Origin of the sequence: Alteripontixanthobacter muriae (genome assembly GCF_013336795.1) — a bacterium.
Lineage (GTDB): Bacteria > Pseudomonadota > Alphaproteobacteria > Sphingomonadales > Sphingomonadaceae > Pseudopontixanthobacter > Pseudopontixanthobacter muriae.
On the sequence record NZ_JAAFZT010000005.1, the window covers coordinates 1 to 114,599 of the forward strand.

Genomic DNA, 114,599 nt, shown 5'->3' on the forward strand with positions numbered 1-114,599 from the left:
ACGCAGAGAAGCCTCCCGTGCAATCGTTTCCGCCAAACACGCCGAGCAAAGTAGCTGCTTGTGCGGGCGCAGTGAATGCGCTCGCGAATGCGAGCGAACCTGCGACTAAAATGTACCGATGCTGAGACATTGACTCGCTCCTCAAAAGAAATGGATAGCAGAACCCATGCCGTGTCCGTATTCGGACATCGGCAAGGCTCTCGCCATCAACGGTGCGACTCGATAAAAGCTTGTTAGCAGAAAATTTACTCTTTTAGGACTCCAAATTGGTTCTAGCGTGCCGAAGCGAGACTAGGCCTAGATTCCCGAGCAACTTCTGAGATCGGACCGCTGTCATACGTCAGCGTACGTGGCGGTAAATGGCAGTTCGTCATATCCGAGGGCGTCAATTTAGGCAGACCTTACGAGATGCTTGATCCATCGTGCTGCTGCTCTGGCCGCTGCTGACCGCCCGCCATGCTTCCAAGCGTTGCTGTTACCTTTAGGAGCGCCCGGATTCGTCCCGCCGTGCATCCGGCATCGCCGCTTGCCTCTGACTGCCGGAGATTGGCACTCCGTTCTCTTGCGGGTCTTTGGCCAAGCAGCGCGGGGCTGCCGCCAGTCGATCAGAGTGCTCTCAAGCAGGAGAGCGGACAAAAACCTCATCAAAGGAAATTTTCTCTGATGTTCCTCTGTAGAGCGCCAGTTCGCCGGTAAAACCGCGAATATCGCCACCAGAAACGGCGATGTCGAGCACCTCTGCTTGACCTAGTACCTCAAACACATTCCGTATTCGCCGGAAGCCTTGAAAGGAACAATCTCGGAAGCGGATTTGCTGCGCCACACCGGAAATTCGGATTGCAACCGAGTCGATGCGCTGTGGCCCATTGCCCACGGCAAATCGACAATCGCGAAATGTGCATGCAACCGCTAGATGTATGGAAAGGCAAGCTTGGCCATCCACCTGGAGGGTGGGTTTCGTGGGCTCCAGTTGGACTTGATCGAAAACCATGAATTGGACGTTTCGGCTCGCGCCGTTTTCGGCACCCAAACGCATGCATTCATTGAAATAGAATACCTTTGTATTCTCAATTCGTCCTTCTATGCATCCCTCAATCCAGATGCCGCAGGCTGGATAATCTGGATTGGAAGAGTTTGAAACGCCAGCAAAGACACAGTCTCTAACAGTCACGTCGTTCACGTAAGAAGTCTGGTTTCCATTGATGCGAAGGAAGGCGTCCGAAAGTTGTCCAAGGTAACCTCGGCCCACGCCAGCTTCGGAAATGACATTCTGTATGCTCGGAAAGAACGTTCCTTCCTCAACAAATATGGCACTTGCGTAGCTTGCAGTGCTGGGTCCGGTAAGCCGAAAGCCTGTGATCGCCTGCGCTTGGCGAGTCTGATCTCCGGGAGCACCGTCTCGACGGCCTGATAACATCTCGATTGCGTTTTCTGACGGAGAGTTGCCGACAAAATCTAGCCGGACCAAGCCTGGACTGAAAAGATGCTGGTAGTGGTCGCGGATCTTGATCTGCCCATCAATCGTGTACCGGGAAGACCCGTTACCCGGAAAATAGAGATTCTCTCCGGACTCAATGGCGCTACCAATGAAGGCGCTGAGGTCTCGATTTGATGAGCCGTTCAGAATACTATTATGAAGCTCGGCTGGTACAAAGTCCAATATTGAGCGCCCGCCCCCATGTTGCCGAGCGTGAGCAAACTTTGGGAAACTTGCGACTGCAATCCCAGTTGGCAATACCGTAGCTGCGACGGGCATATTGCGAAGTAGGGTGCGCCTTTTTAATTTCATGATGAAGTTTAACCGTTCCTGAAGCAGAAAAGAGTTGCATTTGTCTGAAATTAAACGCCGAATACAATGAACATAGACTTATCGGCGCATGAGTAAGCCGTAGGGCTTCATACGATACCTCACCGAAGCCGCGCCAGTGACCTCAGGTATCGAGCCGCATCCATGGCCTCAGCAGAACGCCCGCCATGCTTCCAAGCGTTCCGATTGCCCCTAGGCGCTCCCGGATTGGTCCCGCCGTGCATCCTGCACCGCTTCCGCCCCGTCACCGCCGGAGATTGGCACTCCGTTCCCTTCCGCGTCTTGGCTGAGCAGCGCGGCGCTTTCGCCAGTCGCTCCGGTTGCATCGGATTGTTCGCCTGTTTTTCCATTTTCGCTGCCCCCGGTGTGTTGGTGAAACTGATCGGCAACCACGGCTTGGCCGCCTTCATTGACGTGAACGTGCTTCACGGTCTGCTCGCGCGGCTGGTGCAGCTTCGTCAGAGCCTCCAGCGTTGTTCGGCAGGCTGTCTGTGCCTTGAGCGCCAGTCTCATGTATCGGTCGGCAGCGTCGGTATATTCGCCCATGTTGCGCCCGGATCGCCGCGCCAGCTCAGTGAACATCGTGTCCAGCGATACGGCCTGAGCGGCTAGCATTCGACTGGCGAGCCGCTTGTCACCGTTCTCTGCTGCCTTCATCGTCTCTGCGAGCGCTTCGGTGCTGTCCATGATAGTCGGTTTGTGCGTATCTCCGAAGGCGTGATTGGCAAATGCAGAGGCAAGCTCCGCATGGCGAACACCCGGATCGAGCGCCAGCCGTGCCAAGGTCTTCAGGTGATGCTCGCCGGGCTGTGCATTAACCTCCAGCGTGTTCGCCGCGCTGGGTCGCACAACCTTGCCAGTCTGATCGCCTGCCGGTTTCGTCTTTCGCTTAGCTGTCATTGCTCATTCCTTCCGCCCCGCGCCTTCGCGCCGATGTTTTGTGATGTTCCGCAGCGCTTGCCGATTATCCGCCCGCCCGGCTCCAGCCGCTCCAGGCCGAAGCGTGCCGCCGCATCTGGGCTTGCGCCCTTCAAGACATAGGCGAGCGCCACTTCCAGATTGACCGCGTGCAGTTCGGGATTCCCTGCCTCCAGCCCCAGCCGCCCGCCGATGGGTTTGCTGTGGATGACGCGCGGCCGGTAAGGCTGCCCGGTAATTCTTCGCAGCCAGCCCTTCTGAAGCCCGCTGAGGCGCCTAACGTGCCCGGGTGGCACATGAGCCAGCAAATGGCAGTGCCCGCCCTTGTTATGGCCGTTCTCGTGCACCCAGAGCCATGCGATGGGGCTTCCATGGCGCGCGAGTGTTTTCGTCATGAGATCGGTGAAACGCCCGGTCGCCTTGGCCATGCCCTCGAGCGGCACGCCCGCTAATTCCCAATGAATGGTAATCATCCGCGTAAAAGGTTGGCCGATAGCGTCAGCATGCCTAGCCGCTGCTAGGAGGTAATTGACCTGCGTTGCGCTCAGAGCATGGCTCTCACGGCTGGCATGGTTACGTGCGCCGCCCCTACTCGACAGGCTGCAAGCACAATTGGCTGCCACACCTAGTCTTAGGTAACCTATTGCAGGGAGTGTGCCAGTTTCAGAATTGCACGTATTTCCCACGTTTTTACGCGGTGGCCCCATGTTTGTAACTTCGCCGAAAGTCCCCTCCCGGTGAAGTTTCAAAGCACGGCCATGCTGATTGTTACTTGTTGCCTTTTGCATGGCCGCAACCGTCATGCCGCTAGGGTTTCGGCAGCGTCTGACAGATCAACCGCGACCCAAACAATTGCCATCTTGCCGGTGCTATTCGGCCTGCGTCGCCCGCTGTCGCGGATAATGCCCTTCAGCCTCAATTCGCTTGTGCGCGGCGGGACGGAATAGCGGTTCATTTCCAGTGCCGTCGCAACTTCATCGGCAGTGCATCCGTAAGCGCCAGCCTTGCGAATTTCAGCCTCTATTGCTTTCTGAAGGCGCCAAGTTTGGGAGCCAAAGCATTGGCTGCAGCAATGGATGTATCGACGTTTCGGTAACCGGGTGCGTCGGGATAGGTGCTCATGCCTGCTCTCCCTCTGCCAGCGGTTGCAAGCCTGCCTTCTCCAGCAATTTAACCAGCCAACCTCGCTGCTTTTCACTCAGTTCGATTGCCACGCAGACGTGACCCAGGAATCCAGCGGTCTTGTGCGGGAGGTCCGGGCACTGGTTAAGCAGCGCAAGCGCCGCCTGCCGGTGGTGGTAATAGGGTGCATCAGTCATTGTGCGCCTCCTCAAAGCAGAGCCGCGCCATATCCCGCGCCATCGAGGGCGACAGGCAAAAACGGCAGGTAAGCGTTTGCGCCTGCTGCTCCGATGCGGTAGGAGAACAATGCAACCAGCCGACAAGTTCATTGCGTGAAGCCCGGGGTGCCAGCCCCGGGTTTTGCATTTCTGCTGCCATCCTTCATGCTCCCGCCTGATAGGTGGGGAGGCTGGCGAGATAGGCTTCAAGATCCGCAAACGAGATCAACGTGCGCCGCCCAGCCTTCCGGGCGGAAATGTCCTGCCTTTTCAATGCTTCGTAAATAGCGCTGCGCGAAAGCCCTGAAAACTGCACCGCTTCAGGCACTGTGCCGAATGCTTTCATCTGTCTTGTCCAGCAACGCCACACACAGGCTTGATTGCCCGGACGCTGCGAGGCACTCTAAAGCCGGTCAACGTTCCTGAAAAAACGGCAATTCTTGGGAAAGTTACTCGTCGAGTAGATCGCTGCTCGGAAACTGGATGATCCAGTCATGCGAAGCCAAGTCGCGAGCCCATGCTAACGGGTGCTCTCGGGCAATATCGCTGTCGAGCATCTCGCGGTAGAGAACTTTCGCGGGGTTATCGGCATCAGCTTCCTGCACCCTTTCCCGCAGCTTGCGCAATTCTAAAGCAGTGCCTTGTGATGACCACTTTGACTCTCGCAAGAGCTTGGCCGCGAGTTGGCAGCCCGGCAGCAAATAAGGACGCATTTTTTCTAGTCGGCAATGCTGAACACAGCACTCGACGATCACTGCGATATAGCCGTTAGCTTCAAGCCGGAGCACGCTAGATGAAGGCGCACCTACCTTCCCGGCACGATCCGGCTTAAAGATAGGACTTTCAATTCCGCAGCGAGCATCCTGGGTGGCTGCCATAACGGAGTTGATAGGATAGAGTACCGCCAGCGGGAAACCCAAACGAGAGAAGTACTCTTCAAGGGCTCGCATTGCTAGTGCGAGGCCGTAGCGCCCACCATCTCCCACGCTCTCCATTCTCTGCGTTGCTTGAGCGAGCTTCCTCTGTAGCTCAGCTAATTCAAGTTCCGGCTCCACGTCGGACTCGAGGCGTTCAAGCAGCCGGTCACGAAGCTCAATAGGCGGCAACTTCTCCGGATAGTGCGATCCCACCGTCATCCCACCCCTGCCCGGATTGGTGTAACCTCAACAGCGCCCGTGCCGCCGTTATCGCAAAAGGTTACCCAATCAGCCATGAGCCGCCGCCGCTTCTCGAACAAGTCGCCGCGCCGATAAGCCGCCTCGGCCTTGTTCCCGATGGTATGCGCCAGCGCCATCTCGCAGACCTCATGAGCATAGGCAGTGCATTCGGCTGCCCAATCTCGAAAGCTGGAGCGGAAACCGTGAACTGTGCAATCCTGCTCCATACGGCGAAGAAGCATAGCCATCGCCATGCTTGACAGCTTGCCTCCCTTCGCACCGGGGAAGAGCCATTCGCTCTCTATTGGCTTGAGGCTCTCTAATATTTCGACAGCGCGCGGTGACAGCGGTACCCGGTGCTCTTTGGCAGCCTTCATTCGCTCGGCTGGCACGGTCCAGACTGCCTTGTCCAAATCGACTTCGTTCCACTTAGCGCCGATCACTTCGCCAGACCGGCTGGCAGTCAGAATGACAAACTCCAGCGCGAGCGCGGCAGTTGCCTCACGTGCGTGCAGCGCTCGAACAAAAGCAGGAACATCAGAGTAGGGCATGGCCTTGTGGTGACCACGCGTGAGGCGTGAACGGGCAGGCAGGATCTGAGCGATATGTCCTCGCCAGCGAGCGGGGTTCTCTCCCTCACGATAGCCGCGCGCTTTCGCGTTATCGAGCACGGTTTCGATGCGCCCGCGTATCCGGCTGGCGGTCTCCGGCTTTACTCGCCAAATCGGCTCGAGGATTTGGAGAACGTGTGCTGTTTCGATTTCCGCGACGGGCAGATCGCCCATCACTGGATAGACATAGGTGATGAGCGTGTTTTTCCACTGCTGGCGATGCTTGTCATTGCGCCAGCTTGCCTCATTTGCGGCGATATAAGCCTCCGCCACGGCCCTGAAGGTCATTCCCACCACCTTCGCTGCCTGAGCCTCTGCAAGCGTCTGAGCGGCCGCCTCATCGCGTTCCTCTAGTGGATCGATGCCAGCTTTGACCTTCAAACGAAGCGCGACTGCTTCATCCCGCGCGTCTGCCAAGGACAGGCCGCCGCTGCCAGCCGCTCCAAGCCCTACGTCTCGCGAACGCCCCTTCAGCATGAAGCGGTAGACCCATGATCGCGCGCCTGACTGCTTCACAAGCAGGTGCAGCCCGCCGCCATCGGCATGACGTCCCGGCTTCGCGTTTTTAACTGACGTTGAAGTAAGCGCATTATTGAGCTTGCGAGGCATGATAGGTCCTGTTCCCATAACCGTTCCCCGATGAGGAGCCGGTTTTATGGGAACGCAATCGGACAGTGGCGGACGCTTGGCAAGCGTTTAGAGCGTATATCCCTCAGATTTGTGCGGGTTTGTGGACATAGAGGGACGGGTTGAAACAGAGGTAATTCGGACACCCTGTCCGCCAAGTGAATGATGAACTTTTTATCTGTCCACCTTGACGTGCAAGAAAAAGGGCCCCGGTGGGGGCCCTTTCATGTCTTGCATTACCTTTTGCGGTGCCCATCGCCGAGCAGCCATTCCCAGAAATTCCACATGACAAAACCTCCTGTTTGAGGCCTGCATCATCCGTTAACCATGTCTGTTTGTAAAGTGTTAACTATGTTTTTGTGACTTGGTCTGCGCAAAGGCATGGTATTCCACGATCTTTTGCAACGGCAAGGGATAGGAAAGGTAGTAACCTTGGCCGACTGGGCACCCGATCTCGTTAAGGAATTCCAAAGTCTTTCGGTCCTCGATTCCTTCGGCAACGACATCGATGCAGGCGTCCCGGCCCAAGGTCACCAGCGACTGCAGAATCGCCCTGTTCTTCTGATTAGTCAGGTCTCTGGTGAACAGCTTGTCGATCTTCATTTCGTCAAAAGGCAGCCGGTAAAGATTTTCGATGTTCGCCTCACCAACGCCGAAATCATCCAGCGACAGTCGGAAGCCAAGGCTGGAAAGCCGCTCGAGCAAGAGCGATGTCCGATCCAGGTTCGGAATTCTGGCAGTCTCGGTAAGTTCGAGGCAGATACGATTGGCTGCGACATTGTGTTTGGCCACTGCTTCCTGCGCCATGGCGATCACCCCGTCGCCGTTCAGAAGAGTGGCCGAGATGTTGACGGACATCCGAATGTCCACGCCAATACTCGCGAGATAGGCTGCATCCTCAACAGCCTTGTCCAGGACATGGCGCGTTAGATGATCCATCCGCCCGGCTTTTTCGCACTGCTCGACAAAATATGCCGGCGAGATGAGGCCTTTTACGGGATCGTTCCAACGCACCAATGCTTCCAGTCCGACCAATCTTCCATCAGCTATGGACATCTGCGGCTGATAGACGACGAATATCTCACCATTTTCGAGAGCGGAATCTATGCGGGCGCGAAGCGACAAATCCCACAGGTCGTCGGGGGTCGTTTCCGTTCCATCGAAGATGACGAACTCATGCGCCTCTGAGGTTTTCTCCACCGCATTCATGGCCGTTGCGATGCGGACCGAAGCAGAGGGGTTTTCAGAAATCTCAACGCCAAAAGTCACACCGACGTCCAGTTTCGTTCCGTCGAGCAAAAGCGGTTGCGAGAACAGGGATCGCAAGCCTTCGAGATGTTCGCGGATTGACTCGACTTCTGTGTCGCTAGACAGCCAGGCGAAATGCCGGCCGTCATTGGCATAGATGATCTTGCCTTCTTCTCCGAGCGACAGCCGCTCTACGAGGCGCAGGATGTAATCTTTGTGCCGGGCTGGCGGCAAAGCCTGCAACACCGCTTGGAAGCCATGTATTTCGGCAACGACCAACGGAAAGTGACTTTCCATTTCCGTCAGGTCGCATTCGAGAGCCCGGAAGGTAGGTAGCTTTGTAAGCTGGTCCTCGAGAGCATATTTGCGTTGCCATTTAACCCTGAGACGGGTTCCAGCGTAGATCAGGAGTACGAAGACACTTGTGCTGACGCTGACACGGCTGCCTGCATGAGTTGCGAAAGTGAAAAGACCGACGAGCAGGACCATGAGAACGCCGTATCCGATGTGGCGATCCTTGGGATCCAGCCTCACGCTGACGAGCAGCAGCAGGAGGAAAAACGTGAGGACGAAGCCGGTCCATGGCCCGAAATTGTTGGAGAGATCCGCCTTCAGTGTTTCTGCGGCGGCTATGAAGGTGAACGACGATGCGACATCCTGCTTGCCCGGCACTTTCGTGATCTGATCGTCTGCCCCCCAGGAACCCCCAATCAGAACAGTCTTGCCCGAGAAAGCACCGCGCATTTCGCCTTCACTTTTTTCCAGCAGACCGGTCGAGCGAAATGAGGGAATCTTGGTAAAGTCGAAAATATAGGACACCGGGAAGGTTCGACCAAGTTCACCCTCAGTTCCCGCCATTGCCGCGGCAAGGGCGGGCAGGACCTTTCCCTGGCTGGACGATGCAAAAGGCATCGACCAGGTGATCCCGAGATAGCTGTACCGATCTTCTGCAGCAACCTGCTGAAGTCCTTCGGTAATTGCGCCGGTACTGCGAAAAGTTATTGTATCCCCGGAGAAATCAGGACCCTTGCGGACGGTGATATAAGCATTGTCACCAAAGTCCTTCAGCGCCTTGTTCAATGTGCGATCCGCGCCCGGATCATCGGAAGCCTGTTCAAACAACAAATTGAGATAAACAGCTTCTGCCCCGGCCTGATCCAGCCTGGTGACAAGTCGAGCTAGATTGCGCCGATACTCAGGTTGATCGGGATCCTCGATATCCTGATCAACCCCGACATACACAATCTCGCCAGACGGTGCCTTTGTGGCCAGATTTGACTGTATCAACCACCCGAACTGGTCGAGTGGATCCAGTATCATCGCCGCGGAAAGCACAAGCGTGACCAGGCCCGCAATCAGAACCTGCCGCACTCTTTCCGGTAATGATCGCCTGTTGATCAATGTCGTCTCAGTTCGGTTGGCGGGCGCGACCTGTCGCCTCTTGCCTCCCGAACTAGGGAACTTTGGTAAATATAAGTTTACGCCCCTCTCAGCAGTCACACCTTACCAAGCAGACGACCAGACAGTCGAAAGGCCGCACGATCTCTCGTGCGGCCCTCACAGGGTCAATCGATCGTTGCGCGCTAGCGCTTCTTTTTGGCCGGGTTAACGAGCGACTGGTCGGCCCTTACGGCGGCCGGATATTCCTCCGGACGAATGGACGACTGGTTCTTGAGGGCGCGGTGGTTTTCCGTCACCTCGCTGTCATCATCGTAATCCGGCGTGTTTGGTTCACATCCCTGCGGATCGTCGGAAATTTCGTATTCCATGGCATTCTCCTCTTCAGCGATTAAACCGCCGAAGAAGAATACCTGTTCCGCAGTTTTGCGACCGGCTGCCCGCAGCTTCAGATATGAAGCGCGCGCCCGTGGGCGGACAAGACGCTCTCGTGCATCATCTCGCTCAAGGTCGGGTGCGGGAAGACGGTGTTCATCAGTTCCGCCTCGGTCGTTTCGAGCTCCTTGCCGATAGTGTAACCTTGGATGAGCTCGGTCACTTCCGCGCCGATCATATGCGCGCCAAGCAGCTCTCCGGTCTTCGCATCGAAGACAGTCTTGATGAATCCCTCAGCTTCGCCGAGCGCGATTGCCTTGCCATTGCCGATGAAGGGGAAGTTGCCAACCTTGACGTCATGGCCTGCTTCCCTGGCTGTCGCTTCCGTCAGGCCGACACTGGCGATCTGGGGGTGGCAGTAGGTGCAGGCAGGTATCGTATTGCGGTTCAGCGGATGCGGATGCACATCCTCGTTGCCCATCTCGCGCGCTATCGATTCCGCTGCGGCGGCACCTTCGTGGCTTGCCTTATGCGCCAGCCACGGTCCAGGAACGCAGTCGCCGATGGCCCACAGACCCTCTGTTCCCGTGCGGCCGAAACCGTCGATCTGAATGAAGCCGCGCTCCATCTCGATCCCCTGGTCTTCAAGTCCGATATTTTCCGTGTTCGGCTGAATACCGATGGCGATAATGGCGTGACTGAACTCGTGCTCTGCGACCTTCCCGTCGACATCCTTGATGCTGGCACGGAGTCCGTGATCCGAGGTTTCGATACCCTCCACCCCCGTTCCGGTCAGTATCCTAATGCCCTGCTTTTCCAGCGACTTCCTCAGAAAAGCGGATATGTCTTCATCTTCCACCGGCACGATCCGGTCGAGCATCTCGACTATTGTGACGTCAGCACCGAGGTCATTATAAAAACTGGCGAATTCGATGCCGATGGCGCCCGAACCGATCACCAGAAGTTTCGATGGCATTTCGCGCGGGGTCATCGCGTGCCGATAGGTCCAGATCCTTTTGCCATCCGCGGGAGCGAAGGGAAGATCCCGCGCGCGAGCGCCCGTTGCGATGATGATGTGGCTGGCTGTTATTTCTTGCGAGCCTTCATCATTGGAAACCTCAAGCTTGCCGGGATCCACAATCTTGCCTTCACCCATGAAGACGGCAATCCCGTTTTTCTTCATCAGATGCGCGATGCCCTGGTTCAGCTGTTTCGCGACCCCGCGGCTGCGTTTCACCACGGCGTCGAGATCAGCCTCGATCCCCGAAGCCTTCAAGCCATAGTCTCCGGCGTTTTGCATGTAGTGGAAGATCTCGGCCGAACGAAGCAGGGCCTTGGTCGGGATGCAGCCCCAGTTCAGGCAGATGCCACCCAAGAGCTCACGCTCTACAATCGCTGTTTTCAAGCCTAACTGTGCGCCGCGAATGGCGGCGACATAGCCCCCGGGACCTGACCCGAGAACGACGAGATCGAATTTATCAGCCATTTCTACTCCGAATCATTCGCGGACAGAGCCGCTTCACCGACAGGCCGCGGGCGGTCGTCATCGCCCAGCAGCACGAATTTAAACAATCCGTTTGCCACGCGCGTCGACGCCTCCCCGTTCCGGTCCCTGGCGATCGCTTCAGCCGCGATGGTCATGGAGGTTTTTCCCGTTACCGTGACGTTGCAGTAAACAGACAGTTCGTCACCGACCTTCATCGCGCCGGGAAATGCGAAGTCAGTGGCAGAGACCACGACGGCCTTCCCCTGCCCCGTCCGGGAGGCGAGCGCCCCCGCGCCGAGCGCCATCTGGCTCATCAACCAGCCCCCGAACACGCCTCCGTAAGGGTTCGTGTCGGCAGGCATTGCCGTGACCCGGATCATCGGCTCTCGATCGGCAGAACTGATCACGCGACCAGCCCAAACGGGTTTTCGACCAGCGACTTGAAGGCTTTCATCAATTCGGCACCGTCCGCACCATCGATCGCACGGTGATCGAAGCTGCCGGTCGCCGACATCACCGTGGCGATCTGGACGGCGTCATCGACGATGTAGGGCCGCTTCTCCCCGGCCCCGACCGCCAGGATCATGGCCTGAGGAGGATTGATGACGGCATCGAACTGCTTGATCCCGAACATGCCAAGGTTCGACAGGCTGGCGGTGCCGCCTTGATATTCCTCGGGCTTCAGCTTCTGCTCGCGAGCTCTTGTGGCCAAGTCCTTCATTTCCGTTGCGATGGCGGAAACCGGCTTGCTTCCCGCGTCGGTAATTATTGGCGTTATCAGCCCTGACGGCGCTGCAACCGCTACGGAGATGTCGGCGCGCGAATACCGCCGCAGCGAATCTCCCGCAAAACTGACGTTACATGCCGGAACCCGCAGCAACGCCTTGGCGAGAGCCTTGATGAGAAGATCGTTCACGGAAAGCTTGATGCCGTCCGCCTCCAGCGCCGCGTTAAGCTGGCTACGAAGTTTGAGCAAGGCATCCAGCTGGACATCTACCGTGAGATACATGTGCGGAATGGTCTGCTTGGCTTCGGTCAGACGCCGGGCGATGACCTTGCGCACATTGTTGAGCTTCTCATCCTTATGCGGGATGCCGAAATCCGGAATGGTTGTGCTCTTGTCAGGCGCGGGAACGTCCTCAGGTACGCGGGGGTCTTGCGCCGCCTTGCCTTCTGCCTCCCCTGCACCGGAACTGCGAGCCGCCTGATCCAGATCGGCCTTGACGATGCGTCCGCGCGGCCCGCTACCCTCAACGTCAGCGAGGTCGATCCCTCGTTGCTTGGCAATCCGGCGAGAGAGCGGCGATGCGATAATCCTTTCGCCGTGCGCGCGCGGAGCAGATAGATCGACGGCAGAATGACCGTCAATCTCACTGTCACCATCATCGCTTTCGGCATCGTTGCGCTTGCTTTCGCCAGAAACCTTCTCCTCGCGAAATTGGGTTTCCTCAGCCTTGGGATCACCCTTTCCCGATGCATCGCCTGCACCTTCGGCAGCGTCCTCCAGGCTCTCACCATCGACAGCGAGAGTCGCGATGATGGTGCCGACTGCCACGCCTTCGGTGCCGCCCTCGACGGCAATATATGCTATCCGGCCTTCGTCTACCGCTTCGAACTCCATCGTCGCCTTGTCAGTCTCGATCTCGGCCATGATGTCGCCGGAGCGTACCTCGTCACCCACTTTGACCAGCCACTTGGCGAGGGTGCCCTCCTCCATCGTCGGCGACAGGGCGGGCATTTTAATGGGCGTCGGCATGATTTATCGATTGTCCTTACGGATTGCGCGGCTTCTGACGAATGTGTCCTTGGCCAATTTGGCAACGCCGGGCAAGGTTCTTGCGAATTTAGCTAGATACGCGGATACGGGGTCTGACAGGGGACAACATATGCGCACCTTTCTGGTGGTGATGGACGAAACGGCGGAGGCACGGCAGGCGCTTCGCTTTGCTGCCAAAAGAGCGGCGAATACCGGCGCCTCGGTGCATATCATCGCAATTGTACAACCGCAGAATTTCAATGCCTTCGGTGCTGTTCAGGCAACTATCGAGCAGGAAGCACGTGACCGGGCAGAGGTGATTGCCAACGGTGCTGCCGGTGCGCTGATAAACGAAAGCGGAAAGCTACCGACGATTACCGTCAAGGTGGGCGAAGGCCAGGCGATCATTCGCGATTATCTGAACGAAAATTCCGATGTTGCCGCCCTCGTGCTTGGCGCTGCCACCGACGGCGGACCGGGTCCGCTGGTGTCTCACTTCGCAGCCAATGCGGGCAGCCTGCCCTGCCCCTTGTATATCGTACCGGGCAGCTTCACCGACGATGACATCGACAACTTGACCTGACGTTTCAGGTCAGGTCACCGCGCGCGGGATAGTTTTTCTCCTTGATGAGATCGATACCGTCCAGCAACTGCCCCAGCGGCGGGCGCGTAAACGGTGCGCTCTGCTTCTGGGCGAAGAACAAAGTCATATCCGGCCGGATCAGGAACAGCCCCGGTTCGGAAAAACGCTCCGGTTCGTCACTGCCTTCTCGGCCTGACGATATGTACAAGCCCCACGTTCGCGCAGTTTCCTCGTTCATCTCGTATGCCAGCGGCAAATTATGAGTATCCCATTCGCTGTCCACGACCATCGCACGGTCATGCTCGTCCATCGAGACTGCGAATACATTCACGCCGCGTTCGACGAAATCGTCCAGGCGGCCGCCCAACTCCTCCAGATAATTTTTGCACATCGGGCAATGCTTGCCGCGATAAAAAACCAGCATCGTGAAGGCTTCGGGCGATTGTTTTGCGAGTTCGAAACGAGTGCCGTTGGTTAGCGGCAGATCCAGATTGGGCACTTTGCGGGCTGGTGTCAGCAATGCGTGTCTCCTTGTTCAATCAAGGAAATGCACGACAGGTGCTGCTCGTTCCGCTGGCGCTATTTCTTGCGGCCCTGATGCTTTATGTTCTTCGGCCGTCCGCGTTTACCTTGCGCGAAGCCTGCACCGCCCGGCTTTCCCCTGCCGCCTTGCTTGCCTTTCCCCGCAGGGCGCCGGTCGCGCTTCTCGGGGCGGTTGCCCCGCGGTTCGATGGGCTTGCCGTCCTCGTCCAGCGTTTCGAACTTAAGCGCGCCCGTCAGCGCGTTTGCTTCGGCGAGTTTCAGCTTCAATCGGTCGCCAACCGCGTAGGTCGTGCCGCTATCTTCGCCCACCAGCGCTCTCGCTGCTTCGTCGAAGCGGAAATATTCACGGCCCAGCGTGCTGACTGGCACGAGCCCGTCGCCACCAAGCTTCTCGATAGTGGCGAAGAAGCCGAAGCCTTGCACGCCCGTGATCCTGGTGTCGAAGGTCTCGCCTACCCTGCGTGACAGCCAGGCGGCGACATAGCGGTCGATGGTATCCCGCTCGGCTTCCATCGCGCGCCGTTCAGTCTTGCTGATCGCGTCGCTGATGGTGCCGAGGTCGGCACGGTCCTTGTCGGACAGCCCGGATTGACGCGGCAGTTTGGCACCGGGTGCGGGCTGCTCCAGCTTGAACGCGTCCACGAGCGACCGGTGAACCAGCAGATCGGAATAGCGGCGAATGGGCGAGGTGAAATGGGCATAGGAGCCTAGCGCCAGCCCGAAATGGCCTGCGTTTGCCGGGCCATAATAGGCCTGGGTCTGGCTGCGAAGAACCGCTTCCATGACCTGCGCCTTCTCAGACTCGTCGGTAACATCCTTCATCATTCGGTTGAAAAGACTGGGTGTTATCACCTGCCCCAATGCCAGTTTCCGCCCGAACGTGTCGAGATAATCCTTGAGCGCGACCAGCTTCTCGCGGCTGGGCTGTTCGTGCACGCGGTAAACCACAGGCGCCGGCTTGCTTTCCAGCGCCTTTGCCGCGGCAACGTTGGCGGAGATCATGAAATCTTCGACGACGCGGTGTGCATCCAGTCTTTCGCGGACCGCAACTTCGGCGATCTTGCCCTGCTCGTCCAGAACGACACGCCGCTCGGGCAGATCCAGATCGAGCGGATCACGAGCGGCCCGCGCCTTCGCGAGGCTTTCCCAGGCGGACCACAGATTGCGGAGGTTTTCGTCGGCATCACCCTTGTCGACACGCTCCTGCGCATCTTCATAGGCGATCACTTCGGCGATGCGGACGACGGCGCGGGTGAAACGCCATGAATTGACCTTGCCGTCCGCGCCGATTGTAAGGTGACACGCCATTGCCGCCCGGTCCTGCCCCTCGCCCAGCGAACAGACGTCCGCAGACAGGATTTCCGGGAGCATCGGGACGACCCGGTCAGGAAAGTAGACAGAATTTCCGCGCTTGCGAGCCTCGCGGTCGAGTGCACCGCCGGGACGAACGTAATAGGAAACGTCGGCAATCGCCACGACCGCATCAAAGCCGCCACCCTCGTTCGGCTTGGCCCAGATCGCGTCGTCATGGTCGCGCGCATCTGCAGGGTCGATGGCCACGATCGGCAGATGGCACAGGTCTTCACGATTGTCTTCTGACACCGGCAATTTCGCTGCCAGCTGTGCTTCATCCAGCGCTTCTTGCGGGAAGACGTTGGGGATGCCATGCTTGGCTATTGCGATCAGGCTGAAGCTGCGCGGTGCCAGCGGATCGCCGAGCACCTCGACAACATTCACGCCGCTGCGCGCACCTTTGCCCGCCGCCTCGACCATCACGAGTTGGCCTTCCTCGGCCCCGCCAAGATCCTTGATGGGGCTGGAGCTGCGAATCTTCTTGTCGACCGGCGCGAGCCATGGCTTGCCGCTGCCGTCGATCTCCACCACGCCCATCATGCCGTCCACGCGTGGCGGCAGCTTCTTCATGACATGAGCACGGTATCCCCGGCCCGCTTCTTCGGTGCGGGCGAGAATACGGTCGCCCACTCGCAGGGCTCCGCCCTTGCGCTTGTTCTCGATCACGCGAATTCTGGGCGGCGGCGATCCGTCGTCGGGTGACCATGCCTCGGGAATGGCGAAAGCCTCTCCGTCCTCAACATCTTTCACGACCAGCGTGGTAACCTTTGGAACGCCTCCCATGCGGTTGAAGGCGGTCTTGCTGCCGTCGATGAGACCTTCCTCGCCCATGTCCTTCAGCAACTTCTTCAGGGCGATCTTTTCCTGACCTTTGATGCCGAAGGCCTTGGCAATTTCGCGCTTGCCGGCGGGCCGGTCCGAGGTCTGGATGAATTCGAGGATCTGCTCGCGCGTGGGCAAGCCGTTCGTGGTGCGTTTGGACATGATCAGCGTCTAGACCATTGGGCGCAGCGCGTCACTAGCCCTGGCAGAGCGCCCGCGACCGGGCGCCTACTCCGCCGGGTCAGCCTCGATCGGCGCAAAAGCACCGCCCGGAACGGCGCTGGCCGCCGGCGACACTACACCGTCTGCCGAACGGCTGCTGATGCCGAATATCCAGTCGTCACCGCGTACGCCTTCCAGCCGCGCGCTGGTGGCCGCAACATTGGCGATGACCGGCTCTTCATCCCAATAAGGCTGGTCGGGCCGCCGTTGCCAGATCGTGTAGCCGGTGGCGCCCTCGACAGGCTCCCATTTCAGATCGGTATAGGTCTGTACCGCCGCCTCTGCTGTCGATGCTGGCGGCATTGCGGCACGGGCCAGACGATCCAGAGCGCGCACGTTCAACTGCGTCACCTTGGCGAGGTAGGGGAAGTCCATCTCGTCAACTGTGTCGCCATAGGTGACGCCATCCTCGACCCGCAGATCCTGGTGCTGATGTTCGTAATCCTCGACCGCGACGGAAAAGCGGACTGCCGGATATCCTTTTTCCAGAAACGGTATCTGGTCGCCGCCCCGGCCCATGCGATCGGTTCGCCAGATCTGCCGGACATCGAGGCCGCCCTCGGTCTCTTCGGCAAGGTCGTCCAGCCAGCGGGAAAGGTTGCGACTGGGACTGTCGTTCTCGCCGCCATCTTGGCGCTGCGCAGCACCGATCGCGTCGGTCAGATCGGCACGCGGTCCTTCGGAAAAGACGCGGACATGCTCCGCATCGCAAATGCCGTCCGAACCACAGCTGTTGCCGACGACATCATTGTTCAGCACCGCCTTCACGGTCCAGCCCTGCTCCTCTGCGTAATCGGCAAGCAACTGCCCGCCATACAGGCCCTGCTCCTCGCCAGACAGCAGTGCGTAGACGATGGTGCCGGGGTAGCTGGTCTGGCTGAGGGCCCGAGCCGCCTCGATCACCAGAGCCGTCCCGCTAGCATCGTCATTTGCGCCCGGCGCATCGCTGGTAAAATCGGATACGTCGCTGACCCGGCTGTCGATGTGTCCCTGCACGATGACCACTTCATCGGGGCGTTCCGTGCCGCGCTGGATAGCGACGACATTGACGAGGCGGGTCGGCTGCGGGATACGGCGGCCTTCGACGATCCGTTCCGGCGTCACGATTTCCAGACAATCGCCGCACCGGGCGGCAATCTGCCGAAACTGGGCCTCGCCCCAACGCCGCGCCGCGCCGATGCCCCGCGTGTCGCTGTCCTGTTCCGACAAAGTGTGCCTTGTGCCGAAGGACACGAGCTTTTCGACATCGGAACGCAGGCGTTCTGCCGATACACCGGCGGCGGGGTCGGTATCCTGTGCTGCAGCGGGGAAGGAGATGAGGGCGGCAGTGGCGAGAAGAAGCTTTTTCATAGCCCGCTTTTCCCGCCAAACCCGCACAATTGCAAGGCCTCGTTGTCAGTAGGCCCGGGCCAGCAGGATCCGCTCGGTTGCAGGCGCGCCGGTGAAAATGCAGCTGCCGTCCGCGGCATCAGATCCCATCGGAACATTGCGGATAGTCAGTTTCAGCGACTTCAACCGCTCCACCACCTGATCCAGCGCAGCACCGGTCGGCTTGGCCCATTGCACCTCCACCCAGCCCGGATATTTCCCGTTGCTGGCGAAGAAATCCGACACGGCGTCGAAACTTTCCAGCCCTCTCGTGATATTCGCCTCGCGACGTTCTTCCGCTTGCCGGAACAGTTCGCCCTGCACCTCTTCCAGAAGGCGAGGGACATCGTCTGCCGCCGCTGCAACAGAAGGCGCAGCAAAGTCAGGCTTGCCGTTTTCCGCCCAAAGGCGGTCACGCCGCAGAAGGCTTACGGTTCCAGCTTCCATGTCGCGGCCGCCGACTTCGATGATGATCGGCGCTCCCTTGCGGACCCAATCCCAACGCTTCGCCGCCGCCTTGCCGGGTTTGCGGTCCAGCAAAACGCGAACGGGCTCGCCCAGAGCCGTCTTGCCGGCGAACTTGCTGCGCAGATCCTCGCAATAGTCGAGCAGTGCCTCATCTTCCGGCTTGTCGCGCAGCATCGGCAGGATGATCACCTGCCATGGCGCGATGCGTGGCGGCACGCGCAAGCCGTCGTCATCGCCATGAACCATGATCACGCCGCCGATCATTCGGGTTGAGACGCCCCAGCTGGTCGTGTGGCACAGCGCCTGCTGACCTTCGCGATCTTGGTACCGGATGTTGGCCGCTTCGGAAAAGTTGGTGCCGAGATAATGGCTGGTGCCGGCCTGCAACGCCTTGCCGTCCTGCATCATTGCCTCGATCGACCAGGTTTCGACCGCTCCGGGGAAACGTTCGTTCTCGGGCTTCTCGCCAGCTATGACGGGCAGCGCCAGGTCCTCTTCCGCGCAGGCGCGATAAACTTCCAGCATCCGCAGCGTGTGCTCGCGCGCCTCTGCCTCGTCGGCATGCGCGGTGTGCCCTTCCTGCCAGAGGAATTCGGTCGTCCGCAGAAACATGCGCGTCCGCATTTCCCACCGCACGACATTCGCCCACTGGTTCGTGAGCAGCGGCAGATCGCGCCAGCTCTGCACCCAACGCGCCATCGCATCGCCGAAGATGGTTTCGGATGTGGGGCGCACGACCAGCGGCTCCTCCAGCTTCGCTTCGGGATCGGGCATGAGTCCCCCTTTACCGTCCGCGATCAGCCGGTGGTGGGTGACGACCGCCATTTCCTTGGCAAAGCCCTCTACGTGTTCCGCCTCACGCTCGAAGTTCGACAGCGGGATGAAGATCGGAAAATAGCAATTCTCGTGTCCGGTCGCCTTGATCCGGTCGTCCAGCAGACGCTGGATCCGCTCCCAGATGCCGTAGCCCCAAGGCTTGATGACCATGCAGCCGCGTACGCCGGATTCCTCTGCCAGATCGGCGGCGGAGATTACTTCCTGGTACCATTGCGCGAAATCATCGGCTCGGCGTGCGGTAAGGGCGTGGCGTATGTTGGACACTCGAAAAGTACTCGTTCTGAAGAATTGCTGGAAAGGCAGCCCGGCTTTCAGCCAGAATGGAAAGCTTAGCTGTCCATCTCATCGAGGCGCTTCTGCATTGCCGCCATCTGTTCGCGCAGTGCGGTCAGGTCGTCTGAAGATGAAGGATTGTCGCCCGGCCTTTCTTCAGTCGCCTCGTCAGCGGAAACGCCCCGCGGCATGAAGGCTTCGCTCGCTGCCCTCATCATCGCCATGTTCGTTTCCGCCATGCGCGACAGCGGATTGCCCGTGCCGACGCCGGTCTGGAACGCCGACTGGAACTTTGCCTGGTGCTGGCGGAAATTGGCCATGCTGGCTTCAAGATAATGCGGCATCATCGCCTGCATCGAATTGCCATACATCGAGATCAGCTGGCGAAGGAAGCTGACGGGCAGCATATGTTCGCCGTTGGCTTCTTCCTCCATGATGATCTGGGTGAGGATCGAATGCGTGATGTCGTCGCCTGATTTGGCATCGAGTACCTGGAAATCGACGCCCTCCCGCGTCATGCGCGCCAGATCGTCCAAGGTGATATAGCTGGAGGAACTCGTGTTATAGAGCCGCCGGTTGGCGTATTTCTTGATGATTACCGGGCCGTCGCCGGATTTACCCTTGGCCATCTTGCGCGTCCCTTTTGCATTGCGTCACAAGGCATTTAGCACTTGCAGCATCAACTAGGCAACTGGGCGCGGTTCACCGCAGGCGATGGCCGATGCCGGTGAGCAATTCATATTGCGATAGCCCGCATCGCTGCGCGGCACCGGGAAGGTCAAAGGGAATGTCGAGCCAATCGCCCTCCTGCAAATCCGGTGCATTCGTCAGATCCACCACGACCATGTCCATCGATACCTTGCCGATCAGCGGCAGCACGCGTCCGTCATGCGCCAGAGCCTCTCCGCCCCTGCTGCGCAGAAAACCGTCGGCATAACCGATTGAGACGATTCCCGAAGGCATGACGTGGTCGGCGGTGTAGGTTCCATTGTAGCCAACCTTGTCGCCAGGCTTCAGATCGCGACGAAGCAACAGGGCGGCCTGAGGATAAGCGACCTGCCGAATTTGGGCCGTCAATTCGGGCCGGGGTACACCGCCGTACAGCGCGAGGCCTGGCCTGGTGAGATCGAAGACGTAATCCTGCCCAATCGCGATTCCCGCACTGTTGGCGAGGCTGTACCGGTCTGCCTTCACCATCGACCGTGCTCGCCGGAACTGTACCAATTGCCGATGATTATCCGGGCTTTGCTCATCGGCAGAAGCCAGATGCGACATGAGTGTGTTTATTTCGAGCTCGGCCACAAGGGGATCGGAAAGATCCTCCATCGAAAGCCCGAGTCTGTTGATGCCGGAATCCACCATGACGTCACAAGGGCCGCCCCCTGCCGCTGCCCAGACCCTGGCCTGATGAAGTGAATTGATGATCGGCCGCGCGCCAATCGCGCGAGCATATTCCGCCTCGGCTGCGCTGATCGGCCCATGCAGCACGGAAATGGACGCTGCGGGAACATGCCGGGCGACATCGGCGACTTCGCTCCAATGCGCGACGAAGAAATCGCGAGCGCCCGCTTTGCGCAAGACAGGGACGCACCTGTCCACCCCCAGGCCGTAACAATCTGCCTTGACTGCAGCACCAGCCCTGCCCGGTGCCGACATACTGTCCAGATGGCGCCAATTCGCAGCAAGGGCATTGCTATCGAGATTGACGCGTAACGTGGCTGGGGGCGGCACGATGTCATTCATCGGCGACAAAGTCCCGCGGCGGCCCTCCGGGAAGGCCCCACAAGCCCACAATCAGTCCGAAAGCTACGACGACCCAGGTGTACCAGAGCCCGGAATAGGCATCGCCGGTCGTGGCGATGATGTAACCTGCAATCAGCGGCAGAAAACCGCCGAGGTAACCTGCGCCGATGTGGTAGGGAATGGACATGGAACTGTAGCGGATCTTCGGCGGAAACATTTCGGCCAGCAGCGCGGCGACAGATCCGTAAGTAAGCGCCGACAGACCGCCGAGACACAGCAGCAGCGCGACAATCCCAAGGATGTTGGCAGGCGGCGGCACCTGGGTTGAAAAGTCGTATCCTGCTTCCCCCAGCCACATCCGCACGGCGCTCCTGCGCTCGGCATCCGCAAGACCTGCATAGGTGTACGCCGTGGAGCCAATGCTCAGAACCGGATCCGCGCCTGGTACCTGATCGTATGGCACTCCGAGCGCCGTAAGGTCCGACAGCAGCCGACCGCAGGGGGTTGCCTGCTCGTCGGCGAAGGCATCGAAGTCGCATCCTGCTCCAGCGACAGTGACCGGAGCATTGCGTGCATCGGCGCGCAGGCCGGGGTTTGCGAGCGCTCCGATGCCCCAGAAGATCGGAAATAGCAGCAGGAGGGTCAGAGCCGCACCGATGATGATGGGTTTTTTCCGGCCGACGCGATCTGACCAGCGCCCCACCAGAAGGTAGAGGCCCATCGATAGAAGCCCGGCGACCAGCATGATTATTTCGACAATTTGCTCATCCACGCGCATCGGCCCTCGCAGGAAGCTGAGGCCAGAGAAGAACGCGGTGTACCAGATGGTCGTGAGCACACCCGTGACCCCGAACAGGACCACGAAGATGCGCTTCTTGTTCCCGGGATAGGTGAAGCTTTCCACGAAAGGATTGCTTGCGGTCTCGCCGGCTGCCTTCATCGCCTGGAAAACCGGGCTTTCGCTCAGTTTCAGGCGCATCCACAAGGAGATGCCCAGCAGGATGATCGACAGGAGAAACGGAATACGCCAGCCCCAATCCGCAAAATCGTCGGCTGGGATGAGAAAGCGGCAGGCGATCACGACAAGGATGGACAGGACGAACCCGCCCACGACGCTCGCCTGGATAAAAGCGGTGTAGAAGCCGCGCTTTTCTTTGGGCGCATGTTCAGCGACATAGATCGCCGCGCCGCCGTATTCTCCGCCTAGAGCGAGGCCCTGAAGGATGCGCAGCAGGATCACTATAGCCGGCGCTGCAAGGCCAATAGTTGCGGCGCTCGGCACCAGTCCCACACCGGCGGTGGCCACGCCCATCAGCGTTACCGTGACCAGAAACGTGTATTTCCGGCCCAATCGGTCGCCCAGAAAGCCGAAGAGGATCGCTCCGAGCGGGCGAAAGCCAAACCCGACCGCAAATCCCGCCCATACGAGCAGCAGCTGCAGCGTTGCGTTATCAGATGGAAAGAATGCCGCGCCGATCAGCGATGCCAGCGTTCCATAGATGAAGAAGTCGTACCATTCGAATATGGTGCCGGCAGAGCTTGCCGCGATGACGAGGCGGATTTCCTTCGCGCTCGGTTCGCGCATTGCTGGTGCTTCGCCGCCCGTCATTTAGGTCATCCCCCGCCGCTGTTCCTTCCGGCTAAGGAGCCTTACCTTTAGGGCTTCGCCTTGCAAAGCGCATCCGACGCCGCTTTCCACGAGAGCGCGATGACCCCGTGCCGGGCAGGATATTCCCGCGCACCTTCCAGCACCGCTATCCCGGGCCAAACGGGCTGGTCCGCTTTGCCTGACAGCCAATCTTCAACGGCTTTGGTCGCATCTTGAATTGCGGCTGCGTCCGCCGTTAGGGCACCGGATGCAAAAATCGCCGCCGCCGCCTGGCCGACGGCGCAAGCGCTGACCATCATGCCGAGTTTTTCGATCCGGCCCGCATCGTCGCAAGTCAGCCCGATCGCAACCGCGCTGCCGCAAGTGCGGGAGTGCGCCGTGGAGCGCCAAAGCAGATCTTCTGTCAGCGGGTAATCTGCGAGTGACACGGCAAGCCCGAGTAGTTCGGGCGTATAGAGGCGGACCGCTGACATCTCGTTCACGTAACTTCTTCGCTGGCGTCCGTTTCTTCGCCACGCACCGCGTCCCGGCGTTCCTTGATCATCTGCACCAAAGCGTCGGCTCCGGCGTTCACTGCTGAATAGCTTCGCGCAGAAGTGATCCACGTCGGCCGTCCGGCCACGCCCCAAAGGGTGTCATATCCCAGAACCAGCAGCGAGAATGCGGCAACAACAATTATCGCGCCCTTTATCGCCCCGAATCCGAAGCCGAGCACCCGGTCGATCGGGCCGAGGATTGACGCCCGTGAAGTGCTGCCCGCCCAGCTGGCGATCAGCTTCATCGCGGCATAGGGGATCAGCAGCAGGATCGCGAAGGCGAGTACGGCGGCGCCAGATGGCGTCCCGATCTTGGGCGAGAGCCAGTCATACAGCGGAGTGTGAAGATAATGTATCGAAAACAGCGCAAGGATCCATGCCGCCAGCGACAGCACCTCCTGCACGAAACCGCGCAGGAACCCACCGACGGCCGCCACGCCGACGATAATCAGAACGATGATATCGAAGCCCGTCATTTCGCCTTCGCAGATTAGTCCTGCTTGATCACCCGGTCAACGAGGTTGGCGAGTTGCTTGACCCCGTGGTAGTTAAGATCCGGTGAACCCGCGCTTGCGTCTGCGGGGCCAAAGCCCCTGCCGAAGCCCAGTTTCGCCGCTTCTCGCAGACGTAGCGAAGAATGAGCTACCGGCCGCACCTCACCTGCAAGCGAGACTTCCCCGAACCAGACGCTGTTCTTGGGTAAAGCCCGATCGGACAGCGCCGAGACCAGAGCCGCTGCGACGGCCAGATCGGCGGCAGGATCCGTCAGGCGGTACCCACCCGCCACGTTCAGATATACCTCGGCCGAACTGAAATTCAGCCCGCACCGCGATTCGAGCACCGCCAGAAGCATGGCGAGCCGGCCGCCGTCCCAGCCCACGACAGCGCGCCTTGGCGTAGCCCCGGATTGCAGGCGAACGATGAGCGCCTGCACCTCGATCAGGACAGGCCGCGTTCCTTCGAGCGCAGGGAACACTGCGCTACCTGCCAGCGGTTCGTCACGCCCGGACAGGAACAGCATGGACGGATTGGCTACCTCTTCCAGGCCCGCACCCTCCATGGCGAACACGCCAATTTCATCCACAGCACCAAAGCGATTTTTCAGGGCACGCAGGATGCGGTATTGATGGCTCCGTTCACCCTCGAAGCTCATCACCACGTCAACCATATGTTCGAGCACCCGGGGACCGGCGATGCTGCCGTCCTTCGTCACATGGCCAACCAGGACCATCGCAACGCCGTTCTCCTTCGCATAACGGATCAATTCAAACGCGCAGCCGCGAACCTGGCTCACCGTTCCCGGCGCGCCCTCGATCGTATCGGAATGCATCGTCTGAATGGAATCGATGACCAGGAGAGCCGGCGGCTCCATGGTGCCCAGTGTCGTCAGAATGTCCCGTACTGACGTCGCAGCGGCAAGCTTCAAGGGTGCATCCGCCAGTCCCAGGCGTGCGGCTCGCATGCGGACCTGCCCCGCAGCCTCCTCTCCGCTTACATAGACAGTCTCGCCGCCCGCCTTGGCGATCTTCGCCGCCGCCTGCAGGAGAAGAGTGGATTTGCCGATGCCCGGATCGCCGCCCATCAATATGGCCGATCCCGGCACCAGCCCGCCACCGAGCGCCCGGTCGAATTCGGCGAGGCCAGTCGGACGCCGCTTCAGTTCCTCGCCCGGGGCGTCAAGCTTCACGAATTCGACCGGACGCCCTCCGCTGGACAGATCGTGCTTCTGCGAGAAAACGGTCGCGGGCGCATCCTCCATCAGCGTGTTCCATTCGGCACAGTCGCCGCACTGACCCTGCCAGCGATGTGCAACGCTGCCGCAAGCCTGGCAGATATATCGACGTTTCGTTTTAGCCATTCCGAGCGAATTAGCAGAACATAGGTGGAACGCAATTGCCCCCGGCAGAAATCCCCGGCAAAAGACCGGCATGCGGCAGAAGGAACTCAGGATTGCGCTGGTCTGCTATGGGGGCGTCAGCCTGGCAGTCTACATGCATGGCGTCACGAAAGAGGTCTGGAAATTGGCGCGCGCCAGCCGCTCGTTCCACGCGGGCGCCAGGCGGCAGGGCGGCTCGCAGGGCGTGTACCGCGACCTGCTGCAGCACATACAGGATCATCACGGCCTCCGCTTGCGAGTCATGCCCGACATACTGACCGGCGCCAGCGCCGGCGGGATCAATGCCGTATTTCTCGCCCAGGCGATACATTCCGGTCAGTCGCTAGAGCCGCTTACCGACATGTGGCTGAAAAACGCCGATGTCAGCCGGCTGACCGATCCCGATGCAAAGCCCATGTGGCGGTTCGCGAAAACCTGGGCGCAGCCCATCACATGGTGGCTTTTGAACCGCCCGGGCAACGCCGTTTCAGACTCCGTGGCGCCCGAAACGCGTGACGAGGTGCGGGAAAAGGTCTCCCGGCTGATAAGAGGGCGCTGGTTTGCTCCGCCATTTTCAGGGTCCGGCTTTGCCCGTCTTCTGTTCGATGCGCTTGCAGCCATGGCGGCGGGCGAAGCGGAGCACCCGCTGCTGCCGCCCGGTCATCCGGTTGACCTCTTCGTGACCGCCACGGATTTTCACGGCTACAAGGAAGTACTGCGGCTGAACAGCCCCGGTGCGGTCGAGGAAAGCGAGCACCGGCTGCCGATCGCCTTCCGCTCCAAGGTTCCGGCGAATGCGGGAGGAAACCTGGCCGATCCGCTCGAACTGGTGTTCGCCGCGCGTGCCACGGCGAGTTTCCCCGGCGCATTTCCGCCGATGCGATTGTCCGAAATCGATGATCTTGCCGATGATATCGAGCGCGTATGGCATGGACGCGACGAATTCCTGCGGCGGATCATGCCAGCCCACGTTCGGCAAGGTTCGCTTGAGAACGTTTCGCTGATCGATGGTTCCGTACTGGTCAACGCTCCCTTCGCAGGTGCGATTTCCGCGTTGCAGGGGCGACCGGCCCAGCGCGAAGTCGACCGGCGATTTGTCTATATCGACCCTCGACCGGACCGGTTCGGCTCGTCAGCGCAGCAAGCGCGCGATCCAGTCGGGTTCTTTGCCGCGATCTTCGGTTCACTTTCCACGATCCCCCGCGAACAGCCGATCAGGGACAACCTCGAAGTTCTGGCGGATCAGTCGCAGGAAGCCCGGCGCCTTCGCCAGATCGTGACCATGCTGCGCCCCGAGGTCGAACAGGTGGTGGAGAAACTGTTCGGGCGTACGCTGTTTCTCGATCGCCCTACGCCGAAGCGACTGAAGAGTTGGCGCGCCAAGGCGCAGCAAGCCGCTGCTGAGACTGCCGGTTACGCCTTTCAGGCCTATGCACAGACCAAATTCGCTGGCATTCTCGACAATCTTGCCCAAACGGTCCTGCAAGCGGCGCCGGGGCTAAGCATGGCTGACCCGGTGGCACTGGCGGCTATCTTCAGGCGATCTTTGCAGAGTGAAGGCATCGCGACACTCTCCGCCAGCGGCGGCGGTGCGAACGAAGCCGCCATCGCGTTCTTCCGGACTCACGACGCTGCTTTCCGCATTCGGCGGCTTCGCTTTCTGCTGCGGCGGCTCGCGCGGGATTGGGAAGCAGACCCGGCGATACCCGACATGGCGCTCGAAGAAGCGCGCGTCGACATCTTCGAAATTCTCGCACTATATTTCCCAAAGAAAGGTAGCGGCGATTTAGGCGATGAATTCACCGTCCTGGCCGAAAATGCACTGCTGGAACCAGCAGCCGTTCTCGACTTCCTCGCCCACCGGCGGTTGCTGCCCGAAACCGATCAGGCGGCCGAGGAAATGCTTGCTGCCGCGCTTGAGAAGATGCCAAGGGCGCTGCGCCGCCGCATGTTGCTCGCCTATCTGGGCTTCCCGTTTTACGACGTCGCCACGCTGCCCCTGTTGCGGAACGAGGGCCTCACCGAATTCGACCCGGTCAAGGTCGATCGCATTTCCCCAGACGATGCTCTCTCGATCCGTGAGGGCGGGACTACGGCGACCCTGCGCGGGACGGAGTTCTATCACTTCGGCGCATTCTTTAGCCGTGCCTATCGAGAAAATGATTATCTCTGGGGACGCCTCCACGGGGCCGAGCGGATGATCGACCTGGTCTATTCCACCGTCTCAAACCAGGCACCGGGCGAGCAATTGCCGAAGGACTGGCAAGATGAAGTGAAGCAATTCAAGCGATCCGCCTTCCTTGCCGTTCTGGACGAGGAGGCGGAGATGCACAGGCTCGACGCAAATCTGATTGCTGGTCTGCGCGCCGAAGTTCACGCGAGAATGGTCTGAAACCTCAGGTACCGAATGCCTTCTTCAACTTGTCGAAGAATCCGCGGCTGTTCGGACATTCGTCGCCGGTTTCGGTCTCCTGAAATTCACGCAGCAATTCTTTCTGTCGTGCGGAAAGCTTTGTCGGTGTTTCTACGGCGACCTCCACCACGAGATCGCCCCTGCCCCGCCCCTGCAGCACCGGCATGCCGCCACCGCGCACACGCAATTGCCTGCCGGACTGTATGCCAGCGGGAATCGTCACCTCGTTGGTTTCTCCGTCGAGATCGGGAATGGACACCTTTCCGCCAAGCGCGGCGGTCGTAAAGCTGACAGGCAGATGCGCTACCAGCAACGTGCCTTCGCGCTGAAAAACCGGATGCGGGCGGATGTGGATGAAGATGTAGAGGTCGCCGGCAGGAGCGCCATAGGGTCCAGCCTCGCCCTTCCCCGTCAGGCGGATGCGAGTGCCGGTGTCAACACCCGGCGGAATGTCGACCGAGATGGATTGCGGCAGATCGACCCGGCCTTCGCCGCGGCAGTCGCGGCATGGCGTTTCGATCACTTCGCCGCGCCCGTGACAATTGGGGCAAGCTCGCTCTACCACGAAGAAGCCCTGCTTCGCGCGAACCTTGCCGATGCCGTGACACAGGTCACACTGGCGTTTTCCGGTTCCCGGCTTCGCACCGTCGCCTTCGCAGGTGTCGCAAACCTGCGAAACTTCGATTTCGATTTCCTGCGTGTCGCCGTGGAAGGCCTGCTCCAGTCCGATCTCCATGTCATAGCGGAGATCCGCTCCGCGGCGCGCCTGCTGACGTCCGCCAGCATTGGCGAAACCACCGCCGAAGATCGTTTCGAAAATATCGCCAATGTCGGAAAAATCCTGGTGACCACCGCCCCCGCCGCCCTGCTGGAAGGCGGCATGGCCATAGCGGTCGTAAGCGGATCTTTTCTGCGGATCCTTCAGGCAGTCATAAGCCTGGCTGATGTTCTTGAACTTGGCTTCGCAATCGGCGTCACCAGGATTCCGGTCTGGATGATACTTCATCGCAAGCTTGCGGTACGACGATTTGATCGTCGCGGCGTCCGCGTCCCGGGAAACCTGGAGCAGTTCGTAATAGTCGATTTCGGTGGCTGGCATAATCTTGCTTGTCTCCCGTCACAAACGACCGCCACCGGTGCGTCGGGCACCGGTGGCGGTATCGGTCTGCATCGGAATGTCAGCCCTTGTTCTGATCGGCAGTGGCATCGGCATCGGCGCTATCGTCGACTTCGGAAAACTCCGCGTCGACTACATCGTCTTCCGCTTCGCCAGAGCCAGCTTCTGCGTCAGGGGAACCGGCACTGGCCTGTTCCTTTTCGTAGATCTGCTGGCCCATCTTCATGGCAAGATCGGTGAGCGCCTGCGACTTGGCGTTGATCGCATCGTTGTCGTCGCCTTCAAGAGCCGTCTTCGTTTCCGCCAGGGCGGTCTCGACTTCGGACTTTAGACCGGCGTCGATCTTGTCGCCGTGTTCGTCCAGCTGCTTCTGCGTCGCATGCACCAGGCTGTCGGCCTGGTTGCGGGCTTCGGCACCTTCGCGGCGCTTCTTGTCTTCTTCGGCGAATTTCTCCGCGTCCTGCACCATCTGATCGATGTCGCTGTCGGTCAGACCGCCGGAGGCCTGGATACGGATCTGCTGTTCCTTGCCCGTTCCCTTGTCCTTGGCGGACACGTTGACGATGCCGTTCGCATCGATGTCGAAAGTGACCTCGATCTGCGGAACACCGCGCGGTGCGGAAGGGATACCGACCAGATCGAACTGACCCAGCATCTTGTTGTCCGCCGCCATCTCGCGTTCGCCCTGGGCTACGCGGATGGTCACGGCCTGCTGGTTGTCTTCTGCCGTGGAATAGGTCTGCGTCTTCTTGGTCGGAATCGTCGTGTTGCGGTCGATCATGCGGGTGAACACACCACCCAGAGTCTCGATCCCCAGCGACAGCGGCGTCACGTCGAGCAGCAGCACATCCTTGACGTCGCCCTGCAGAACGCCTGCCTGAATCGCGGCACCCATGGCCACGACTTCGTCAGGGTTCACGCCCGTGTGCGGTTCCTTGCCGAAGAAATCCTTCACAGCCTCGCGCACCTTGGGCATGCGGGTCATGCCGCCGACGAGTACGACTTCGTCGATTTCCTTGGCGGTAACACCTGCGTCGGCCAAGGCCTTCTTCATCGGCTCCTTGGTGCGCTCGATCAGCTTGGCAACCAGCTTCTCGAGGTCGGAACGGGTGATCGTTTCAACGAGGTGAAGCGGCGTGGTCGATCCGCCTTCCATACGCGCGGTGATGAAGGGCAGGTTGACTTCAGTCGTCTGCGCGCTCGACAGTTCGATCTTCGCCTTTTCGGCGGCTTCCTTCAGCCGCTGCAGCGCCAGCTTGTCTGTACGGAGATCCATGTTCTCCTTCTTCTTGAACTGGTCCGCCAGATATTCGACAATCGCGCTGTCGAAATCCTCACCGCCGAGGAAGGTGTCGCCGTTGGTCGACTTTACCTCGAACACACCGTCGCCGATTTCCAGGATGGAAACGTCGAACGTACCGCCGCCAAGGTCGTAAACGGCGATGGTCTTGCCGTCGTCCTTGTCGAGACCATAGGCGAGCGCCGCAGCCGTCGGTTCGTTGATGATGCGCAGCACTTCGAGCCCGGCGATCTGGCCGGCATCCTTGGTCGCCTGGCGCTGGGCGTCGTTGAAATATGCGGGGACGGTAATGACCGCCTGAGTGACGGTTTCGCCAAGATAGCTCTCAGCCGTTTCCTTCATCTTCTGCAGGATGAAAGCTGAAATCTGGCTGGGGCTGTAATCTTCGCCGCCTGCCTGCACCCAGGCATCGCCGTTCTTGCCCTTGACGATGTCGTAAGGAACCAGTTCGGTGTCCTTCTTCGTGACCGGATCGTCGAAGCGGCGGCCGATGAGGCGCTTCACGGCGAAGATCGTGTTGTCGCCATTGGTGACCGCCTGGCGTTTCGCCGGCTGGCCGATAAGGCGCTCGTTATCCTTGGTGAATGCGACGATGGAAGGCGTAGTACGCGCGCCTTCGGAATTCTCGACGACCTTGGGCTTGCCCCCATCCATGACGGCAACGCAGCTATTCGTAGTGCCGAGGTCGATACCGATTACTTTTGCCATGGTTTCCCCATCTTTATTGATAATACGCGACCGCCGCCGTTTCCCGCGTGCCGTGCAAGCTTCCCGTAACGGCAAAGCGGGTCGGCGGCTGTGTTACGCAGGGCGATATAGGAGCGGTTTTTCTTGGCACAAGGGAACAGGCAGAGTAGTTGCCGTGCAGCAAAATTCGGGAAAACAACGGGGGAAACAACCATGAAGAACACATTTTTCGCAGCAGCCACGCTCGCCCTGTCCAGCCTTGCGCTGGCTTCCTGCGGCGAAGAGCCGGTACCTGAAACGACCGACGGGATCGACGGCGTCGAGATCACGAACGCCCGGATCGTGCTCGGACCGGTCGCTGGCAATCCCGCCGCGGTCTATTTCGACGTCGCCTATGGCGGTGATCGCGCGCTGACCATTCGTGCTGCGGATGTCGAGGGAGCAGGCTCCGCCGCCATGCATCAATATAGCGAATGGGACGGCCAGATGCAGATGATGGAAGCGCTGCCGGTCGCATTGGCGTCAGGCGATGACGTCAGCTTCGAGCCGGGCGGACTGCATATTATGGCAATGGACCCGCCTGCCGAATGGCAGCCAGGCGGCACCGCGGAAGTTACCCTTACGGTCGCTGGCGGTGACAAGGTCAGCTTCCCGGCCGAAATCCGCGCCGCCGGTGAAGAGCGCTGACACCAGAAGGAGCAGATGCACCAGCAGTCTCATGCCCAATCGGTGGCGAGAGGCCGCTGACGTCAGGCGAGATCAGGCTGGCGCAAACAATCTTCGGTGACGCGATCGAGTACGATCGCGTCACCATCCGACGCCGGAAATGGTTTCCTTTTCAGCCGCGCAATGTGACGATGGCCCCGCGTGGACACATTCACTTCCACCCGTCCGGCAGCACCTATTGCGAGGATTTCTCGAAAGTTTCACCGCTCCGCGCAGGGCTGTTCATACACGAGATGACACATGTCTGGCAGGCTCAGGCTCGCGGCGAATGGTGGCTGGTGCTGCATCGCCACCCCTGGTGCAGATATCATTACAGCCTCAAGCCGGGTTGGCCTCTGCATCGCTATGGCATCGAACAACAGGCGGAAATCGTGCGGCATGCTTTCCTCCTGCGCAAAGGCGTCAAGCTGGCGGGCATCGCCGATGCAGGCGCATACGATCTGCTGGTGCACTTCCCCGGGGCGGACCGATAGCTCTCCAAAAAGCAGAAGGGGCGCCACCGCAGTGACGCCCCTCTGGTAATCCGAAGATCATCGCTCAGTAGCGCGGGTCGACCGGATAGCCACGGGTACCGAAGCAGTCGTCATCAAGGTAACGATTGTCGTTGTAACCGTCACAATCATCATCCCTGTCGACGAAATAGCCGGCAAGGCCACCGGCAGCTGCGCCGGCAAGAGCATAGGTCGCAATGTCGCCGCCGGTGATGGCTGCAGTTGCGGCGCCGAGGGCACCGCCGCCAAGAGCACCTTCTGCTGCATAATTTTCCGCGCAGGCACCGAGCGAGAGAGTGGACAGTGCCAGTGCAGAGGCGGCAAACATACGGTTCTTCATGATCAATTCTCCCAGGAACATGTCTGCTCTATACGGATGGACCGCGCTGGGGTTCCTGCCTCCACGAAGCTTCGAGATCAGTCCGGCTTTTTCGACACACCGACCATCGCCGGGCGCAGCAGCCGGTCCTTGATCATGTAACCTGCCTGCATCTCCTGCACGACAGTTCCTGCATCGTGATCGGAAGAAGGGACTTCCAGCATCGCCTGGTGCTGGTTGGGATCGAGCGGAAGGCCAACGGCAGCGATGCGCGTGATGCCATGCGCCGCGAAAACCTTGTCCAGTTCACGCTGCGTCGCCTGAATGCCGGTGACCAGGCCCTTGAACTTGCTGTCCTCGCGAAGGTCCTCCGGCACCGCCTCGATCGCGCGGGCAAGGTTGTCGGCCACGCTCAGGATGTCGCGCGCGAAACCGGTCGCCGCATAGGCACGGGCGTCGGCAACGTCCTTCTCCATCCGCCGGCGCACGTTCTGCGTGTCTGCGCGGGCATAGAGCACGTCCTGTTTTGCAGCGTCGAGATCGGCACGAAGCGACGCCAGCGCCTCGTTCAGATCGCCGCCAGTGTCGCCCTCGTCATCATCATCTTCGCCATCATCGCGGAACTGCTGCGGAACGCCTTCCATTTCGCGCTCCATCTCGCTGTCATTCGCGGATTCATCCTGCACGTTGTTTTCGCCGTCGATCATTGTTTCCATTTCATCCGATGAGTCTGCCCAGGGATCGGGCTGTGAAATCAACCATGGGGACAACCCTGGCGTAATTCAACCGGGTCGGGCCGATGACGCCGAGCACACCTACGACCTTGCCGTCACGGTCGCGATAGGGCGAGGCAATGACGCTGGAACCAGACAGGGCAAACAGCCGGTTCTCCGATCCGATGAAAATACGCGTGGCGTTCGCTTCCCGCGCACTTTCAAGCAATTCCGAAACCGATTGCTTGTTCTCGAGATCGTCAAGCAGCGAGCGCACTCTTTCAAGGTCCGACAAGGCTGCCTCGTCCAGCAGATTGGCCTGACCGCGCACGATCAGGACCGGGCGGTCGGCGGCATCCTGTGTCCAGGTGGCGAGTCCACGCTCCACCAGATCGCGGCTGGCTTCATCGAGCGCGCTCTTGCCCGACGCGATCTCGGCACGCATCGCGCCGGCGGCTTCTCCAAGTGTGCGGCCAGCGAGATGCGCCGTGATGTAGTTGCTGGCCATTTCCAGCGCCGCCAGATTGATTTCGCCTTCCAGCTCGAGCAGCCGGTTTTCGATGGCGCCGTCCTGCCCGACCAGTACGGCCAGCGTGCGCCCCGGTCCAAGTTGCACCAGGCTGACCTGCGACAGGCGCGGTTCGCGGCGCGGCACGAGCACCACGCCCGCCGCGCCCGACAGGTCGGATAGAAGACTGCTGGTCGTCTCGAGCGCCTGTTCTATGGGCCCGGGCCGGAAGAGGCGGCGTTCGATGGCGGCCCGCTCATCGGCATTGGGTTCGGCAACCTGCATCATGCCGTCAACGAACAGACGCAGCCCGGTCGTGGTTGGCACGCGGCCTGCACTAACATGGGGAGCGGCAAGGAACCCGGCAGCCTCGAGATCGGCGAGAACGGATCGGATGGAGGCCGGCGATAGGTTCAGCCCGCCCTCGCCCGACAAGGACTTGGAGCCGACCGGATGCCCGCTTTCGAGATAGCCTTCGACGACAAGCCGAAAGATATCCTGCGCGCGGGCGGACATTTCGATTATCGCAAGTTTCACGTTGTCCCGCTCGGCCATGATCCACATTTAATCGCTGGTCTTGCAGGCTCAACCCCTGTGCGCCTATCGCGCGTGTTAGCTTAACCGACTCACGAGGCCCGCAAGGGCCACCACACTCAAGGAATTTTGATGCGACCCTCCGGCAGAGCCCCCGACCAGATGCGCGACATCACGATAGAAACCGGCTTTGCCAAACATGCCGAGGGATCGTGCCTGATCGCTTTCGGCGACACGCGCGTGCTGTGCACCGCCAGCGTTGAGGAACGGATCCCGCCGTGGCTGCGCGGCAAGAACGAAGGTTGGGTCACGGGTGAATATTCCATGCTGCCCCGCGCCACGCACACGCGCGGCCAGCGCGAGGCCGCTAAGGGCCGGCAGAGTGGACGCACACAGGAAATCCAGCGCCTGATCGGCCGGTCGCTGCGCGCTGTCGTCGACCTGAAGAAGCTGGGCGAGCGGCAAATTACCCTCGATTGCGACGTGCTGCAGGCAGACGGCGGTACCCGGACGGCGGCGATTTCCGGTGCGTGGGTGGCCTTGCGCCTCGCGGTCAACAGCCTGATGAAGCAGGGGCTGATCCTGCACGATCCGATAAGCGCCAAGGTGGCGGCGATCTCCTGCGGCATCTACAAGGGCACTCCGGTGCTCGACCTCGACTATCCCGAAGACAGCAAGGCCGACGCCGACGCCAATTTCGTCCTGATCGAAGGCGGTCGCATCGCCGAGGTTCAGGCGACGGCAGAAGGCGAAACATATGACGAGGAAGCCCTGCTGCGCCTCCTCAGGCTCGCCAATATCGGTTGCGGGGAGATTTTCGCGGCGCAGGAAAAGGCGGTCACGGGCGCTTCGGCCTGATGGTTCGCCGGATCGGGCCTGGATCGCTCGTCATCGCGACGCATAATGCGGGGAAGCTGAAAGAGATCGGCGATCTCCTTGCTCCGCATGGCGTGAACTGCATCTCGGCAGGATCGCTCGGCTTGCCCGAACCTGCCGAGACCGGCACGACCTTCGCGCAGAATGCGCTGATCAAGGCCCGGGCAGCAGCGGAAGCATCCGGGATCGTTGCCCTCGCCGATGACAGCGGCCTTTCTGTCGCCGCGCTCGATGGGCGCCCCGGGGTCTATACCGCCGATTGGGCCGAACGGCAGTGGTTCGAAGGCAACCCGGGCCGCGACTGGTACATGGCGATGGGCAAGGTGGAAGGCATGCTTGCCGCCAAGGGACCAGACGCCGAAAGGGGTGCCTGGTTCAATTGCGTTCTTGCAATTGCATGGCCCGATGGTGAGCACGTCGTCTACGAGGGGCGGGTCGACGGACACATCATCTGGCCCCCTCGCGGCGATCTCGGCTTTGGCTATGACCCGGTATTCGTTGCGGAAGGGCATGAACGAACCTTTGCCGAGCTGGACCCGGAGCACAAGCACGCCATCAGCCACCGCGCCGATGCTTTTGCGAAGCTGAAGGCAGAACAGTTCGCGGCCTGAAGCATCGGCTGCGCGCCGCACGTGCAGCTTCACAAGACAGCCGAAAAGTGGGATAGCGAAGCGTGGCGCGCGCTCTGTACATTCATTGGCCTTTCTGCCTGAAGAAATGCCCCTATTGCGACTTCAACAGCCACGTCCGCGCGGATGTGGAAGTCGCCCGCTGGCAATCCGGCCTGATTGCCGATATGCGCCGCGAGGCGGAAGTAGCCGGGGGTGAAACCCTGCAATCCATCTTCTTCGGCGGCGGAACGCCATCGCTCATGCCCCCTTCCCTCGTCTCGGCGCTGCTGCATGAAGCGGAAAGCCTGTGGGGCTTCGATGAGAATGTGGAAATCACGCTGGAGGCGAACCCGTCTTCCGTCGAGGCGTCGCGTTTTGCCGACCTCGCTTCCGCCGGGGTCAACCGCGCCTCCCTCGGCCTGCAGTCCTTCGACGACGGCGCTCTGCAGATGCTCGGGCGATTGCACTCCGCACAGGAAGGCCTTGCCGCGCTTGGCGTTGCACAGGATCATTTCGACAGGGTGAGTTTCGACCTCATCTATGCAATGCCAGGCCAGGGCGAAGCCGACTGGTCCGCGATGCTCGACCGAGCCCTGGGCATGGGAACCGATCACCTTTCCCTTTACCAGCTGACGATCGAACCCGGCACCCGGTTTGCGACCGACGTGCGGCGCGGCGCCCTTCGTCCGCTGGACGACGACAGCGCCGCCGATCTTTTTGCCATTACCCGAGAGTTGACCGACGCCGCCGGTCTGCCTGCCTATGAGATCAGCAATCATGCCCGGCCCGGCCAGGAAAGCCGCCACAATCTGACCTATTGGAGGTACCGCGATTATTGCGGGATCGGTCCCGGCGCACATGGCAGGCGCGGCGGAGCGGCAACCCTGCGGCACAAGAAGCCCGAAAACTGGCTCGCGTCTATCGACCGGCAGGGCGACGGCCTCTCCGAAGTCCGTCCGCAGAATGCGCGTGAACAAGCATCCGAAGCCTTGCTGATGGGGTTGCGCCTTGCGGAAGGCGTGGATCTCGCCGCCCTCTCGCGGCGAACAGGTATCGAGCGCGGCGGCCTTGTCGAAGATGGCCGGCTTGCCTTCTTCTGCGAAATGGGCCTCGCCTGGTCGGCAGGGGATCGCATAGGCATTACGCCCAGCGGCATGCCGGTACTCGATGGCCTGCTCGCTGAAATCGTTCCGTCAGAACTGGTTGCGGCGTGAGCAGGGAAAGCGTTCTGCAAGGTTGGCGCGATCATCTTGCACAGGAACGCAGGCGCTCTCCCCACACGGTGCGGGCCTATCTTGCCGCAGCGGCCCGTCTGCTGGATCGCACCGGAATCGATGACTGGCCCTTGGTAGCAAAGGCGGACACAATGCTTCTAAGGCAGCATCTCGCGTATCGGCGCGCAGAAGGACTGGGGAACGCTTCTGCCGCGCGAGAGCTATCGGCGCTCAAAGCCTTCATCAGCTATGCGCGCTCCTGCACCGGGATTGATGATGCCGCATTGCGAATGAAGGGGCCTCGCCTCAAAAAAGGATTGCCGCGGCCAGTTACACCCGACGACGCCTCGAACCTCGCGGATCTTGTAGCTATCGACGGAGCACAGGAATGGATCGGCATGCGCGATCGGGCGGTCCTGCTACTGCTGTATGGCGCCGGGTTGCGCATCGCCGAGGCGCTGTCGCTGACGGCATCGCAGAACCCTCTCGGCGCTACTACCGTGGTCCTCGGCAAGGGCGGCAAGGAACGGGTCGTTCCGATCCTGCCTGCCGTGCGGGATGCGGTGGCGGATTACGTCAGGCTATGCCCATGGCCACTGCCACCGCAAGAAGCGCTGTTTCGGGGTGAGAAAGGCGGTCCGCTCAACCAGGGTATGGTCCAGAAAGCCGTTGCCCGCGCACGTAAGGCGCTGGGCCTGCCTGCCACCGCGACGCCGCATGCGCTGCGCCACAGCTTCGCCACTCATTTGCTGGGCGCAGGCGCCGATTTGCGGAGCCTTCAGGAACTGCTGGGCCATGCAAGCCTGTCCAGCACGCAAATCTACACCCGTGTTGATGCGGCGACCATGCTGGACGCTTACCGCAGCGCGCACCCTCGTGCTGACCGGAGCAGCGGCAGCTAGTCGTCTCGCCCCCTCGGCGTCCAGGTCAGCACGCGGTAGGCATAGGCAACGATGGCGATTCCGATCAGGGCAAAGATGATCCACCCGATCAGAGATTTGTATTCTTCAAGATATTGCCCAAGCCATTGCCCGCCAAGCACGAGCAATATGTTCCACAGAGCCGATCCGAGAAAGGTAAAGATAAGGAAGCGCCAGACCGGCATGTGCGCCAAGCCCGCAGGCAGCGAAATCATTGTCCTGAGAAACGGCGAAAAGCGCAGGAAAAAGACCATCCATTCGCCGCGCCGCCGGAAGAACGCGCTAGCGGATTCGACATGCTGCCAATCCAGGGTGAGCCAACGACCCCAACGGTCGATGAACGGGCCGAGGCGTTCAAAGCCCCACTTGTCGCCTGCCCAGAACCACACGTAATTGCCCGCTGTCGAACCGAGCGTACCAGCCAGAAGCAGCGGCCAGAACTCCATCGTTCCGCGGGCAACGGCGAGTCCGCCGATGCCCATGATGATCTCTGACGGAATGGGCGGAAAGATGTTCTCGATTGCCATCAACAGCGCGATTCCGAGATAGCCGCCGCGTTCGATGGCCTGAATTATGAATTCATGCATATGGCAGCAACAGACTGGAGCGAAATTCGTTCATCGCCGCTCGCTCAACTCGAAGCCAGACGGCGGTCTATTGCGTCCCATATCAGTCCCGCACTGTCCGTGCCGTTAAACTTGTCGATTGCGACTATTCCGGTGGGTGAAGTCACATTGATCTCCGTCAGCCACTCGCCGCCGATAACGTCGATTCCCACGAAGATGAGGCCGCGCCGCTTGAGTTCCGGCCCCATTGCCGCACAGATCTCTTCCTCACGGGCCGTCAGTTCCGCCGCTTCCGCATAACCTCCTTGTGCAAGGTTCGACCGGAACTCGCCCTCGCCCGGCTTGCGATTGATCGCGCCGGCATATTCCCCGTCGATCAGGACGATCCGCTTATCGCCCTTGGCCACGTCGTGAAGGAACGGCTGCACCATATGCGGTTCGGGCCAGGTCTGGTTGAACATCTCGAACAGGGCCGAAAGGTTTGTCGCGTCCTCCTCAATGCGGAAGATCGCCTTGCCGCCGTTGCCGTGCAGCGGCTTGACGACGATTGCGCCATGTTCGCGCTGGAAAGCCTGTACGTCCTCGATCCGCCGTGCAATCAGCGTGGGGGGCATGAAGCGCGCGTAGTCCAGAACGAACATTTTTTCCGGCGCGTTCACCACCTCGCGCGGATCATTCACCACCAGCGTCTCGCCGCGCAGGCGGTCCAGCAGGAAAGCAGCGCTGATGTAGCCGAGATCGAACGGCGGATCCTGCCGCATAAGGATGACATCGACGTCCTGCGCCAGATCGATTTTGCTCAGCGGACCGGCAGTGAAGTGGTCGCCTTCGACGCGTTGCACGGTGACGGGACGTGCCCAGGCAGTGATGCGGGAGTTCTCCCAAGCCAGCGTACGGACATCGTAATGCCACAGGCCATGACCCCGCTGTTGCGCGGACAGCATCAGGGCGAAGCTGGAATCGCCGGCAATCTTGATCGTTTCCAGCGGATCCATCTGGATCACGACGCGCAGGGACATGGGTACTCCTAAGGTTGCCAGGCGTTGACGATGTGGCGCGGGATCTGTCCGGGCGCAACCAGCATGACGTCAATGCGGTAATCCTCGCCGGGCATCACGTAGTCATGAGCGCAGGCTTCGGCAGCAGCAGCCACCCGGCGCAGGCGATACATGTCGATAGCATGGTCCAGCTGTTCCGCGTCCCTTCGCCATTTGACTTCGATGAAGGCGACGACATTTCCGCGCCGCATGACGAGGTCGACTTTGCCGCGCGGATTGCGCACCCGTTTGGCCAGAGTCCGCCAACCCCGAAGGGCAAGCCAGATCTGCGCGAACCGCTCGCCCTTGCGGCCCCTTTGTTCGGCTTGGCGACGGGTCGCTGCGGTGCGCTTCACGATGACCGCAGTTCCAGCGCTCTCGCGTACAAGAGCTTGCGATCCTTTCCGCTGACCTTCGCCACCATTCCCGCTGCCTGCGATGGCTTCATGTCTGCCAGCGCGTCGCGCAGCATCTCATCTGTATTCATGTCGTCTGGGAGCGTGCCGTTCGGGGGTGCGATGAGGAGGACGATCTCCCCCTTGGGCGGGTGCGCCGTATAATGCGCAATCAGATCCTCGGCAGTTCCGGTCCGGCATTCCTCATGAAGCTTGGTCATTTCCCGTGCAACGGCAATCGAGCGGCCGGACAGGACGGCGCCGATCGCGTCGAGTGAGCGAACAAGGCGCGGCGCAGTTTCGTAGAACACGAGCGTCGCATCCACCCCGGCCAATTCGTCCAGCGCATCGCGCCGGGCCTTTTCCTTCACTGGCAGGAATCCTGCAAACAGAAAGCGGTCGTTCGGCATACCTGAGACGGTGAGTCCGGCAATCGCCGCGCAAGGGCCTGGCAGGCTGGTTATCATGACTCCGGCGGCGCGCGCGTCCGCCACCAGCCGATAGCCCGGATCGGACACCAACGGCGTCCCCGCGTCGCTGACCAGCACGACTGCGCGCGATGCCATGGATTCGACAAGGCGCTTGCGGTCCTTTGCTTCGCTATGATCGTTATATCGCCACAAGGGCTTGGATATGTTCAGGTGCTTCAACAGCTTGCCGGTAACCCGCGTATCTTCGCAGGCAACGCCGTCACACGCCTCCAGCGCCCTGATACTCCGCAAAGTGATATCGCCGAGATTGCCAATCGGCGTCGCCACGATATACAGTCCGGGTTCAAGGACCTTGTGAACAGGGTCCTGATCTGGCCCATTAGCGGGCAGGGTTTCGTGTTGCGGTTCCACGCAATGCGCATTGGACCATAATGACGGGAAGCGGCAAGCATGAAGCGGATGAATTTTGACAGGCGCAATGTTCTGATGGTTGGCGCCACGGTGTTTCTGGCCGGTTGCCAGATCATCCCCAGCGGTGGCAGCCGCACCCCCGCACCTCCGCCGCCACCCACGACTGCACCCGTGCCCAGTCCCACGCCTTCGGCCCTGCCGCAGGACGAGGAACGGCATCGGGTAGCCCTGCTGGTGCCGATGTCCGGAGCCAATGGCGAAGTCGGACAGTCGATTGCGAATGCGACCACCATGGCACTGCTCGACGCCAATGCCGACAATCTGCGCATCACCACCTACGACACGGCGACCGGCGCTGCCAGCGCTGCCGCCACGGCCATTGCGGATGGTAACGCCCTGATCCTTGGGCCTCTGCTGGCGGAGAATGTGTCTGCCGTTCAGGCGGTCGCACGCCCTGCAGACGTGCCGCTCATCTCGTTTTCCAACGACACCTCCGTCGCCGGCGCGGATGCCTTCGTCATGGGGCATATTCCCGAACAGTCGATCGATCGCACCGTCCGCTATGCGGGCGAGCAGGGATCCCGCAATTTCGCCGCCATCGTACCCGACGGTGAATATGGCCGCCGGGCCGAGGCCGCACTGACAAGCTCCATCAGCAACTTCGGCGGACGCCTTGTGGGCGTGGAACGATACACGCGAGGAAACAGTTCGATCACCAGCGCGGCAGAGCGGCTGCGGGCCCGTGGCGGATACGATACCGTTCTCATCGCCGACGGTACCCGGCTTTCGGCACAGGCCGCGCAAGTATTCAGGCAGGGCGGCACGCAGATCCTCGGCACCGAATTGTGGAGCGGCGAGGCCGATGTTTTCCGCAGCCCGGCTCTTCGCGGCGCCTGGTTCTCGGCAGTGTCAGACGCCCGGTTCAAGCGTTTTTCGGAAACGTATGAGGAGCGCTTCGGCAGCAAGCCTTATCGTATCGCCACTCTGGGGTATGATGCGGTTCTCCTCGCTCTCAACGTCGCGCAGGAATGGCGGGTCGGACGTGACTTCCCGGTCGGAGCTTTGCGGAGCGAAGACGGCTTCCTCGGACTGGACGGTCCGTTCCGCTTCCAGCGCAACGGCGTCGTCTACCGGGCGATGGAAGTTCGCGAGGTTCGGGCCGACGATGTGACCATCGTAGACGCGGCACCGGCACGTTTCTGATCCGGAGGGCGGCAGGCGGGTGACAATTCGGGTGTCCCGGCTTGTAATCGTACGAATCCGCGCCCTATAGCACCTTTATGGCCGAAGATCTGTTTGCGAATACGCCGACCTCGAGCGGCGATTACGATGCCTCTTCCATCGAAGTGCTGGAAGGGCTCGAACCCGTGCGCCGTCGCCCCGGCATGTACATCGGCGGCACGGACGACCGCGCGCTTCATCACCTGGCGGCCGAAGTCATCGACAATGCGATGGACGAGGCCGTGGCCGGCCATGCGACCCGGATCGAGGTTTCGCTGGAGGAAGGCAATCGCCTGAGCGTTGCTGACAATGGCCGCGGCATCCCCACCGCCGAACATCCCAAGTTTCCCGGAAAGTCCACGCTTGAGGTTATCCTCTCGACGCTGCATTCGGGCGGCAAATTTTCCGGAAAAGCCTATGCCACCAGCGGCGGCCTGCACGGTGTCGGCGTCAGCGTCGTAAATGCGTTGAGTTCGGATACACGTGTCGAGGTCGCCCGCGACAAGCAGCTTTATGCGCAGGAATTCGCCCGAGGAGAGACGCTCGGCCCCCTGCAACAGCTCGGCCCCACGCCAAACCGGCGCGGTACCACTGTCAGCTTCACGCCAGACACCGAGATCTTCGGTGACCGGCAGTTCAAACCGGCGCGACTGTTCCGCCTCGCCAGGTCCAAGGCCTATCTGTTCGCAGGCGTGGAAATTCGCTGGAAATGCGCTGATAGCCTGGCGAGCGACGACGTTCCGGCCGAGGCGACATTCAAATTCCCCGGCGGGCTTGCAGACCATCTTGCCGAACAGGTGGCGGGCCGCGAATGCGTAACCACGCAGCCCTTCGCCGGGAGCCAGGAATTCGCCGGGAACGAGGAAGGCCAGACGCAGGGCCGGGTCGAATGGGCCATTGCATGGCCGCTCTATTCCGATGGTTCGACAAGCTGGTATTGCAACACCGTACCCACCCCGGATGGCGGCACGCATGAACAGGGCTTGCGCGCGGCACTGGCGAAAGGGTTGCGTGCTTTCGGCGAATTGGTGGGTCAGAAGAAAGCCAAGGACATCAGCGCCGATGACGTGATGAACGGCGCTGAAGTCATGCTGTCGGTGTTCATCCGCGAACCGCAGTTCCAGAGCCAGACCAAGGACCGCCTGACCAGCCCGGAAGCGGCTCGCCTGGTGGAGAATGCTGTTCGCGACCATTTCGATCATTTCCTTTCCGACAATATGGATCGCGGAAAAGCGCTGCTGGGCGAGGTCATGGAGCGAATGGACGAACGGCTCCGCCGCAAGGCGGAACGGGAGGTAAAACGCAAGACGGCCACAAATGCCAAGAAGCTTCGTCTGCCCGGCAAGCTGACGGATTGCTCTGGCGAAGGCGACGGCGAAACGGAGCTTTTCATCGTCGAGGGCGACAGCGCCGGGGGCAGCGCGAAACAGGCGCGGGACCGGAAGACGCAGGCCATCCTGCCCATCCGCGGCAAAATACTGAACGTCGCCAGCGCCACGGCCGAAAAGATCCGCGCCAATAGCGAAATCGCCGACCTCATTCTCGCCATGGGCTGCGGAACCCGCAAGGATTGCGACGCCTCGAACCTTCGCTACGACCGGATCGTCATCATGACGGATGCCGATGTCGACGGCGCACACATTGCCACCCTGCTGATGACGTTCTTCTTTCAGGAGATGCCCGACATCGTCCGCGAAGGTCATTTGTTCCTTGCACAGCCGCCGCTGTACCGGCTGACCGCCGGTAAAGAGAGCCGTTACGCCCGTGACGACGAACATCGTGCAGAGCTGGAAGCGACGGTCTTCAAGGGCAAGAAAGTCGATGTCGGACGCTTTAAGGGCCTCGGTGAAATGAACCCGGGCCAGCTGCGCGAAACGACGATGGCACCGGAAAGCCGCAGCCTCATCCGCATCACCCTGCCGCCCGAATTCGAGCAGCGCGCTGCCGTGCGTGAACTCGTCGATCAGTTAATGGGCCGCAATCCTGAACACCGTTTCAACTTCATTCAGAACCGCGCAGGCGAGCTGGACAAGGACATGATCGACGCCTGAAGCAGGGGCTTACCGCCTTTCACCAGCATTCATTCACCCTTGGCAGTGTGGATGTGGATTTCCCCTTCCAGCGTGCGGTGCACCGGGCATTTGTCGGCAATAGTGACCAGGCTGTCGCGCTGTTCTTCCGAGAGCGCGGTTCCTTCAAAGCAGATCACCCGGTGGATCGCCTGGACTTTCAAGCTGCCGTCGATCGCATCTTCACAATCCTTTGCATGGTCGCTCTCATGCCGAAGATGAATGCGAACGCCTTCGAGCGGCCATTTCCGCCGCTGCGCCACCATCTGCATTGTCATCGCGGAACAGGTGCCAAGCGCCGCCAGCAGCAGGTCGTAAGGCGTCGGCCCGGTATCGTCCCCACCGAAGCTGCGAGGTTCGTCGGCCACGAAGCTGTGAGTGCCTGTGTGGACCTCCGTTCCGAAACGCCCGTGGCCTGATCGCACCACGACGCCCTCCTCGGGCATCGGCCAATCCGCGCTCAATGGCAGGTTACGCTGTGACCATGCCGCGACCATGTCCGCCACGAACTCTGCATCTTCAGGGTTGGTCAGCAGATGATCCGCATTGTCGAGACTAATAAAGCTTTTGGGATGCTTGGCAGCGGCGAACAGTTTTCCCGCATGATCCACACTGACGACGCCGTCCAGCGGGGAATGGAATATTGCCAAGGGGGTTCGCAGTTCCGACACCGCCGAAAGCAGATTGGTGCTGCGTGTATTCTCGATGAAACTGCGCCCGATGCGGAACGGGCGGCCACCAATGGTCACGTCCCCTTCCCCGTCCCGCTCGATCGCCGCAAGATCGCCTTCGATGTTCGTCAGCACATGCGGCACGTCCGACGGGGCGCCGATGGTTACGACAGCGGCGACATTCTTCATGCCAGCAGCGGCGCTGAGCACGGCTGCGCCGCCAAGGCTGTGCCCCACCAGCAGCACCGGCCCGCCAAAACGTTCGATCAGATAGCGCGCGCTGTCCGTCAGATCGGCTATATCGGTGCTGAACCCCGCACGGCCGAATTCCCCTTCGCTGCCGCCCAGGCCAGTGAAGTCGAAGCGCAAGGTGACAATACCGCGCCTTGCAAGGGCACGACTGACCGCCACGGCGGCGCGGCTCTGTTTCGTGCAGGTGAAGCAGTGAGCGAACAACGCTGCCCCGCGCACCAGGCCGGTCGGCATCTCCAGCGATCCTGCAAGGTCATGTCCCGAGGCAGCGGTGATAGTCACGGTTTCGGTCGGCATTTATCTTCCTTCTGACACCTGCAAGAGCGGATTGCGGGTCTGTCGTCCCGCCTAACGCATCTCGTCCGGCGCTTCCAGCACGTCCGCCAGCCGCTGCAAAGGCGGGTAAACCCCCGACCCTCGATAACGGGTGGCGTGATGATCGCCCGATCGGAGGCACTCGCCTTGCGTCGTCCGGCGGCGCCCTCTAACCACCCTGTCAAAGGCAACATGACAAGGCAGATGCACAGATGAAGCAGCGTTTCGAAGGTACGAAAGACTATATCGCCACGGACGATCTGAAGGTAGCAGTGAACGCAGCGGTCATGCTGCGCCGCCCGCTGCTGGTGAAAGGCGAACCTGGTACCGGCAAGACCGTGCTCGCTCATGAAATCGCCCGCGCCATCGATGCGCCGCTGATCGAATGGAACGTCAAATCCACCACTAAGGCACAGCAGGGCCTGTATGAATATGACGCGGTGGCCAGGCTGCGTGACGGACAGCTCGGTGATGAGCGGGTCCATGACATTTCCAACTACATCAAGAAAGGCAAGCTGTGGGAGGCGTTCACCGCACCCGAGCTGCCGGTCCTGCTGATCGACGAAGTCGACAAGGCGGACATCGAATTTCCGAACGATCTTCTTCAGGAACTCGACCGCATGAGCTTCGATGTCTATGAAACGCAGCAGCGCATCACCGCTGTCGAGCGGCCCATCGTGGTGATCACATCGAACAATGAAAAGGAGTTGCCCGACGCATTTCTGCGCCGTTGTTTCTTCCATTACATCAAGTTTCCTGACCGCGAGACGATGCGCGACATCATCGATGTTCACTTCCCCGACATCCAGAAGACGCTGGTCACCAAGGCGATGGACATTTTTTATGAGGTGCGCGACGTGCCGGGCCTGAAAAAGAAGCCGAGCACCTCCGAACTGCTCGACTGGCTCAAGCTGCTGCTGAACGAGGACATGCCGCTGGAGGTTCTGCAGGACCGCGATCCCACCAAGGCCATTCCGCCGATGCACGGCGCGCTGCTGAAGAACGAGCAGGACGTGATGCTGTTCGAACGGCTCGCCTTCATGTCGCGCCGGAACGCCTGAGCCTTTCCGCTCCAGCTTCCGCTCGCTTCATGTCGGGGCGAGCGGAAGCGAGACGACTTTCCAATTGCCACGCGCGCTGCCAAGGACGGCTTGTGAAAATACCGGCCCCCTTCCGCATCGCCAATTTCCGCGCCTACTGGATATCGCGCCTGTCCATGACGCTGGCGCAATATGCCATGCTGCTGATCATCGGCTGGCAGACCTATAATATCGCCCGCGACAGCGGCATGGATGTGGCCGCAGCGTCGGGACAGCTGGCGCTGATCGGCCTCCTGCAATTCGTGCCGCTGTTCTTCCTGACGCCGTTTTCGGGCCTTGTCGCCGACCGGCTCGACCGCCGCAACGTGGCGCGGCTTACCGTCTTGTTACAGATGACGAGTGCGGGCGTGCTCGCGTGGCTGTCCTATAACAATGCGATAAGCCTGACGGGGTTGTTCACCATCGCCGTGATGCTCGGGATTGCGCGGGCGTTTGCAGGGCCGGCTTTGTCGGCCTTGGCGCCAAACCTCGTGCCGAAAGAAATTCTGCCGAATGCCATCGCGCTTTCGTCCATAGCGTGGCAGGTCGGGATGATCGTCGGGCCGGCCATCGGCGGCTATTTTTATGTCATCGCGCCTGCCCTTCCCTATGCCATCGCCGCCGGACTGTTCGCGCTGTCCTTTCTCGCGCTCGGCTTCATCGGTCATGTTCCCCGGTCCGAAATTCTCGGCGCGCAGCGGCCGATCGGGCAGATCGTCGACGGGCTGCGCTATGTCGTTCGGAACAAGATGGTGCTCGGCGCCATCACTCTAGACTTGTTCGCCGTATTCCTGGCGGGCGCGACCGCGCTGTTCCCGGTCTATGCCCGCGACATTCTGGAGGTCGGCGAAACCGGGTTGGCGAACCTTGCCATGGCACCTGCCGTAGGCGCCGCGCTGACGGCTCTGTGGTTCTCCTTCTTCCCGCTCAAGAGCAATGTCGGACCGAAGATGCTTTGGGCTGTGGCGATATTCGGTGTTGCCACCGTCGTTTTCGGCCTTTCGAAGACGATGCCGCTTTCGCTGGCCATGCTGTTCATCGTCGGAGCGGCAGACATGTTCTCCGTCTACATCCGCCAGTCGCTCATTCAGTTGCACACGCCGGATGACAAGCGAGGGCGCGTTTCCTCGGTCTCCCTGCTGACCATTTCGGCGTCGAACGAGTTCGGCGACTTCTTCTCGGGCACTCTGGCGTGGATCATCGGCCCGGTCCTGGCCGTGGTAACCGGAGGCATCGGAGCCATTGCTACCGTCGCGCTGTGGGCGCGCATCTTCCCGGTCCTGCGCACCACCCGGACCTTCGATGCGCCCGAAGCGTTGGATCAATCGAACGAAGAACACACTGCAAGCAAGGAGGCCTCATGAAAGCCGACAACATCCTCGCCACCATTGGCAACACGCCCCATATTCGCCTTTCGCGCCTGTTTCCCGGCCATGAGGTATGGGTCAAATCGGAGAGATCCAATCCCGGCGGATCGATCAAGGATCGCATCGCCCTCGCCATGGTCGAGGCAGCCGAGAAATCCGGCGAGTTGAAGCCCGGCGGTACCATCATCGAACCGACCAGCGGCAACACGGGCGTGGGCCTGGCAATGGTTGCTGCGGTCAAGGGATACAGACTCGTGCTCGTCATGCCAGAAAGCATGTCGCTCGAGCGCCGACGATTGATGCTGGCCTATGGCGCGACATTCGATCTGACGCCGAAAGAAGGCGGCATGAAAGGAGCGATCGACCGCGCCAAGGAACTCGTCGATCAAACCGATAATGCCTGGATGCCCCAACAGTTCGAGAATGCGGCAAACTTCGACGTGCACACCAAGACTACCGCCATGGAAATCCTCAACGACTTTGCCGATGCACCTATTGACGTGATGATAACGGGCGTCGGCACCGGCGGGCACATCAGTGGCTGCGCTTCGGTGCTGAAAAAGAAATGGCCTAATTTCAAGGCCTATGCGGTGGAGCCGGAAGGTTCACCGGTCATATCCGGCGGGCAGCCCGGACCTCACCCGATCCAGGGCATCGGCGCAGGCTTCATTCCCGGCAATCTGCACACGTCCTCGATAGATGGCGCGATCACCGTCGATCCCGAAAAGGCCAAGGAGATGGCCCGCCGGGCCGCTTCGGAAGAAGGCATGCTGGTCGGCATCTCGAGCGGGGCGACGCTCGCCGCGATTGCCAAGAAACTGCCGGAACTGGATAGCGGTGCCCGCATCCTGGGCTTCAATTACGACACGGGCGAACGGTACCTGTCGGTGCCGGACTTTCTGCCGGAACAATAAGGTTTAATCCTGCTGAAGTTAAAAGGGCGGCTCTCCGAACAGAGAGCCGCCCTTTTTGTGTGTCGCGGACTGAAGCGATTAAGCGGCGGTAGCGAACGCTTCCTCGGGCAGAGCCATCATGCTGGCGCTTCCGGCTTCCAGCTTGCGGCGCAGCGCTCCTGCATCGGGAAGGAACCGTTCCGCATAATAGTTCGCAGTCGTCAGCTTTGCCTCGTAAAACGCCTTGTCCTCAGGGTTACCCGTCAACTTCGTCTGAGCGACTTTGGCCATGCGCAGCCACATCAGGCCCAGCGTGACGATGCCCATGATGTGCATGTAATGATGTGCGCCCGCCCCCAGATCGTTCGGGTTCTTCATCGCGTTCTGCATGAACCACATGGTCGCAGCCTTCTGCTCACCCAAGGCACTTTCGAGCCGCGTGGCGATGTTGCCGAGTGCATCGTCCGCCTTCGCTTCTGCGATTTCTTCATCGACCGTCTTGAAGAACGCCTGAATCGCCTTGCCACCGTCACGGGCGAGCTTGCGGCCGCAAAGGTCCATCGCCTGAACACCATTGGTGCCTTCGTAAATCATGGCGATGCGGGAGTCGCGGACATATTGCTCCATACCCCATTCCTGGATGTAGCCGTGGCCGCCGAAAACCTGCTGCATGTTGGTAGCGATGTCGTAGCCCTTGTCGGTGCCGTAACCCTTGATCACGGGCGTGAGCAGGCTGATGATCAGATCGGCTTCCTCGCGCTCTTCCTGCGTCTGCGCCTTGTGAGTCAGATCGACCTGCAACGCGCCCCAAAGCGCCAGCGCACGCATGCCTTCAGTGAAGGCCTTCGCATCCATCAGCATGCGTCGCACGTCCGGGTGCACGAAAATCGGATCAGCGGCCGCTTCAGGCTCCGCAGGTCCGGTCAGCGCCCTGCCCTGCCGCCTGTCCAGCGCATAGGCGACGGCGTTCTGGTAGGAAACTTCAGCTTGCGCCAGACCCTGAATTCCGACGCCGAGACGCGCGGCATTCATCATGACGAACATGCCTGCAAGGCCGCGGTTTTCCTCACCGACGAGATACCCCTTTGCCCCGTCGTAATTCAGGACACACGTCGAGTTGCCATGAATGCCCATCTTCTCTTCGATGGACCCGCAGGTCACGCCGTTGCGCTCGCCCAGCGATCCGTCTTCGTTCACCAGCACCTTGGGAACAATGAACAGGGAAATGCCCTTGGAACTGTCCGGGGCGCCCGGAGTCTTCGCCAGCACGAGGTGGATGATGTTCTCGGTCAGATCATGCTCACCGGCCGAGATGAAGATCTTCGTGCCGGTGATTGCATAGCTGCCATCGGCCTGCGGTTCAGCCTTGGTGCGGATCAGGCCGAGATCGGTTCCGCAATGCGGTTCCGTCAAATTCATCGTGCCAAGCCAACGATTGGCGATCATCTTTGGGAGGTATTTCTCCTTCTGCTCCTGCGAACCCGCAGCGATGATTGCGGACACCGCACCATTGGTCAGGCCGGGATACATGGCGAACGCCTGGTTCGCCGTGCCCATGAACTCCTCGACGGCGAAACCCAGCACATGCGGCATGCCCTGCCCGCCGAACTCCTCGGGCTGGGCAATCGTGCCCCATCCCGATTCAACATATTGGCCGAAAGCTTCCTTGAAGCCATCCGGAGTGGTTACCGAGCCATCTTCATGCCGGGTGCATCCCTGGCGATCGCCTATCGCGTTGATCGGCTGCAGGACCTCGGCGCAGAACTTCCCGGCTTCATCGATGACGGTGTCGATGATGTCGGGCGTCGCGCTTTCGAAGCCTGGCAAATTGCCATAGCTTGCCAGATCGAGCACTTCGTTGACGATGAAACGCGTGTCGCGCGTCGGGGCGGTATAGGTGGGCATCTAAATTTCCTTGAATGGAGGTGGTACCGGCGATCGAGTCACAGACGGCAATCAGCCGGTCTGCGCCTCGACCTGCCGGATGAAAGCGGAAAGTTCCTTGATCGATGAATCGATATCGGCGCGTTGCTGTTTCAGCTTGGCAACATGGGCGCGGCACCGCTCGACCGTGACGCGCCTTTGTTCGACCCGCCCGTCATCGAGATCGTAGAGGTCGATCATTTCCTTGATCTCGGTCAGGCTGAACCCGACGTTCTTGGCGCGCATGATCCAGGCGAGCCGGGCACGGTCACGCTTGGAATAGACGCGTGCAAGCCCCACTCGGGCAGGCGCGACAAGGCCCTCATCCTCGTAGAAACGCAGGGCGCGGGCCGTGCAGTCGAACTCTTCCGTCAGGTCGGATATGCTGTAATTTTCACGGCCGAACTTGTCCGGCCGATCGATATGCGCGCCTTTGTGCCTTTCAGCCGAAGTTGCAACAGAAGGAGCGGGTGCTTTTTGCGCGAGAGATGTTCGTGGCATGCCCGATCGTATACATACCCTTTACGTAAAGGTCAAGGAGAGATGAAGCGTAGCTCTCCTCCCTCCATGCGGCGGTAAAAGCAGCTTTCGGCTCCGGTGTGACAAGTCGGCCCTGCCGGATCGACCTTCAAAACGATGGCATCCTGATCGCAATCAGTAAGCATTTCAATTACGGGCAGAACATTCCCGGACTCTTCTCCTTTCTTCCAGAGGCGATCGCGAGAACGGGAATGAAAATGCGCAAAACCCGTTCGAACAGTTGCGTCCAACGCCTCCCGGTCCATGAAAGCGACCATCAATATCTCGCCCGTCGTGCAGTGCTGGACGACTGCGCTCAGCAGACCCTTGTCATCGAACTTGGGCAGCCATTCACGTGTTTTTTCTTTTTTTTCTTTGATCGGGCTCATTATGCGTCTCTGTAGCTCATGCTCATTGTGGCGGGCCTAACCCATGTTGCAATATGACAACATTCAGCAGTCAATTGCAGCTAAATTCCCATTCCTGCTTTGATAGCACGTGTTTCGGTGGGAGAAGCGGCACTGCGGACCGGGCGTTGCAAGGCGCCAAGGTTCAGGAAGGACGGATGTGAGGTCATTTGGGTGGTCACCATCCGAACTGTTGATGAGGAACAGAACAGCGGCGGCAATCTGGGGGGAAAGCCGCCGACGCTGAAAAGCGGTTCATGTTGATCGTCACGTGGCGCCCGGGGCTCAGGCCTCGGGCGTTTCGCGTTTTCAGGGCGCCTGTGCGTTGCATCAGCGCTGCGCCTGACCATTTTCCGGCAATACTCGCGCAAAGCAGCCCACGACCACGCGCCGGGCGCCTGCTTTCTTGAGCACATTCACGCAAGCGCTACTCGTCGCGCCGCTGGTGAGCACATCATCTACCAGAAGGATATCGCTGCCTTTCACCTTGGCGGCCTGCGAAGGCTTGACGGCGATAGCGCCCGCAAGCGTTTTCTTCCGCTGCTCTCGGCCCATTCCGCCAAGCGATGGCGTATGCCTTGTGCGATGCAGGAGCACCGGCTCATATCGTAAACTGCGCAATTTGCTGATTTCCATCGCCAGCAACGCCGCTTGGTTATAGCCCCGCCGCCAGAGCCGCCAGCGGTTCAAGGGGACCGGTGCGACCAGCCATTCGCCTCTCATTTCCGGGAGTCGGGCTGCAATCAGCCTTGCCATCATGGCAGCAAGGCCAATCCGGCCAGCATATTTCAGGTCGAGAACAAGCTGTCGCGATGGCGCATTGTAGAGAGTGCCTGCCGCTATGCCGTCATGCTGCGGTGGCTGAAGCATCCAGGGCGCGCAGATCGCACCCTCGATCACAGCGGTATGGTCCAGCGGCGCCTGGCAGAGCATGCACGATGGTTGCCCGGGCAGTTGCAAGCTGCCCCAGCATGGCGAACAGAGGCCGCTTTGGCTGGCGACGGCTTCGCCGCACAGCGGGCACCGCGGAGGATAGATGATATCGACAAACGGCATGAGAGATTGGCGCAGGAGTGCTGAATACCGCATCAGCGCCACCTGCCGCGCTTGCGCCACAGGCGCAAGACCTGCATTCCGGGGTCATGACACGAGCCACTATTCCGCAGATCTTTTCCCGGTCTCGCCGCAGGGCCACCCTGCGACGTTTGTCGAGCATGCAAGAGCCGCCGTTTCTGTTCACCGAAATGGCAGAGGACATCATGGATCGGCTTGGCTTCATGCATATATCCCCTGAAAAGGCATTGCTGTCAGGAGATTACTCTCGCGAGCTGGCAAACCACCTAAGGCGCACAGATGCCCAGGTGGATGTTCTCGATCCGCTGCTGATCGACGAAGAACAGCCCTTGCCCTTTGCAGATTACGATCTGGTCGTCAGCATGGGCCTGCTCGATACGTTGAACGATCTGCCTGGAGCATTGCTTCATCTGCGTAACACACTGGCCCCCGCCGGTCTGGCGTTAATGACCTTTGCGGGTGCGGGTAGCCTGCCTGTTCTGCGCAAGAGCCTGCTCGATGCAGAAACGGAACGACCGGCCGCACGCATGCATCCGATGGTCGACACCCGCGCCGCCGCCGAATTGATGCAGCGCGCCGGTTTCGCCCGCCAGGTGGTCGACAGCCGGTCGGTGAAGGTGCGGTATTCCACGCTCGACCGGCTCATAGGCGATTTACGGGCAAACGGAATGACGAACCGACTTGCATCGGTGCCGCCGCCGCTATCCCGAGCGACTGCGGCCAGACTGCGCACGATCTTCGACGAGCACGCCGACGAAACCGGCCGCGTGACCGAAACCTTCGAGATACTGACCCTGACCGGCTGGAGATCCTAGCGCAGCGATGCTTGCGCTGCGGCAAGCCTGGCGATGGGAACGCGGTAGGGCGAAGCGCTCACATAATCGAGACCGACCTCGTTGCAGAAAGAGATCGATGCTGGATCGCCTCCATGTTCGCCGCATATGCCGAGCTTGATGTCGGAACGCGTGGCTCGCCCCCGTTCGACGGCAGTGCGCAACAACTGCCCCACTCCATCAATGTCGAGACTGACAAAGGGATCGCGATCGTAGATGCCCTGTTCGACATAGGGCCCGAGAAAACGGGCCGCATCATCGCGCGAAACGCCGAGCGTCGTTTGAGTCAGGTCGTTGGTCCCGAACGAAAAGAACATCGCGTCCTTCGCGATTTCATCCGCCATCAGGCAGGCTCTCGGCAGTTCGATCATGGTGCCGACCAGATACTCGACTTCTCGCCGCTTCTCAGCGAACACCTCGGCCGCGACACGTTCCACCAGTTCGCGAAGGATCGTCAGTTCCCGGCGCGTTCCGACCAATGGGATCATGATCTCTGGCAGCGGGGCCTGCTCGCTCGATGCAGCAACATCACAGACCGCCTCGAACAGCGCGCGTGCCTGCATTTCGTAAATTTCGGGATATGTGATGCCGAGGCGGCAACCACGATGGCCAAGCATCGGATTAAATTCGTGAAGGTCGGCGGCGCGGCGGCGCAGATGATCTATTCCGAACCCCGTGGCATCGGCGAGCTCGGCGAAGTCATCCTCGGCACTTGGCAAGAATTCGTGCAACGGCGGGTCCAGCAGCCGGATCGTGCATGGCAGTCCAGCCATGACCTCGAATATCTCGTGAAAGTCTTTCCTTTGTTCAGGCAACAGTTTTGCCAAGGCTCCCCGGCGACCCGCTTCGTCTTCTGCCAGGATCATCTGGCGCACGGCGCTTATGCGGTCTGCATCGAAGAACATGTGCTCCGTACGGCAAAGGCCGATGCCTTCCGCACCGAACTGCCTTGCCATGCGGCAGTCGGCGGGTGTTTCGGCATTGGTGCGCACCTTCATGCGGCGGTGACGGTCGGCCCATTCCATCAAGGTAGCGAAATCGCCGGCAAGCTTAGGTTCGACGGTCGGCACTTCACCGGCCATCACCTGACCGTTGCCGCCATCCAGCGTGAGCATGTCGCCTTCGCTGAGTTGGCGCGAGCCGATCCGCAGGGTGCGCGCCTTCATGTCGATCGTGAGTTCCGAAGCACCCGATACGCAGGGGCGCCCCATGCCGCGTGCGACGACGGCGGCATGGCTGGTCATGCCGCCCCGCGCAGTCAGAATGCCCTTCGCAGCATGCATGCCGTGAATGTCTTCCGGGCTGGTTTCGAGCCGGACGAGAATGACCTTCTCACCGCGCTGGGCGTGCTGTTCGGCGGTATTGGCATCGAGTACGATGCGCCCTGCCGCTGCCCCCGGCGATGCCGGAAGGCCGCGGGTGAGCACGTCACGGTTCGCATCCGGGTCGAGGGTAGGATGCAGCAGCTGGTCGAGAGCCATCGGGTCGACGCGCAGAATAGCCGTTTTTTCGTCGATCAGCCCCTCGCCGACCATGTCCACCGCCATCTTGAGCGCCGCCTTGGCGGTACGCTTGCCGGTGCGGGTCTGGAGCATCCAGAGCTTGCCCTGCTGCACCGTGAATTCAATGTCCTGCATGTCGCGATAATGGCGTTCGAGCAGGTCGAAGGTCTGGGCCAGCTCAGCAAAGGCCTGCGGCATGGCTTCTTCCATGCTCGCTGGCTTCGCACCGGCATCCTCGCGCGCCTTCCTGGTCAGATATTGCGGGGTGCGGATGCCGGCGACCACGTCTTCCCCCTGCGCGTTTACCAGCCATTCGCCGTAGAACGCCTTCTCGCCCGTCGATGGGTCGCGAGTGAAGGCGACGCCTGTTGCACTGGTATCGCCCATGTTGCCGAAGACCATGGCCTGGACATTCACGGCAGTGCCCATGTCGGCGGGAATGTCGTTCAGCCTGCGATAGATCTTGGCGCGGTCTGCATCCCAGCTGTCGAACACGGCAGCGATAGCGCCCCAGAGCTGCGCCTGCACATCCTGCGGGAAAGGATCGCCCGTTTCCTGCTGGCAGATCGCCTTGTACTGCGCGACGATGCCTTCCCAATCTTCAGACTCCATCTCCGTATCGGAGAATATGCCCTTGTCTTCCTTCGCGATTTCGAGCGCTTCCTCGAACAATCCGTGATCCACGCCGAGCACCACATCGGAATACATCTGGATGAACCGGCGGTAGGAGTCCCAAGCGAAGCGCGGGTCGCCTGAAACCTTTGCCAGGCCTTGTACCGTTTCGTCGTTCAGGCCGAGGTTGAGCACGGTGTCCATCATGCCTGGCATGGAAACTGCCGCGCCCGAGCGCACCGATACCAGAAGCGGATCGTCCTTGCTTCCGAACGACTTGCCGACCGTTCTTTCGATGTGTTCGAGCGCACTTGCCACGTTCTGACGCAGCGCCGCGCTGAAATCCGCGCCTTCCTTCAGGTAGCGCACACATTCTTCGGTGGTGATGGTGAAACCCGGAGGCACCGGAAGGCCGATGCTGGCCATTTCCGCAAGATTGGCACCCTTGCCGCCGGTGATCGTCTTGTCCTTCTGGCGCACGTCCTTGTGAGGGGCGTCGCCGCCAAAGTGGTAAACGGTTTCGTTGCTCATCAGGGAACATCCTGTTGCATGGAACACATGGAACACGGTCCATGCCAAATAGACTTCATCCTTCGATGCGGCTGAAATCGGCGACCGCATCCACCGCGGCGCGGAAGCGGGCGAGAAGGTTCAGGCGCTGCGTGCGCTTGTCCTGATCGTCCGCGTTCACGGTCACTTCGTCGAAGAACCGGTCGATCGGCGCACGCAGGGATGCGAGCGCCGACATCGCACCGGAGAAATCCTCCGCCTGAGCCGCAGCCTTCGCCTTTGGCTCTGCCTGATCCAGCACATCCATCAGCGCCTTTTCGGCCGGTTCGGGCGTGTAGGAAAGAGCATTGCTGTGGCGCTGCGCCATCTTGGCATCGACCACCGCCTTCAGATCGGGATCGTCGACTATGGCGAGCGGGTCTTCCTCACCCGTGCGGGCAATCTCACCCTCGATCCCGTGCCAGTCTTCCTTTTTCAGGATGTTGGCCGCGCGCTTGTAGGCGGCGAGGAGGTTGGCTCCGTCTTCGGAGGCGATGAAGGTTTGCAGCGCGTTCACACGGGAAAGAAGCCGCACAAGGTCATCTTCGTTCCCGAGCGCGAACACTGCATCGATAAGATCGTGGCGAACGCCCGCTTCGCGTTGCTGAATTTTGAGGCGGTCGGCGAAGAAGTCTAGAAGGTCGTAGATTCGCGCAAGACCGACCTTCAGACCTTCCTCCTTCATCGGATCGTATACATCGTCGAGCGACGCTCGCAGCCCCTGTAAAGCCGTATTGATGTTCGCGCCCCGATCTTGGATTGTCCTCAGATCAGAAACCAGCCTGTCATAGAGATCGTTCGCACCTTTGGTCATACGACCCATTAAAACATCGGAGGAAGTGCTTAAGAAAGCTCGTGGCAGAGCAAACCTGAGTTCGTTAGCCATAATTAGCTGTATGCTGGACAGGGCGGCTCGCCTGAGAGCGAAAGGGTCTTTGGAGCCTGTCGGCCGTTCATCAACTGCGAAGAACCCGGCCAGAGTATCCAGCTTATCCGCCAAACTCACCGCTACCGTCACCGGCGCAGTGGGCACCTCTTCACCCTGCCCCACTGGCTTGTAGTGGTCGCGGATGGCATCAGCCACTGCATCGTCCAGACCCTCGGCACGAGCATAATACCCGCCGATAACGCCTTGTAATTCCGGGAACTCGCCAACCATTTCGGTAACGAGGTCTGCCTTGGCTAGATGCGCAGCCTGTTCTGCAAGGTCTGGATCGGCACCGGGCACGATGCCCTCTTCCGCCAGCCAACGCGCCAGCTTCGCAACCCGCTCGACCTTGTCGGCGACGGTACCGAGCTTTTCGTGGAAGGTAATCCGCTCTAGACCCTCGGCATGCTGGGCCAAGGTCTTCTTGCGGTCCTGCTCCCAGAAGAAGCGCGCGTCGGCCAGCCTTGCGGCGAGCACCTTGCGGTTGCCATCGACAATGGCCTCTCCGCCGTCGCGGCCCTCGATATTGGCCGTGCAGATGAATGCATCCGCAAGCTTGCCGTCACGTTCGCAGACGAAATATTTCTGATTGGTGCGGGCGGTCAGCTGGATGACCTCGGGCGGAACGGCGAGGAAATCCTCGTCGAAATGGCCAAGCAGCGGGATCGGCCATTCCGTCAGACCGGCATTCTCGACCACCAGCCCCTCGTCCTCGACCAGATCAAGCCCCGCCTGAGCCGCGACGTCATGCGCGCCCTTGCAGATTAGGGCCTCCCGTTCCGCATGATCGACGATGACGTGGGCGGCGCGCAGCTTCATCGCGTAATCATCCGCGCCGCCGATAGTTATGTCGCCCGAATGGTGGAACCGGTGCCCCAGGGTAACCGCGCCGCTGGTGACGCCATGCACTTCGCAGGGCACGATCTCACCATCCAGCAAGGCGACGATCCCGGAAAGCGGGCGTACCCAGCGCAGGCTTTCGGTGCTCAGCGAGGCCTCGCCCCAGCGCATGCTCTTGGGCCAGGGGAAAGCGCGGACGATCGCAGGGATGGCTTCGGCCAGAACGTCGCTAACTGCCCTGCCCGGCACCTCGGTCACGGCAAAAAGCGTGGGCGTGCCTTTGACGTCCATCACCTCCAGTTGGTCGCGCGCCAGACCGGTGGAACGCAGGAAGCCTTCGATGGCCTTGTCCGGCGCATCCGCTTTCGGCCCCTTGCGTTCTTCGCTCACCGCTTCCGTGTGCTCGGGCAGGTTGCGAGCGATCAGCGCAAGGCGGCGCGGCGTACTGAAGACCTCGGGTGAGGCAATCTCGATCCCTGCCGCGACCATCTGTTCGGTAAACAGCCTCGCCAGATCCTGCCGTGCGCCTTTCTGCATGCGCGCGGGGATTTCTTCGGACCGCAGTTCGAGGAGGAAATCGCTCATGCCGACCACTCCGGATATTCGCTGGCCCAGCGCTCCTTCTCCCGCTCCATGTATGCCTCGCATGAACCACGCGCCAGGTCGCGCACCTGTGCCATGTAGCTGGCGCGTTCCTGCACGCCGATCACGCCGCGGGCCTGCAGCAGGTTGAAGATGTGACTGGCCTCGATCGCCTGTTCATAGGCGGGAATGGGCAGCTTGGCTTCCAGCGCATTGCGGCATTCGGCAGCGGCCTTGCGGAACAGGTCGAACAGGGCATCCGTTTCGGCGATCTCGAAATTCCAGGCGCTCATCTGCTTTTCGTTTTCGAGGAACACCTCGCCATAGGAAACGCCTGGCCGCCCCGCTGCGGGCGCGGAGAACGCGAGGTCGTACACGTTGTCGACACCCTGAATATACATGGCGAGCCGCTCGAGCCCGTAGGTAAGTTCACCCGCGACGGGCTTGCAATCATAGCCGCCCATCTGCTGGAAATAGGTGAACTGCGTCACCTCCATCCCGTCGCACCAGACTTCCCAGCCAAGGCCCCAAGCGCCGAGGGTGGGGCTTTCCCAGTCGTCCTCCACGAAGCGGATATCGTGCTTCAGCGGATCGATGCCGATGGCCGAAAGGCTGTCTAGGTAGAGCTGCTGCAGATTGCTCGGGCTTGGCTTCAGGATCACCTGATACTGGTAATAATGCTGCAGCCGGTTCGGGTTTTCGCCGTAACGGCCATCGGTCGGGCGGCGGCAGGGCTGGACGAAGGCTGCGTTCCACGGCTCCGGCCCCAATGCGCGCAAGGTCGTCGCGGTGTGAAAAGTGCCCGCGCCCATCCGCATGTCGTAGGGCTGTAATATCAGGCAACCATGAGCACTCCAGTAATCGTGGAGCGTGAGGATCATGTCCTGAAAGCTGTTTGCAGGGTCGCGTGCCATGGTGCGGGGCTTTGGCGGATGGGCGTTTGAGCGTCAATGCCGGGCTGCACAGCCGCCCATTGGCCGGTATTTCGGAAAGGCTTGTCACTGCCGCGATGAACGGGCATTCATCATCCGTGAAGAATTTACATGCGACGAAGGCCGTGATGAAACCGATTATGCGCAGGATTGCCGGGCTTTTCTCCGGCGTGGCCATGCTGGCGACCCTACCCGCCTGCGCTCAGCAGAGCCTGCCGACGCCGGTGCCGAACACCCGCGTGTCCTTGGCCGAAGTCGAATTGGACGGCCCAGCCCTGTGGCGCGTGGCGGATGAGGATACGACGATCTATCTGTTCGGGACGGTTCATGCCCTGCCCGAAGGAATGGACTGGTATCGCGGCACCATCTCCGACGCGCTTGCCTCGTCCGACATGCTGGTGACCGAAATTCTCACCGATGAAAGCATGGCTGCGACGATGCAGCAGCTGGTTGCGGAAAAGGCGGTGCTGCCGGAAGGGCAGTCGCTGCGTGCCCTCCTCGATGTAAACCAGCGCGCGTCCTACGAAAAGGCAGTTGCCGGACTTGGCCTTCCCGCCGATTCTTTCGACCGGTTCGAGCCGTGGTACGCGGCAATGATGCTGTCGATGCTTCCGCTTCTGCAGCAGGGCTATACGCCCGATCAGGGGGTGGAGAAGATCCTGGAAAGCCGCGCCGGCGCGGGTCTGGGCCGCGGAGAGCTGGAAACTGTCGATTATCAGATTGCGCTTTTCGACCAGTTGCCGATGGAATCGCAGATCAGCTTTCTTGCCGAAGTTGCCGACAATTTCGACAAGATGAAGCCCATGATCGACGCCATGGTTGCCGAATGGCTCGAAGGCGATGCGGACGGCCTGGCCGCTCTGATGAACGATAGCATGACGGACCCGGTGCTCGCCGAATGGTTGCTTTACAAGCGTAACCGGAACTGGGCAGGATGGATCGACAGGAGGCTGGATCAGCCGGGCACGGTCTTCATCGCTGTTGGCGCTGGCCACCTGGCTGGCGAGAAGTCGGTACAGGATGCCCTTGCCGACCGCGGTATCCAGACGGAGCGGGTGCAATGACGAAACGGCTTTTGATTACGGTTTGCGCGGCAGCGGTTCTTGCCGGATGCAGCGGGGGCAATGCACGTGAGGAGCGCTCCGATTCCGCGCCGATCCTCTGGGAACTCGCCTAGCTTTCGTTCTGTTACCGTTCCGTCCAGCAATACGCCGATTGCCATTTTTCTTGCTTTGAGCACGGCACCTCCTTAGGGCGCAGGCTTTCTGGCCATGGTCATCCCTGGAGGCGTGGCGGAAAAACGTAACTCAACGCAATTCGAAAGGCACGTGACATGAGCGAAGCTCTCAACCTGCCGGCCGAGACGCGCGAAGGGGTTGGCAAGGGAGCCTCCCGTTCACTGCGTCGTGAAGGTCGGATACCTGCGGTCATCTATGGCGGCAAGGAAGAACCCACCCCGATCCACGTCGAGGAAAAGGAACTGGTCCGTCAGCTGATGACCGGCCACTTCATGAACTCCATCGTCATGATCGAGCTTGGCGGAAAGAGCATTCGTGCGCTGCCCAAGGACGTGGCGCTTCACCCGGTTACCGACCGCCCTGTGCATGCCGATTTCCTGCGCCTGTCCAAGGATTCCAAGATCGAAGTCGCCGTTCCGGTGGTGTTCGTGAACGAAGAAGCCAGCCCCGGCCTGAAGAAGGGGGGCGTGCTGAACATCGTTCGTCACGAGCTGGATCTGATCTGCGAATCCGACAAGATCCCCGACGAGATCTCAATCGACGTGACCGGCAAGGAAGTCGGCGATTCGATCCACATCAGTGCCATCGAACTGCCGGCCGGTTCGCAAAGCGCGATCACCGACCGTGACTTCACCATTGCGACGCTGGTCGCGCCGTCTGCCCTGAAGCGTGCCGAAGGCACGGCCGAAGAAGGCGAAGACGAGCAGACTGGCGCCGGCATGGAAGCCGGTGGCACCGCTGCGACCGAACAGGGTCCGGACGACGACGCTGCCAAGGAACAGGAAGAAAAGAGCGAATAAGCTCTTTTTCCTGCAAGCAAATCAGAGGCCGGTTCAGCAGCAATGCTGGGCCGGCCTTTTCGCTGGCGAACGCTTGCACGAAACCGCCGCTGCTTGCTCTCGGCGGTAAAGAAGCTATCGGGGCGGCATGCAAATCTGGACAGGCCTAGGAAATCCCGGACCGCAATATGCGCTGCACCGGCACAATATCGGGTTCATGGCGATCGACGTCATTGCCGACTTCCACGACTTTGCGCCCGTCCAGAAGAAGTTTTCAGGCTGGACGCAGGAAGGCCGCATCGGCGGCGAAAAGATCCTCTTGCTCAAACCCGCGACATTCATGAACAAGAGCGGTCAATCTGTCGCTGAAGCGATGCGCTTCTTCAAGCTGGACATCGAAGCGCTGACCGTCTTCCATGACGAGCTGGACCTCGCCCCTTTCAAGGTGAAGGTCAAACAGGGTGGCGGCCACGCCGGGCACAATGGCCTGCGTTCGATCGACCAGCATCTTGGCCCCGATTTCCGGCGGGTGCGGCTGGGCATCGGTCACCCCGGGCACAAGGATCGGGTGACTGGCCATGTTCTCGGAAATTATGCGAAGGCAGAACAGGACGATCTCGTGACGATGCTGGGCGCAGTCGGTGCGGAGTGTCACTGGCTTGCCAAGGGAGATGCACCGCGGTTCATGAGCGACCTTGCTTCCCGCACGCAGCAGGCCGAGGATTGATGTCGGCGGAGTTTACAAGTCGCAACCCGCGCGGACAGCGTTAACCATCGAATGCGGCTTGCTCGCGTGCATGGCACGCCACTTGCGTGTAGGTCGACAAAAGACGCTAAGCTTGATTTTCACGAAGGGGCAAACATGAAGAAGATTGTGTTCGGAACCGTTCTTGCAGTGGCCTGCTGATCGCAGCACCGGCCTTGGCGATGACATCTCCGCCGTCCAGCGATCACCCTGCCCGGCCCGGAAAAGGCAGTTCGTCCAGCGGCGGCGCCACTCAGGTTCCGGAGCCTGGTATTCTTGGCCTCATGGGTCTTGGCCTCGCCGGCCTCGCTTTTGCGAGCACGCGCAGGCGTCGTCGCTCCTGATCGCGCAGACTCCGATCATGATCTGACCAGCGGTGCCCGACGGGGCGCTGGCTTTCGCGCCGCACGGCCGCTAAGGCCCGCGCAAACACATCATATCGGAGTTACAACATGGGTTTCCGTTGCGGAATCGTCGGCCTGCCCAACGTCGGCAAATCGACCCTGTTCAACGCCCTGACCGAAACGCAGGCGGCGCAGGCGGCGAATTACCCCTTCTGCACCATCGAGCCGAATGTCGGGCAGGTCGCGGTGCCCGATGCCAGGCTGGACGACATCGCCCGCATCGCGAAATCGGCCAAGATCGTGCCCACGCAATTGGCATTCGTTGACATCGCAGGCCTGGTCAAGGGCGCGTCGAAGGGCGAGGGACTGGGCAACCAGTTCCTCGGCAACATCCGGGAGGTCGATGCGATCGTCCATGTGTTGCGCTGCTTCGAGGACGACGACATTCAGCACGTCGCCAACAAGGTGGACCCCATCGCGGATGCGGAGGTGGTTGAAACCGAACTGATGCTGGCCGATCTCGAAAGCCTAGAAAAGCGCGTCCCCGCAGCCCAGAAAAAGGCTGCATCGGGCGACAAGGAAGCCAAGGTCATGGCCTCGGTTCTTGGTCAGGCGCTCGATCTGCTGCGAGACGGGCAGCCGGCACGGCTCACGGAACCTGCCGATACCGAAGAAGAGCGTGTCTTCGCTCAGGCCCAGCTTCTGACAGCCAAGCCCGTTCTCTATGTCTGCAACGTGGCAGAGGAAGACGCGGCGGAAGGCAACCCCTTGTCCGCCCAAGTGTTCGAAAAGGCGAAGCGCGAAGGTGCGCAAGCGGTCGTGGTATCAGCGGCAATCGAAGCCGAGCTCGTCGGGATGGACGAGGCAGAGCGGACCGAGTTTCTGGCCGAAATGGGACTTTCGGAAACCGGTCTGGCGAGGGTAATCCGCGCAGGTTATCAACTGCTCGGGCTGCAGACGTTCTTCACGGCAGGTCCGAAGGAAGCCCGCGCCTGGACTTTCCCCACAGGCGCGCGGGCGCCGCAGGCCGCAGGCGAAATTCACAGCGATTTCGAACGTGGCTTCATTCGGGCGGAAACCATCGCGTTTGATGATTTCGTCAACCTGGGCGGTGAAAGCGCCGCACGGGAAGCGGGCAAGCTGAGGCAGGAAGGCAAGGAATATCTTGTGCAGGACGGGGACGTGCTGCTTTTCAAGTTCAATGTATAGGCTAAGGTGCTGGGCAACCGGTAAACGAGTTGCCTGACCGCTCAGTGGTCGTAACTTGCACGCCTAGGTATACAGGGGAGACGGGCAGATGGTCGACAAGTCGGAAAAATTCAATTGGCTCGTTCGGATTGGCTATTTCAGCCGAGCGATATTCTATACCGTTCTGGGGCTGATCGCGCTAACCAGCGCGGGCAAGATCGGCGAAGGCACGAATGGTGTGTTTCGGGCGATCGACGAATTTCCTGCAGGGACGGTCATCCTGTGGATTCTTGTGATCGGCCTCACAGCCTACGCCCTCTTCCGGTTTGCCTCGCTCTTCTTCGACATCGAAAACAACGGGTCGGACAAGAAGGGTTGGGCCAAGCGCGTCGGCCATGGTGGCAGCGGCATCGGCCACCTTGCGCTTGCCTACAGTGCGTATCAATTCGCAACCACTGCCGGAACACCGTCCGGATCGGGTGACGGTGCACAGGAGGCAGCTTCGGGCGTACTGTCGGTTTCGCTCGGCGGCATCGTCCTGGGTCTGCTCGGCATCGCGTTTCTCGTAACCGCGATCTTCCAGTTCAAGAAAGCATATACGGGCGAATTCATGCACCGGATCAGCAGCAGGGCTCCCGACGCAACACGCGTGCTCGGCGGCGCGGGCTTTGCCGCGCGCGGCGTCGTCTATCTCGTGATCGGCTGGTCCCTGTTCCAGGCCGGTTTCATGTCGCAGGGTTCCGACGAGGTGAAGACCATCGGCGATGCGGTCGCTTCGCTGGCGGGAACCGGGTTCATTTTCACATTGGTGGCAATCGGATTGTTGCTGTTCGGTATCTTCAGCCTGGTGCTGGCGCGATATCGCATCATCCCGGACATGAGCAGCGGCGGTAAGATCCCCAGCTTCCGCGCTTGACAAGGGGAGGAGGCACCGCGCCTCCTCCTTTTTGACCCGCCTGAAGATAATTCGCCTGAAAAAGGTTGCGAGCCATGATCTATTTCGAAGATTTGCAGGTCGGCCAAACCCAGAGCTTCGGCCGGTACGAGGTTACGCGGGACGAGGTGACCGATTTCGCCTCGCAATACGATCCGCAGCCCTTTCACCTTGATGACGAGGCAGCGGCACAGACCCATTTCGGCAGGCTTTCTGCCAGTGGATGGCACACTTGCGCCATAACCATGCGGATGCTGGTCGACAATATGTCAGACGTTCGGCAGGCTGGCCTCGGCTCACCGGGCATCGATAATCTGCGATGGATCAAGCCAGTGTATCCCTGTGATGTTCTGCGGGTCGAAACGGAATTGCTGGAGAAACGGCGCAGCAAGTCGAAGCCCGATCTCGGCCTGTTCAAGTCACGCAGTCGCACCATCAATCAGGACGGCGAGATCGTGATGGAGATGATCAGCAACGGCCTCATCCGCGTCCGCGATCCGGAGGCTGCGGGCTAGCACCGGCCTCATCGCGTCACGATCCACACTCGGCGGTGCCATTGGCCTCATAGATCGTGCGGTCGTTTTCATCTCTCACGTTAAGCAATGCGCCGTCGAATCGCACTGTCTCGATCTCACCCGGAATTCCGGCGGAATTGTCGAATACCAGTTGGAGGGACCGCGCCTTGCCGACGTATTTCGACCAGCTATCCAGCGGAAGCTGCGCGCTGCCCTTGTCGGCTGCGAACTGCACGGTCTGATCGTTCAGCCGCATATAGGCCAGATCGGGGCCCGTCACCAGAACCGGCCCTTCCGCACTGCCCGCCGGCGTGAAGGAGCACCCTGCTCCGGTGAATCCCTCCCGCGAGGCCATCTCATAACTGATCGGCTGCGGCGCAAGTTCTTCTGCAGGCACGATCTGCGCAGCTTCCACCGCCGCAATCTTTGCATCGCTGATCGCCTCGCGCTCCGCCGCTGTCGGTTCATCCGCGCAGGAGGCCAAGGCAGAGGCGAGCAGACAGAGAGAGGATCGATGCAAGAAGAGTATCCATTCAGATTTCGGGTCACCGAATGGCGCCATTGTTACAGAACGCATTCGCGACCTAATTCGTTTCAGGCTTCAAGAATTCAGAAGCGTCTATTTGCATTCAATCAATGACGTCCAAACAGCTTTTCCACGTCAGCCATCGATAGTTTGACCCAGGTGGGCCGGCCATGATTGCACTGACCGGAACGAGGCGTGCGTTCCATTTCGCGCAGCAGCGCATTCATTTCCTCGGTTCTCAATACGCGCCCTGCCCTGACCGACCCGTGGCAAGCCATGGTGGCAAGCACAAGGTCCAGCTTCTCTCCGAGCAGCAATGCCTCGCCATGTTTCGCCAGATCGTCGTCGATATCGCTCAACAATTTCGCAGGATCCGATCCGCCAAGTGCATGAGGCACGCTGCGCACCAGCATGGCGGACGGACCGAACCTTTCGATGGCTAGTCCCATCTCCGCCAATTTGCCGGCGGCGTCTTCCAGCCTGTCGCAGGCCGGTTCGTCCATTTCAACGACCTCGGGCATCAGCAGCGCCTGAGCACGCGAGACCGAAGCCCCCGAACCTGCTGCACGCAGCCGCTCGAGCACCAGGCGTTCATGCGCCGCATGCTGGTCGACAAGGACGAGGCCATCCGCAGCTTCGGCAACGATGTAAGTATTGGCGACCTGCCCGCGCGCGATACCGAGAGGAAAGTCACCCGCAACTTCCTGCGCGGGACCTGCTTCGGCCACGCGGCCCTGCAAGGGGGCTGCCATTTCGGTGCCCTCGCCCTGCCACGCAGGCGCGGCTTCGCCGACCCTGTTCCGCCCGGCACCCGCTTCGCCAGCAAACAGCGACCTTTCCCCAGCGTATGGCCCGGTCGGTTCTTCGCCGCCCGCTTTCCCGGCGCCCCATTCACCATTTACCGGTTCTGATTGCCAGCGGCCCATCGCCCCCGCATCGGGTGATTGCGCGCTTCGCCGGTCTCCCGTCGAAAGAGCGGATCTCAATCCGGAGACGATAAAACCGCGCACCGCCTGCGCATCGCGAAAACGCACTTCCGTCTTGGCCGGGTGCACGTTTACGTCCACCTCTTCCGGCGGCAAGTCCAGGAACAGCGCCAGGACTGCATGGCGGTCGCGGGCCAGCATATCGGAATAGGCCCCGCGAACTGCGCCGGTCAGCAGTCGGTCCTTTACCGGCCGGCCGTTCACGAACAGATATTGCTGGTCGGCGATCCCGCGGTTGAATGTCGGCAGCCCGGCAATACCGGTCAGGCGCATCACGCCTGCTTCACTGGCGCGCTCGAGCGAGATGGAGACGCCGTTGTCCTTCAACTCGCGCGCGATGATGGCGGACACGCGGTGTTCGAGGCTCTCACCCTCCCCTACTGCCAGGGTTCTGCGGCCGCCATGATCGAGAGTGAACGCGATGTCGGGCCGGGCCATGGCAAGACGCCGCACGACATCGAGCACAGCCGCATATTCGCTTCGGGCGGTGCGCAGGAACTTGCGCCGCGCGGGCACCTTGGCGAACAGGTTTTCCACCCTCACCCTGGTTCCCGGTGGCAATGCGGCAGGCTCGTCGGCAACGGTGCTGCCGTGATCGACGACCTTGCGCCAGCCAGAATCTGCACCACGCGGGCGGCTTTCCAGAGTAAGCCTGGAGACGCTGGCAATGGAGGGAAGCGCTTCGCCCCTGAAGCCGAGCGTGATTACCTGCTCCAGCGCACCATGCTCACCGATGAGGCTTTCCGGCAATTTCGAAGTCGCATGACGTTGCAGCGCCATTCCGATCTCGTCACGATCCATGCCGCAGCCATCGTCCGTAACTTCGAAGCGGGTCAATCCGCCGTCCACCAGGCTCACCGCGATGCGCGTCGCGCCGGCGTCGATCGCATTCTCGACAACTTCCTTCAGCGCCGAAGCCGGGCGCTCCACCACCTCGCCCGCAGCTATGCGGTTGACGAGATCCTCTGGAAGTCGGCGAATTTGCGGCATGATGCGGCTTGTAGCGACGAGCCGCCAGCAATTCGAGACGGACAGTGAAATTATCCTCCGCAGTCCGTAATAATTTTTAGCTTTTTGGGGGATGATTGGCTAAGGACAGGCCACTCCCAGTCACAAACGGGTTGTCACGGCTGCAGGAAGCTGCGCTGCCGGCCCGAAACATCACGGAAATTCGGCACCTATGGGCTTTTTCTCGAATCTTCTGAAATTCGGCTCGCAGAACATGGCGATCGACCTCGGTACCGCAAACACGCTGGTCTATGTACAGGACCAGGGCATCATCCTCAACGAACCGTCGGTTGTTGCCATCGAAACGCTGAACGGGATCAAGCGCGTCAAGGCCGTGGGTGACGACGCCAAGATGATGATGGGCAAGACGCCGGATTCGATCGAGGCGATCCGCCCTCTACGCGACGGCGTGATCGCCGACATCGAAATTGCCGAGGAAATGATCAAGCATTTCATCCGCAAGGTTCACGGCAAGAAGAGCCTGTTCCGATATCCGGAAATCGTGATCTGCGTGCCCTCGGGATCGACTTCAGTCGAACGCCGCGCGATTCGCGATGCGGCGAGCAATGCCGGTGCCAGCCAGGTCTACCTCATCCTCGAACCGATGGCGGCGGCGATCGGAGCGGACATGCCCGTGACCGAGCCCGTCGGTTCCATGGTCGTCGATATCGGTGGCGGCACGACGGAAGTCGCCGTGCTGTCTCTGCGCGGTCTCGCCTACACCACTTCGGTGCGGACCGGCGGTGACAAGATGGACGAAGCGATCGTCTCCTATGTTCGTCGTCATCACAACCTGCTGATCGGCGAAAGCACGGCTGAACGGATCAAGAAGAGCTACGGCGTTGCCACCATGCCCGAGGACGGCGTGGGCGAAACGATCACGATCAAGGGTCGCGACCTCGTCAACGGCGTGCCGAAGGAAATCACTATCAACCAGGGCCATGTCGCTGAAGCTTTGGCCGAACCGATCGGCGCCATCGTCGAAGGCGTGCGTATCGCCCTGGAAAATACCGCGCCCGAACTCGCCGCCGACATTGTTGATCAGGGCATTGTGCTCACCGGCGGCGGCGCATTGATTTCGGGGCTGGACGTGCATCTGCGCGAGGAAACCGGCCTCCCCGTCAGCATCGCGGAAGATCCGCTGTCCTGTGTCGCCCTGGGTACCGGGCGCGCGATGGAAGATCCGATCTATCGCGGCGTGTTGATGACAGCATAAAGGGGAAATCGGATGGCGCCGCCTTCCTCACGGCGCTCGGGGCATTCGCGCAGGGCGCAATTCAGTCAGTTTACCGGCTACGTCGTCGCCGGCATCGGTGCCGTGGTCGGTGCCGTGCTGCTGGGCCTGTCGCTGTGGCAGCCGACCCTGTTCGGCAGTCTTCGCGGGGCCGCGAGCGACGTGGCGGCGCCGGCGGCTGAAGTGAACGGCGCGGCCCGTGCGGAATCGCTCGGCTTCATCGAAAGCGTGCAAGGTTATCTGCGCGCCGGAAGGCAGAATGCCGCCCTGAAGGAAGAGATGGAACTGGCCCGCATCCGGCTTTCGGAAGCGGCGGCGGTGAAACAGGAAAACCGCCGATTGAAGGGCCTGCTTCGGTTGCAGGAGGACGAAGTCCGGCCTGTCGCCGTGGCACGCCTCGTCGCCTCCACCGCTGCGAGCACGAGACGCTTCGCCTATCTGGCGGCAGGTTCCAATGACGGCGTGACGGTCGGCATGCCCGTAAGATCGCCGCGCGGCGTCGTCGGGCGCGTGCTGGAAGTGGCGCGCAATTCCTCTCGCGTGCTGCTGCTGACGGATAGCGAGAGCGTCCTGCCCGTGCGCCGCGCGCAGGACGAGACCGTAGCCTTTGCTGAAGGGCGCGGAGATGGACGCCTGCGCATCCGCCTGATCAATCTCGGCATCAATCCCCTGAAAATCGGCGATGTCTTCGTCACCAGCGGAGCCGGTGGATATTACCGCCCCGGCATCGCGGTCGCGGTGTTGAGCGAGAAAACCGAAGATGGCGGGATCGCACGCATCATCAGCGACCCTGCGGCGACGGATTTCGTATCCGTGGAGCCGATCTGGCAACCGGCTGCCTTGATCGGGGCGCGAACAGCACCCGACGAAGCGCTTAGCGAGAACGAAGAACTCATGCAGGACGCGGAAACTCCGATTGAAGGAGCGACAGCGGAGAACGCTGCAGCAGAACCGGAATGATCGCGCGGCTCAACCCTCGTTCCCGGCGGGATGCGTATGGAAGCCGCATCAATCGCGACCATTCGCCGCTGCTTGCCTATTCGGTGCCGTGGTTGACCATCCTGATCGGATCGCTCCTCCCCCTCATCCCCATGGCCTCTGCCATTCCGCTCATCCCGCCCATGGGGTTTCTGTTTCTTATCGCCTGGCGTCTCGTCCGGCCCGGCCTGTTGCCGATGTGGGCGGGCTTCCCGCTTGGCCTCTTCGACGATCTGTTCAGCGGACAGCCTTTTGGCAGCGCGGTATTCCTCTGGTCTGTGACCATGCTGGTCGTGGAGGGCATCGAGACGCGCTTTCCCTGGCGCAGCTTCTATCAGGACTGGCTCGTCGCCACGCTGCTGGTCGGCGCCTATCTGGTGTTTGCAGCCGTTTTCAGCGGGGCGGACATTGAGCTATCCGTCGCGATCGTCCTCATCCCCCAATATGTGCTATCGATCCTCGTCTTCCCGCTGGTCGCCCGCCTGGTCGCCAGACTGGATAGGTTCAGACTGCTGCGCGTACGGTCGGTGCGATGATTTTCGGAAAGCGCGGCAGGGAAGTAATTTCCTCATCAATATTGCAGAATCGGTTCGACCGGCGGACTTTCGCCCTGGGCGCCGTCCAGAGCGGGTTTGCGTTGCTGCTCGCAGGGCGGATGGGCTATATCGCCATTGCGGAAAACGAGAAGTACGAACTCGAGGCGGAGAGCAACCGCGTCAATCTCAGCCTGATCCCGCCGCGCCGTGGCTGGATACTCGACCGGAACAATGCACCTCTGGCATCCAACAGGGCCGATTTTCGCGTTGATGTCATACCCGAGCGCATGGCTGACCCCGAAGGTACGATAGACCAGTTGGCCGAACTCCTCGCCCTCGATCCGGCGCGGGTGGCGGATGTAAAGTCGAAGGTTGCCACAGCGCGGAATTACCAGCCGGTGGAGGTTGCAAGCGGCCTGGATTACGACCAGTTCGCCGCCGTCAGCGTGCGCCTGCCGGACTTTCCGGGCGTGGTTCCGCAGCGCGGTTTCTCCCGTTATTATCCCACCGGCCCCGCGGTTGGTCATCTGATCGGCTATGTCGGTCCAGCTTCGGCCGAGGAGTATGAGGAAGAAAACAATCCAATCCTGATTACCCCGGGGTACAAGATCGGCAAGGACGGGCTCGAGAAGCAATTCGAACAGCGCTTGCGCGGGGTTCCGGGCGCTCGGCGAGTTGAGGTTACCGCGGCGGGACGCATCGTTCGCGATCTCGCCACGCGCGAGGATGTGCAGGGCAATCCGGTTCGCACGACCATCGATGGGCCGCTGCAGGACTACGCAGCGCGGCGTCTGGGGCTGGAATCTGGTTCCGTGGTGGTGATGGACTGCAAGACGGGCGATCTGCTCTGCATGTCCTCCATGCCCAGCTTCGATCCCAACAGCTTTTCCGATGGCATTGGCAGCGTGGAATATTCCATGCTGCGCGAGGATGAGCGCGTTCCCCTTCGCAACAAGGTGCTGAAAGGCCTTTACCCGCCGGGTTCGACGGTGAAGCCGATGGTTTCGATGGCGTTCCTGGAAGCAGGGCTCGATCCTGCCGCAAGCGTATATTGCGGCGGCGGCCTCAGGGTCGGGAACCGGGTCTTCCGCTGCTGGAAACGCGGCGGTCATGGCACTGTCGATATGGCCAAGGGCATCTACCAGAGCTGCGACGTCTACTTCTATCACTTTGCGCAGCAGCTCGGCATGGATGTGATCGCGCCGATGGCGAAGCGCTGCGGAATGGGTCAGGAATTCCCGCTGCCAGTTACCAGCCAGTTCTACGGGACCGTGCCCGACCCGGCGTGGAAGATGCGCAAGTATGAGAGGGAATGGCAGCCCTTCGATACGGTGAATGCGACGATCGGCCAAGGGTACATGCTGGCCAGCCCGCTGCAGCTTGCCGTCATGGCGTCGCGCCTTGCGACAGGCAGCAAGCTGATGCCGCGCCTCATCATCAATCCGAACGATCCGACGCCGGCTTCGATGAACTTCAGTCCCGAGAACGTACGGATTATTCAGAACGCGATGTCCGACGTGGTAAATGGGCCGGGCACCGCCGGGCGCGCGCGCATCCCGATCGAAGGGGTGAACATGGCCGGCAAGACCGGCACCGCGCAGGTCGTCAGCCTAAGCCGAAGCGACGGCAAGACGGGTGACTGGAAATATCGCGACCACGGGCTGTTCATCTTCTTCGCGCCCTTCGACAACCCGCGCTACGCAGGCGCGGTCGTTATCGAACATGGCGGGGGTTCTGGTGCCGCCTATCCGATCGCCCGTGACGTGGTCACATTCATGTTCGACCCTCAGAAGGGGCTGGATGCACTTACTGCGCTTGAAAAGGAGTGGGGCGGCACGGCGCAGCAGCGGCTCAATTCCAAATATTCGGCCTATGCTGCGGCTGCAGGCGAAAGCGTCGAACCCGTGCCGCGCCGCGAGGCCGACATATTCGCCCGTGTCGATGCAGAGGCACGCGCGGCTGCCGAGCGGCCTGCCGCACTGGCGAACAGGCCCGCGACTCCCCGGCCCGAACCGGTGGACGAGGAGGGCTCTGCCGGACCGCCGCCGGGCACGGTCGTCACACCTGCAGCACCCACGACATGGGTTCGGTAATTCCAGCACCGGTAGCGCGGCAGCCCTGGATGATGCTGTTCCCGCTGGTCACGCTGATCGCTTTCGGTGCGGCGGTGCTCTATTCCGCAGCCGGCGGCAGCATGCAGCCTTATGCGCAATCGCACCTGATCCGTTTCGCAGTGTTCCTGGTGATGGCTGCGATCATGACCCGGTTTACCCGCGAATGGGTCAAATTTCTTGCCTATCCTATCTATGCCGTCGTCCTAATCCTCCTCATTGCCGTGGAAGCGATCGGTGCGATCGGCGGAGGCAGCCAGCGCTGGCTCAACCTCGGATTTATCGTTCTGCAGCCGTCGGAACTCATGAAACCCGCCATCGTGCTGGCGCTTGCGCGCTTCTACGACACGCTCCCGCCCGGCATGACCGGCACATGGCGAGCCATCGTGCCCGCCGGATTGCTGCTGGCGGCGCCGGTCTGCCTGGTGTTGTTGCAGCCTGATCTCGGCACATCGCTGGCGCTGGTATTCGGAGGCGTAGTGGTTATGTTTCTGGCCGGCCTGCCCTTGCGCTGGTTCGTACTGGGTGCGGTTGGCGCAGCAATTGCAGCGCCGCTGGCCTTCTTCTTCGGGTTACAGGAATATCAGCAGCGCCGGGTCTTTACTTTCCTCGATCCTGAAAGCGACCCGCTTGGCTCGGGATATCACATCACGCAATCCAAGATCGCGATCGGATCGGGGGGCCTGAGCGGTAAAGGCTTCAACGAAGGTTCGCAGAGCCATTTGAACTACTTACCCGAACCGCATACCGACTTCGTGTTTTCGACAATGGCCGAGGAGTGGGGCCTGATCGGCGGCCTTGTCGTGATCGGCATATTCGTGCTGATCCTGGGATGGGGCCTGCGGGTGGCACGCCGATCGACCGACCGCTTCGCATCCCTGCTGGCGGCAGGAATGGTCGCCACGATCTTCTTCTATGTCGTCATTAATCTGATGATGGTGATGGGCCTTGCTCCGGTCGTGGGCATCCCCCTGCCCTTCATGAGCCACGGTGGTTCGTCGATGCTCACCAACATGCTCTGCATCGGCGCCTTGATGATGATCAACCGGTGGAACCATGGCCAGCGCGGGCGAACCTTTTCGAGCTGAAGCGAAAAAATACCGCACCACCCCTTCCATCATGCAATCGCCGCGTTATATGCAGCGCCTGCCCGGCGACGGGCCTGATTCGCCCATCCGCTGCAAGGCGCAGGCAATCTCGTGGACGCATAGCTCAGTTGGTAGAGCAGCTGACTCTTAATCAGCGGGTCCTTGGTTCGAACCCAAGTGCGTCCACCATTTTCGTCTTCGATGTACAAGATCCTGCGGCACCTGGGGATGGCCTCCTCCACTTTCGCGTTTTTGAGCATGCCTTTCCAGGTCTGGCCCTGCGGCCGCGCCTGTTTCTCACCTTTGAGCGAACGCGCGGACCTATAGGATGGCGTCTGGTGAGACTGCGCGCCCGCGATACGCTTCATAATTGATGCACTAACTGGAACGGAAGAAAACCCGGCTTCTCGGAACGATGCGCGTTTTCGATGTGTTGCATAACAGAAGCGGTCGATCCTTGTCGGCTCTTGATCTGCCCTTGAAAGCAACATGTTGAGCATCGATGACTCCAGGCAAACCGATCATCATACCACGTCACCCCGCGAAGCGTGCAGGTGGCGACCGTCTGCCATTGGGAGAGCGCGCAAGGCTTGTGAACGAGGAGATCAGCCCTGCGGTTGAGGGCGGTCATTTCCCTGCCAAGCGCACCGTTGGTGACATTGTAACTGTCGGAGCAACGATCTTCGCGGACGGACACGAGCAGCTTGCAGCTGAACTGCGCTGGCGGGCCGTCGATGAGAAAACGTGGCATCGGGTGGAAATGTACCAGCTGCCGAACGACCGCTGGACAGCTGAGTTCACGCCCGAAAGGATGGGGCGGCATGAATTCGTGGTCGAGGGTTGGCTCGATCTGTTCGGCGGGTTCCGTCGCGATTTCGTCAAGAAACGGGAAGCGGGTGTCGATCAGCCGGTCGATCAGGCCGAAGGTCGCGCCTTGATCCAGCAAGCTGTCGATTCAAGCAAGGGCAAGCTCGCCACGACGCTGAAGAAAAGATTGGCGACTATCGAAAAGGCGGATGGCGACGCAGGCGCAGCTTTGCTGATGGATGATGAACTCGCGAAACTGATGCGAGAAGCAGATGCGCGGCCGCACGCCCTGTGCTCTGCGCCGCAGATGCTGGACGCCGAGCGCGAAGCTGCACGCTTTTCAAGCTGGTACGAACTGTTCCCTCGGTCGATGACCGACGACCGGGAGCGCCATGGCACATTTGCCGATGTCATCGACCATTTGCCGCGCGTGCGAGCCATGGGCTTCGATACCCTGTATTTCCCGCCCATCCACCCGATCGGCAAGACAAACCGCAAGGGTCCGAACAACACCCTCACCCCTCAGGAAGGCGATCCGGGCAGCCCTTACGCCATCGGCAGCGCCGAAGGAGGGCATGATGCCATTCATCCCGAACTCGGCTCATTCGAGGATTTCGACAGGCTGGTTGCGGCCGCGGCGGATCACGGGCTTGAGATCGCGCTGGATTTCGCCATCCAGGCCTCACCCGACCATCCGTGGCTGACGGAGCATCCCGGCTGGTTCGCATGGCGTCCTGACGGTAGCATGAAATATGCCGAGAATCCGCCGAAGAAGTATCAGGACATCGTGAACGTCGATTTTTACGGACCGGATGCCGTTCCCGGACTTTGGGAAGCGCTGCGAGATGTCGTGCTATTGTGGGTCGACCACGGGGTGAAGACCTTCCGCGTGGACAACCCGCACACGAAGCCCCTGCCCTTCTGGGAATGGATGATCGCCGAGGTTCGCGCGCAGCATCCCGATGTCATCTTCCTCTCCGAAGCATTTACCCGGCCGACCATGATGTACCGGCTGGCCAAGATCGGCTTCAGCCAATCCTACACCTATTTCACCTGGCGCAACGAGAAGCAGGAGCTGATCAATTACATCGAGGAACTGACCACGGAAGCGCCGAAGGACTTCTACCGCCCGCATTTCTTCGTCAACACGCCCGACATCAACCCCGCTTTCCTGCAGACCGGTGGACGCCCTGCCCACCGTATACGCGCGGTGCTTGCCTCGACCCTGTCCGGGCTGTGGGGCGTCTATTCAGGCTTCGAGCTCTGCGATGCCACCCCGCTCGGCCCCGGAAAAGAGGAGTATCTCGATTCCGAAAAGTTCGAGATCCGCCCCCGCGCATGGCGCAGCGACAATGACATCGTGGATGACATCACGCGGCTGAACCAGCTTCGGCGGGACAACGCGGCGTTGCAGACCCATCTCAACACGAAGTTCTATTCTGCCGACAATCCCAACATCATCTGGTACGGCAAACCTTCGCCCGCTGCCGAGGATCAAGCCTGCGCAGAAATGATCGCGGTCATGGTCAGCATGGACCCGCATAACGCGCATGAATGCCACTTCGATGTTCCGCTGTGGGAATTCGGCCTGTCTGACGATGGCACCGTCGCTGTCGAAGACCTGTTCGGCGGCTACCGCTTCGAATGGCACTGCAAGGTGCAGCACATCCGCCTCGATCCGGACGAACCGTTCCGCGTCTGGCGCATCTCCGTACCGGGAGTACATACATGAACGACCAGCAGCCGCTGACCTCCAGCGCCACGATAACCGGCTCCGACGATCCTTACTGGTACAAGGATGCGGTCATCTATCAGCTTCACGTCAAAAGCTTCTACGACGCGAACAACGACGGCATCGGCGATTTCGCCGGACTGATCGAGAAGCTCGACTATGTCGCAGACCTCGGTGTGACCGCGATCTGGTTGCTGCCTTTCTACCCCTCCCCGCGCCGGGACGACGGGTACGACATCGCCGAATACCGCGATGTCTCGCCCGATTATGGAACGATGGACGACGCGCGCGCCTTCATCGAAGCGGCGCATCAGCGCGGTATCCGGGTCATCACCGAACTGGTGATCAATCACACCAGCGATCAGCATCCCTGGTTTCAGGCCGCGCGCAAGGCACCGCCGGGCAGCCCGGAGCGTGATTTCTACGTTTGGTCTGACGACGACAAGCTTTATTCCGGCACGCGCATCATCTTCCTCGACACAGAGAAGTCGAACTGGACCTGGGATGAAGAGGCTGGCGCCTATTTCTGGCACCGCTTCTATTCGCATCAGCCGGACCTTAATTTTGAAAATCCGCAGGTGCTTGCCGAAGTGCTTTCGGCCATGCACTTCTGGCTGGATGCAGGCGTGGACGGGCTGCGCCTCGACGCCATCCCCTACCTCATCGAACGCGACGGCACCTCGAACGAGAACCTGCCGGAAACCCACGATGTCCTGAAGAAGATCCGCCAGGATCTCGACGCCCATTACGAGGGCAAGATGCTGCTGGCGGAGGCCAACATGTGGCCCGAAGATACGCAAGCCTATTTCGGAGGCGAACCGGGCGGCACCAGCAGCGAATGCCACATGGCGTTTCATTTCCCCCTCATGCCGCGCATGTATATGGCCGTCGCGCAGGAAGACCGCTTCCCGATCACCGACATCATGCGGCAGACGCCGGACATTCCGGAAGACGCACAATGGGCCATCTTCCTGCGCAATCATGACGAACTGACGCTGGAAATGGTCACCGATGCGGAGCGTGACTATTTGTGGAACACCTATGCCGCAGACCGGCGCGCGCGCATCAATCTCGGTATCAGGCGCCGCCTCGCACCGCTGATGGAACGCGACCGGCGGCGCATCGAATTGATGAATGCGCTGCTGCTCACCATGCCCGGCACCCCGGTGCTGTATTACGGCGACGAGATCGGCATGGGCGACAATATCTTCCTTGGCGACCGCGACGGGGTGCGAACACCGATGCAATGGTCGCCGGATCGCAACGGCGGCTTCTCCAAGGCCGATCCTGCCAGCCTCACCCTGCCCGCAATTCAGGACCCGCTCTATGGATACGAAGCCGCGAATGTCGAGGCGCAGGAGCGCGACCGGCACTCCCTGCTGAACTGGGTCAAGCGGATGCTGGCCGTGCGCAAGGATCATCACACCTTCGGCCGCGGCAGTCAGACCTTCCTCCGTCCGGCTAATCGCCGCATCCTCGCATACCTGAGGCAGCACGAAGGCGAAACGATCCTTTGCGTCGCCAATCTGTCGCGCACCGCACAGGCGGTCGAGCTCGATCTGCACGAATTTGAAGGCCGCGTGCCGGTCGAACTGACCGGCGGGACCACATTCCCCAAGCTGGGCAAGCTGCCCTATCTCCTGACGCTGCCGCCTTACGGCTTTTTGTGGTTCGAACTGACCGACGAGGCCGAAGCGCCCGAATGGGCGAGCGCTGCACCCGATGCCGAGGTTGAACGCCACACCTTCGTTCTTCGCCCGCATCTGGACGACATTGCGAAGGGGCAGAACCGGCATGTGCTCGAGGGCGACATACTGCCCGACTACATTCCTCATCGCCGCTGGTTCGGTGCGAAGGACGAGGCAGTGGAAAGCGTCAAGCTGGAAAGGCTTACCTCCCTGCCCGCTGCCGAAGACCTGCTTCTGGGCGAAGTGAGAGTGGAGACCGAAAGCGGCTCGGCATTGTACTCGCTGCCATTCGGAATCGCGTGGGAGGGGCAGCAGCATGGCCCCTTTGCCTCCAATCTCGCCATGGCACGCGTGCGCCGCGAACGTCATGTCGGCCTTCTGACCGACGGCTTTGCGCTCGCCGGCTTTGCCGATTCGGTCGTCAGCGCCGTTCGCGACGGTGTTGAGACGAAGAGCGAAGGCGGGCTGCTCCGTTTCGAGAAGACTGCTGCCTTCGACCTGGACTCCGATGCCGAGCCTGAATGGCTGGCCGCCGAACAATCGAACAGCACGATGGTTCTGGGCCAGCAGGCAGTTCTGAAACTGCTTCGGAAGCTGGCACCCGGTGAACATCCCGATGCCGAGATGATCGACTATCTGGTGAAGAACGGTTTCGCCAATGTCCCGGCCATCTTCGGAACGGTGAAGCGGGTTTCCGAAGGCGAGGAAACGCTGATCATGCTGTTGCAGGCCTTCGTTCACAACCAGGGTGACGGATGGCAATGGACCTTGGGAGCGCTGGAGCGGCTCGTGACAGATACCGACTGGAGCTTCAGCAATTACGAGAACTTCGCTTCCAATCTCGGCAAGCGCCTGCGCGAGATGCACGATGTGCTCGGCGGCGACACGGACGAGACTGCTTTCGCACCCGAGGTCACGACGTTAGAAGATGCCGACAAGCTGGGCGGGCGGATCAAGGGGCAGTTCGACACCGCTCTGGAACGTCTGCGCGGGGTTTCGGGCAATGACGAAGTCGCCGACCTCGCCGAAAAGCTGACCGCGAGCCGCGATGACCTGATCGAGCGGATCGGCGAAGTCGCACGCCATGCCAAGGACCGCAAACGCACGCGAATTCACGGCGATCTGCACCTGGGGCAGGTGCTGGTGACGGGCAGCGATGTCATGATCATCGATTTCGAGGGCGAGCCGACCAAGCCTCTGGCTGAGCGGCGCGCCAAGGATCTGCCTGCGCGCGATGTAGCGGGCATGGTGCGCTCCTTCGACTATGCCGCGGCAAGGGCGGAGCGCGGCCGCGCCGCGGGTGCCGACACCTGGGAAGCTCGCGCCGAAGAAGGCGCGGCGATCTTCCGCGAACGTGCGGTAGAGGCCTTCCTGAATGGCTATGGCGGCGGTCGGGACCCGGACGCATTGCTCGACCTGCTTCTGCTTGAAAAGGCCGCTTACGAAGTGACCTATGAAGCCGCAAATCGCCCCGACTGGATCGGCGTCCCTGCTGCCGGTCTGGCCCGCGCTGCCGAGCAACTGCTTTCCGGAGAAGACGAATGACCGCATCCGACGCCCTGCTGGGCACCGCTGCCGCAGCGCTTCTGGAAGGCCGCCTTGATGACCCTTTCGCTCTGCTCGGCCCTCATGAAGCGGACGGCAAGATCACCGTGCGCACCTTTCAGCCCGGGGCTGAAAAGGTTGAACTGATCGGGCGGAAGAAGGGCGCAGCCCTCGGCAAAATGGAAGAAGCCGCGTCCGGCATGTTCGTTGGACAACTGAAGAAAAAGCAGGACTACGCGCTGCGCATCACCTGGCCCGGCGGGTCGGAGCAGGTGACGGAGGATCCCTATTCCTTCGGCACCGTCATCGGCGATTACGATCTCCACCTGTTCAGTGAAGGCCGACACCTGCAGCTGGCGAATGTCTTCGGCGCACAGCCAAGGCAGATGGACGGCGTTTCAGGCGTGGCGTTCTCTGTCTGGGCGCCCAATGCGCGGCGGGTTTCAGTGATTGGCGATTTCAACATGTGGGATGGGCGGCGCCACCCCATGCGACTGCGGCATTCCGCTGGCATTTGGGAATTGTTCGTCCCGAGGCTGGGTGCAGGCGAGCTTTACAAATTCGAGATTGCGGGCGCAGACGGCAACATCCACGAAAAAGCCGATCCTCTTGCGCGCGCAACCGAATTGCCGCCCGGTACGGCCTCGATCATCGCACCCTCCCCGCATTTTGCCTGGAGCGACGACACTTGGATGCAGGAGCGAACCGCACGGCATGCTCCCGATGCGCCGATCGCCGCCTATGAGGTTCATGCAGCGTCATGGATGACAGATGAGGATGGCGGGCCGCTCGACTGGCAGGCCATGGCGCAGAAGCTGGTGCCCTACGTCGTGCAGATGGGCTTCACCCATATCGAGTTGATGCCGATCATGGAGCATCCCTTCGGCGGATCGTGGGGTTACCAGCCGCTGTCCCAATTTGCGCCTTCGGCCCGTTTTGGCTCGCCCGCGGATTTCGCCGGATTCGTTGATGCGTGTCACCGCGCCGGCATTGGCGTCATCCTCGACTGGGTTCCCGCCCATTTTCCCACCGATGCACACGGTTTGGCGCAATTCGATGGTACGCCGCTTTACGAACATTCCGATCCAAAGGAGGGCTTCCACCAGGACTGGAACACGCTGATCTACAATCTGGGTCGGAACGAGGTGTCCGGCTTTCTCCTGGCAAGCGCGATCTGGTGGCTCGAAACCTTCCATATCGATGGCCTGCGCGTCGATGCCGTCGCTTCGATGCTCTATCGCGATTATTCAAGGGAACACGGCGAGTGGGTGCCCAATGTGCATGGCGGGCGTGAGAACCTGGAATCGGTCGCCTTTCTGAAGGCGATGAACGAGGCTGTTGCAGAGCGCTGCCCCGGCGCGATGACGATTGCCGAGGAATCGACAGCGTGGCCGGGCGTTACTGCGCCGGTTTCCGATGGCGGGCTGGGATTCAGCTACAAATGGAACATGGGCTGGATGCACGATACGCTGCAGTATATCGAACGCGACCCGGTCCATCGTGGCTGGCATCACGGGGAACTCACCTTTCCCATGGTTTATGCCTGGTCCGAAAAATACGTGCTGCCGATCAGCCATGACGAGGTCGTGCACGGCAAGGGAAGCCTGTGGAACAAGATCCCGGGCGACCGCTGGCGCAAATTCGCCAACCTCCGATCATACCTTGCCTTCATGTGGACCCAGCCCGGCAAGAAGCTGCTCTTCATGGGCTGCGAACTGGGCATGGAGAAGGAGTGGAACCACGACGAATCCCTGCCATGGCATCTGCTGGAACAGGCCGATCACGCATCCGTCCAGAACGTGCTGCGGGACCTGAACCGGCTGTATGCCGATGAGGCGGCGCTTCACGCCCGCGATTGCAATCCCGAAGGCTTCTCGTGGATCGTCGGTGACGATGCGCGCAACAGCGTCTTCTCCTTCGTGAGAAGGGCGGAAGGACATGATCCGATCGTCGCTGTCTTCAACATGACGCCCGAACCGCGCCACGCCTACCGAATGGGTCTGCCGAAGGCTGGCAAATGGCAGGAAATACTCAACACCGACGCGATGGATTACGGAGGCGGCAACATCGGCAATTCGGGCGCGATCGAGGCTGATGATCAGGCGTTGCACGGGCAGCCTGCCTCCGCCGAACTGACCCTGCCCCCCCTCGGCGCAGTGCTGCTGAAACCCGGAGTGAAGAACCAGTGATGCCGATCCCCGACCGGCTCGAAGCCGGATCCGCCTACCCGCTCGGCGCGCATTTCGACGGTTTGGGCGTCAATTTCGCGGTGTTCTCGGCCAATGCCGATTCCATAGATTTGTGCATTTTCGACCCGAGCGGAAAGCGGCAGATCGCCTGCCTCCCGCTGCCCGAATGGACGGACGAGGTCTGGCATGGCTATCTGCCCGGGGCGAAACCCGGCCTGCTCTACGGCTTCCGCGCACACGGGCCTTACGAGCCCGAAAAGGGGCACCGGTTCAACCCGCACAAGCTGCTGCTCGATCCTTATGCGAAAAAGCTTTCGGGCAATCTGCGCTGGACCGATGCGCTGCACTCCTATCGTGTACGCTCCAGCCGCAAGGACATGAGCTATGACAAGCGGGACAGCGCTGCCGCCATGCCCAAGGCCGTCGTTACCGCCGAAGCGTTCGACTGGACAGGCGATGTCCGGCCGAACACGCCCTGGACGGACACGGTCATCTACGAAGCCCATGTGAAGGGCCTCACGCAATTATTGCACGATGTGCCCTCTGCCGAACGCGGTACCTATTCCGCCCTCGCCCACCCGAAAGTCATCGAGCATCTGCAACGCATCGGTGTCACCGCGCTCGAGTTGCTGCCCATCCATGCCTTCGTGCAGGACCGGCGGCTGCAGGAAGCGGGGCTGGCGAATTACTGGGGCTATAACACCTTGTCGTTCTTCGCGCCGGAGCAACGTTACCTGGCCGGCGGCGATGCGGACGACTTGCGCATCGCCATCCGCCGCCTGCACGCTGCCGGGATCGAGGTCATCCTCGACGTTGTCTACAACCACACCGCCGAGGGAAGCGAACTCGGCCCGACATTCAATCTGCGCGGGCTGGATAACGCGACCTACTACCGCCTTGTCGAAGGGGAGCCGCGCTATTGCGTGAACGACACGGGCACCGGCAACACCTTGGACCTGTCGCACCCCCGGGTTTTGCAGATGGTGGCTGACAGTCTGCGCCACTGGGCGACGAGTTACCGCGTGGACGGCTTTCGTTTCGACCTTGGCGTTACACTTGGCCGCGACGGCAACAATGGTTTCGATCCGCGTTCGGGTTTCTTCGACATCCTGCGGCAGGATCCGGTGCTGAATGGCCTCAAGCTGATCTCGGAGCCGTGGGATATCGGACCCGGTGGTTATCAGCTGGGCAACCACCCTCCCGGATTTGCCGAATGGAATGACAAGTTCAGGGATTCCACTCGCAGGTTCTGGCGCGGCGATGCCGGTATGCGGCCCGAATTCGCCCGCCGCATCGCAGGATCCGCCGATCTGTTCGACCGCCGCGCCCGCCGACCCTGGGCCAGCATGAATTTCGTTACGGCTCACGATGGCCAGCCCTTACGCGACGTCGTGACCTATGAAATGAAGCGCAATGAAGCCAATCAGGAGGGCAATCGCGACGGTCATTCCGAAAACTACAATTGCAACTGGGGCGTAGAAGGCCCAACCGACGACCCTGCGGTGGAGGAAATCAGGAGCCGCGTTGCCCGTTCCATGCTGACGACCCTCTTTGCCTCCCTCGGCACGCCCATGCTGCTCGGCGGCGACGAATTCGGGCGCACGCAGGAAGGCAATGACAACGCCTACTGCCAGGATAATCCCATCAGCTGGTTTTCCTGGGATCAGCTGCAAAGCGAACAGGGGCGCGCCTGCAGCGATTACGTTGCCCGGCTCGCTGAGATGCGCCGCACGTATCCGCTCATTCGCGCCAACCGCTTCCTGCACGGCGATGTGGAAGTGGCAGAGGGCATTCTCGACATTGACTGGTTTGACGAGCGCGGAGAGCACCTCAGTCCCGACGACTGGCACAATGAACAGGGCCGCGCGCTGGTGATGCGCCGGGCGCGCCGCTTGCCGGATGGTGAGATCGAAGCGGTGACGATGCTGATGAATGCGGGCGGCAAAACACTGACCTTCCGTCTGCCACCGCCAGCGCAATTATTGCGCAAGCTGGTGATCGACAGCGCCAATCCCCGCGCGCCCGAGAGCGAAGTAACCGACACTATCGAGGTCGAGGACCGCGCCGTCAAAGTCGTCGTCGGGACGGGAAGAATCGATTGATGCAGATGCGCTGGGGCCCGGAACTGCTCGGCAGGGATCGAGCGCTCTTCCGCATCTGGGCACCCGATGCCGCGACGATGCAGCTGGAGCTTCAGGTTTCCGGCTCCATGGCCATGCAGCCGCAAGGGGACGGCTGGTTCCTGGCAGAAGCAGCGGCTGTCGAAGGCACGCGCTATCGATTCCGCACTGCTGAGGGCCTCGCCGTCCCGGACCCTGCCTCACGACTGCAGGACGGCGGCGCGCATGGATGGAGCGTGCTGGTCAATCCCGATGGCTACGCTTGGCAGGAACCCGGCTGGAACGGCCGCCCGTGGGAAGAGACGGTGATCGAGGAAGTCCATGCTGGTCTGCTCGGCGGTTTCGCTGGCGTCGCAGACCGCTTGCCCGAACTTGCCGAGAATGGTGTAACGGCCATCGAACTCATGCCCGTCGGGGCATTTTCCGGCTCGCGGAATTGGGGTTATGACGGGGTGCTGCCCTATGCCGTGGCCGCAAGCTATGGATCGCCTGATGCCCTGAAGGCTCTGGTGGACCGCGCCCATTCGCTTGGCCTGATGGTTTTCCTCGATGTCGTCTACAATCACTTCGGACCGGACGGGAATTACCTTGGCGCCTACGCCAGCGGGTTCTTCGACCGGGATGCCGATACGCCGTGGGGCGAAGCGGTTGCGGTGACGAAGCAGCCGGTGCGGCGCTTCTTCATCGACAATGCTCTGATGTGGCTGGACGAGTATCGGCTCGACGGACTGCGCTTCGATGCGGTGCATGCCATTGCGGATGACGAATTTCTCGATGTGATGGCCCGTGAGATCCGGCAGCGGCTGCCGGGCCGCCATATCCACCTGATGCTCGAGAACGAGGCGAATGATTCTGACCGGCTGCAGCCGGATCTGTATGACGCGCAGTGGAATGACGACTTCCACAACACGCTGCATGTCCTGCTGACGGGCGAGACGGAGGCGTATTATGAAGGTTTCGCCGACGATCCAACGCAAAAGCTCGCGCGGTGCCTTGCCGAAGGATTTGTCTATCAGGGCGAAACGCCGCCCGGCTCCGATCACCCGCGCGGCAAGCCGAGCGGTGATCTGCCGACAACGCGTTTTATCTCGTTCCTTCAAAACCATGATCAGACCGGCAACCGCGCCTGTGGAGAGCGGCTGACGCTACTGGCAGAGCATGAGCGTTTACGCGCCGCGACTGCCCTGCTGCTGCTGTCTCCGCAGATTCCGATGATCTTCATGGGCGACAGCGTGGGCAGTCACTCGCCTTTCCTGTTCTTCACCGATTTCGAGGACGAATTGGCTGACGCCGTTCGCGAAGGACGGCGCGGTGAATTTGCAAATTTTGCGGCGTTCTCGGACGAGGCTGCGAGACAGCGCATTCCCGATCCAAACGAAATCGCGACCTTCAAGAATTCGCATCCTTTGCCCGGGTCACGCGTGGACGAATGGCGCGCGTTCTATGGCCGGCTTCTCTCCATTCGGCATGATTCGATAGTACCCAGGCTGAAGAATGCCAGAGGCCTGGAAGCGCAGGTTCTTGGTTCTGGCGCAGTCGCGGCACTATGGGAGTTGGGCGACGGCGCGCAATTGGCGATCGCCCTGAACATAGGCAAAGATGCGGTCCACTTTCCGGCAGCAAGAGGAACTCTCCTGTTCTCGCTCGGAGATGCGGGTGCCCCGGCCAGCTTTCGCGCGGAGATCGTCGAATGACTGCACTGCATGAACTCGCTGCCGAAGCTGGCCTGCAGATCGAATGGGAGGATGCCGCCGGGTCTCCCCAGCGCGTCAGTGACGACAATCTCGTGCGCGTATTGTCGGCACTCGGATTCGAAGCGCAGAACGATGCGCAGATAAAGGATAGCCGGCGGGCCTGCCTTGAGGAAAAGCAGCGGCGCACCTTCGTCTCAGCTCGGCGCAACACGAGCTTCGCCTTGCCTGATGGCTGGGACAGCGGCGCGGTCGATCTGGCGCTGGAGGGCGGGACCGTGCTGTCCTTGAATCTTGAGGAGAAGGATGGCCGGGTCTGGGCCCCGCCCATCTCGGAAGTCGGCTATCATGTTTTCCGCAGGCAGGATCGGGAATTGAGAATTGCCATCGCGCCGGAGCGCTGCCTCGGCATTCACGATCTGTCCTCGCGGCGGCGTATCTGGGGTCCTGCGGTGCAGATTACGTCGCTACAAGGCGAACACGAGCGCGATTTCGGCGACTTCGGCACTCTGCGCAGCGCCGTGCAGCAGTTCGGCCAGAAAAGTTCAGCGGGGGCGGTGGCGATTAGCCCGACGCATGCGCTGTTTCCCGCCGATAATTCACGCTTCAGCCCCTATGCACCGTCGAGCAGGCTTTTTCACAACATACTGCTTGGTGATCCGGGCCTCATTGGAAGGCCGGTCCCGCCAGTCTCGCCCGAGGAGTTGATCGACTGGGAGAATGCCATTCCGGCGCGGATTGCGGCCCTTCGTGCAGCCTTCGACGGGATTGATGCAGATGTGCGTGCGAAGGTCAGCGCCTACGCCGAGAAGATGGGCGACCAACTGGAGCAACACGCGATCTTCGATGCGCTTCATGCACACTTTTTCGCCTCGGGCGCACGCGGATGGCAGGATTGGCCTGCCGAATATCATGACCCTGCGAGTGATGCAGTTGCTCAATTTGCCGAACAGCACCGGTCAGAGGTCGACTTCTTCGTGTTTGCACAATGGCTGGCCGCGGCGAGCCTCGATGCAGCACAGCAGGACGCATGCGAGGCTGGCATGCCGGTCGGCCTGATCGCCGACCTGGCCGTCGGCATGGATGGTGGCGGCAGTCACGCGTGGAGCCGCCCCGGCGATTTGCTGAAAGGCCTTTCCGTCGGTGCCCCGCCCGACCTGCTCGGTCCTGATGGGCAGGATTGGGGGCTCACGACTTTTTCGCCCGCTGCATTGCAGCGCAACTTTTTTGAACCGTTCATCGCGACGCTGCGGGCGGCGCTCGACCATGCTGGCGGGATTCGTATCGATCATGCGCTCGGGCTCAACCGCCTGTGGGTAGTGCCTCATGGCGGCAGCCCTGCGGATGGCGCTTATCTTCACTACCCGCTGGAGGACATGCTGCCCATTCTTGCCATCGAATCGCACCGGGCGAACGCCGTGGTCATCGGCGAGGATCTGGGCACCGTACCGCCGGGGCTGCGCCAGCAGCTTGAGGCGGCGCATGTCCTCGGCATGCGTGTCATGTGGTTCGAGCGTGAAAGCGGCGGCGGCTACATTCCGCCCTCCGATTGGCAGGAACAGGCAGCGGCGATGACGGGCACGCACGATCTGCCGACCATTGCCGGATGGTGGAAAGGGCGGGACATCGACTGGACATGGGCACTCGGGCGATCGTCTGGCCACGGAAGCGAGGCCGAGGCGCATGTCGCGCGTGCCGGTGAGCGAACGGCACTTTGGGACGCATTGAGGTCCAGCGGCGCAGCAGCGGGGCCGCAGCCAGATATCGACACGCCTGCTCCGGTAATAGAGGCTATCCTGCGCCATGTCGCTCTTACGCCTTGCGAACTCGCGATCATTCCGCTGGAAGATATCATCGGCCTCGTCGAACAGCCGAACTTGCCGGGGACGACCGATCAGCATCCGAACTGGCGGCGGCGCATGCCCGCTTCCACTAAGGACCTGCTTGCGCGTCCTGAAGTGGCGCGCCGACTAGCCAATCTGGATTTGAGCCGGCCATGACACCTCGGGCGACATATCGGCTGCAGTTCAACCGTGATTTCCCGTTCTCGGCGGCGCAGGATATCGTCCCCTATCTCGACGATCTGGGCATCAGCCACATCTACGCCTCGCCAATCACCACAGCCGTGCCCGGTTCCCAGCACGGCTATGACGTGATCGACCCCAAAATCGTCAATCCCGAACTCGGCGGAGAGGATGACTTGCGCGGCCTCGTCAAGGCGTTGCGAGCGCGCGGTATGGGCCTCATCATCGACATTGTCCCCAATCACATGGGCGTGGCGGACGGTCACAATACCTATTGGAACGATGTGCTCCGCAATGGCGAATCGAGTGAATACGCGCATTGGTTCGACATAGACTGGCGGCAACCCATCTTGCTGCCGGTTCTCGGCGCTCCGCTTGAAAAGGCGCTCGGCGCGGGCGACATCAGGATCGATCGGAGCGAAAGCGAACCGGCGCTGCTGCTCTACGGCAGCTACCGCATTCCTCTCCGCCCAGATCGTGAGGAGCAACTGCCCACTACGGACGATCCGCAGGCTTTGGCCGCGCTGCTGGACAAGCAACACTACCGCCTCGGCTGGTGGCGACAGGCCAATGACGAACTGAACTGGCGACGCTTTTTCACGATCAACGAATTAGCGGGATTGAGAGTGGAAGATGACGATGTCTTCGACCAGACTCACGCGCTCTACTTCCGCCTTTGGCGACAAGGCCTGATCGACGGCGTCAGGGTCGATCACGTGGATGGGCTCAGCGACCCTGCCGCTTACTGCCGCAAGCTGCGCGAGAGCTTTGCCGCACTGCCCCGCGACTTGGGCGCGCCGCAGGGGCCGGCCTATATCGCCATCGAGAAAATACTGGCGCCTGGTGAAGCCTTGCCGAACGATTGGGGTGTCGACGGGACGAGCGGCTATGACTTCATGGAGCAAGTATCCGCGGTGCTGCACGACCCAGAGGGCGGCGATGATCTGCAGCGCCTCTGGCACGACTTCAGCGGAAGATTGCCAAGCTTCGAGCAAGAGGAACTGCAGGCGCGGCAGGACATGCTTTCCTGGGCCTTCGACGGGCAGCTCGGCGCGTGTACCGTAGCCTTCGTCACGCTGGCGCGCAGCACTCCTGAAGCTTCCGGATGGACTCCCGCGATGATCCGCCGTGCAATTTCGCGGCTGCTCTGGGTATTTCCCGTATATCGTACCTATGGCACCGGCTTCGATGCGCCGGATGGAGATGCCGCTGTCAGGGAGCAGGTGCTCGAAGACGCGGCACGGTTCACGCCTCCCGGCGAGGCTGAAGTGTCAGATTACATCCTCCGCTGTCTGGCCGGAGAATGCGACGGTGACGCCGATGCGGCAACCGAGGCCGTTCGCCGGTTTCAGCAACTGTCTGCACCCATTGCGGCGAAGGCGGTCGAGGATACGGCGTTCTACCGCTACGCGCCCTTGCTCTCCCGTCTGGACGTTGGCTTCGATGCCGGGATGATGGCGAGTTCGATCGATCACTTCCACGAGGCATGCTCGAGCCGATTGCGGCATTTCCCACGCGCAATGCTCGCGACAGCGACTCATGATCACAAGCGCGGGGAAGATGTGCGAGCCCGGCTGGCGGTACTTTCCGCCATTCCGCAGGTCTGGCGGCAGGAGGTTGCCAGATGGGACGAGATAGCAGACGGAGCGTCCAGTGATGTCGCTTCTGCGGATCGTTACGCGCTTTACCAGATGGCTTTCGGATGTTGGCCAGAGAACTTGGCACCAGATGACCGAGCAGGCCTCGAAGCCTATGCCAGGCGCCTGATCGCGTGGCAGGGGAAGGCTCTGAGGGAAGGCAAGCTGCGCTCGTCCTGGGTCATGCCGAACAAGACTTACGAAGCTGCCGCAGCCGCCTTTGCCGAACGGTTACTCGATCCTGAAGGTGCTGGCAGTTGCACGGCCTCCATTCACGCGTTCATCAACCGGACTGATGTCGCGACAAGTACGAACATTCTTGCCCAGGCTGGATTGCATTTCACCGCGCCCGGGGTGCCGGATTGCTATCAGGGTTGCGAATTGCCTGATTTCAGCATGGTCGATCCCGACAACAGGCGTCCAGTAGATTTCGCACTGCGCGAGAAGGAGTTGAGCGAAGATCATTCACCGCCGGCCAAACTGGAGCTCATTTCCACGTTGCTGCGACTGCGCCGCGACACCCCGGACCTGTTCGCGCACGGAACTTACAAGCCGGCCTTGGTAAGGGGCGATCGCAGCGATCACGTACTCGCGTTCGAACGGCGAGGGGAAAGTGCAATCCTTCGCTTCGCTTGCACCCTGCGCTGCGCTGCGCCCTTGGTGGAAACCGGCATGAACACTCCGGGAGCGGAGTGGTGGGGCGATACCGAGGTGTCGTTTGCATCGGATAAGCAGCCGATTTCAGCGGCTGCCTTGTTCAGGAACTCACCCGTCCATGTAGAACTGATTAATTTGAATTCAGATTAGCATGCAGCCGCCTTTGGGCGAGCGGCGTGCCCTAGACAGGCAATCTATTGGAAGTGATCTTTCGACCAGCTGATTTTCCAATATGTCTCAGGATGGCTTTTGACGGTGCAGAGATTGCGCCCATCCCGCCACAGCTCGGCCGCATGCCGGCGGCCTTCGCGATGGGCTGCCATCAAGGCGGGGAATGCGTCGCTGGCTTCGAACCGCAGGCTCTTTGCCGGCCTTTCGCCTTCTTGCGCAAATTTAAGCAAATAAACATGCTTGCCGCGCGTTTTCTCGGCAATGCTTCCGATGCTCCTCGGAACACTTAGAAAATTGCTGCTCACCATCAGCTTTTCCTCTCTACCTGCAATATTGGCAGCAGAGAGCAAGGTTATGCAACAACATGCATCAAGTTGCGCTGGCAATCCGGCACATCAGCCGGAGGGAGGTTTATTTCTTATCCGCATAAGTTGCGATTTCGCCCGGCATACGCAGCATCTTGTCCACCTCGCTGGCGTGTACTTCTTCTGCATAGATCATCTTGCGGGCGTATTCTTCGAGCGTCACCGACTTTCCGCTCGTGGCCTCCAGAAGGTCGCGGTAAAGATCGAGTGCTGCGCTTTCAGCCTCCAGCGACTCTCGCAGAATGGCGGCGATGTCGTGATTGTGCGTTTCGAGCAGCGGGCCGATATTCAGCGATGGATGTTCGCCCAAGAGGGTGATCATCTCGCCGGCCTCCTGCGCATGGACCAGAGATTCGTCAGCCTGTCCCCTCAGCCAGGAAACGATCGGGATCCGGTTGAAGCCGAAAACAAGAAAGGAATAGTGCGTATATCGCACCACTCCCGCGAGTTCCTGTTCCAGTATCTTGTTCAGAAGGCCGACTACGCGTTCCTTGTCGATGCCGTTCATCATCACTGCCTCTCTGATGTTTATGCGGTGTTCCCGCCCGGATAGCGGGGAAACTAAAGAGCCCAGCAATCCTCGTCAAAACAATTAGGTTTCAGAAAGACCGAACACGACTGCATCGAGGGCGGAGTGACCTGATCATGTTTGCGCGTCCGCCGCGTAACGATCAGGTCCCATCTCACAAGCCTCACTGCCGTTCGGCACGCTGGTCGTAATTGATCACCGCCTGCACCGTGTTCTGCATTAGCTGCATACGTTGCGGTATGGGGCGGCTTGTTCGGCCGATCGTGACCGCAACGGAATAGTGACGCCCATCTGGCGATGTGACCAGGCCCACATCATTGTAGCCTGCTTGCGCACCTTCGAAGACCTGTCCCGTGCCTGTCTTGTGGGCAATCGACCAGCCCGGAGCGAGGCCGCCCTTGAGCCGCCTGGGGCCGCTGCGAGTTCTGCTCAGAATGGAAAGTAGAAGATCGGTCGAAGCGGGCGACAGAAGTTCGCCCTTCTGCAATCTGGCAAGAGCATCCGCTATCCCGACCGGGATAGCTCCGTCGATCGGGTTCTTGAGATAGCTCTCGAACGCCTGTTCGCGGGTTTCCACCGGCACCTCGCCCCTGGCATCGTGAAAACCGGATTTTATGGAATATTCCTGCTTCCAGTCGAGACCGGCGATGCGACTTTGCAGTTTCCGTTCGCCTGGCCCGAAGCGGATGCCGCCCATGTTCTTTTCCGCGAGTATCTTGCGCACGACGTCCGGCCCGCCGATCTCACGCAGGAGAAAATCGTTCGCCGTATTGTCGCTTCGCATGATCGCGCGCTCCAGCAGGTCACCGAGGGTCGTCGTATAACCATCCGATCGCAGGATCAGCGTCCGGACAGGCTGGTAGAAAAGCGTCAGATCTTCTTTGCCGAGAGTGACTTCTTTCGAAAGGTCGAGCTTACCCCGATCGACGAGGTCAAGCGCCGCAACGGCGACCCATAGCTTGCTGACGCTTTGCTGCGGGAAGAACTCGTCACCCCTGTGATGCGCTGTCCAGCCGCGAGCCAGATCGCGAACGGCAATCCCGACTTCGCCGTCGAAATCATCCGCCAGGCGATCGAGTTCATCGTCGAGCCGCTCTTCGGCTTCGCTTTCTGCCGGACGAGGAGATGGGTCCTCGATACGAGAAAGTGCTTCAGTCGACGAAACCTCCTGCTCAGGTGTTCGGTCAATAGCTTTTGTTCGCTCGCGGCCCTCGGCCATGCGCGTCTCCGAACTATCTTCTGCAGCACATGCAGGCAGCAGCAGCGCCGCCGTCAAGATTATCTGCATGAATGGGCGGGCGGGCCTTGCTTGCCGGACGCTTGAATTGGCATTCGCATGGAAAGATTTTTCTGGTGACAGTAGACTGATCATCGTGCGGGTGGTTTCTCCGGCGGAGTTTCCTGGCTGGAATTCTGCTCTTCATTTCTGCAGTTCGGGCGCGAAATTCGCGAATGCCGTATCTTGGCTCCAGACGCGTCGAAGCACTGCTCGCTTCAACGCAGAGGCTTGATGGTGGACTGCGTGTTTGCGCAGCTTCTGATCTACGCCTCGAAATCAGGACGGATGCTGCCTAAGCTTTCCGTTTCAGCAGACCTGCTGTTCCGGCAGCAATCGCCAGCAGGCCAATGGCTGTGGCGGCGGGGTTCATCCGCATCTTGGTATACAGGCTCGTGCTGCGCATACCGGTCGTCTGGTTGCCGTAGATTTCGCCTTCGGCACCGCTCTTGTGAAAGCCGCCGTCGCTCTTGCGCTTGGGCTGATCCCTCAGCGCTGTTGCGAAGAAGGCCTTCTCGAAAATGTGATCCGCCAGACCCGGCGCGAGATTGGCGAGCAGGGTCATGGCCCGGCCGGCTCCCCCGACGATCATGTCGCGCACGGGATTTTCCGCGGCGTTGCACACGGCTTCTGCCACGATCCTGGGGTCGTAAACGGGCGGCGGCACCTGGGCGCGCCCGTCAGCTTCGTTCAGGGCGTGCTTGCTGAAGGGCGTGTTGATGCCGCTTGGCTGAATCAGCGTGACCGACACCGGCGCATCTTCGTGCATCAGTTCCAGTCGCAATGAGTCGATGTAACCTTTCACCGCATATTTGCTGGCAGTGTAGGACGACAGCAAGGGCGCAGGCATCTGGGAAGAAATCGACCCCATGGTGATCAGAGCGCCCCCGCGCTTCTTCAGGTGCGGAAGGGCTTCGGTCGCGCAATGGACCACGCCCCAGTAATTGGTTTCGAAAACCTGGCGATGATCTTCATCGTCAAGCTCTTCCAGCTTGGAATAGACGGCCACACCGGCGTCGCTGACCCAGGTATCGAAGCCGCCATGGCGTTCAATGATGGTTTCGACCGCGCTGCGAACCTGCTCACGCGAGCCGACGTCGGCGACGACGTAATCACACCTGCCGCCCGCCGTGCGAACCTTCGAAGCAGCCGTCTTCAAGCCATCCTCACCCCGCGCGAGAATGACCACATTGGCCCCTTCCCGCGCAGCGCGTTCGGCAGTCGCCAGGCCGATGCCTGATGAACCACCGGTAATCACAATTGTCTGTTCGTTCAGCGGCTTGAGATGCATTTGCGGGCTCCGAGAGAATTACGTTTCTTGTAAACTGAAATTCCCGGCGTGCCTTTCGTTCCGAGAATGTTCTGGACCTGTCCAGGGCAAGGGCGTGCCGGCTCCGAAGGGGCTTCGCCTCTTCCTGTCTCAGGGCTCCCCCTATCTCAGATTGCAGCGAAGGCTTTCGCAGCACGAGGACTTCGTCTAGCGCTGCTCACCTCCACAGCACCAAACCGAAAGCTTTCGATGGCCAAGTTCCTTATCGTGGAAGCGCGCTTCTATAATCATCTCAACGATATGCTCATCGCAGGCGCAAGAAGCGCTCTGGAAGCAGCAGGTCACGAGGTCGAGGTGTTGACCGTACCGGGGGCGCTCGAATTACCGGGAGCGATTTCGCTGGCGGTGGATAGTGAGGAATATGCGGGCTTTGTCGCCATCGGCGTGGTGATCCGTGGCGAAACCTACCACTTCGAAATCGTCGCCGGTGAAAGCGCGCGCGGCATCATGGCGCTGTCCATGGACGGTATCGCGATCGGCAATGGCATCCTGACAGTGGAGAACGAGGAGCAGGCGCTCGAACGGGCCGATCCTGCAAGAAAGAACAAGGGCGGCGAAGCTGCCGAGGCAGCGCTCGCCTTGCATGATCTGCAAAGCCGCTTCACCAGATGATCGTCGGCTGCGCTCGCACTAAGCTTTCGACTGGAACCAGGTCATGAACGGGCCGCTCGAATGGCTCGCCGCGATCGGAACCATGGTGGCTGCCGGCCTGATTGCCGCCGACCTGGGCCGCCGGGCCACCGGCTGGGGCTTCGTCCTTTTCAGTGTCGTGGCCGTAATGTGGGTGGTGTCCGGCCTGACGAGCGATGCGATGCCGATTGCTGCAATGAACGGCATACTCCTGCTCATCAACCTGTGGGGAGTTTGGCAGTATCTCTTGAGCCCCAAGAACCGCAGGGTGTTGGAGCGGATGGAGAAGATCGAGCACGACGTCGAAGAGGAAGTCGAGGAAGAGATGGAGGAGGAGAAACGTTGAGGCTCCTCTCCCCCGAAGTTGGCTTCTAGGAAAGCTGACCGAAGCACTCGCGCCCGGCAAAGCGGGCACTGCTGCCGAGTTCTTCCTCGATACGGATCAGCTGGTTGTACTTCGCCAGCCGATCCGAACGTGCCAGCGAGCCGGTCTTGATCTGCCCGCAATTCGTCGCGACTGCCAGATCCGCGATAGTGGCATCCTCCGTCTCGCCGGAACGATGGCTCATGACGGCCGTGTAGCCGGCACGGTGGGCGATATCGACCGCCTGCATGGTTTCCGAAAGCGAACCGATCTGGTTGACCTTCACCAGCAGCGAATTCGCCAGCCCATCGGCGATGCCTTGCCTGAGGCGCTGCGGATTGGTGACGAACAGATCGTCACCGACGAGTTGCACGCGGTTGCCGATCTTGTCCGTCAAGGCCTTCCATCCGGCAAAATCATCCTCCGCCATGCCGTCTTCAATCGAACGGATCGGGTAGTCGTCGCATAGCTTCGCCAAATAGTCGGTCATCTCCTGTCCATTCAGTGACAGCTTTTCGCCCGTAATCTCGTATCTGTCATCGCGATAGAACTCCGTAGCGGCACAATCGAGCGCCAGCACAACATCGTCGCCAGGCTTGAACCCGGCCTGCTCGATCGACTTCATGATGAAATCCAGCGCGTCGCGGGTGGAAGCGATGTCGGGCGCGAAGCCGCCTTCATCGCCCACAGACGTCGCCAGACCCTTCTGGGCCAGACCTTTCTTCAGCGTGTGAAAGATTTCCGCGCCCCAGCGCACGGCTTCGGCAATACTGTCCGCCCCGACCGGCATGACCATGAATTCCTGTATGTCGATCGGATTGTCCGCGTGCTCGCCGCCGTTGATGATGTTCATCATCGGCACGGGCAGCAGATGCGCTCCCACGCCGCCGATATAGGAATAGAGCGGCAGACCGCGTGCATTGGCGGCGGCCTTGGAAATAGCGAGGCTCGTGCCGAGAATGGCATTCGCACCCAGACGGCTCTTGTTGTCTGTCCCGTCCAGGGCAATCATGACGCCGTCGATGTCGCGCTGGTCTTCCGCGTCGAGGCCGAGCAGATGATCGGCGATCTCGCCATTAACCGCATCCACGGCCCTCAGCACGCCTTTGCCAAGGTAACGAGCGGGATCCCCGTCACGAAGCTCCACCGCCTCATGTGCGCCGGTGGAGGCACCGGAGGGTACGGCAGCACGCCCGAAGCTTCCGTCGTCGAGCAGAATATCGACCTCTACCGTCGGGTTGCCGCGGCTGTCGAGGATCTCTCGCCCATGAATATCGATGATGGCTGTCATAAAATGCTCCGTTCCACGAAATGCGTTTGACGCAGACCAACGCCGCATCGCCTGCGCTGCGTCCTATAAGTCGGAACATTGGCGCGCAAGTTGCGTTGCCAATATGAAACCCCGGTCTTTTGTTCGTCGTTGTTTCGGCGGCAGTGGATCTGGGCGAATTGTTTTAACGCATCAGGGCAAAGGAAAAAGACCATGGCAGAAGCCGGCACACCCCCGCTTACCACCGAAAAGAGCAGCACCCGCAAGACGACCGCGCTGAACAACGCAACGGCGACCAATCCGGGCGGCTCGACCCGCAACGCCGACGATACCGCGACGAACACTTCCACCATCGTTGGGGATAATGCGTCTGAAACCGGTTCCGATGGCCGCAACGAGGCCAAGACACGCTTCAATTCTGCTTTGAACGAGGCGAAGGCCGGGGCCGCAGCGCTGAAGGCCGAAGCCGGGCATCGCGCAGACGATTACAAGACACGCGCCCGCGGTAAGGGTGATGACTTCCGTGCAGAAGCCAAGGCTTACGGCGATCAGGCGAAGGGCCGCGCCAATGAGTATGCCCTGGAAGGCAAGTCGAAGGTCAGCGGCGGCATAGCTTCGCTCGCTCGCCTGGTGGACGAAAACGCCTCCACGCTGGACGAGAAAATGGGCGCCCAATATGGCGACTATGCACGCACCGCTTCGCGTAGCCTGCAGGACACTGCCGACAGCCTCGACAACAAGAGCATCGAGGAACTGGGCGAAGACGTGCGTGAATTCGTGCGCAAGAGCCCCGGCACAGCCATCGGCATTGCAGCCGTGACCGGCTTCATGCTGTCGCGGATGTTCAGCACCGGACGTCGCTGATCCCTTCACTTTCCAGAAGGGAAGACTGAATGCTCGAAGAAAGTGTGCGGACCGATCCCACGATCGAAGCTGAAGTTTCGGAGACCCGCGAGGATCCTTATGCCGGCGGGTCTCTGACGGATGACATCACCGCTCTGTATCAAGACGGCAAGACTTACGCCGAGGCCGAACTGGCCTTTCAGAAGACTCGCGCCCGGTTCACTCTGGAAAAGGGCAAGAAAGGCGCCGTCTTTCTGGGAGGAGCGCTCGCGCTCCTCCACCTGGCGGGTATTGCTCTGGTAGTTGGCCTCGTGATCGCGTTGACGCCGCTCATAACGGCCTGGGGCGCAACTGCTGTCGTGGTCGCTGTTCTCGTCATCGGGGCGCTGGTCCTCGGCAGCATGGCCAAGAAGAAATTCACCACCATGTCCTCCGCCTATAAGGAGGATGGCCGATGAGCGGTTCGACAGTGGATATCGACAACCAGCTCCGGCAAGACCGGGCGATACGGGATAGTGCGAAAGCCGTGTTCATGCAGGACTACCACCATCTGCGTGAAGATCTGGCAGAAAAAGGTGTCGGATCGCGATTGTTCGATCGGGCGGCCATCGGCGCTACCGACGTGTTCGACGAAGCTGTCGAGGTTGCCGACAACAACCGGGGAGCTTTGTACGCCCTCTTGGCAGCCGTCGGCCTGTGGTTCGCTCGCAACCCGATCCTATCCATCTTTTCCAGCGATGACGATGATGATTACGACGACGATTGGGATGATGACGATTGGGACGACGAGGATGATTATCACGATTGAGCGATACGAATCTCAGGCACCGAAACTATAAGAATGAAGGCGGAGAATTTCCGATATGGATCAGACACAAGAACAGAAACGCGAAGAACTGCGCCAGAAGATCGAAGCCAGTGAAGCACGCAATGCCGAGCGGGGCTTGGGCGATTATGCCGCCGACATTCGCGACGGCACTGTCAATTTTGCCAAGGACCACCCGATTGCAGCAGTTGCAGGCGGCCTTGCTCTAGGCGTAGTGATCGCTTCGCTTATACCCGGGCCCGGTCGCCGGATGCGCCGCAGGGCGACCTCGAAGGCGTCCTCGCTCGCGAGCACGCTTAGCGAGCTCGGGATTGCATACGCCTCTGGCCTTTTCGAGACGGCGGGTGATCTCGCAGAGGACCTCGGCGATGGCATCAGCGACAAGGCACGTCATCTGAACAGGGAGGCGCATTACCGGGCCGGGGAAACAGGCGATGCCGCTCGTGCACTGTCCCGTCGTGCCGGCAAGAAAGCAAGCCGTACCCTGCGTGATTTGCGCCGCTAATTTTGTAAATCAGCAGAGCCTCAATTCGGCGCGGCAGGCTTGGCCTGTTGCGCCGAAGACGTTAGTGGGGAACATTATCTTCATCTAATCCGGACCGCAGCGGCTATAACCCCGCAAGCGCTTCAAAGAGGTTCAGACATGGCCGAAAAAGAGAGCAAGCAACTTCTGCACCTGGTGATGGGCGGCAGGGTCAAGGACCCCCGCACCCTTGAATTTCAGGATCCCGAGAGCATTCACGTGGTCGGCGTGTTCAGCAATTTCGAATCTGCCGAAGAAGCATGGCGCGGCAATGCGCAACGCACGGTGGACGATGCCGAAATGAAGTATGTCATCGTTCACCTGCACAAGCTTCTCGATCCGGAAGCTTGATCAGCGCACATTTGCCTGGACGGACGAAAAAGGCCCCCGAACCGGGGGCCTTTTCTTTTGCCACAAACTTGCGGAGTTCAGATGAACTCGATTTTCTGCACCAGGTAGAACTTGTCGCCAGAAGGAACAGTCACTTCCACTTCCTCATCCACCTTCTTGCCGATGAGAGCGCGTGCCATGGGTGAACTGTAGGAGATACGACCGCTGTTCGCATCGGCCTCGGTCTGGCCGACGATTTGATACTTCACCGGCTTGTCGTCTTCGTCGAGCAACGTCACCGTTGCGCCAAAAATCACCCGATCACCGGAAAGGCTTTTCGGATCGATAATCTGGGCGCGAGAAACCTTGTCCTCAATGTCGGAAATCTGGGCCTCGACCTGCCCCTGCCTTTCTTTCGCCGCGTGATATTCGGCGTTTTCGGAAAGATCGCCATGCGCGCGGGCTTCCTCGATCGCATCGACGATCTTGGGCCGTTCGGCGCGCAAGGCCTTCAGATCGCTGGTCAGGCGCTCATACCCTTCGGCGAGCATCGGGACCTTTTCCATGTCAGATTCCAGTCTGTTTCAGCCGCTCTCGAACAAGACGTCCTCTTGCCGTTCCAGAAATTGAAACGGCGCTTGCAGGACCGAAATGTTCGAGGGCAGCGCGGTTGTTTCAGCTATGATAGTCCTGCAGCGGCTTCACTTCAAGCTGGCTGACCTTAACCGATGCGATAGCCCGGCTTGCTGCCACAGACGCGGCCGCTGTGGTATAGGACGGTATCTTCATCTGCAGGGCCGTTGCGCGGATTGATTTTGAATCGATCAGGCTCTGCCAACCCTCGGTCGTGTTGAACACAAGGTCCACTCTGCCATCGATCATCCGGTCCACGATATGCGGCTGCCCCTGAGCGACCTTGTTGATCCTTTCGACCGTCAAACCCTTCTCAGCCAGGAAAACGGCGTTTCCATCGGTCGCCAGGACGGAGAAACCCTGTTCGATCAGCGTGCGAACCGCAGGAACGATCGCCTCCCGGTCGCTTTCCTTGACTGAGACGAAGACGGTGCCTTTCTCTGGCAACGTGACCCCCGCCCCCAATTGCGACTTGAAGAACGCCGCTGGGAAGTCGCTGTCGATCCCCATGACTTCGCCCGTCGACTTCATTTCGGGCGACAGGACCGGGTCTGCGCCGGGGAAGCGGGCGAAAGGAAACACCGCCTCCTTCACCGCCATGTAGCCGAGCTCGCGCCGAATAGGCGGGAATGCGGAAAGCATTTCGCCCGCCATGATCCGGGCCGCAACTTTCGCGACGGGGAAGCCGACAGCTTTCGCAACGAAGGGAACGGTGCGGCTTGCCCGGGGATTGACCTCGATCAGATAGACCAGTTCATTACCGCTCTCGTCCGCCTTGATAGCGAATTGGCTGTTCATCAGACCGCGAACTCCGAGTGCCAGCGCCAGCTTTCTGGCCTGATCCTCCATCTCGGCGATTACCGCATCTGACAGACTGTAGGGCGGCAGGGTGCAGGCGCTGTCGCCAGAATGCACCCCGGCTTCCTCGATATGCTGCATCACGCCTGCGATTACCACGTCCGTCCCGTCGCAAAGCGCGTCAACGTCGCATTCGATCGCATCACGAAGATATTGGTCGATCAGGACAGGAGAATCACCCGACACATTGACTGCAGTCGCGATATAATCATCAAGCTGGGCCTCGCTGTCCACGATCTCCATCGCACGGCCGCCCAGCACGTAAGAGGGGCGCAACAGGACCGGATAGCCAATGCTGCGCGCGACGGCGGCTGCCTCGTCACGGCTGCGGGCGATTCCATTTTCGGGCTGACGCAGCCCCAGTTTTCCGACCAGCTTGGCGAAGCGTTCACGGTCTTCGGCAAGATCGATGGCATCGGGGCTGGTGCCGAGGATCGGAATGCCTTCGTCTTCCAGCGCCTGCGCCAGTTTCAGCGGCGTCTGCCCGCCGAATTGCACGATAACCCCGACCAACTCGCCATTCTGCTGCTCGACGCGCAGGATCTCCAGCACGTCCTCCGCCGTGAGCGGCTCGAAATAGAGGCGGTCGGACGTGTCGTAATCGGTGGAGACAGTCTCCGGGTTGCAATTGACCATGATGGTCTCGAACCCGGCTTCGTCGAGCGCAAAACAGGCGTGGCAGCAGCAATAGTCGAATTCGATGCCCTGCCCGATCCGGTTCGGCCCGCCGCCGAGGATCACGACCTTGCGGCGGTCGCTCGGCCATGCCTCGTTCTCCGGCTCGCCGAAGCTTGGCGCTTCGTAGGTCGAATACATATAGGGCGTGATCGCCTCGAACTCGGCGGCGCAGCTGTCGATGCGCTTGAACACGGGATGCACGCCCAGCTTTTCGCGAAGCTGGCGAACTTCCTTTTCCGAAGTGGCACCAGCCATGGCGCGCAGCGTGTCGTGCAGCAGCCCGCTGCGACGCGCCTGCGTTTCCGCCAGGCCGCCTGCTACGCCGACGCTGCGCACGGCCAATGTGGCGAGACGCTTGTCGGAAAAGCCCATCGCCTTCAACCGGCGCATTTCCGCTGCATCACGAGGCAGGCCGGTATGGCCGAGCATACGTTCTTCGTAGATGATGGCTTCGATCTGGCGCAGGAACCATGCGTCATAGCCAGTGATGGGCTGGATTTCCTCCACCGTCATGCCTTCGCGGAATGCCTGGGCGACGTTCAGCAGCCGGTCGGGGGTGCGGCGCGACAGGGCGGCGGTGATGACATCCCTGCTCGTTCCCTCGAATTCGACGACGCGGTTGAAGCCGTCCAGCCCCGTTTCCAAACCGCGCAAGGCTTTCTGCATGCTCTCGGCGAAGCTGCGGCCGATCGCCATCACTTCACCCACGGACTTCATCGCGGTGGAGAGATCGTCCTTCGACCCCTTGAACTTTTCGAAGGCGAAGCGCGGTATCTTCGTGACGACGTAATCGATGGTCGGCTCGAAACTGGCCGGGGTCGCGCCGGTGATCTCGTTCGTGATCTCGTCCAGCGTGTAGCCGACGGCGAGCTTCGCCGCGACGCGCGCGATGGGGAACCCGGTCGCCTTGGATGCGAGCGCACTGGAACGCGAAACCCGCGGGTTCATCTCGATCACGATCAGCCGGCCATCAGCTGGATTAACTGCGAACTGTACGTTGGAACCGCCTGTTTCGACGCCGATTTCACGCAGCACGGCGATGCTGGCCGAGCGCATGATCTGGTATTCCTTGTCGGTCAGCGTCAGCGCCGGAGCGACAGTGATGGAATCGCCGGTATGAACGCCCATAGGGTCTACATTCTCGATTGCACAGACGATGATGCAATTGTCGGCGCGGTCGCGCACGACTTCCATCTCGAACTCTTTCCAGCCGAGAAGCGATTCCTCGATCAGCACCTCGTTCGTGGGGCTGGCGTCGATGCCCTCGCGGGTGATGCGTTCGAATTCGGCCTTGTTGTAGGCAATCCCGCCGCCCGTTCCGCCAAGGGTGAAGCTCGGGCGGATGATCGCAGGCAGGCCGGTACGTTCGAGAACGGCGAAAGCTTCATCAACCGAGTAAGCGACACCGCTGCGCGCGCTTTCCAGGCCGATGCTGTCCATTGCCTCACGGAAGCGCTGGCGATTTTCCGCCTTGTCGATGGCGTCGGCATTGGCGCCGATCATCTGCACGCCGTACTTCTCCAGCGTCCCGTCATTCGCCAGTGCGAGGGCACAATTCAGCGCCGTCTGCCCGCCCATTGTCGGCAGCACCGCATCGGGGCGTTCCTTGGCGATGATCTTCGCGACGATCTCGGGCGTGATCGGCTCGACATAGGTCGCGTCCGCCATCTCGGGATCGGTCATGATCGTGGCAGGGTTGGAATTGACGAGGATGACGCGGTAGCCCTCCTCCTTCAGCGCCTTGATCGCCTGCGTGCCGGAATAGTCGAACTCGCAAGCCTGTCCGATAATGATCGGACCAGCGCCAATGACGAGGATCGAGGAAATGTCTGTACGTTTGGGCATTATTTGCTCTGCTGTATTGGGATGGCATTATAGCTACCACTGACGATCTTAGTCCCATTTAGCGCCTGCCAACCGTGAAAAGAAGCGCCGTAAGCAGATGCTGATTCGCAAACTCGACGACTCAGAAGAAAGTAGTCATTGCTATTAAAAGACACGAGATCCACCGACGAGACGAGCATTGAGTGCTCTTCCGAGAGAGGCAAAAGAACGCTATCGATCATTGCGGAGAAATTAGGGTTCTCCACGATAACTTTATATTCGGAGAGAGATTCCTGAACTAGGGTCAAGGATTCATGATCACCGTACAGCGAGAAAACGATCTTAGGTCCGACGACCAACCAATTCTCAGAATCCATTTGCCATTCAATTTGGAAATCATCCAAGCATTGACTTACGGGTTCAGCGTGAACGGTGCTCGGCAGATGAGCCAAGCTCAAGCTGACTAGGATCAGTAAAGCAGGCAACCTCATCTCAACACCTCCACGAACTTCTCGAACAGGTAAAAGCTGTCCTGAGGACCCGGACTTGCCTCCGGGTGATACTGCACACCGAAAGCCTTCTTGCCGCTGATCGCGATGCCGCAGTTCGAGCCATCGAACAGGCTCACATGCGTCTGTTCGACGTCAGCTGGCAGCGTGTCACCATCGACAGCGAAACCGTGGTTCATGCTGGTGATCTCCACCAGACCCTGCGTGTCGCCCCATCCCTCGCCCACGCGCTGCACCGGGTGGTTTGCGCCGCGGTGGCCCTGATGCATCTTCTTCGTCTTCGCGCCCGCTGCCAGAGCGAGCAGTTGGTGACCGAGGCAGATGCCAAAGATCGGCATGTCGCGGTCGAGCAAATTGCGGATCACCGGCACTGCCCGCTCTCCGGTAGCGGCAGGGTCGCCCGGCCCGTTGGAGAGGAACACGCCCGCGGGCTCATGCGCCATGATCTCGTCGACGCTCGCGCTGGCGGGGACGACTGTTACCCGCGCTCCGGCGCGCGCCAGATTGCGGAAAATGTTGTCCTTCGAACCGTAGTCGATCGCGACGACATGCGGCTTCGCCTCGCCGCCCGCCTGCTCCGAACTGCTGGCATAGCCCTTGCCCAAAACCCACTCGCCGCCATCCCAGCTTTCGGCCTTCTCGCGGCTGACCCGGCTGGCCAGGTCCATGCCTTCCAATCCGGCCCATTCGGCAGCCTGCCTCTGCAATTCGCGAATGTCGAAGCGACCGTGCGGATCATGCGCGATCACGGCGTTCTGCGCGCCCGACAAACGGATGCGGCGCGTCAGTGCGCGGGTATCAACGCCGGACAGGCCGATGCGTCCTTCTGTCGCCATCCAGCTTGCGAACTGATCTTTTGCGCGAAAGCTGGAATGCGGCGTCACTTCCTCGCGCACGATGCAGCCGACTGTGCTTTCGACCCGGCTTTCGCGGTCTTCGTCATTCGCGCCTACATTGCCGATATGGGGAAAGGTAAAATTGACGATCTGCGCTGCGTAGCTCGGATCGGTCATCACTTCCTGATAGCCGGTCATCGCCGTGTTGAAGCACAACTCGCCAACAGCGGAGCCGGAAGCGCCGAAGCCCTTGCCCCAGACGGTAGTGCCGTCAGCCAGAACGAGGACTCCCGTCGCACCCAAAGGTTGCGCAGGGCTTGTGGCGGGGTCGGCCATGGGGCGCTCCGATTGCAAAGGTTTTCCGGCGATGTCGCTAAGCCGCAGCGGCTAGGCTGCGCGGCCCCCTTCGTCAAGCGGCCATCTGTTCACAGCCGTTCAAGATGGCGATTTCCCGGCGCGGCTATGGCGGGCGCGGGCGCATCTTGTATAGCATTCGCAAGATTCTCCCTTGCACAAGGAATTGCAGATGCTGCGCGAACACGTTCAGAAAGAAACCATTGCCGCCATGAAGGCCGGCAACAAGCCGCGCACGGCGGCCCTGCGGCTCATCGGTGCCAAGATCAAGGACCGGGATATCGAAAATCGCACGGCGAAAAGCGTGCCCGATGACGACGATCTCGTGACCGAGGTGCTGCAGAAAATGGCGAAGCAGCGCCGCGAATCTATCCAGATGTATGAGGATGGCGGGCGCACGGAACTGGCCGATCAGGAGAAGGCCGAACTGGCGGTGATCACGGAATTCCTGCCGCAGATGATGGACGAAGGCGAAACGCGCGCCGCCATTGCGCAGGTCAAGACGGATCTCGGTGCCGATTCGGTGAAGGACATGGGCAAGGTAATGGCCGAGTTGAAGAGCCGACACGGCGCCACGCTGGACATGTCCAAGGCCAGCGGCCTTGTGAAGGACAGCTTCGCCTGAAAGCCGTCCCTTTAGCAAACGACGCGAGGCCGTCCGCGCCGCTGGCGGATCCGATGCAAGACCTGTAAGGCAGATCGCATGGCGCTTTCCCCTCAATGGCTAGACGAATTGCGGGCTCGCATTTCGCTGTCGAGCCTGATCGGGCGCACGACCAAGCTGCAGAAGGCGGGGCACGAGTACAAGGCCTGCTGCCCCTTCCACGACGAAAAATCGCCAAGCTTTACGGTCAGCGATCAAAAAGGGTTTTACCATTGCTTCGGCTGCGGCGCGCACGGCGATGCGATCCGCTGGATGACGGACCAGCGCGGCCTGCCCTTCATCGATGCAGTTAAGGAACTGGCGAGCGAGGCGGGTCTGGAGATGCCGGAGCCCGATCCGCGCGCCGCACAGGCGGCGCAGCAACGCGCGGGGCTGCATGACGTCACTCAGGCGGCGCAGGAGTGGTTCGTGGCCCAATTGCAGTCCGAGGCGGGAACCAAGGCGCGTGAATACCTCGCCGGACGCGGCTTCGATGCCCATACCGCCGCTCGGTTCGGTTTTGGCTATGCTCCTGCCGACCGGCAGGCGATGAAGCAGGCGTTGAGCCAGTTCGATGAAAAGGAACTGATCGAAACAGGGCTGCGCATCGATGTGGAAGGCAAGCCGCCTTACGACCGCTTCCGCGACCGCCTGATGCTGCCTATTCAGGACTTGCGAGGCCGCGTGATCGGCTTCGGCGGACGTATCCTGCAAAGCGAGACCGACGCGCCCAAATATCTGAACTCGCCGGAAACGCCGCTGTTCGACAAGGGGCGCACTCTCTACAATCTCCATCGTGCCGGGCCGGCATCGCGGCAGACGGAACGGATCGTCGTGGTCGAAGGCTACATGGATGTGGTCGCCCTCGCCGCCGCAGGGTTTGAAGATGCGGTCGCGCCGCTCGGCACCGCTTTGACAGAGCAGCAGATCGAGCTGTTGTGGCGCCAGGTTCCCCGACCCATCTTGTGTTTCGACGGCGATGCCGCAGGCAAGCGAGCGGCGATGCGGGCGGCCACGCGTGCCCTTCCCATGTTGCGCCCTTCCCATTCGCTCGCGATCGTGTCGCTGCCGGCAGGCAAGGACCCGGACGATCTGCTGAGGGAAAAAGGCGTTGCGGCGCTGGAGGATCTGCTGGCTGCGCCTGCCAGCCTGCTCGACATGCTGTGGCAGCATGAGCGCGACGCGCAGCCTCTCCATTCTCCCGAGGACAAGGCCGGGCTGAAGGCGCGGCTGCTGGCGCATGTGGAAAGCATCGGCGATCCCGACATCGCCGCTCTCTACAAGCGTGAATTCCTCGAACGCTTTTCTGCCTTCGCCTTTCCCCCGCGCGAGCGTGAACCGTGGGTGAAGAACAACACTACCGCGCCGTTCAAGCGCGGCGCGTTCCGAAAAGCGGCCGACCCTGTCCTTTCGCCCGAAGCGTCCAGGCGTTTGCGGCACATGAGCGAAGGAGGCAGCCGCGACGGGCTCGCAGCCGCCGTCGTCGCGGGACTGATGCGGCATCCGGCAGAGGTCATGCGCCATGCCGAGGCGCTCTCACGCTACGCCGGCAGCGATCCGCGCGTTGCACCTTTCGTGGATTCTCTCCTCGACGCAGCGGAATTGCTTGAACCGGGGCACAAATCGCCCATATCGGGCAGTGAAGGCCAGGCCGCGCCGCCCGAAGACACCCGTTTTTCCTTTCTCGTCGAAGGAACCGACCCTCAGGTCGCGCGCGAAGATCTGGCCGAAGCCGTGTCGCTGCTGGTGGAGCGGCCCGCGCTCGAAGCGGCCCTTGCGGCAGCGACGGCGCGGTTCGAGTCCGATCCGGAAGGCGCTTTCGCCGAGCAGCAGCGCCTGCTCAAACGAAAGCTGGCTTTCGAAAAGCGACTCGGGCAGATGGCAAGCAACCGGGCCAATCGTTTGGCCCAGGACAATTCAGAACCCGTTGCGGCGCATGGCGATGCGTTGACGGGCCAGGTAACGGACTGACAACAGATCGATGGCTTCCGAAGCGAACACGAAAAAGAATGACGATGCGCCTCTTATCGACCTCAACGAGGCATCGATCAAGAAGCTGATCTCAAAGGCGAAGAAGCGCGGCTATGTCACTTATGACGAGCTGAACGAAGCGCTCCCGCAGGACCAGATGAACAGCGAGCAGATCGAGGATGTCATGTCCGCGATCAGCGAAATGGGCGTCAACATTGTCGAGAATGACGAGGAAGCGGAAGCCGATACCGATTCGGATGGCGACGGCGACAGCGATGTCGAGGAAATCACCGCCGACGATTCCAAGGAAGCGAAAAAGCCTGCTGCTGCGCCGAAGAAGCTCGCCGCAGGCGAGCGCACCGATGACCCTGTGCGGATGTATCTGCGCGAGATGGGCGCGGTGGAACTCCTCAGCCGCGAGGGCGAGATCGCCATCGCCAAGCGAATCGAGGCTGGCCGCGACATGATGATCATTGGCCTTTGCGAAAGCCCGATTACCTTTCACGCGATCATTCATTGGTCGGAAGCGCTGAACAACGAGGAAATGCAGCTTCGCGAGATCCTCGATCTAGACGCCATGCTTTCGAAGGAACCCCCCGTCGACAAGATGGAAGAGGGCGAGGACGACGACAGCGGCGAAATTAGCGAGGAAACCGCCGGCCCCACCATCCGCGACGATGACGAGGATGAGTCCGACGACGATTCCAGCGACGACGAAGATGACGAGGAAGGTGGCTCCAAGCGGCGCGACGATGACGAGGAGGAGGACAACACCCTCTCCCTCGCCCAGATGGAAGCTGCACTGAAGCCGGACGCCATTATCCGCTTCGCACGCATCACCGACCTTTTCCGCAAGTTCGAGAAGCTGCAGGCTGAGCGTGTCGACACGATCGGCCGCGGCGACGAATTTCCTGCCGCCAAGGAAAAGAAGTACGAGTCCTTGCGCGAAGAGCTGACCGCCGAAGTTGAAAGCGTTCAGTTCCACGCGACCAAGATCGAATTCCTGGTCGATAATCTCTACGCCTTTAATCGCAGGCTGACCGCCCTCGGTGGCCAGATGCTGCGCCTTGCCGAACGGCACAAGGTCAAACGCATCGAGTTCCTCAATGCCTATATCGGCAATGAGATGGACGATAGCTGGCTGAAGGCTAACGCGAAGAAGGACAAGAAATGGGCCGCCTTCGCTTCAAAGGAAGCGGAAGCGGTAGAGCGCATCCGGGCCGAAATCGCCGACATCGCCGCGAATACCGGCATGAGCCTCGAAGAATTCCGCCGCATCGTGAACATGGTCCAGAAAGGCGAGCGCGAAGCGCGTATCGCGAAGAAGGAAATGGTTGAGGCCAATCTGCGCCTCGTTATCTCCATCGCGAAGAAATACACCAATCGCGGCCTGCAGTTCCTCGACCTTATTCAAGAAGGCAACATCGGCCTGATGAAGGCCGTCGACAAATTCGAGTATCGCCGCGGTTACAAGTTCAGCACCTATGCGACGTGGTGGATCAGGCAGGCGATTACCCGCTCGATTGCGGACCAGGCCCGCACCATTCGCATTCCGGTTCACATGATCGAGACGATCAACAAGCTGGTGCGTACCAGCCGCCAGTTCCTGCACGATCAGGGCCGCGAACCGACGCCGGAGGAAATGGCTGAAAAGCTGTCGATGCCGCTCGAAAAAGTTCGCAAGGTGATGAAGATCGCCAAGGAGCCGATCAGCCTCGAGACGCCCATCGGCGATGAGGAAGATTCGCACCTCGGTGATTTCATCGAGGACAAGAATGCGATCATCCCGGTCGATGCAGCCATTCAGGCCAACCTCAAGGAAACCGTCACCCGCGTCCTCGCAAGCCTCACTCCGCGTGAGGAACGCGTGCTGCGGATGCGCTTTGGTATCGGCATGAACACCGATCACACACTGGAGGAGGTCGGCCAGCAGTTCAGCGTGACACGCGAACGTATCCGCCAGATCGAGGCCAAGGCACTGCGCAAGCTGAAGCACCCCAGCCGCAGCCGCAAGATGCGCAGTTTCCTCGACCAGTAGGTCACTCGTTCCGGCCTTGGCAGCTGTCGACAGACAGACGCCGGGGTTGGCAGTTTCAGGCGGCGTGTTCAAAGCGGCGCGCTTTCTGCGAAAGGTTAATTCATGAAAATCGCGATCGCTTCCGATCACGCCGCGTTGGAGATGAAATCCGATCTCGTGGAATGGTTGATCGAAGCGGGTCATGAGGTCGCCGATCTCGGCCCCGACAGCAGCGACAGCGTGGATTATCCCGATTATGGTTACAAGCTCGCCGATGTCATTGCCGAAGGCACGGCAGAGCGCGGGATCGCACTTTGCGGATCGGGCATCGGGATATCCATGTCCGTCAACCGCAACCCGGCAGTGCGCTGCGCTCTGGTTTCGGAACCTTTTTCCGCTTCGCTGGCCCGCGAACACAATGACGCGAACTGCCTCGCCCTCGGCGCCCGGCTGACAGGCAGCGATTTGGCGAAAGCCTGCGTTTCGGCTTTTCTCGAAACGGAATTTGCAGGCGGCCGCCACCAGCGCCGCGTCGACAAGCTCACCACCCCTCCCCGCTGACACGCTTCGCTAGAAAAGGTGCGATGATGACCGACGCCCTCCCCCCCGGCACACAGCGTTTCTGGTGCGACAGCCTGTCCGAAGCGGACCCGGAGATTTACGAAGCCGTTCGCAACGAGCTCGGCCGCCAACGCGACAAGATCGAGCTGATCGCCAGCGAGAACATCGCCAGTCGCGCCGTGCTGGAAGCGACGGGTTCCGTTTTCACCAACAAATATGCCGAAGGCTATCCCGGCAAGCGGTATTACGGCGGCTGCGACTATGCCGATGTCGTGGAGAACCTGGCCATTGAGCGGGCGAAGAAGCTGTTCGGCTGCGATTTCGCCAATGTTCAGCCTAATTCCGGCAGCCAGATGAACCAGGCCGTGTTCCTAGCCCTGCTGCAGCCGGGCGACACTTTCATGGGACTCGATCTCAATTCCGGCGGTCACCTCACGCACGGTTCTCCCGTGAACATGAGCGGCAAGTGGTTCAGCCCGGTCGCCTATGGTGTCCGGCAGGACGACGAATTGATCGACATGGACGAGGTCGCGTCGATCGCCCGCGAGCACAAGCCCAAGCTCATCATCTGCGGCGGCACCGCCTATTCACGCGGCTGGGACTTCGCCCGCTTTCGTGAAATTGCGGATGAAATAGGCGCATGGCTGCTATGCGACATGAGCCATATATCCGGCCTTGTCGCCGGCGGCGTTCACGATTCACCTTTCCCCCATGCGCATGTGGTGACCAGCACTACCCACAAGAGCCTGCGCGGGCCGCGTTCGGGCATCATCCTCACCAATGACGAGGCGCTGGCCAAGAAGTTCAACAGTGCCGTTTTCCCGGGCATGCAGGGCGGTCCGCTCGTCCATGTCATCGCCGCCAAGGCGGTCGCCTTCGCCGAAGCGCTGCGGCCCGAATTCAAGACCTATGCCAAGGCTGTGCAGGACAACGCCCGCGCGCTTGCCGCCAGCCTGCAGGACAGCGGGTTGCGCATCGTTTCGGGCGGCACGGACAATCATTCCATGCTGGTCGACCTCACCGTTGCACGTGGCGGCGGCGACGTGACCGGCAAAGCGGCGGAAAAGGGCCTCGATCGGGCCTATCTCACCTGCAACAAGAATGGCATTCCTTTCGACAAGCGCAGCCCCTTCGTCACCAGCGGCATCCGGCTCGGCACGCCCGCCGGGACGACGCGCGGCTTCGGAACCGATGAATTCCGCATAATAGGCGGCCTGATCGCCGAAGTGGTGGAGGGAATGGCGCGAAACGGCGATGACGGCGACGGACAGGTGGAACAAACGGTGCGCCAGCGCGTCGGGGAACTGTGTGAATCATTCCCCGTCTATCCAGGAAGATAAAAGATGAACAACGACGATCGAGATACCCTGCACCCCGTCACCGCGACCGAAGATCACGTCATGGCGACCCATGATGCATACGAGCGCCCCAGCCTTGCCGGTGACGCCACTCGCGAAGCCAAGGGAATGTTCTCCGACGGGATGAAGCACCCGAGCACTAAGCCGGTGCTGACCGGCGCAGCAGTCGGCGCAGTGGCAGGCATTCTGCTGCCGTTCGTGACGCTGCCCCTTGGTGCCGTAGCCGGTGCAGGTTACGCCTTCTACAAGCGCGTCCGTCCCTGATCCATGCGCTGTCCTTTCTGTGTCCATGACGACAGCCAGGTCAAGGACAGCCGACCGACCGAAGACAACACGGCCATACGCCGCCGGCGCCAGTGCGCGCATTGCGGGGCGCGGTTCACCACCTTTGAACGGGTGCAATTGCGTGAAGTGACCGTGGTCAAGAACGATGCCGGTGGCGGGGAACGCCGCCGGCAGACTTTCGACAGGCGTAAGCTGGAGCAATCTGTCTCGCTCGCCTGCCGCAAGCGCAACATCACGCAAGAGACGATCGACCAGCTGGTTTCCGGCATTCAGCGGCAGATCGAAACGGCCGGAGAGGCCGAAGTCTCCTCCGCCCGTATCGGCGAGCTGGTGATGGAAGGCCTGCGGCAGATCGACAGCGTGGCCTATATCCGCTTCGCGTCCGTCTACCGCGACTTCAGCGAGGCGCGGGATTTCGAACAATTCGCCAGCAGTGTGCGCGATGTCGCAACCGACTGACCGCTCGTCATCAGCCGACACCGCGCCAGTCATCGTTCTCGTCAGGCCGCAGCTTGGCGAGAACATTGGCAAGGCCGCCCGCGCCATGCTGAACTTCGGTATGGTGGAACTGCGCCTTGTCGAACCGCGCGATGGTTGGCCCAATCCCTCTGCCGGTCCCGCAGCGGCTGGTGCAGATGTGGTGCTTGAGAAAGCGCAGGTGTACCAGTGTACTGCAGAGGCTGTCGCCGACTGCTCCCATGTCTATGCGACCACCGTGCGCAAGCGCGGCGTGACCAAGCCCGTCCTGACCCCCGAAGCTGCGATCCGCACGATTGCAAGTGAGCAGGGGCGCAGCGCCATCCTGTTCGGCCCTGAACGATCCGGGCTCGACATGAACGATGTGGCGCTCGCCCGGGCGATCATCACCGTGCCGATCAATCCCGAGTTCGGCTCTCTCAACCTGGCGCAGGCCGTGATACTCTGCGCCTACGAATGGTCGAAGACGCGCGATCTGTCGCAGCCACCGCTGGAAGACCATCTCCCGCCTGCCCCTCAGGCTGAACTCGACGGCCTTATTCAGCACATCGAGGCCATGCTGGAGCCAAAGGGCTATTTCGAGCCTGAAATTCGCGCTGACGTCACCCGCCGCACATTGCGGACGGTGCTGACCAAACCGCGCTGGAACCACCTCGAGATCAGAACCTTGCGCGGCGTCCTGACGACGCTGGGCCGCAAGGGCCGTAGAGGTGATCCGCGCCAGAATTGACCTGCTCCGGCACGCTTGACTTGGCGGCCATGAAACGGCAAGGGGCGCGGGTACGAATTGGCTCCGCACCCCGGTGAAGCGGCAGCCACGTCCGGCATCAGGCCGGGCGGTGCGATACCGGGTTCAAGCGCCGGAGATTGCCCGAAGCATCGGGCAGTGGCGATAGCAGATTGGAGACGACATCATGTCGAAGCGCAAAAGCGCCAAGTATAAACTCGACCGCCGGATGGGTGAAAACATCTGGGGTCGCCCTAATTCTCCCGTCAACAAGCGGTCCTATGGCCCCGGCCAGCACGGCCAGCGCCGCAAGAGCAAGGTTTCGGACTACGGTCTGCAGCTGCGCGCGAAGCAGAAGCTGAAGGGCTATTACGGCGACGTTACCGAAAAGCAGTTCAAGCGCAGCTACACCGAAGCCAGCAAGATGAAGGGCGATACCAGCCAGAATCTCATTGGCCTTCTGGAACAGCGCCTGGACATGGTGGTCTATCGCGCCAAGTTCGCCCCCACCATCTGGGCCGCGCGCCAGATCGTCAATCATGGCCACATCCGCGTGAATGGCGAAAAGTGCAACATCGCCAGCCGCCGCGTGCTGGTCGGCGACGTCATTAGCCTCGGCGACAAGGCCAAGGAAATGGCGCTGATCATCGAAGCGCAGAGCCTGCCCGAGCGTGACATTCCCGACTACGTCTCGCCCGACGGCACCGACAAGGTGACCTTCACCCGCGTTCCCAAGCTTGACGAAGTGCCCTATCCGGTCACGATGGAACCGAATCTGGTCGTCGAGTTCTACTCGCGCTGATCATCCGGTCTTCCGAAACCTGCAAAAGGGCGGTCCTGTGGGCCGCCCTTCTTGTTAATGCGGTGGGCTGTCGCAGGATCTGGACTGGATCAGGTTCTCCGATCCCACTCCACCAGTTCATAAGCTATCGAGCTTTCAACCAGCGCATCCCAGATCGCCGCCAGTTCGTGTGACGGTAAACCACGGTCCTCCGCGTCCCGAGTTGCCGCATATACTACGGCCCTCTTCCGGGCCTCGTCCCGCACTGCTTCACGATCCTTCTTTATCCGCGCTGCGGCGCGCATGTATCCATAACGCCGATCTAGCAGCGCCATCAGTTCCCGATCGGTCGCATCGACGCCCTCCCGCACCTCACCCATGGTCATGCAATCTTCGGGCAGTTTGCAGTTCATTTGTCGCTCCCAAGGTAATCACGGCGGAAGTTCGCTGCAAATCCAGCGAAGCGTCCGCCTTCTATCGCGTCGCGCATGGCTGCCATCAATTGCTGATAAAATGACAGATTATGCTCGGTCATCAGCATGGCGCCGAGGATTTCTCCGGCCTTCTGCAAATGATGCAAATAGGCGCGCGAATAGGTTGCGCAGGTCGGGCAAATGCAGCGTTCGTCCAGCGGTCCTGTATCTTCCGCGAAGCGCGCGTTGCGAATGTTCAGAGGTCCGTTCCAGGTAAATGCCTGGCCATTCCGGCCTGAACGGCTGGGCAGGACGCAGTCGAACATGTCGACCCCGCGCTCCACCGCTCCGACCAAATCGTCGGGTTTTCCGACGCCCATCAAGTAGCGCGGTGCGTCCGCCGGCAATTGGGCAGGAGCGAAGTCGAGCGTCGCGAACATCGCGTCCTGCCCTTCACCCACCGCCAGCCCACCTATTGCATAGCCGTCGAAACCGATGGCGCGGAGGGCATCGGCGCTCGACTTCCGTAATCCTTCATCCAAAGCGCCCTGCTGTATGCCGAACAGAGCCGCCCCGTCGGCGTGATCTGCGCCAGCGTCGAATGCATCGCGGCTGCGCCTGGCCCAGCGCATCGACATCTCCATCGAGGATGCGATCGCATTGCGCCCCTGGTCGGCACGCGGGCATTCGTCGAAGGCCATGACGATGTCCGAACCGAGCAGCCGCTGGATCTCCATCGACCTTTCAGGCGTCAGAAGATGGCGCGACCCGTCGATATGACTGCGAAACTCGACACCGTTCTCCGTCAGCTTCCGCAATTCGGATAGGCTCATCACCTGATAGCCGCCGCTATCGGTCAGGATCGGGCGATCCCAGTTCATGAAGCGGTGCAGACCGCCCAATCGCGCCACCCGTTCCGCACCGGGCCGCAGCATGAGGTGATATGTATTGCCCAGGATGATATCGGCGCCGGTCGCCCGCACGGCTTCGGGCTTCATCGCCTTCACCGTCGCTGCCGTTCCGACCGGCATGAAGGCCGGTGTGCGGATCGTGCCCCTGCGCATCGCGATATTGCCGGTGCGCGCCTGTCCGTCCTGCGCGGCAAGGGTGAATGAAAATCGGGGCGGCATGTAACTAGAATCCATAAACGACGGTGAAGCGGGACAGCGTATCTGTCGATACAGCGCCCGGCGCAGGATTGCTGTTATAATCGACCGTATAGGAAAGGCGTGTGCTGACGCGATCACTGATCTTCGCGCGAAGTGCAGTGACGAGGTTCAGCGTGGTGTTCGAGGAATCGATAATGACGGTCGCACTACCGGCCGCTTCCGCGACCATGTTGGTATCCTGACTGACGGTAATCCCGTCGGCGATCTGCCAGTCGAAGTCGAGGCCGATCAGTCCGGCGAGGCTGTTCTCCGTTTCGCCGCTGACGAAGACCGTCCTGCGGTAGGCCGGTCCGGCCTTCACCGACAGCTTGAAATCACCCTTGTCCAGAAGCTGATAGCCAAGCCCTCCGGAAACGGCCTGCCGCGACTCGAACCCTTGAAAGCGGTCGCTTTCATATTGCAGAAGGCCATAGGCAAACAGGCCATCGTCAATGTCGTAGCGTGGCTCATATGCCGCCAGATACTGCTCCCGCGTAGTCCTGCCGTTCGACCGTTGGTAATCCCCGTGCGCGCGCAAGCGGTGGCTCCAGTCCACACCTTTGCGATTGAGTTCCAGAGTGCCGGTGACGCCAACATTGGTGTTATTGCCATCAGCGTAGAAGGCACCGATCTGCCCTTCCCCGTCCCATCGCTCGAACATTCCGGCTGAACGAATGGCTTCAGCTTTGGCGCTCGCTAATTCCGCTTTTCGCGCTGCATCCCTTGCGAGAAAAGCGTCGTGCAGCGCCTTGATCTCAGCGGCATCATCGGGATTCGTCTGCTTTGCGATTTCGACCACCGTGGCGATCTTCTCGGCATTGCCGGTGGCGATGGCGGCGTCGATCATGGCGCGAACGGGTTGCGGCATGGCCGCCTGCAGCGGAGCCGCAAAAAGTAAGGCGGTCAGCGGGACGGCGATACGATACATGCCGTCCTGCTAACGTCCTGTCATCGCTTTCGCCACACTTTTCGGCAT

Annotated in this window: 104 protein-coding genes and 1 tRNA gene; 50 read left to right on the top strand and 55 right to left on the bottom strand. The window is 60.7% G+C overall.

Annotation, left to right across the window (positions count from 1 at the left end):
• Positions 1-390: 390 nt before the first annotated feature.
• The 14 genes from G7A66_RS14565 to G7A66_RS01535 form a co-directional block, all read right to left on the bottom strand.
• Positions 391-645: an HGGxSTG domain-containing protein gene (locus G7A66_RS14565; protein WP_408609225.1), complete on the bottom strand. Its 255-nt coding sequence runs from the start codon at positions 643-645 to the stop codon at positions 391-393.
• Positions 617-1,660 (bottom strand): hypothetical protein, encoded by a 1,044-nt coding sequence (locus G7A66_RS01480; protein WP_174293939.1) that lies wholly within the window; start codon positions 1,658-1,660, stop codon positions 617-619. Before G7A66_RS01480 ends, G7A66_RS14565 begins: the two co-directional genes overlap by 29 nt.
• 248 nt (positions 1,661-1,908) lie before the next feature.
• Positions 1,909-2,055, bottom strand: coding sequence for a hypothetical protein (locus G7A66_RS14570; RefSeq protein WP_408609226.1), 147 nt, complete (start codon positions 2,053-2,055; stop codon positions 1,909-1,911).
• On the bottom strand, positions 2,000-2,707 hold the full coding sequence (locus G7A66_RS01485) for a hypothetical protein (RefSeq protein WP_174293940.1): 708 nt from the start codon (positions 2,705-2,707) through the stop codon (positions 2,000-2,002). The genes G7A66_RS14570 and G7A66_RS01485 overlap by 56 nt, the downstream gene beginning before the upstream one ends.
• Positions 2,704-3,198, bottom strand: a complete 495-nt coding sequence (locus G7A66_RS01490; RefSeq protein WP_174293941.1) for a hypothetical protein — start codon at positions 3,196-3,198, stop codon at positions 2,704-2,706. The genes G7A66_RS01485 and G7A66_RS01490 overlap by 4 nt, the downstream gene beginning before the upstream one ends.
• Before the next feature lie 645 nt (positions 3,199-3,843).
• Positions 3,844-4,044 carry a hypothetical protein gene (locus G7A66_RS01495; protein WP_174293942.1) on the bottom strand — a complete coding sequence of 67 codons (201 nt, stop codon included), beginning with the start codon at positions 4,042-4,044 and terminating at the stop codon, positions 3,844-3,846.
• Positions 4,045-4,228: 184 nt separating this feature from the next.
• A complete protein-coding gene (locus G7A66_RS01500; RefSeq protein ID WP_174293943.1) occupies positions 4,229-4,411 on the bottom strand; it encodes a helix-turn-helix domain-containing protein in 183 nt (60 codons plus the stop codon).
• A 103-nt stretch (positions 4,412-4,514) separates the two neighbouring features.
• Positions 4,515-5,201, bottom strand: coding sequence for a hypothetical protein (locus tag G7A66_RS01505; protein ID WP_174293944.1), 687 nt, complete (start codon positions 5,199-5,201; stop codon positions 4,515-4,517).
• Positions 5,198-6,442: a tyrosine-type recombinase/integrase gene (locus tag G7A66_RS01510; protein ID WP_174293945.1), complete on the bottom strand. Its 1,245-nt coding sequence runs from the start codon at positions 6,440-6,442 to the stop codon at positions 5,198-5,200. The genes G7A66_RS01505 and G7A66_RS01510 overlap by 4 nt, the downstream gene beginning before the upstream one ends.
• 363 nt (positions 6,443-6,805) lie before the next feature.
• Positions 6,806-9,109 carry an EAL domain-containing protein gene (locus tag G7A66_RS01515; protein ID WP_206675019.1) on the bottom strand — a complete coding sequence of 768 codons (2,304 nt, stop codon included), beginning with the start codon at positions 9,107-9,109 and terminating at the stop codon, positions 6,806-6,808.
• Positions 9,110-9,291: 182 nt separating this feature from the next.
• Positions 9,292-9,477, bottom strand: coding sequence for a hypothetical protein (locus tag G7A66_RS01520; RefSeq protein WP_174293947.1), 186 nt, complete (start codon positions 9,475-9,477; stop codon positions 9,292-9,294).
• 77 nt (positions 9,478-9,554) lie between these two features.
• A complete protein-coding gene (gene lpdA / locus G7A66_RS01525) occupies positions 9,555-10,967 on the bottom strand; it encodes a dihydrolipoyl dehydrogenase (protein ID WP_174293948.1) in 1,413 nt (470 codons plus the stop codon).
• A 2-nt stretch (positions 10,968-10,969) separates the two neighbouring features.
• Positions 10,970-11,329, bottom strand: a complete 360-nt coding sequence (locus G7A66_RS01530) for an acyl-CoA thioesterase (RefSeq protein WP_174294101.1) — start codon at positions 11,327-11,329, stop codon at positions 10,970-10,972.
• 41 nt (positions 11,330-11,370) lie between these two features.
• Entirely contained in the window at positions 11,371-12,723 is a 1,353-nt protein-coding gene (locus tag G7A66_RS01535; RefSeq protein WP_174293949.1) for a pyruvate dehydrogenase complex dihydrolipoamide acetyltransferase, read from the bottom strand.
• Here G7A66_RS01535 and G7A66_RS01540 point away from each other — a divergent pair.
• Positions 12,710-13,306, top strand: coding sequence for a universal stress protein (locus G7A66_RS01540; protein WP_332310464.1), 597 nt, complete (start codon positions 12,710-12,712; stop codon positions 13,304-13,306). The two genes, G7A66_RS01535 and G7A66_RS01540, sit on opposite strands and share 14 nt — an antisense overlap.
• A gap of 4 nt (positions 13,307-13,310) precedes the next feature.
• Here the strand turns inward: G7A66_RS01540 and G7A66_RS01545 are convergent, their stop codons facing one another.
• The 10 genes from G7A66_RS01545 to radA all read right to left on the bottom strand — a co-directional run bounded on the left by G7A66_RS01545 (position 13,311) and on the right by radA (position 24,938).
• Positions 13,311-13,826, bottom strand: a complete 516-nt coding sequence (locus G7A66_RS01545; RefSeq protein WP_174293950.1) for a peroxiredoxin-like family protein — start codon at positions 13,824-13,826, stop codon at positions 13,311-13,313.
• Positions 13,827-13,885: 59 nt separating this feature from the next.
• Complete coding sequence (gene rnr, locus G7A66_RS01550) at positions 13,886-16,186, bottom strand: ribonuclease R (RefSeq protein ID WP_174293951.1); 2,301 nt, start codon at positions 16,184-16,186, stop codon at positions 13,886-13,888.
• Between the two features lie 66 nt (positions 16,187-16,252).
• Complete coding sequence (locus G7A66_RS01555) at positions 16,253-17,596, bottom strand: M20/M25/M40 family metallo-hydrolase (RefSeq protein ID WP_174293952.1); 1,344 nt, start codon at positions 17,594-17,596, stop codon at positions 16,253-16,255.
• A 45-nt stretch (positions 17,597-17,641) separates the two neighbouring features.
• Positions 17,642-19,183, bottom strand: a complete 1,542-nt coding sequence (gene proS, locus G7A66_RS01560; RefSeq protein ID WP_174293953.1) for a proline--tRNA ligase — start codon at positions 19,181-19,183, stop codon at positions 17,642-17,644.
• Positions 19,184-19,248: 65 nt separating this feature from the next.
• Positions 19,249-19,821, bottom strand: a complete 573-nt coding sequence (phaR, locus tag G7A66_RS01565; protein WP_174293954.1) for a polyhydroxyalkanoate synthesis repressor PhaR — start codon at positions 19,819-19,821, stop codon at positions 19,249-19,251.
• A gap of 73 nt (positions 19,822-19,894) precedes the next feature.
• On the bottom strand, positions 19,895-20,935 hold the full coding sequence (locus G7A66_RS01570) for an alanine racemase (protein ID WP_174293955.1): 1,041 nt from the start codon (positions 20,933-20,935) through the stop codon (positions 19,895-19,897).
• Positions 20,928-22,544, bottom strand: coding sequence for an MFS transporter (locus G7A66_RS01575; RefSeq protein ID WP_174293956.1), 1,617 nt, complete (start codon positions 22,542-22,544; stop codon positions 20,928-20,930). Before G7A66_RS01575 ends, G7A66_RS01570 begins: the two co-directional genes overlap by 8 nt.
• 47 nt (positions 22,545-22,591) lie before the next feature.
• Positions 22,592-23,017 carry an iron-sulfur cluster assembly scaffold protein gene (locus G7A66_RS01580; RefSeq protein ID WP_174294103.1) on the bottom strand — a complete coding sequence of 142 codons (426 nt, stop codon included), beginning with the start codon at positions 23,015-23,017 and terminating at the stop codon, positions 22,592-22,594.
• 5 nt (positions 23,018-23,022) lie between these two features.
• Complete coding sequence (locus G7A66_RS01585; protein ID WP_174293957.1) at positions 23,023-23,556, bottom strand: CvpA family protein; 534 nt, start codon at positions 23,554-23,556, stop codon at positions 23,023-23,025.
• Positions 23,557-23,570: 14 nt separating this feature from the next.
• Positions 23,571-24,938 carry a DNA repair protein RadA gene (gene radA / locus G7A66_RS01590; protein WP_174293958.1) on the bottom strand — a complete coding sequence of 456 codons (1,368 nt, stop codon included), beginning with the start codon at positions 24,936-24,938 and terminating at the stop codon, positions 23,571-23,573.
• A 70-nt stretch (positions 24,939-25,008) separates the two neighbouring features.
• On the opposite strand from radA, the gene G7A66_RS01595 reads away from it, so the two are divergent.
• Entirely contained in the window at positions 25,009-27,348 is a 2,340-nt protein-coding gene (locus G7A66_RS01595; RefSeq protein WP_174293959.1) for a patatin-like protein, read from the top strand.
• A gap of 4 nt (positions 27,349-27,352) precedes the next feature.
• Here G7A66_RS01595 and dnaJ read toward each other — a convergent pair whose 3' ends face one another.
• Together dnaJ and dnaK are read right to left on the bottom strand one after the other, a co-directional pair.
• Positions 27,353-28,468: a molecular chaperone DnaJ gene (gene dnaJ, locus G7A66_RS01600; RefSeq protein ID WP_174293960.1), complete on the bottom strand. Its 1,116-nt coding sequence runs from the start codon at positions 28,466-28,468 to the stop codon at positions 27,353-27,355.
• Positions 28,469-28,547: 79 nt separating this feature from the next.
• Positions 28,548-30,494: a molecular chaperone DnaK gene (gene dnaK / locus G7A66_RS01605; protein WP_174293961.1), complete on the bottom strand. Its 1,947-nt coding sequence runs from the start codon at positions 30,492-30,494 to the stop codon at positions 28,548-28,550.
• Positions 30,495-30,686: 192 nt separating this feature from the next.
• On the opposite strand from dnaK, the gene G7A66_RS01610 reads away from it, so the two are divergent.
• Together G7A66_RS01610 and G7A66_RS01615 are read left to right on the top strand one after the other, a co-directional pair.
• Positions 30,687-31,160, top strand: a complete 474-nt coding sequence (locus tag G7A66_RS01610) for a copper chaperone PCu(A)C (protein WP_174293962.1) — start codon at positions 30,687-30,689, stop codon at positions 31,158-31,160.
• Between the two features lie 38 nt (positions 31,161-31,198).
• Positions 31,199-31,672, top strand: coding sequence for a vgr related protein (locus G7A66_RS01615; protein WP_174294104.1), 474 nt, complete (start codon positions 31,199-31,201; stop codon positions 31,670-31,672).
• A gap of 64 nt (positions 31,673-31,736) precedes the next feature.
• On the opposite strand, the gene G7A66_RS01620 is transcribed toward G7A66_RS01615, so the two are convergent.
• The 3 genes from G7A66_RS01620 to hrcA form a co-directional block, all read right to left on the bottom strand.
• Positions 31,737-32,030, bottom strand: a complete 294-nt coding sequence (locus tag G7A66_RS01620) for a glycine zipper domain-containing protein (RefSeq protein ID WP_174293963.1) — start codon at positions 32,028-32,030, stop codon at positions 31,737-31,739.
• Between the two features lie 77 nt (positions 32,031-32,107).
• The gene (gene grpE, locus G7A66_RS01625; protein ID WP_232366580.1) at positions 32,108-32,716 is read right to left on the bottom strand and encodes a nucleotide exchange factor GrpE; all 609 of its coding nucleotides are present in this window, start codon (positions 32,714-32,716) and stop codon (positions 32,108-32,110) included.
• A gap of 10 nt (positions 32,717-32,726) precedes the next feature.
• Positions 32,727-33,785 (bottom strand): heat-inducible transcriptional repressor HrcA, encoded by a 1,059-nt coding sequence (gene hrcA, locus G7A66_RS01630; protein WP_174293965.1) that lies wholly within the window; start codon positions 33,783-33,785, stop codon positions 32,727-32,729.
• Positions 33,786-33,896: 111 nt separating this feature from the next.
• Here hrcA and rph point away from each other — a divergent pair, with 111 nt between their 5' ends.
• The 4 genes from rph (at position 33,897) to G7A66_RS01650 (ending at position 37,367) form a co-directional block, all read left to right on the top strand.
• Positions 33,897-34,622 (top strand): ribonuclease PH, encoded by a 726-nt coding sequence (gene rph / locus G7A66_RS01635; protein ID WP_174293966.1) that lies wholly within the window; start codon positions 33,897-33,899, stop codon positions 34,620-34,622.
• A complete protein-coding gene (gene rdgB, locus G7A66_RS01640) occupies positions 34,622-35,251 on the top strand; it encodes an RdgB/HAM1 family non-canonical purine NTP pyrophosphatase (protein ID WP_174293967.1) in 630 nt (209 codons plus the stop codon). The genes rph and rdgB overlap by 1 nt, the downstream gene beginning before the upstream one ends.
• Positions 35,252-35,313: 62 nt before the next feature.
• Positions 35,314-36,465, top strand: a complete 1,152-nt coding sequence (hemW, locus tag G7A66_RS01645; protein ID WP_174293968.1) for a radical SAM family heme chaperone HemW — start codon at positions 35,314-35,316, stop codon at positions 36,463-36,465.
• On the top strand, positions 36,462-37,367 hold the full coding sequence (locus G7A66_RS01650; protein ID WP_174293969.1) for a tyrosine recombinase XerC: 906 nt from the start codon (positions 36,462-36,464) through the stop codon (positions 37,365-37,367). The genes hemW and G7A66_RS01650 overlap by 4 nt, the downstream gene beginning before the upstream one ends.
• On the opposite strand, the gene G7A66_RS01655 is transcribed toward G7A66_RS01650, so the two are convergent.
• The 4 genes from G7A66_RS01655 to rsmI are packed head-to-tail and all read right to left on the bottom strand — an operon-like array spanning position 37,364 to position 40,204.
• Entirely contained in the window at positions 37,364-37,972 is a 609-nt protein-coding gene (locus G7A66_RS01655) for a DedA family protein (RefSeq protein WP_174293970.1), read from the bottom strand. The genes G7A66_RS01650 and G7A66_RS01655 overlap by 4 nt on opposite strands.
• A 44-nt stretch (positions 37,973-38,016) precedes the next feature.
• On the bottom strand, positions 38,017-38,970 hold the full coding sequence (gshB, locus tag G7A66_RS01660; RefSeq protein WP_174293971.1) for a glutathione synthase: 954 nt from the start codon (positions 38,968-38,970) through the stop codon (positions 38,017-38,019).
• 8 nt (positions 38,971-38,978) lie between these two features.
• A complete protein-coding gene (locus G7A66_RS01665; RefSeq protein WP_174293972.1) occupies positions 38,979-39,344 on the bottom strand; it encodes a YraN family protein in 366 nt (121 codons plus the stop codon).
• Complete coding sequence (gene rsmI / locus G7A66_RS01670) at positions 39,341-40,204, bottom strand: 16S rRNA (cytidine(1402)-2'-O)-methyltransferase (protein ID WP_174294105.1); 864 nt, start codon at positions 40,202-40,204, stop codon at positions 39,341-39,343. The genes G7A66_RS01665 and rsmI overlap by 4 nt, the downstream gene beginning before the upstream one ends.
• A gap of 69 nt (positions 40,205-40,273) precedes the next feature.
• Between rsmI and G7A66_RS01675 the strand changes: the two genes are divergently transcribed.
• The gene (locus G7A66_RS01675; protein WP_232366581.1) at positions 40,274-41,428 is read left to right on the top strand and encodes a penicillin-binding protein activator; all 1,155 of its coding nucleotides are present in this window, start codon (positions 40,274-40,276) and stop codon (positions 41,426-41,428) included.
• A 77-nt stretch (positions 41,429-41,505) separates the two neighbouring features.
• Entirely contained in the window at positions 41,506-43,497 is a 1,992-nt protein-coding gene (parE, locus tag G7A66_RS01680) for a DNA topoisomerase IV subunit B (RefSeq protein ID WP_174293974.1), read from the top strand.
• 29 nt (positions 43,498-43,526) lie between these two features.
• Here the strand turns inward: parE and G7A66_RS01685 are convergent, their stop codons facing one another.
• Positions 43,527-44,735 carry a bifunctional alpha/beta hydrolase/OsmC family protein gene (locus G7A66_RS01685; RefSeq protein WP_174293975.1) on the bottom strand — a complete coding sequence of 403 codons (1,209 nt, stop codon included), beginning with the start codon at positions 44,733-44,735 and terminating at the stop codon, positions 43,527-43,529.
• A 230-nt stretch (positions 44,736-44,965) separates the two neighbouring features.
• On the opposite strand from G7A66_RS01685, the gene G7A66_RS01690 reads away from it, so the two are divergent.
• From G7A66_RS01690 to cysK, 3 genes are all read left to right on the top strand, one after another.
• Positions 44,966-45,814 (top strand): AAA family ATPase, encoded by an 849-nt coding sequence (locus G7A66_RS01690; protein WP_174293976.1) that lies wholly within the window; start codon positions 44,966-44,968, stop codon positions 45,812-45,814.
• Positions 45,815-45,969: 155 nt separating this feature from the next.
• A complete protein-coding gene (locus G7A66_RS01695) occupies positions 45,970-47,196 on the top strand; it encodes an MFS transporter (RefSeq protein ID WP_232366591.1) in 1,227 nt (408 codons plus the stop codon).
• Positions 47,193-48,113, top strand: coding sequence for a cysteine synthase A (gene cysK / locus G7A66_RS01700; RefSeq protein WP_174293978.1), 921 nt, complete (start codon positions 47,193-47,195; stop codon positions 48,111-48,113). Before G7A66_RS01695 ends, cysK begins: the two co-directional genes overlap by 4 nt.
• Before the next feature lie 78 nt (positions 48,114-48,191).
• On the opposite strand, the gene G7A66_RS01705 is transcribed toward cysK, so the two are convergent.
• From G7A66_RS01705 to G7A66_RS01720, 4 genes are all read right to left on the bottom strand, one after another.
• Positions 48,192-49,997 carry an acyl-CoA dehydrogenase C-terminal domain-containing protein gene (locus G7A66_RS01705; protein WP_174293979.1) on the bottom strand — a complete coding sequence of 602 codons (1,806 nt, stop codon included), beginning with the start codon at positions 49,995-49,997 and terminating at the stop codon, positions 48,192-48,194.
• A gap of 51 nt (positions 49,998-50,048) precedes the next feature.
• Complete coding sequence (locus G7A66_RS01710) at positions 50,049-50,516, bottom strand: MerR family transcriptional regulator (RefSeq protein WP_174293980.1); 468 nt, start codon at positions 50,514-50,516, stop codon at positions 50,049-50,051.
• Positions 50,517-50,548: 32 nt separating this feature from the next.
• A complete protein-coding gene (gene hisI / locus G7A66_RS01715) occupies positions 50,549-50,923 on the bottom strand; it encodes a phosphoribosyl-AMP cyclohydrolase (RefSeq protein ID WP_174293981.1) in 375 nt (124 codons plus the stop codon).
• A gap of 348 nt (positions 50,924-51,271) precedes the next feature.
• On the bottom strand, positions 51,272-52,030 hold the full coding sequence (locus G7A66_RS01720; protein ID WP_174293982.1) for a ComF family protein: 759 nt from the start codon (positions 52,028-52,030) through the stop codon (positions 51,272-51,274).
• 53 nt (positions 52,031-52,083) lie between these two features.
• On the opposite strand from G7A66_RS01720, the gene G7A66_RS01725 reads away from it, so the two are divergent.
• On the top strand, positions 52,084-52,830 hold the full coding sequence (locus G7A66_RS01725) for a methyltransferase domain-containing protein (protein ID WP_174293983.1): 747 nt from the start codon (positions 52,084-52,086) through the stop codon (positions 52,828-52,830).
• Here the strand turns inward: G7A66_RS01725 and ppdK are convergent.
• From ppdK to G7A66_RS01740, 3 genes are read right to left on the bottom strand one after another with little or no spacing between them, the layout of a single operon-like run.
• Positions 52,827-55,493, bottom strand: a complete 2,667-nt coding sequence (gene ppdK / locus G7A66_RS01730; protein WP_174293984.1) for a pyruvate, phosphate dikinase — start codon at positions 55,491-55,493, stop codon at positions 52,827-52,829. The genes G7A66_RS01725 and ppdK overlap by 4 nt on opposite strands.
• Before the next feature lie 55 nt (positions 55,494-55,548).
• Complete coding sequence (gene glyS, locus G7A66_RS01735) at positions 55,549-57,864, bottom strand: glycine--tRNA ligase subunit beta (protein ID WP_174293985.1); 2,316 nt, start codon at positions 57,862-57,864, stop codon at positions 55,549-55,551.
• Complete coding sequence (locus G7A66_RS01740; protein WP_174293986.1) at positions 57,861-58,775, bottom strand: glycine--tRNA ligase subunit alpha; 915 nt, start codon at positions 58,773-58,775, stop codon at positions 57,861-57,863. The genes glyS and G7A66_RS01740 overlap by 4 nt, the downstream gene beginning before the upstream one ends.
• Before the next feature lie 116 nt (positions 58,776-58,891).
• Between G7A66_RS01740 and G7A66_RS01745 the strand changes: the two genes are divergently transcribed.
• The 7 genes from G7A66_RS01745 (at position 58,892) to G7A66_RS01775 (ending at position 64,536) form a co-directional block, all read left to right on the top strand.
• Positions 58,892-59,857, top strand: coding sequence for a TraB/GumN family protein (locus G7A66_RS01745; protein WP_332310467.1), 966 nt, complete (start codon positions 58,892-58,894; stop codon positions 59,855-59,857).
• A gap of 269 nt (positions 59,858-60,126) precedes the next feature.
• Positions 60,127-60,831 (top strand): 50S ribosomal protein L25/general stress protein Ctc, encoded by a 705-nt coding sequence (locus G7A66_RS01750; RefSeq protein ID WP_174293988.1) that lies wholly within the window; start codon positions 60,127-60,129, stop codon positions 60,829-60,831.
• A 127-nt stretch (positions 60,832-60,958) separates the two neighbouring features.
• The gene (gene pth / locus G7A66_RS01755; RefSeq protein WP_174293989.1) at positions 60,959-61,537 is read left to right on the top strand and encodes an aminoacyl-tRNA hydrolase; all 579 of its coding nucleotides are present in this window, start codon (positions 60,959-60,961) and stop codon (positions 61,535-61,537) included.
• A 200-nt stretch (positions 61,538-61,737) separates the two neighbouring features.
• Positions 61,738-61,899, top strand: coding sequence for a PEP-CTERM sorting domain-containing protein (locus G7A66_RS01760; protein ID WP_174293990.1), 162 nt, complete (start codon positions 61,738-61,740; stop codon positions 61,897-61,899).
• Between the two features lie 108 nt (positions 61,900-62,007).
• Entirely contained in the window at positions 62,008-63,108 is a 1,101-nt protein-coding gene (gene ychF, locus G7A66_RS01765) for a redox-regulated ATPase YchF (protein WP_174293991.1), read from the top strand.
• 88 nt (positions 63,109-63,196) lie between these two features.
• Positions 63,197-64,003, top strand: a complete 807-nt coding sequence (locus G7A66_RS01770; RefSeq protein WP_174293992.1) for a DUF1206 domain-containing protein — start codon at positions 63,197-63,199, stop codon at positions 64,001-64,003.
• A gap of 74 nt (positions 64,004-64,077) precedes the next feature.
• Positions 64,078-64,536: a MaoC family dehydratase gene (locus tag G7A66_RS01775; RefSeq protein ID WP_174293993.1), complete on the top strand. Its 459-nt coding sequence runs from the start codon at positions 64,078-64,080 to the stop codon at positions 64,534-64,536.
• 16 nt (positions 64,537-64,552) lie between these two features.
• On the opposite strand, the gene G7A66_RS01780 is transcribed toward G7A66_RS01775, so the two are convergent.
• Together G7A66_RS01780 and mutL are read right to left on the bottom strand one after the other, a co-directional pair.
• Positions 64,553-65,020, bottom strand: a complete 468-nt coding sequence (locus tag G7A66_RS01780) for a hypothetical protein (protein WP_174293994.1) — start codon at positions 65,018-65,020, stop codon at positions 64,553-64,555.
• A 149-nt stretch (positions 65,021-65,169) separates the two neighbouring features.
• Complete coding sequence (gene mutL / locus G7A66_RS01785) at positions 65,170-67,038, bottom strand: DNA mismatch repair endonuclease MutL (protein WP_174293995.1); 1,869 nt, start codon at positions 67,036-67,038, stop codon at positions 65,170-65,172.
• A gap of 190 nt (positions 67,039-67,228) precedes the next feature.
• Between mutL and G7A66_RS01790 the strand changes: the two genes are divergently transcribed.
• The 13 genes from G7A66_RS01790 to treY all read left to right on the top strand — a co-directional run bounded on the left by G7A66_RS01790 (position 67,229) and on the right by treY (position 89,243).
• The gene (locus G7A66_RS01790) at positions 67,229-68,272 is read left to right on the top strand and encodes a rod shape-determining protein (protein WP_174293996.1); all 1,044 of its coding nucleotides are present in this window, start codon (positions 67,229-67,231) and stop codon (positions 68,270-68,272) included.
• A 12-nt stretch (positions 68,273-68,284) separates the two neighbouring features.
• Entirely contained in the window at positions 68,285-69,250 is a 966-nt protein-coding gene (gene mreC / locus G7A66_RS01795; RefSeq protein WP_174293997.1) for a rod shape-determining protein MreC, read from the top strand.
• On the top strand, positions 69,247-69,804 hold the full coding sequence (mreD, locus tag G7A66_RS01800; RefSeq protein WP_174293998.1) for a rod shape-determining protein MreD: 558 nt from the start codon (positions 69,247-69,249) through the stop codon (positions 69,802-69,804). The genes mreC and mreD overlap by 4 nt, the downstream gene beginning before the upstream one ends.
• On the top strand, positions 69,801-71,897 hold the full coding sequence (gene mrdA, locus G7A66_RS01805) for a penicillin-binding protein 2 (protein ID WP_174293999.1): 2,097 nt from the start codon (positions 69,801-69,803) through the stop codon (positions 71,895-71,897). Before mreD ends, mrdA begins: the two co-directional genes overlap by 4 nt.
• The gene (rodA, locus tag G7A66_RS01810; RefSeq protein WP_174294000.1) at positions 71,885-73,003 is read left to right on the top strand and encodes a rod shape-determining protein RodA; all 1,119 of its coding nucleotides are present in this window, start codon (positions 71,885-71,887) and stop codon (positions 73,001-73,003) included. Before mrdA ends, rodA begins: the two co-directional genes overlap by 13 nt.
• 113 nt (positions 73,004-73,116) lie before the next feature.
• Positions 73,117-73,192: transfer RNA gene (locus G7A66_RS01815), tRNA-Lys, on the top strand.
• Positions 73,193-73,505: 313 nt separating this feature from the next.
• On the top strand, positions 73,506-75,542 hold the full coding sequence (locus G7A66_RS01820) for an alpha-1,4-glucan--maltose-1-phosphate maltosyltransferase (protein WP_174294001.1): 2,037 nt from the start codon (positions 73,506-73,508) through the stop codon (positions 75,540-75,542).
• The gene (gene treS / locus G7A66_RS01825; RefSeq protein WP_174294002.1) at positions 75,539-78,775 is read left to right on the top strand and encodes a maltose alpha-D-glucosyltransferase; all 3,237 of its coding nucleotides are present in this window, start codon (positions 75,539-75,541) and stop codon (positions 78,773-78,775) included. The genes G7A66_RS01820 and treS overlap by 4 nt, the downstream gene beginning before the upstream one ends.
• Positions 78,772-80,964, top strand: coding sequence for a 1,4-alpha-glucan branching protein GlgB (glgB, locus tag G7A66_RS01830; RefSeq protein ID WP_174294003.1), 2,193 nt, complete (start codon positions 78,772-78,774; stop codon positions 80,962-80,964). Before treS ends, glgB begins: the two co-directional genes overlap by 4 nt.
• Positions 80,964-83,066: a glycogen debranching protein GlgX gene (gene glgX / locus G7A66_RS01835; RefSeq protein ID WP_174294106.1), complete on the top strand. Its 2,103-nt coding sequence runs from the start codon at positions 80,964-80,966 to the stop codon at positions 83,064-83,066. Before glgB ends, glgX begins: the two co-directional genes overlap by 1 nt.
• Positions 83,066-84,778: a malto-oligosyltrehalose trehalohydrolase gene (gene treZ / locus G7A66_RS01840; RefSeq protein ID WP_174294107.1), complete on the top strand. Its 1,713-nt coding sequence runs from the start codon at positions 83,066-83,068 to the stop codon at positions 84,776-84,778. The genes glgX and treZ overlap by 1 nt, the downstream gene beginning before the upstream one ends.
• Positions 84,775-86,775, top strand: a complete 2,001-nt coding sequence (gene malQ, locus G7A66_RS01845) for a 4-alpha-glucanotransferase (protein WP_174294004.1) — start codon at positions 84,775-84,777, stop codon at positions 86,773-86,775. Before treZ ends, malQ begins: the two co-directional genes overlap by 4 nt.
• A complete protein-coding gene (gene treY, locus G7A66_RS01850) occupies positions 86,772-89,243 on the top strand; it encodes a malto-oligosyltrehalose synthase (protein WP_174294005.1) in 2,472 nt (823 codons plus the stop codon). Before malQ ends, treY begins: the two co-directional genes overlap by 4 nt.
• 44 nt (positions 89,244-89,287) lie before the next feature.
• Here the strand turns inward: treY and G7A66_RS01855 are convergent, their stop codons facing one another.
• The 4 genes from G7A66_RS01855 to G7A66_RS01870 form a co-directional block, all read right to left on the bottom strand.
• Positions 89,288-89,614, bottom strand: coding sequence for a hypothetical protein (locus G7A66_RS01855; protein ID WP_174294006.1), 327 nt, complete (start codon positions 89,612-89,614; stop codon positions 89,288-89,290).
• Positions 89,615-89,675: 61 nt separating this feature from the next.
• The gene (locus tag G7A66_RS01860) at positions 89,676-90,137 is read right to left on the bottom strand and encodes a ferritin-like domain-containing protein (RefSeq protein WP_174294108.1); all 462 of its coding nucleotides are present in this window, start codon (positions 90,135-90,137) and stop codon (positions 89,676-89,678) included.
• Between the two features lie 184 nt (positions 90,138-90,321).
• Positions 90,322-91,446, bottom strand: a complete 1,125-nt coding sequence (locus tag G7A66_RS01865; protein WP_174294007.1) for a serine hydrolase — start codon at positions 91,444-91,446, stop codon at positions 90,322-90,324.
• A 283-nt stretch (positions 91,447-91,729) separates the two neighbouring features.
• A complete protein-coding gene (locus G7A66_RS01870) occupies positions 91,730-92,725 on the bottom strand; it encodes an SDR family oxidoreductase (RefSeq protein ID WP_174294008.1) in 996 nt (331 codons plus the stop codon).
• A 228-nt stretch (positions 92,726-92,953) separates the two neighbouring features.
• Between G7A66_RS01870 and ribH the strand changes: the two genes are divergently transcribed.
• Together ribH and G7A66_RS01880 are read left to right on the top strand one after the other, a co-directional pair.
• Positions 92,954-93,376: a 6,7-dimethyl-8-ribityllumazine synthase gene (ribH, locus tag G7A66_RS01875; RefSeq protein WP_174294009.1), complete on the top strand. Its 423-nt coding sequence runs from the start codon at positions 92,954-92,956 to the stop codon at positions 93,374-93,376.
• A gap of 43 nt (positions 93,377-93,419) precedes the next feature.
• Complete coding sequence (locus G7A66_RS01880) at positions 93,420-93,740, top strand: hypothetical protein (protein WP_174294010.1); 321 nt, start codon at positions 93,420-93,422, stop codon at positions 93,738-93,740.
• A gap of 25 nt (positions 93,741-93,765) precedes the next feature.
• Here G7A66_RS01880 and eno read toward each other — a convergent pair whose 3' ends face one another.
• Entirely contained in the window at positions 93,766-95,049 is a 1,284-nt protein-coding gene (gene eno / locus G7A66_RS01885; RefSeq protein WP_174294011.1) for a phosphopyruvate hydratase, read from the bottom strand.
• 192 nt (positions 95,050-95,241) lie between these two features.
• Between eno and G7A66_RS01890 the strand changes: the two genes are divergently transcribed.
• The 5 genes from G7A66_RS01890 to G7A66_RS01910 all read left to right on the top strand — a co-directional run bounded on the left by G7A66_RS01890 (position 95,242) and on the right by G7A66_RS01910 (position 97,571).
• Positions 95,242-95,892, top strand: coding sequence for a hypothetical protein (locus tag G7A66_RS01890; RefSeq protein WP_206675020.1), 651 nt, complete (start codon positions 95,242-95,244; stop codon positions 95,890-95,892).
• Between the two features lie 29 nt (positions 95,893-95,921).
• Positions 95,922-96,329 carry a phage holin family protein gene (locus G7A66_RS01895; protein ID WP_174294012.1) on the top strand — a complete coding sequence of 136 codons (408 nt, stop codon included), beginning with the start codon at positions 95,922-95,924 and terminating at the stop codon, positions 96,327-96,329.
• A complete protein-coding gene (locus G7A66_RS01900) occupies positions 96,326-96,679 on the top strand; it encodes a hypothetical protein (protein WP_174294013.1) in 354 nt (117 codons plus the stop codon). The genes G7A66_RS01895 and G7A66_RS01900 overlap by 4 nt, the downstream gene beginning before the upstream one ends.
• Positions 96,680-96,734: 55 nt before the next feature.
• On the top strand, positions 96,735-97,202 hold the full coding sequence (locus G7A66_RS01905) for a hypothetical protein (RefSeq protein WP_174294014.1): 468 nt from the start codon (positions 96,735-96,737) through the stop codon (positions 97,200-97,202).
• 138 nt (positions 97,203-97,340) lie between these two features.
• A complete protein-coding gene (locus tag G7A66_RS01910) occupies positions 97,341-97,571 on the top strand; it encodes a DUF4170 domain-containing protein (protein WP_174294015.1) in 231 nt (76 codons plus the stop codon).
• Positions 97,572-97,648: 77 nt separating this feature from the next.
• Here the strand turns inward: G7A66_RS01910 and greA are convergent, their stop codons facing one another.
• From greA to carA, 4 genes are all read right to left on the bottom strand, one after another.
• Entirely contained in the window at positions 97,649-98,116 is a 468-nt protein-coding gene (gene greA / locus G7A66_RS01915) for a transcription elongation factor GreA (RefSeq protein ID WP_174294016.1), read from the bottom strand.
• A 109-nt stretch (positions 98,117-98,225) separates the two neighbouring features.
• Entirely contained in the window at positions 98,226-101,564 is a 3,339-nt protein-coding gene (gene carB / locus G7A66_RS01920; RefSeq protein ID WP_174294017.1) for a carbamoyl-phosphate synthase large subunit, read from the bottom strand.
• Positions 101,564-101,947: a hypothetical protein gene (locus G7A66_RS01925; protein WP_174294018.1), complete on the bottom strand. Its 384-nt coding sequence runs from the start codon at positions 101,945-101,947 to the stop codon at positions 101,564-101,566. The genes carB and G7A66_RS01925 overlap by 1 nt, the downstream gene beginning before the upstream one ends.
• Before the next feature lie 83 nt (positions 101,948-102,030).
• On the bottom strand, positions 102,031-103,224 hold the full coding sequence (gene carA, locus G7A66_RS01930) for a glutamine-hydrolyzing carbamoyl-phosphate synthase small subunit (protein WP_174294019.1): 1,194 nt from the start codon (positions 103,222-103,224) through the stop codon (positions 102,031-102,033).
• A 190-nt stretch (positions 103,225-103,414) separates the two neighbouring features.
• Between carA and G7A66_RS01935 the strand changes: the two genes are divergently transcribed.
• The 9 genes from G7A66_RS01935 (at position 103,415) to rpsD (ending at position 112,083) form a co-directional block, all read left to right on the top strand.
• Positions 103,415-103,867 carry a GatB/YqeY domain-containing protein gene (locus tag G7A66_RS01935; protein ID WP_174294020.1) on the top strand — a complete coding sequence of 151 codons (453 nt, stop codon included), beginning with the start codon at positions 103,415-103,417 and terminating at the stop codon, positions 103,865-103,867.
• A gap of 78 nt (positions 103,868-103,945) precedes the next feature.
• Positions 103,946-105,856 (top strand): DNA primase, encoded by a 1,911-nt coding sequence (gene dnaG / locus G7A66_RS01940; RefSeq protein WP_174294021.1) that lies wholly within the window; start codon positions 103,946-103,948, stop codon positions 105,854-105,856.
• Between the two features lie 10 nt (positions 105,857-105,866).
• Positions 105,867-107,894 carry an RNA polymerase sigma factor RpoD gene (gene rpoD / locus G7A66_RS01945; protein ID WP_174294022.1) on the top strand — a complete coding sequence of 676 codons (2,028 nt, stop codon included), beginning with the start codon at positions 105,867-105,869 and terminating at the stop codon, positions 107,892-107,894.
• Between the two features lie 102 nt (positions 107,895-107,996).
• A complete protein-coding gene (gene rpiB / locus G7A66_RS01950; protein WP_174294023.1) occupies positions 107,997-108,434 on the top strand; it encodes a ribose 5-phosphate isomerase B in 438 nt (145 codons plus the stop codon).
• A 23-nt stretch (positions 108,435-108,457) separates the two neighbouring features.
• A complete protein-coding gene (glyA, locus tag G7A66_RS01955) occupies positions 108,458-109,774 on the top strand; it encodes a serine hydroxymethyltransferase (RefSeq protein ID WP_174294024.1) in 1,317 nt (438 codons plus the stop codon).
• Between the two features lie 3 nt (positions 109,775-109,777).
• Positions 109,778-110,056 carry a hypothetical protein gene (locus tag G7A66_RS01960; RefSeq protein ID WP_232366596.1) on the top strand — a complete coding sequence of 93 codons (279 nt, stop codon included), beginning with the start codon at positions 109,778-109,780 and terminating at the stop codon, positions 110,054-110,056.
• A gap of 3 nt (positions 110,057-110,059) precedes the next feature.
• Entirely contained in the window at positions 110,060-110,536 is a 477-nt protein-coding gene (nrdR, locus tag G7A66_RS01965; RefSeq protein WP_174294025.1) for a transcriptional regulator NrdR, read from the top strand.
• Positions 110,520-111,284, top strand: coding sequence for an RNA methyltransferase (locus G7A66_RS01970; protein WP_174294026.1), 765 nt, complete (start codon positions 110,520-110,522; stop codon positions 111,282-111,284). The genes nrdR and G7A66_RS01970 overlap by 17 nt, the downstream gene beginning before the upstream one ends.
• Before the next feature lie 184 nt (positions 111,285-111,468).
• The gene (gene rpsD, locus G7A66_RS01975) at positions 111,469-112,083 is read left to right on the top strand and encodes a 30S ribosomal protein S4 (protein WP_170005270.1); all 615 of its coding nucleotides are present in this window, start codon (positions 111,469-111,471) and stop codon (positions 112,081-112,083) included.
• 89 nt (positions 112,084-112,172) lie between these two features.
• Here rpsD and G7A66_RS01980 read toward each other — a convergent pair whose 3' ends face one another.
• From G7A66_RS01980 to G7A66_RS01990, 3 genes are read right to left on the bottom strand one after another with little or no spacing between them, the layout of a single operon-like run.
• Positions 112,173-112,475, bottom strand: a complete 303-nt coding sequence (locus tag G7A66_RS01980; protein ID WP_174294027.1) for a chorismate mutase — start codon at positions 112,473-112,475, stop codon at positions 112,173-112,175.
• The gene (gene tgt, locus G7A66_RS01985) at positions 112,472-113,605 is read right to left on the bottom strand and encodes a tRNA guanosine(34) transglycosylase Tgt (protein ID WP_174294028.1); all 1,134 of its coding nucleotides are present in this window, start codon (positions 113,603-113,605) and stop codon (positions 112,472-112,474) included. The genes G7A66_RS01980 and tgt overlap by 4 nt, the downstream gene beginning before the upstream one ends.
• Positions 113,606-113,609: 4 nt before the next feature.
• Entirely contained in the window at positions 113,610-114,551 is a 942-nt protein-coding gene (locus G7A66_RS01990; protein ID WP_174294029.1) for a DUF481 domain-containing protein, read from the bottom strand.
• Between the last annotated feature and the right edge of the window lie 48 nt (positions 114,552-114,599).

Excerpts from the sequence above, each read along its gene's own strand:
- G7A66_RS14565 (WP_408609225.1), bottom strand. The coding sequence starts at position 645 with ATGAGGTTTTTGTCCGCTCTCCTGCTTGAGAGCACTCTGATCGACTGG.
- G7A66_RS01485 (WP_174293940.1), bottom strand. The coding sequence starts at position 2,707 with ATGACAGCTAAGCGAAAGACGAAACCGGCAGGCGATCAGACTGGCAAG.
- G7A66_RS01490 (WP_174293941.1), bottom strand. The coding sequence starts at position 3,198 with ATGATTACCATTCATTGGGAATTAGCGGGCGTGCCGCTCGAGGGCATG.
- G7A66_RS01495 (WP_174293942.1), bottom strand. The coding sequence starts at position 4,044 with ATGACTGATGCACCCTATTACCACCACCGGCAGGCGGCGCTTGCGCTG.
- G7A66_RS01500 (WP_174293943.1), bottom strand. The coding sequence starts at position 4,411 with ATGAAAGCATTCGGCACAGTGCCTGAAGCGGTGCAGTTTTCAGGGCTT.
- G7A66_RS01505 (WP_174293944.1), bottom strand. The coding sequence starts at position 5,201 with ATGACGGTGGGATCGCACTATCCGGAGAAGTTGCCGCCTATTGAGCTT.
- G7A66_RS01510 (WP_174293945.1), bottom strand. The coding sequence starts at position 6,442 with ATGCCTCGCAAGCTCAATAATGCGCTTACTTCAACGTCAGTTAAAAAC.
- G7A66_RS01520 (WP_174293947.1), bottom strand. The coding sequence starts at position 9,477 with ATGGAATACGAAATTTCCGACGATCCGCAGGGATGTGAACCAAACACG.
- lpdA (WP_174293948.1), bottom strand. The coding sequence starts at position 10,967 with ATGGCTGATAAATTCGATCTCGTCGTTCTCGGGTCAGGTCCCGGGGGC.
- G7A66_RS01530 (WP_174294101.1), bottom strand. The coding sequence starts at position 11,329 with ATGCCTGCCGACACGAACCCTTACGGAGGCGTGTTCGGGGGCTGGTTG.
- G7A66_RS01540 (WP_332310464.1), top strand. The coding sequence starts at position 12,710 with ATGGGCGTCGGCATGATTTATCGATTGTCCTTACGGATTGCGCGGCTT.
- G7A66_RS01535 (WP_174293949.1), bottom strand. The coding sequence starts at position 12,723 with ATGCCGACGCCCATTAAAATGCCCGCCCTGTCGCCGACGATGGAGGAG.
- rnr (WP_174293951.1), bottom strand. The coding sequence starts at position 16,186 with ATGTCCAAACGCACCACGAACGGCTTGCCCACGCGCGAGCAGATCCTC.
- G7A66_RS01555 (WP_174293952.1), bottom strand. The coding sequence starts at position 17,596 with ATGAAAAAGCTTCTTCTCGCCACTGCCGCCCTCATCTCCTTCCCCGCT.
- phaR (WP_174293954.1), bottom strand. The coding sequence starts at position 19,821 with ATGGCCAAGGGTAAATCCGGCGACGGCCCGGTAATCATCAAGAAATAC.
- G7A66_RS01570 (WP_174293955.1), bottom strand. The coding sequence starts at position 20,935 with ATGAATGACATCGTGCCGCCCCCAGCCACGTTACGCGTCAATCTCGAT.
- G7A66_RS01575 (WP_174293956.1), bottom strand. The coding sequence starts at position 22,544 with ATGACGGGCGGCGAAGCACCAGCAATGCGCGAACCGAGCGCGAAGGAA.
- G7A66_RS01580 (WP_174294103.1), bottom strand. The coding sequence starts at position 23,017 with ATGTCAGCGGTCCGCCTCTATACGCCCGAACTACTCGGGCTTGCCGTG.
- G7A66_RS01585 (WP_174293957.1), bottom strand. The coding sequence starts at position 23,556 with ATGACGGGCTTCGATATCATCGTTCTGATTATCGTCGGCGTGGCGGCC.
- radA (WP_174293958.1), bottom strand. The coding sequence starts at position 24,938 with ATGGCTAAAACGAAACGTCGATATATCTGCCAGGCTTGCGGCAGCGTT.
- G7A66_RS01595 (WP_174293959.1), top strand. The coding sequence starts at position 25,009 with ATGCGGCAGAAGGAACTCAGGATTGCGCTGGTCTGCTATGGGGGCGTC.
- dnaJ (WP_174293960.1), bottom strand. The coding sequence starts at position 28,468 with ATGCCAGCCACCGAAATCGACTATTACGAACTGCTCCAGGTTTCCCGG.
- dnaK (WP_174293961.1), bottom strand. The coding sequence starts at position 30,494 with ATGGCAAAAGTAATCGGTATCGACCTCGGCACTACGAATAGCTGCGTT.
- G7A66_RS01610 (WP_174293962.1), top strand. The coding sequence starts at position 30,687 with ATGAAGAACACATTTTTCGCAGCAGCCACGCTCGCCCTGTCCAGCCTT.
- G7A66_RS01620 (WP_174293963.1), bottom strand. The coding sequence starts at position 32,030 with ATGAAGAACCGTATGTTTGCCGCCTCTGCACTGGCACTGTCCACTCTC.
- grpE (WP_232366580.1), bottom strand. The coding sequence starts at position 32,716 with ATGATCGACGGCGAAAACAACGTGCAGGATGAATCCGCGAATGACAGC.
- hrcA (WP_174293965.1), bottom strand. The coding sequence starts at position 33,785 with ATGGCCGAGCGGGACAACGTGAAACTTGCGATAATCGAAATGTCCGCC.
- rph (WP_174293966.1), top strand. The coding sequence starts at position 33,897 with ATGCGACCCTCCGGCAGAGCCCCCGACCAGATGCGCGACATCACGATA.
- rdgB (WP_174293967.1), top strand. The coding sequence starts at position 34,622 with ATGGTTCGCCGGATCGGGCCTGGATCGCTCGTCATCGCGACGCATAAT.
- G7A66_RS01655 (WP_174293970.1), bottom strand. The coding sequence starts at position 37,972 with ATGCATGAATTCATAATTCAGGCCATCGAACGCGGCGGCTATCTCGGA.
- gshB (WP_174293971.1), bottom strand. The coding sequence starts at position 38,970 with ATGTCCCTGCGCGTCGTGATCCAGATGGATCCGCTGGAAACGATCAAG.
- G7A66_RS01675 (WP_232366581.1), top strand. The coding sequence starts at position 40,274 with ATGAATTTTGACAGGCGCAATGTTCTGATGGTTGGCGCCACGGTGTTT.
- parE (WP_174293974.1), top strand. The coding sequence starts at position 41,506 with ATGGCCGAAGATCTGTTTGCGAATACGCCGACCTCGAGCGGCGATTAC.
- G7A66_RS01685 (WP_174293975.1), bottom strand. The coding sequence starts at position 44,735 with ATGCCGACCGAAACCGTGACTATCACCGCTGCCTCGGGACATGACCTT.
- G7A66_RS01690 (WP_174293976.1), top strand. The coding sequence starts at position 44,966 with ATGAAGCAGCGTTTCGAAGGTACGAAAGACTATATCGCCACGGACGAT.
- G7A66_RS01695 (WP_232366591.1), top strand. The coding sequence starts at position 45,970 with ATGACGCTGGCGCAATATGCCATGCTGCTGATCATCGGCTGGCAGACC.
- cysK (WP_174293978.1), top strand. The coding sequence starts at position 47,193 with ATGAAAGCCGACAACATCCTCGCCACCATTGGCAACACGCCCCATATT.
- G7A66_RS01705 (WP_174293979.1), bottom strand. The coding sequence starts at position 49,997 with ATGCCCACCTATACCGCCCCGACGCGCGACACGCGTTTCATCGTCAAC.
- G7A66_RS01710 (WP_174293980.1), bottom strand. The coding sequence starts at position 50,516 with ATGCCACGAACATCTCTCGCGCAAAAAGCACCCGCTCCTTCTGTTGCA.
- hisI (WP_174293981.1), bottom strand. The coding sequence starts at position 50,923 with ATGAGCCCGATCAAAGAAAAAAAAGAAAAAACACGTGAATGGCTGCCC.
- G7A66_RS01720 (WP_174293982.1), bottom strand. The coding sequence starts at position 52,030 with ATGCGGTATTCAGCACTCCTGCGCCAATCTCTCATGCCGTTTGTCGAT.
- G7A66_RS01725 (WP_174293983.1), top strand. The coding sequence starts at position 52,084 with ATGACACGAGCCACTATTCCGCAGATCTTTTCCCGGTCTCGCCGCAGG.
- ppdK (WP_174293984.1), bottom strand. The coding sequence starts at position 55,493 with ATGAGCAACGAAACCGTTTACCACTTTGGCGGCGACGCCCCTCACAAG.
- glyS (WP_174293985.1), bottom strand. The coding sequence starts at position 57,864 with ATGAGCGATTTCCTCCTCGAACTGCGGTCCGAAGAAATCCCCGCGCGC.
- G7A66_RS01740 (WP_174293986.1), bottom strand. The coding sequence starts at position 58,775 with ATGGCACGCGACCCTGCAAACAGCTTTCAGGACATGATCCTCACGCTC.
- G7A66_RS01750 (WP_174293988.1), top strand. The coding sequence starts at position 60,127 with ATGAGCGAAGCTCTCAACCTGCCGGCCGAGACGCGCGAAGGGGTTGGC.
- pth (WP_174293989.1), top strand. The coding sequence starts at position 60,959 with ATGCAAATCTGGACAGGCCTAGGAAATCCCGGACCGCAATATGCGCTG.
- G7A66_RS01760 (WP_174293990.1), top strand. The coding sequence starts at position 61,738 with ATGACATCTCCGCCGTCCAGCGATCACCCTGCCCGGCCCGGAAAAGGC.
- ychF (WP_174293991.1), top strand. The coding sequence starts at position 62,008 with ATGGGTTTCCGTTGCGGAATCGTCGGCCTGCCCAACGTCGGCAAATCG.
- G7A66_RS01770 (WP_174293992.1), top strand. The coding sequence starts at position 63,197 with ATGGTCGACAAGTCGGAAAAATTCAATTGGCTCGTTCGGATTGGCTAT.
- G7A66_RS01775 (WP_174293993.1), top strand. The coding sequence starts at position 64,078 with ATGATCTATTTCGAAGATTTGCAGGTCGGCCAAACCCAGAGCTTCGGC.
- mutL (WP_174293995.1), bottom strand. The coding sequence starts at position 67,038 with ATGCCGCAAATTCGCCGACTTCCAGAGGATCTCGTCAACCGCATAGCT.
- G7A66_RS01790 (WP_174293996.1), top strand. The coding sequence starts at position 67,229 with ATGGGCTTTTTCTCGAATCTTCTGAAATTCGGCTCGCAGAACATGGCG.
- mreC (WP_174293997.1), top strand. The coding sequence starts at position 68,285 with ATGGCGCCGCCTTCCTCACGGCGCTCGGGGCATTCGCGCAGGGCGCAA.
- mreD (WP_174293998.1), top strand. The coding sequence starts at position 69,247 with ATGATCGCGCGGCTCAACCCTCGTTCCCGGCGGGATGCGTATGGAAGC.
- mrdA (WP_174293999.1), top strand. The coding sequence starts at position 69,801 with ATGATTTTCGGAAAGCGCGGCAGGGAAGTAATTTCCTCATCAATATTG.
- rodA (WP_174294000.1), top strand. The coding sequence starts at position 71,885 with ATGGGTTCGGTAATTCCAGCACCGGTAGCGCGGCAGCCCTGGATGATG.
- G7A66_RS01820 (WP_174294001.1), top strand. The coding sequence starts at position 73,506 with ATGACTCCAGGCAAACCGATCATCATACCACGTCACCCCGCGAAGCGT.
- treS (WP_174294002.1), top strand. The coding sequence starts at position 75,539 with ATGAACGACCAGCAGCCGCTGACCTCCAGCGCCACGATAACCGGCTCC.
- glgB (WP_174294003.1), top strand. The coding sequence starts at position 78,772 with ATGACCGCATCCGACGCCCTGCTGGGCACCGCTGCCGCAGCGCTTCTG.
- glgX (WP_174294106.1), top strand. The coding sequence starts at position 80,964 with ATGCCGATCCCCGACCGGCTCGAAGCCGGATCCGCCTACCCGCTCGGC.
- treZ (WP_174294107.1), top strand. The coding sequence starts at position 83,066 with ATGCAGATGCGCTGGGGCCCGGAACTGCTCGGCAGGGATCGAGCGCTC.
- malQ (WP_174294004.1), top strand. The coding sequence starts at position 84,775 with ATGACTGCACTGCATGAACTCGCTGCCGAAGCTGGCCTGCAGATCGAA.
- treY (WP_174294005.1), top strand. The coding sequence starts at position 86,772 with ATGACACCTCGGGCGACATATCGGCTGCAGTTCAACCGTGATTTCCCG.
- G7A66_RS01860 (WP_174294108.1), bottom strand. The coding sequence starts at position 90,137 with ATGAACGGCATCGACAAGGAACGCGTAGTCGGCCTTCTGAACAAGATA.
- G7A66_RS01865 (WP_174294007.1), bottom strand. The coding sequence starts at position 91,446 with ATGCAGATAATCTTGACGGCGGCGCTGCTGCTGCCTGCATGTGCTGCA.
- G7A66_RS01870 (WP_174294008.1), bottom strand. The coding sequence starts at position 92,725 with ATGCATCTCAAGCCGCTGAACGAACAGACAATTGTGATTACCGGTGGT.
- ribH (WP_174294009.1), top strand. The coding sequence starts at position 92,954 with ATGGCCAAGTTCCTTATCGTGGAAGCGCGCTTCTATAATCATCTCAAC.
- G7A66_RS01880 (WP_174294010.1), top strand. The coding sequence starts at position 93,420 with ATGAACGGGCCGCTCGAATGGCTCGCCGCGATCGGAACCATGGTGGCT.
- eno (WP_174294011.1), bottom strand. The coding sequence starts at position 95,049 with ATGACAGCCATCATCGATATTCATGGGCGAGAGATCCTCGACAGCCGC.
- G7A66_RS01890 (WP_206675020.1), top strand. The coding sequence starts at position 95,242 with ATGGCAGAAGCCGGCACACCCCCGCTTACCACCGAAAAGAGCAGCACC.
- G7A66_RS01895 (WP_174294012.1), top strand. The coding sequence starts at position 95,922 with ATGCTCGAAGAAAGTGTGCGGACCGATCCCACGATCGAAGCTGAAGTT.
- G7A66_RS01900 (WP_174294013.1), top strand. The coding sequence starts at position 96,326 with ATGAGCGGTTCGACAGTGGATATCGACAACCAGCTCCGGCAAGACCGG.
- G7A66_RS01905 (WP_174294014.1), top strand. The coding sequence starts at position 96,735 with ATGGATCAGACACAAGAACAGAAACGCGAAGAACTGCGCCAGAAGATC.
- G7A66_RS01910 (WP_174294015.1), top strand. The coding sequence starts at position 97,341 with ATGGCCGAAAAAGAGAGCAAGCAACTTCTGCACCTGGTGATGGGCGGC.
- greA (WP_174294016.1), bottom strand. The coding sequence starts at position 98,116 with ATGGAAAAGGTCCCGATGCTCGCCGAAGGGTATGAGCGCCTGACCAGC.
- carB (WP_174294017.1), bottom strand. The coding sequence starts at position 101,564 with ATGCCCAAACGTACAGACATTTCCTCGATCCTCGTCATTGGCGCTGGT.
- carA (WP_174294019.1), bottom strand. The coding sequence starts at position 103,224 with ATGGCCGACCCCGCCACAAGCCCTGCGCAACCTTTGGGTGCGACGGGA.
- G7A66_RS01935 (WP_174294020.1), top strand. The coding sequence starts at position 103,415 with ATGCTGCGCGAACACGTTCAGAAAGAAACCATTGCCGCCATGAAGGCC.
- dnaG (WP_174294021.1), top strand. The coding sequence starts at position 103,946 with ATGGCGCTTTCCCCTCAATGGCTAGACGAATTGCGGGCTCGCATTTCG.
- rpoD (WP_174294022.1), top strand. The coding sequence starts at position 105,867 with ATGGCTTCCGAAGCGAACACGAAAAAGAATGACGATGCGCCTCTTATC.
- rpiB (WP_174294023.1), top strand. The coding sequence starts at position 107,997 with ATGAAAATCGCGATCGCTTCCGATCACGCCGCGTTGGAGATGAAATCC.
- glyA (WP_174294024.1), top strand. The coding sequence starts at position 108,458 with ATGATGACCGACGCCCTCCCCCCCGGCACACAGCGTTTCTGGTGCGAC.
- G7A66_RS01960 (WP_232366596.1), top strand. The coding sequence starts at position 109,778 with ATGAACAACGACGATCGAGATACCCTGCACCCCGTCACCGCGACCGAA.
- nrdR (WP_174294025.1), top strand. The coding sequence starts at position 110,060 with ATGCGCTGTCCTTTCTGTGTCCATGACGACAGCCAGGTCAAGGACAGC.
- G7A66_RS01970 (WP_174294026.1), top strand. The coding sequence starts at position 110,520 with ATGTCGCAACCGACTGACCGCTCGTCATCAGCCGACACCGCGCCAGTC.
- rpsD (WP_170005270.1), top strand. The coding sequence starts at position 111,469 with ATGTCGAAGCGCAAAAGCGCCAAGTATAAACTCGACCGCCGGATGGGT.
- G7A66_RS01980 (WP_174294027.1), bottom strand. The coding sequence starts at position 112,475 with ATGAACTGCAAACTGCCCGAAGATTGCATGACCATGGGTGAGGTGCGG.
- tgt (WP_174294028.1), bottom strand. The coding sequence starts at position 113,605 with ATGCCGCCCCGATTTTCATTCACCCTTGCCGCGCAGGACGGACAGGCG.
- G7A66_RS01990 (WP_174294029.1), bottom strand. The coding sequence starts at position 114,551 with ATGTATCGTATCGCCGTCCCGCTGACCGCCTTACTTTTTGCGGCTCCG.